Genomic DNA, 115,343 nt, shown 5'->3' with positions numbered 1-115,343 from the left:
TCGGTGTAGTGGAAGCGGTTCAGTGCCGGTTCCGTGGCGTCTCCACCAGCCATCGGCTGATAGACCACCGGGCAATCGGTGTGGGTGCCGATGGTGCCCAGGCCGCCGACGCGGTCGGTGAGGACCAGGGTGTGGCCGTCGGCGCGGTGTTCGAAGGTGTAGAGCAGGCCCTCTTCGGCAGCGAGGCGGGCGATGAAGTCGAGGTCGGTTTCACCGGCCTGTACGCAGTATTCGCGGGGTTGGTGCTCGAAGCAGATTTCGCTGCGGATGTCGGTCAGTTTTTGTTCGGTAAGGACGCGGGTGATGATGTCGGGCACGGTCTGGGCCTGGAAGATGCGCCAGTTGGAACGCAGGTCGAAACGTTTCAGGGTTGGTTCGACTACCGCGCTGTAGCGGGTGCGGCGAAAGCCGGTGTCGCCCTGGGTGAACAGGCTGACCAGGCCGTGGACGTAACGCACAGGTGTTTCGCCACGCCAGATCGTGAATAGCCCCGCCAGATCGAGCACCCGATTGAAGTCGATGGCGGCGTTATGGCTGGCCAGTTCCAGTTCAAGCTTGAAGGGTTGGGACAGACCTTCTTGAAGAGTGAACGAGACCACTTCGAAGGGATCGTCCTTCAAGGGCTCAAAGGTGAAACGCAGGTCGCTTTGGCGGGGCATGGGGCCTAGTCCTTACTCTCACAGATAACGGCTTCCACTTTCCGGTACAACTCCGGCTCCCACCCCTGCGCCGTGGTATCGCGCATCAGCCGCGCAACGCTGGCGTACAGGTCGTCCGCCAGCCACGACAGGCCACGCGATGCCAGCAGGTCAGCAGCAATCACCGTGGCGTAGCTGCGCTGGCGCGGGGCGTCATGAGAGGCGTGCAGGTCCTGCAAGCGCAGCAGCACCACTTCGACGCCTTCGGTGTTGAGTTGGGTGGTCAGTTCGTCGCGCAGGCCGGCGTATTCCTGCACGGGGCTGCCGGTGGTTCGCGCCTCATCGGCGGCGGTGATCCATGCTTGGGTTTGTGCGTCCACGAACGGTGTGCCATCGCTGAAACACAACTCCAGCAGGGCCGGCAGGCGGCAGACGAAACGTTCGCAGGTCTGGCGAATGGCAGCGGCCACTTCTTCCATCGCCAGGCGCGAGGCGACTTGGGCGGCCAAGTAGCTGCCGCGCAACCAGTACGGTGAGGCGCAGACGCTTTTTTCGAGACGCGGCAGCAGGTTCGGGTCCAGCGTATTGTGGTTCAGCGCGTCCTGGTAACCGTCGACTATGTCCTTGGGCACGGCGGTCAATTCGGTTCGACGATCGCGGGTGACGGGGGGCGCGGTGCGCAAATGCGACCACAGGCCGAAGCGTCGTAATTGATAACCGGTGGGGTCGTAGGGATCTTGTTGATTGATCTGCTCGGCCATGCTCAACACGGCGCGGCGCTGTTCACGCTCGTTGCCTGGCGCCTGCAGCTTGGGGCTGGTGAAAAATGCTGAATCCAGAGCGCCGCTGGAGGTGACTGCATGGGACGCTTCAGCGGCAACGACCGGCTCACTGTATTTGCTCAACTGGCGTTGCAACGCCTCCAACGGGGCGGGATCGAACCTGGCGGTTTCCACGCATCTTTGCAGGGTAGCCATGGCCAACTCCGCAGCCGCCTGGCAAGCCGGGGTAAAGCTACTGCGATCCAGGGACGGCAACACCTGCACCAGGTTCTCCAACAGGCGCTGCACCTGCTTACGCTTGTTCAGATAGCCCGTAGGGCCGGGCTTGGGATAGGCATTGTCCCAATACAGGTCGACCATACCGGCCACCAAACCCAACGCATCCGCCCAGCGCGCCCATTGCCGGGTCCGCAGCCACGCTACTTGCAGATGACCGAGGATGCGCCAGTGCTTGCACTGGGTGGCCAGGTATTCGCGGGACGCTTCGTCGATATACGGCCAATCGATGTCGCTTTCGCGCAGGCCGCCGAGCTTGACCATTTCCTGATCGATGGCCTGATAGGTTTCGTCCTCCACATCGAAATGGCCGGCGAGTTGTTCTGGGTCGATGGGGGTCAGCAGTCGCTTGACGGTATCCGCCGGAACGTCGATCACCAGCGACATACCTTGCGCTCCTGCTCGATCAGTTCGCCCAGCCCTTCAGCGTCGAACACCAGCCCGTTCAGCCGCAGGTAGTCACTCTCCAGTCGCAGGCGCTGGCCGCCGCCCATGTTGCGTAACAAGGCAATGGCCTGCAGCCCGCGTCCCGCATCCACCACCAACCCGGCATCGTCCAGCACTTGCCACCGATAGGCCTCGGAAACCGGTCGGTCGTCCTTGAACAGCTGGATGCGAATTTTGTTGGGTTTGGCTGGCTCATCCAGTACCAGTTGCAGGCGGGAAATTTTCGATTCGCAACTGATAACCAGGTGAGGTCGAGGTGGCAACGCGCCCAGGGCCGGGGCGGAGATCACCAGCCGTTGTTGCCGCTCATCGTCCGGCTCTGGAAACGACGACAGCAGAAAACGCTGATCCTCGGGTGGACGCTTGACTTCGTTGCGTTGCACCAGATCGATAATCGGCAGTACCTGCCCAACGGCGCGTGGCGCCGCTGGCGCGTGATGGATGGGCGTGCCAGCGGCCAAATCAAAACACTCCAGGCGCTTCAAGGGCGAGACAATTGAGGGGCAGTCTTGTGTTGCCGCCTGCACATCCATTACGGCCACGACCGTCAGACAAAGCCCCCATTTCCATCCTTGCCCGTGCATCAACGCCTCCTGAGTATGTCTCGTCGAAATCAGAATCCGATGTTCTCAGCATCTTTAAAATCAACATGACTTATTTGAAAGTTCAACAAATTAACTTACAGAGCCTCACCAGAACTCAATGAATAAGCAAGTAGAAAACAAACAGTGCCTTGCAAAAGTCCCAACAAAAAGACACGCCCTTCAGATGTATCCGTGGAAGTTGTAGGAAAACCAGTAACGATCCGCAAGGTATTATTTCCTACATTAAAAGCCCACGAATCGCGTCCACAACGTCCTACAAGACAAACGTTGCAACAACTGTTTCTAATACGCCGACCTTATGAAAAGGATTCTTCCCATGTCGAAAAATCACGGCTCTGTCGCGCCCAAAGAGCGCATCAACATCAAGTACGTCCCGGCCACGGGCGATCAACAGGCCGAAGTTGAGTTGCCGCTGAAGTTGCTGATCACCGGTGACTTCAAAGGCCACGGCGAACTTACTGCCCTGGAAGACCGGCAAGCTGTACGCATCGACAAAGATACGTTTAATGAAGTTCTGACCAAGGCCGAAGTTGCCCTGGATATGGCGGTTCCGTCCGTTTTAAGCAAAGACTGCGATACCGATTTGAACGTACGGCTTCAATTCAAAAACATTCATGACTTCGGCCCTGACGCCGTCGCCCGACAAATTCCCGAATTGAACAAGTTGCTGGAACTTCGCGAAGCCCTCGTTGCACTCAAAGGTCCGATGGGCAACGTTCCGGCCTTTCGCAAACACCTGCAAAACCTGCTGACCGATGCAACCGCCCGCCAACGCCTGGCCAGTGAACTGGACCTGGTGCTCGACGCGCCCAACGACTGAATTGAACGCCCTTCTCAACGGAGTACTCCCCATGTCTATGGAAAGCGCCGCCACCCAAGTGTTGGTGGCTGACGAACAGCCGTCGTTGCTTGATCAACTGCTGGCCAACACCACCATGCGCCCGTCTCAGGAAGGCTACGCGGTAGCTCGCCAAGGCGTGGCTGCGTTCATCAGCGAGATCCTGCAAAGCGGCGATCATCAACAGCCGGTCAACAAGCATCGGGTCGACCAGATGATCGCCGAGATTGATCATGCCCTGAGCAAGCAGATGGACGTGATTCTGCATCAGCCGCAGTTCCAACAACTGGAGTCGTCGTGGCGTGGGCTGAAGCTGCTGGTGGATCGCACGGATTTTCGCGAGAACATCAAGCTGGAAATGCTGCATGTCACCAAAGAAGAGCTGCTGGACGACTTCGACAACGCCGGTGACATCACCCGCAGCGGCTTGTACAAGCACGTCTATACCGCCGGCTACGGCCAGTTTGGTGGTGAGCCCGTTGGTGCCATCGTCGGCAACTACACCTTTGGCCCCGGTTCGTCAGATATCAAGTTGCTCAGTTACGTGGCTTCCATCGGCGCCATGTCCCATGCGCCGTTCGTCTCGGCCGCAGGCCCAGAGTTGTTCAATCTGGAAGGTTTCCAGGGGCTGCCTGACCTTAAGGAAATCAGCGACATTTTCGACGGCCCACGCCACACCAAATGGCGCAGCCTGCGTGAATCCGAAGATGCTCGTCATCTGGCCCTGACCCTGCCACGTTTCCTGCTGCGCACGCCGTACAGCACCGACGACAACACCACTCGCAGCTTCGGCTATGACGAAACCGTCGACGGTGACCACGACAATTACCTGTGGGGTAACACTGCGTTCCTCATGGCTTCGCGGATTACCGACAGCTTCGCCCGCTACCGCTGGTGCCCGAACATCATCGGTCCGCAATCCGGCGGCGCGGTGGATGATCTGCCCGTGCATCTGTACGAATCTCTCGGCCAATTACAGGCCAAGATCCCCACCGAAGTACTGATTTCCGACCGCAAGGAATTTGAACTGGCCGAAGCCGGGTTCATTCCGCTGACCATGCGTAAGGACAGCGACAATGCGGCGTTCTTTTCCGCCAACTCGGTGCAAAAGCCCAAGAGCTTCCCCAAGACCCGCGAAGGCCAGGAAGCCCAGACGAACTACAAGCTCGGCACCCAGTTGCCGTACCTGTTTATCGTCAATCGCCTGGCCCACTACATCAAGGTGCTGCAACGCGAGCAGATCGGCAGTTGGAAAGAACGCCAGGACCTGGAACGCGAGCTGAACATGTGGCTCAAGCAGTACATCGCCGACCAGGAAAACCCTTCGAGTGACGTACGCAGCCGTCGCCCCTTGCGTGCCGCGAAAATTGAAGTTCAGGACGTGGCCGGGAATCCGGGCTGGTACCAAGTGTCGCTGTCGGTAAGACCACACTTCAAGTACATGGGCGCCAACTTCGAGATCTCGCTGGTCGGTCGACTGGATACGCAATAAGTGGGCGGCAGCCTGTTTGAACGTCTCGAGCCCGACGCACCGCGCTACCGCCCGGGCAGCGCGGATGAACAGGCCCGCCAGCGTGTCGAGGCGATAAAACACCACTTGGAACAGGTGCTCAACTCTCGCCAGGGCTGCTCGCAAAGCAGCCCTGAACTGGGCCTGCGCGACTTCAATGGGGTCACCCAGGCCAGCAGTGATCTGGTGGTCGCCATCAGCACCGACATCCGGCGCTCGGTGGAGGCATTTGAACCACGTATCAAGGTAACGGGCGTGCGTTATCAACCCGACCCGGACTTGCCGTTGGAACTGAACTTTCGCCTGGATTGCCAGGTGCGGGTCAGCCACAAGGAAGAACAGGTGCAGATCGAAGTGGCCATGCATGGCCGCGACGGCTACACCCGCGTGAGATGAGGAAGCAATGGACCTGAAACAACGCTTTGCCGAGGAGCTGCGCTACCTGCGCGAACTCGGGCGCGAGTTCGCCGAAGACAATCCGCAACTCGCGCAGTTTCTCGGCGATCAGGCCGGCGACCCGGACGTGGAACGGCTGTTGGAGGGCTTCGCGTTCCTCACCGCCAAGCTGGGGATGAAGATCGATGACGATTTGCCGGAGCTGACCCATCCGCTATTGCAGATGCTCTGGCCCAACTACCTGCGGCCTCTGCCCAGTGCGACCATCATTCGCTTTACACCCTTGCCCGATGCGATCAGCCAGTGCCAGGTGATTCCCAAGGGCACGCCGTTGTTCGCCAAACCGGTGGATGGCATCTCCTGCCAGTTTCGCACGTGCACCGACGTCAATCTGTACCCGCTCGCCTTGCAGGAGGTCAGCGATGCCCACAGTCGTGAGGCCTCGGTGATGCGTATCGATCTCAAGGTGTTGACGGAGCAACCGCTCACCAGCATGGCCTGTAACCAGCTGGAATTTCATCTGGGTGGCGATAGCGCCACTGCGTTGACCTTGTACCTATGGCTTGCCCATTACCTGGACAGCGTCACGCTGCACATCAATGGCCAACGCTATCGCCTGTCGGCCAAGGATATTGGCTTCCCCGGTTTCACCGCCGAAGAGGCACTGTTGCCCTACCCGCGCAACGTGTTCGATGGCTATCGCATCCTGCAGGAATATTTTGTATTCCCGCAGCGCTTCCACTTTTTCAGCCTGACCGACTTGGCTCACGTCTGGCCGGATGTCAGCGCCCCCACCCTGCGCTTCGAGTTTCAGTTCACCCGGCCCATGCCACCGGACATCCGCCTGCGTACCAGCGACCTGCACTTGTACTGCGCACCGGCGGTGAACCTGTTCCGCCACGATGCCAATCCAGTCTCCCTGGACGGACGCAGCCAGGAGCGGCGCATCAGCCCCAGCGGCAGTCAGCCCGAGGCTTACGAGATTTTCAGCGTCGACAATGTCGCCGGCTGGGACGCCGCCGACAAGGAGCGCAAGGGCGATCCGCTGCGCACGTTTACCCCGTTCGAATCGTTTCAGCATGAGATCGAACATGCGCGCGGCCGCACGGCCTTGTACTTCCGCACACATATCGAAGAGTCCCACGGCCGCGAAGGCCTGCGCCATCGCATCGCCTTCGTGCGTGGCGATGAGAGCCTGTATATCGGCGAGCATGAAACGGCGTCCATCGAGCTGACCTGCACCAATCGCGACCTGCCGCAGTTGCTTGGCGTGGGGGATGTGTCGCGATCAACTGAAGTCACGCCATCGTTTGCCACTTACACCAACCTGATCGCACCGACGCGCAGCTACCGACCAGTACTGGACAGCAGCCTGCACTGGACGCTGATTTCCAACCTGTCGCTGAACTACCTGTCGCTGCTCTCGGCCGAGCCGCTCAAGGCGGTAATCCGCGCCTATGATTTCGCTGCGTTGCACGATCTGCAACAGGCCCGCGCCACCCGCAAACGCCTCAATGGCATCCACGAGGCGGTGACCACCCCCATCGACTGGCTGATGAAAGGCCAGCCGGTGCGTGGCCTGCAGACCCAACTGAAACTGGACCAGAACGCCTTTCTCTGCGAGGGCGAGTTGTACCTGTTTGCCAGCGTGCTTTCGCACTTCTTCGCCCTGTACGCAAGCATCAATTCCTTCCATCGCCTGGAAGTGATCAATACCACCAACAACGAGCGTTATGAATGGCCACTGTTGACCGGCAGACAGCCCGTGATCTAGCCGACGTGCTGTTGGCCGACGCGCGGAACTATTCGTTTCACCGTCTGCTGGAGCATCTGCACGCCTTGCATGGCGATGACCTGGAAGCACAGCCATTGAGTGCGGCGGCGCGGCGGCGTGTGCGCCTGCAAAGCCACGCGGGGTTGGGATTTCCGGCTTCCGATGTGGTCGTGGCAGCACGTCTGGAAGAGGATTGCGCAGAAGTGCGTTATCGCCTGCAGACGAGCTTCTTTGGCCTGCACGGCACCGACTCGCCGCTGCCCGGTTATTACCTGGATCGTCTGGCCTACGAGCAAGCCCAGGAACGCGGTATTCGCCCGGCGTTCATGGACTTTTTCAATCATCGCTTGCTGACCCTGCTGCACCACAGTTGGCGTAAATACCGCTACTACATCCGCTTTCAGGCCGAGGCCAGCGATCGTTTTTCGCGTTATGTGTTTTCACTGATCGGCTTGAACGATAACGACCTGCGCGGCGCCACGCCGCTGCCATGGGGTCGTCTGTTGAGCTTTGCCGGGTTGATCGCCAGTCGCAGTCGCTCGCCCTCGATGGTGTCCGGAATTGTCGAGCATTGCTTTGATCTGCACGGCGTGCACATCCGTGAATTCGAGGTGCGCTCGGTGAGCTTTCCACAACGTCAGCGCATGGCGCTGGGCAGGGCCAATGGCACGTTGGGTAGCGATTTTGTAGTGGGTGATCGCAGCAAGACCCGCGCCAGCAAGTTCACTCTGGTGATTCCCAACCTGACCCAGGCGCGCTTCCGGCAGTTTTTGCCCAGTGGAGAGCAGTTCGGGCGACTGCGTCAGTTGATCGATTTTTTGCTGCGCGACGTCACTGCCTATGACCTGGAGCTCGGGTTGCGCGAAGAGGATGTACCGCCGTTCAACCTGCAACGCGACAGCGGCACCCACTTGGGCTGGACCAGCTTTATCGAGCATCAGCACCGCCATCGCGCCGTGGTACGGATTCGGGGGCGCGCATGAAACTGAGCCTGGTTATCAATAATCCTGCGCAATTGCTACATGGGTATCTGCCCAGTCATCGGTTTGGTTTGCGGGGTGGCAACATCGGCAGTGCCTCGGCGGACTGGTGTCTGGTGGATCGCCTAAACAGCGTCCACCCGAACCATTGCGAAATCCGGGTCGTCGAAGGACGTTTCTGCGTGATCGATCGCAGTGGCAGCACCTATGCCAATGGTCATGATTTGCCGCTGGCCCGTAATGTGGCAGTGAGCCTCAACGATGGCGACCTGCTGCAGATTGGCGCGTATCGGGTCGCGGTGCAGCTGGGTGAGTACGCTCCAGGCCAGCGTTCGCTCGATGAGCTGTTTACCGGCCAGTCGCAAGGCCTGCAAGCCTGGCACCTGGAGGAACGACCGAGTCTTCCCCTGCCCTGCCCACGACCTGTCACTTGCCCGGACTTCGAGCGCCTTTGCCAATCTGTGGACTTTGCAGAGCAAGGTGATCCGTTGCGAGCACTGCAAGCAGCGCCGCCCTCAAAGCAGCCGCCTGAAGTTCACCCATTGACTCCAAAACGCCCTGGCACGCCACTCAGCAACTTGCGCCTGGGAGTCTTGTTGCTCGCCTGCCTGACTCTCGGCGGGTGCACCATGCTCGACAAAGTCGGCCAAGTGATCCGGGATCCTGCGATACCGGTCGGCGGCCCCGACGATCAGCCCAGCCGCTACTCCCTGAGCCTGCATGCCAGCGACCACGTCAATCCACGCCTGATCAGCACCGGCACCGCACCGGATGAGGATGCGAGCCGCGCGCCCTACACCCTCAACGTTCAGGCGAGCAGCCCGCAGGCACTGACCGACAAAGTGCAGACCCTGCTCAGCCACCTTTACGAAAGCATGCCCGCCCAGTCGCCGCTGACTGTTGACCCCGAACCCGAGGTACCGATGTCGCCTCTCGAGGACGCGCTGCTGGGTGAATATGACGCCCAGGGTGTCAGCCTGACCACGCCCTGGGGCGACCCGACGCTGCAGCACGTCGCTACGCCGATCACCTTCAAGGTTTTGCAACTGACCGATGACTCACTGTTGGTCAACGCCAGTCCCCAGGCCCTGACCGAGGACCTGAAAAAGACCCTGGGCAGCACCTACATCCGCGCCGACGACTATCTGCTCCAACCCGGCCAATTCAAGTTCGTCGACCTGCGCCCCCTGGATGAAGACACCCGGTTTATCGCGGTAATCGCCAACTACCACAACGACGAAGTCGGCCAGTGGAAACAGCGCCTGCGGGTCGAGCCAAAAGGCCGGCAGTACGCCGTGCTGGTGCAGTTGGACGCCACCCAGGTCAGCCTCAAAGGAGAAACCCGATGACGCCCTTTTCAGCCGCTTTTGCCCCGAGTAATCACCGATGAGTTCACGCAATCCCGTCATCTGGCATGAAGGTTTGTTCGTCAAACCCCAGCACTTCCAGCAACAGGCTCGCGCCGCCGAAGCTGCCGTGCATCAGCGCATGCATAGCCTGAACGACGCTCTCTATGGCTTCAGCGAGCTGGAGTTGAACAGCGAATATCTGAGTTTCGGCAAGGTCTCTCTTACCAAGGCGTGTGGAATCATGCCAGACGGCAGTGTCTTCGATATTCCCCACGACCTGGCGTCGCCTCCTCCTCTGGAGATCGCCGACAGCAGCGCAGTGAACCAGATCGTCTACCTGGCCCTGCCGCTGCGCTCCAGCGGCGCCCCCGAAGTGCGCTGGCCCGACCAGTACGGTAACAGTCGCTACATCGCCCGCCGCGAAGCAGTCCGTGACACTCACAGCGATGACGGCGATCAAGTCGGCATGGACGTGGCCGTGCCCAATTTTCAACTGATGCTCGAACGCAGCGACCGCAGCGCCTTCACCGGCATCGCCATCGGCAGGATCAAAGACAAGCGCCCGGATGGCAGCCTGGTGATGGACGAGCACTTCTACCCCACCAGCCTCTCCTTGCAGGCCGTGCCGGCGCTGCACCGCTACCTGGGTGAAGTGGCCGGACTGATGCGCGAGCGCGCCAAGAATCTGGCCCAGCGCATCGGCTCGCCGGGGCAGTCGGGCGTGGCGGATGTCACCGATTTCAACCTGCTGCAAACCCTCAACCGCTTGTTCCCGCTGTTTCAGCACCTGGCCCGCCAACGCCAGGTTCACCCGGAGCGGCTGTACATCGCACTGGCCCAGGCCTGCGGCGAACTGGTGACCTTTACCGACGAAGGCCACCTGCCCCAGGAATACCCGCCCTACCAGCACGACAATCTGCGCGAATCCTTCGAGCTCCTGGAGCACACCCTGCGCCGCGCCTTGGGCACCGTGCTGCAACCGCGGGCGGTGTCGCTGCCGATTGTCGTGCAGCAATACGGCGTGCGCACCGCTGCCTTGAACGACAAACGCCTGCTGGACAACGCCGAATTCATCCTCGCCGTGCGGGCCGAACTGCCCGCGGAGACGCTGCGTCAGCAACTGCCCAAGCAGATCAAGATCAGCTCTACCGAAGGTTTGGAACAGCTGGTCAGCCTGCAACTGCCGGGCATCCCGCTGCTGCCGTTGCCGGTGGCGCCACGGCACCTGCCGTTCCATGCCGGCTTCAGCTACTTCGAACTCGACCGTCATCACCCTGCGTGGCAAGGCCTGAGCAGCGGCAGCGGGTTTGGTTTCCACATTGCCGGTGAATTCCCGGAGCTGGAATTGCAGTTCTGGGCGATCAGGAGTGAGAAAGATGAGTGAGTCCATGCCCACCAAAACCACGCCCCCAGCAGATGACGGCAACCTGATATTCAGCTATCTGCAACAGGCCACCAGCGTTAAGGAGGCCGATGCCGTAGAGGAACCGGCCAAGCCCAAACCCGAACCGCTGCTTGCAGATCCCGAATTCGACATGCGAGGCCTGGCCTGGAACCCGCTCTGCGATGCCGCCACGCCCCTGATCGGCCTGGTCATCCGCCTGCGCCGTCTGGACCACCACGATGATGTGACCGCGCTGTACAAAAGCGTCAGTAACCAGATCACCACGATCATGGAAGAAGTCAGCCAGCTCGACTACGACGCCGGCATGCTCAAGGCCTACTCCTACAGCCTGTGCCTGTTGCTGGACGAGGTAGTCATGGCCACCTCCTGGGGCAAGCTCTCCAGTTGGAGTGAACGCTCATTGCTCAGCCAATTCCATGGGGAAACCCGAGGTGGTGAGCGGTTCTTCACCGTCATGAACAACATGATCCCCGAGGCGGCCCGGTATCAGCATGTTCTGGAGTTCATGTACCAGTGCCTGATCTCCGGCCTCAAGGGCAAATACGGCGTCCATAGCAAGGGCGATGACGAAATACAGAAGATCATCGACCAGTTGCACGGCCTGTTGCGCCCATTGCGCGGCGAGACACCCAAACGCCTGACCGATCCGCTGAAAAACGTCGCCCCGCGCAACTACCGGATCAAACGCGCCTGGCCGCTGTGGACGCCGTGGGCGCTGGCCGCTGTCGTACTGATCTGCGCCTACACGATCTACTCCATGCGCCTGAACAGCATCACTCAGGAAGTGCTCGCCTCTCTGGAGCGGATCCTCAACCTGTAACCGATTTTCAGCGTGCTCATCCCGAGCGCCTGCAAAGCCATGGCCTTTTTTGGCCAGAACCCACGACCTCATGGGTCGTTCATTTGATCGCGACAAGGAGCTTGTCATGCCAACACCCGCGTACATCAGCATCCACGGCCAAAACCAGGGCCATATCACCAAGGGCGCGTTCACCGCTGATTCGGTGGGCAATGTTTATGTCGAAGGCCACGAGGATGAAATCCTTGCACAGGCCATCGACCATCAGATCACCACGCCTACCGACCCGCAAAGCGGTCAGCCCGCCGGCCAGCGCGTGCACAAGCCGCTGATCTTCACCAGCGCCCTGAGCAAAGCCTCGCCCATGCTCTACCAGGCGCTGGCTACCGGCGAAATGCTGCCGACCGTCGAGGTCAAGTGGTTCCGCACCTCCGGAGACGGCAAACAGGAGCACTTCTTCACCACCAAACTGGAAGACGCCACCGTCGTCGAGATCGACACCGTGCTGCCCCACGCACAGGACAGCGGCAACGCCAACTACACCCAACTGATCAAGACCAGCCTGGCTTATCGCAAAGTCAGTTGGAGCCATGTGGTGGCCGGTACCGAAGCGTCGGATGACTGGCGTAAACCGGCTTAACCGCCAGCCGGTCCGTTCCGCCGCACAGGTCGCTGCGCGGCGGAATGTTCAGCGACTTGATATTGATCAGAAGGAGGTTTCATGCCCCGTCAAAGCGACCTGCGTTACACCTTCAAACCGCTGCGGGGCGATCCCTTCGAAGTGGTCTCGTTCACCCTTGAAGAGGGCCTGTCACAGACCTTCAAGCTTGAACTGGAACTGGCCAGCCATAACGCCGCCATCGACTTCAATCGGGTGCTGGATCTGGCGGGGCTATTCACGATCTGGCGTGGCGAAACACCTGTGCGTTACGTCCACGGCCTGGTCAGCCTGTTCACCCAAGGCGACACCGGCTTTCGCCGCACCCGCTATACCGCCGTGGTCGAGCCGACCCTGAAGCGTTTCGACCTGCGTTCCAACTGGCGCATCTTCCAGGGCCAGACCGTGCCCGACATCATCACCCGCGTCCTCACCGAACAAAAACTGACCGACATCCGCAGCGAAATCTGCTTCGAGCACCAACCCCGCGAATACTGCGTACAGGCCGGTGAAACCGACCTCGACTTCATCGCGCGCCTCGCCGCCGAAGAAGGCCTGCTCTACACCTTCGAACACCGCGCCGATGGCCACACTCTCGTCCTCACCGACCGCGTCGGCGGCCTGGGCACCATCGGCACCCACACCGATTGCCCGGTGGTCTATCAGCCGATGGCTGGTGGAGACGCCACGGAACCGGCACTGAACCGCTTCCACTACACCGAACAGGTCCGCACCGCCGTGCAGGTGCAGCGCGACTACACCTTCACCCACCCGCGCTACAACCAGCAGCACACCGCCACCGGCGATCAGGATCTGAACAACCAGCACAAGGACTACGAACGCTACGACTATCCCGGTCGCTACAAGCGCGACATCGCTGGCAAACCCTTTACCAAAACCCGGCTGGCCGCCCTGCGCAATGACGCCAAGCTGGCTCATGTGGAAGGCGACGATGCCCGCCTGCAACCGGGATTGGCCTTCGACCTGAACGAGCATCCCCGCGACGATTTCAACGATCGCTGGCGCACCATCGCCATCCAGCACGAGGGCAAGCAGCACACCAGCCTGCAGGAAGAATCGTTTGGCAGTGGCCTTGGCACGTCCTATGAAATGAAGGCCAGCGCCATCCGCTGGACCTCGGACTGGAAAGCCCCGATGCGCGACAAACCGTGCATCGAAGGCCCGCAGATCGCCACGGTGGTTGGGCCTCCCGGTGAGGAGATTTATTGCGACGAATGGGGCCGGGTCAAGGTGCAGTTTCCGTGGGACCGCGCGGATAAAAACAACGATCAGAGTTCGTGCTGGATTCGCGTAGCACAAGGTTGGGCGGGCGCGACCTGGGGCGCGATGGCGATTCCGCGTGTGGGCCAGGAACTGATCATCAGCTATCTCGACGGTGATCCGGACCAGCCGATTGCCACCGGACGGGCGTACCGGCAGACCAATCTGCCGCCGTACGAGCTGCCCAAACACAAAACGCGGATGACCATCAAAAGCCGCACTCATAAGGGCTCGGGGTTCAATGAGCTGCGTTTTGAGGATGAATTGGGGCAGCAGGAAGTGTTCATCCACGCCGAGAAAGACCAGAACACGGTGGTCAAGAACAACCAGACCCAATCGATTGGCGCGGACCGAAGCAGCCAGGTCGGCCAGGACGAGACCATCACCGTGGGCCGTACTCGCATGCGGGTGGTGAGGGTCAATGACACCTTGAAAGTGGGCGGCAGCAAGAACGATCACGTCGCTGGTGAGTACTACATCGGCGTGGGCAAACAGCTGCGCCTCGAATGCGGCAAGACCGTCATAGAACTCAACGAAAACGGTGACCTGAACATCACCTGCGAGAACTTCAACATCACTGGCATGAAGGCCGGAAAGGTCAACACCCTCTCAGGAAAACTCGATTTGAACATGAGTGGCAAGGCTTCCGGCACGACTGCAAACGGTGTCAGTGGGGCTGATATCCAAGGCGATGTAGACGGCTACTTCAACCATGAATAACTCCATAAGGACAGCTCCAATGCGCGAATACATCACCCGAGATCTGATCATCGGACTAGGCAATGAAACACCCGACGACAACAGCGTCAACATGCTGGTGTTCAAACCCCGTGGCACCACCTTGGTTATCGCGCGCGGCCCCATGGACCCACATAAATCCTTGGCCGAAACCCATACCCAACAGCTCAGCGAGTTGCGCAAAAAAGTCACCGCCTTCAAATGCACAAAGCCCGCAGAGGTGCGGGTAGGTGTCGACCGCAACATTGTCGCGATGGAAGTGCAAACCGAGTTCACCCAAGGCAACGCGCTGTCCTGCCAGTACCAACTGGCCTGTGAGGTGCCTGGCGAGGCTCGTCTGCTGGCGCTGACTTACAGCAAGGGCAGTGCACTGACTGAAGCAGATTTCGACCATTGGGAAACCCTAAAACAGTCAATTCGGTTCGCCTGAACGAATGACCTGATCGCAAGGAAGATGATTCGTGGCAGACACCGTACACGCCGCCCGTGTGGGCGACCCCATCCTGCACACCTCCGTATGGGCTGAAATCCTCGCCACCGTCGCGGAAGCTGTGGTGTACGCCGCTGTCACTGCTGCGGTAATCGCAGCAGCACCCTACGTCTTGGGCGCTGCTGCAGTAGCGGCGGCGGGCGCGGTGGTGATCGGCGTAGGGGCCGGTCTATTGGTTACGGCAACGAGCTTGATTCCTGCCGGTGAAAAGTCCATCGGGGAGCATTTCAGCGATGCGTGCAGTGGCTTTTTTAACGCGCTGATTCCCCCCACGCCCCAGGGCAACATTGCAAGCGGTTCCGTTGACACTCGAATCAATAGCGAACTGGCGGCCCGTGCCGCCGGCATGCAAACCGACGAGCCCGACGAACCTACAGCAAAGCCCAGTGTGATGGACACCATTCTTGGCGTGGTTGCCGGACTCAACCCGGTCGTCGCGATTTACCAAACCATCGACGGCGTTATCAACCCGCCCATGGTGGCCACGCCTGCAAGCGGAACCCGGCCCGCCGAGCTGGATCAGGTGGTGTGCATGCGGCATCTGCCCATGCCCACGCAATACCTGGCTGAAGGCTCCTCGGAAGTCTTCATCAACAGTCAACCTGCCGCCCGTTGCGGTGATCGCACCACCTGCGAGGCCACCGTAGGCCCAGATACCGACGTATCACCGGACGTTCGCATCGGCGGCGAACCGCTGGTGGTACGGCCCATTCAAGGAGGAAAAAGCAAGATCGGCATGGTGGTGGGCATCATTGCCGGCATCCTCATCGCGCGGAAGTTCGGCTGTACACGTATTTTCAACGCGGGAAATCCGGTGGCCGTATCCACTGGCAGCAAATTCCAGGATGGCCCGGAAGATCTGGACTTCACCCTCCCCGGCATCCTGCCCATCGTGTGGGCACGCCGCTACAACAGCCTCGACCGTCGCGACAACGGCCTATTCGGCGTCGGCTGGAGCGTGTTCTACGAAGTTGAAATCGTGCGCGTGCCTCACCCCGACGGTGGTGACCTGTGGGTATACATCAACGCCGAGGGCGAACGCCTGGAACTGGGGCAACTCAAGCCCGGCAATCGTTTTGTCAGCACCCTCGATGGCTTGGCGTTCTTCGAGATGGGCAACGGCCTGACGGTGGTCGAGGACATTCATGACGGCCTGTATCAGGTGTTTGAAACCGATCCCCATAACCCTCAGCGTTCCCGGCTAGTACGTCTGGGCGACCGCAATCGCAATACCGTCAACCTGCACTATGACGATCAGGGCAAATTGCTGCATCTGCTCGACCCCAACAGCCGCATCACCGTGCGCCTGCGCTACAACGACCTGCACCCACGCCGGGTTGAGCAGGTTGAGCGCCTGTACTTCAGTGATGAAGGCCCAGGCCATCTGGAGCGCACCGAGCCTTTGGTGCGCTACCGCTATGACAGCCATGGCGACCTGAGCGCGGTGCTCGACACCAGCGACCAAGTGCTGCGACGTTTCACCTACACGCCCGAGCGGTACATGAGCAGCCATACGCTGCCCACCGGCGCCACACGTCACTATGCATGGGCGTCTTTCGCCGTTCCCGAGCAAGGGCCGCAACCCGTCCGCACCGACGGCACGCCCTACACACTGCCGCCCTTGCTGGAACCGCAACCCGAACACGAATGGCGGGTCATCCGCCACTGGGGCAGCGACGGCGAGGACTATCGCTTCGAATACGACCTGGCCAAGGGCGAAACCCTCGTCGTCGACAGCCTCGGCCGCGAGGAACGCTATTACTGGGGCGCGTTGTACGAGGTCTACCACCATATCGACGCGCTGGGCCAATGCTGGCATAGCGACCTATTGGCCGGGCAACTGCTCAAGACCACCGATCCGCAAGGCGGCGAATGGCATTACGTCTACGATGACCTCGGTCGCCTGATCGAAACCCGTGACCCGCTCGGCCGCAGCGAATACATCCTCTACACCGAACACTGGGCCCTGCCCCTGAGCATCACCGACCGTGGCGGCCACACCAGCACCTTCAGCTACGACGAACGCGGCAACCTGCTCAGTGAAAAAGATCCACTCGGGCACACTACCCGCTACCGCTATGACCCCCAGGGCCAAGTGGTGGAGATCATCGACGCCCACGACAAACACAAGACCCTGGCCTGGAACCGTTATGGGCAACTGCTGCTGTATCGCGATTGCTCCAACTCGGAAAACCATTACCGCTACGACGAACGCGGCTACCTGAGCGCCAGCACCAATGCCCGTGGCGAGACCACTCAGTACCGTTACGACCTGCGCGGCCACCTGATCGAAAGCGAGCGCCCCGACGGGCGCATTGATCGCTACCAGCGCAACCTAGCCGGCCAGCTCACTGACTACATCGATCCGGCCAACTTGCGCACCCAGTACCACTACGACCCCAGCGGGCGGATCCAGCAGCGTATCGATGCGTTGGGGCATAAGGTACGTTTCAGCTATGACGCGTATGGGCGCCTGCAACAGCTGAGCAATGAGAACAACGAAGCCTACCGTTTTGAGTGGGATGTACTGGATCGTTTGACCACTCAGATCGATCTGGACGATAGCTACCGTGTTTACCACTACAACGCGGTGGACGACATCACCGGCACCGATGCTCATCCCACGCCAGTACCGGAACCGCGCAACACCTACGAGGACGGCCCGCCACCACTCGAATCCGATGCGCCGATCCGGCATCGCTTCACCCGCGATGCGGTGGGGCGCTTGCTACGCAAAACGACTGACGATGGCATCAGCGACTATGCCTACGATGCTGCTGACAACCTGCTGGCTATCAGCTTCACCCACCGCAACGGCGAACAGCAGCAACTGAAATTTCGCTATAACGCTCTCGGTCAACTGCTCAACGAGACTAGTGATGCCGGTGACCTGCAATACGCTTACGACGCCCTGGGCAACCTGGAAACCCTGACCCTACCCGACCAACGCCAGCTCAACCACCTGTACTACGGCAGCGGCCACCTGCATCAGCTCAACCTCAATGGCCGAGTGATCTGCGATTTCGAACGCGATCAACTGCACGACGAAGTCCTGCGCACCCAAGGCAGCCTGCTGACCCGCACCCGCTACGACCGCAGTGGCCGGCTCAGCCAAAAAGCCCTGCACTACCGTAACGCCGCCCGCGAAGAACTGCCGCTGTTGCAAAAAAACTACCAGTACGACGCCAGCGACAACCTGATCATCGAGCGCCTGACCCAGACCCAGCGTCGCGGTGGTAGCGATCCACGCCAGCCGCTGCCGGACGACGGCCTGCTCGGGCGATTTCTCGGCCAGAGCCACGGCAAAAGTGTCGAAGGCAACGAGCACTATATTTACGACGCCACCGAGCGCCTGCGCGACCATCGCCACAGCACGCCGCAGAACCCGGAGCTACACCGCGAAACCTACAACTACGACGCCGCTGCCAACCTGCTGCAAAGCGGTCGGGGCAGCGGTTACGTCAAGCAAAACCGCGTGCATGTGTTCGAGAACAAACGCTACCGCTATGACCGGTTTGGGCGCCTGAGTGAAAAGCGTATCGGCAGCCACACCGTGCAACGCTTTCGTTACGACGCCGAACAGCGGCTGGTCTGCGTCGAGCAGGATCAAGGCTGGCAGCGGCTGCGCAGCGAGTATCAGTACGACCCACTCGGACGGCGCATCGGCAAACGGGTATATCGCAACGACAGCGAACAGCCACAGAGTGATGTGCAGTTTGTGTGGCAGGGGCTGCGGCTGTTGCAGGAGGTAGAACACGGCTTCGGCAGTGTGTACGTATATGCCGATCCCGACAGCTATGAACCACTGGCGCGGATCGATGGTAAGCCCGGTAGTGAAGAGATCTTCTACTTCCACACGAACCTCGCCGGGTTGCCGGAACAGCTCACTGACGAGACCGGCCTGAGCATCTGGCACAGTGAGTACGAAGGCTGGGGCAAGAGTCGGGATGAGTGGCACGATCAACGGATCAGGCGCGAGCAGAACTTGCGCTTCCAAGGGCAGTACCTTGACCGCGAAACCGGGCTGCACTACAACACCTTCAGGTTTTATGATGCGGATGTGGGGCGGTTTACGCAGCCAGATCCGATTGGGTTGTTGGGTGGGCTGAACCTTTATCAGTTTTCACCAAATCCAGTTGGATGGGCTGACCCGCTTGGACTAACCTGTAGTAGGGATGCAAAAATATTGCGTTCAAATATGATTGCTGCTGGCAAGTCAGCCCCAAACTTTAAAAATGCCGCACACCATATAATCATGTCAAATTCAAATGACATTAGAATGAAATGGCTACAAAGAAAAATGAGAAGACTGGGAATAGATATAAATGATGCCGACAATGGAGTTTTCTTACCCGCCACCAAAAAGGTAAAACAGTCATCCGGATCAATCTCTCCCGCGCACCCCTCACTTCACACAGAGAAATACAAACAGAATGTATTTGACCGATTAAAAGGCACTACAAACAAATCAGACTTCGAGAAGGAACTAATCAAGATAAATAAAGAAATTCAAAACGGATCTTTTCTTTATTGACACACCTTTCGAGTAAAAAAAATGAATACCCTACAAAGCACAACTGACAAATTTTTCGAGATACAATCAAAACCTGAAATATTTTTCGCAAATTTTTTAGAGTCTGCCCGAAAAACCACTTCTCAAAAGCGCATAAGCAAAGGTATTTTATACAATATAAGGCCATATCAAGCTCAAAGAGCTGGTTTTAAACTAGGAAAAGAAATTAAATCCACTCCCAAAAACACAAACAATATTCATATATATTACTTAGATCATAACGACAGGGTAGTACTCATAGAAATTCATGGCCAATCTGAAAATATCATTAATCGAGAGTTTTACCTCTACAACAAGAACTCAATAGAAAGCGTTTATTTTGATAATAGTGAGCGCATTAGAAATATAACATCAAGCTCTCTTAGTGACGGGAAATTCATCCAGGACATTAATGTCGGCAGATATGGAACCAGCACTTACACCTATAAATACAGCAACAACCTAGTAACCTTGATTTCAGTAAATCAAAAGGAACACGACCAAAATAAAAGCTCCAACTTTAAAATACTATTCGAATATTCAGGCGAAGAGCCGAGTAAAATTATTCATAGCTTCCCAAATGGATACCAAGAGCAGATCTTCCCATAAATATTCCCATTGAATGTATTCACCAACAATACCACCACCACACAACGGCATTGGCAAGGCGGCACTACCCATTGTCGATATGAAATTCGTAGCCAACTGATTCAAAGCAACGCCCCGACGGACGTATCGACCGCTATCAGCGCAACCTGGCCGGCCAGCTCACTGACTACATCGACCCGGCCAACCTGCGCACCCAGTACCACTACGACCCCAGCGGGCGGATCAAGCAGCGCATTGACGCGCTCGGTCATAAAGTACGATTCAGCTATGACGCCTATGGGCGCCTGCAACAGCTGAGCAATGAGAACGACGAGGCCTACCATTTTGAGTGGGATGTACTGGATCGTTTGACCACCCAGATCGATCTGGACGATAGCTACCGCGTTTACCACTACAACGCCGTGGACGATATCACCGGCACCGATGCGCATCCCACGCCAGCACCGGAACCGCGCAACATCTATGAGGACGGCCCGCCACCCCTCGAATCCGATGCGCCGATCCGGCACCGGTTCAGCCGCGACGCGGTGGGGCGATTGCTGCGCAAAACCACTGACGATGGGGTTACCGATTATCGCTATGACCCTGCCGATAACCTGCTGGCAATCACCTTCACCAACATGCAGGGCGCGCAGCAAACACTGAATTTTGCCTACGACGCCCTCGGTCAACTGCTAAGCGAAAGCAGCGACGCCGGTGAGCTGGGCTATCGCTACGACGCCCTGGGCAATCTGGAAACCCTGACCCTGCCCGACCGGCGCCAGCTCAACCACCTGTATTACGGCAGCGGCCACCTGCATCAACTCAACCTCAACGGCCGGGTGATCTGCGACTTCGAGCGCGATCAACTGCACGACGAAGTCCTGCGCACCCAGGGCAGCCTGCTGACCCGCACCCGCTACGACCGCAGTGGCCGCCTCAGCCAGAAAGCCCTGCACTACCGCAACGCCGCCCGCGAAGAACTGCCGCTGCTGCAAAAAAACTACCAGTACGACGCCAGCGACAACCTGATCATCGAGCGCCTGACCCAGACCCAGCGTCGCGGTGGTAGCGATCCACGCCAGCCGCTGCCGGACGACGGCCTGCTCGGGCGATTTCTCGGCCAGAGCCACGGCAAAAGTGTCGAAGGCAACGAGCACTATATTTACGACGCCACCGAGCGCCTGCGCGACCATCGCCACAGCACGCCGCAGAACCCGGAGCTACACCGCGAAACCTACAACTACGACGCCGCTGCCAACCTGCTGCAAAGCGGTCGGGGCAGCGGTTACGTCAAGCAAAACCGCGTGCATGTGTTCGAGAACAAACGCTACCGCTATGACCGGTTTGGGCGCCTGAGTGAAAAGCGTATCGGCAGCCACACCGTGCAACGCTTTCGTTACGACGCCGAACAGCGGCTGGTCTGCGTCGAGCAGGATCAAGGCTGGCAGCGGCTGCGCAGCGAGTATCAGTACGACCCACTCGGACGGCGCATCGGCAAACGGGTATATCGCAACGACAGCGAACAGCCACAGAGTGATGTGCAGTTTGTGTGGCAGGGGCTGCGGCTGTTGCAGGAGGTAGAACACGGCTTCGGCAGTGTGTACGTATATGCCGATCCCGACAGCTATGAACCACTGGCGCGGATCGATGGTAAGCCCGGTAGTGAAGAGATCTTCTACTTCCACACGAACCTCGCCGGGTTGCCGGAACAGCTCACTGACGAGACCGGCCTGAGCATCTGGCACAGTGAGTACGAAGGCTGGGGCAAGAGTCGGGATGAGTGGCACGATCAACGGATCAGGCGCGGCCAGAACTTGCGCTTCCAAGGGCAGTACCTTGACCGCGAAACCGGGCTGCACTACAACACCTTCAGGTTTTATGATGCGGATGTGGGGCGGTTTACGCAGCCGGATCCGATTGGGTTGTTGGGTGGGCTGAACCTCTATCAGTACGCACCGAATCCAATAGATTGGGTTGATCCATGGGGACTTTCAGCTTGCGCACCGACTCACCATATTGCCACCAACAAACACAAGGTATGGTCTGAACGTTTTAGGGCCTTGTTTAAACAAAATGGGCTGGGGAAATTTAAAAATGGGAAATCAAGGAAAGATGTTCTCAACGACCCATTAAACAAAATAGACGTGCCCGGACATAAAGGTCCCCACCCAGAAGGTATGCACCAAAAAATATTTGATCGTTTGGAACGCGCGAGTGAGCGAGGGCGGGACTCATTCATTAAAGAGATGAACAAATTAAGAGCCGAAGCCACCACCCCTGGCACTTGGCTAAACAACATGCTAACAAAGGTATCGACATGAAGTACTTCAAGATCAACCCAAATGTATCAAGCAAGAAGTGGGCGGGATATTTAAACCCTCATACAAAACTATTTGAAGGCACAAAGCCCATCAGCTCCATATCACTATCAGATTCGGACCAAAAAATAACTAAAGCATTATCCTACAAGCCACTTACAGATGGACCTATTCCACCAATAAATACAATCGGATCACAATTTATTGCTTTCGATTCGAATATAAAGGGCATTACGAGCATAGATGGAGACGGCACCCAACTCGTATCTATAAACAACTCCACCATCCAACACACCTACCTTTTGATGCACGTCTACAATCACATCGACTGTGTGAATTGGAACTTATCAGAGTTCGACCCTTGGCCAGAAAATTACGCACCTGAAGAATGGGAGAGCAAAAGAGCGCGCTTCTTTATAACCCCAGTAATTTACTTGGATAAGATACCTAAAGAGCTGAATTCATTTCGATTAAAGGATTGGAGCGACGCATTCAATATAGTCGTTACCGAAAAACTAAAAAACAAAATACTATCCCTTAACTTTGACCATTCATTTTTAGAGTTTCACGAACTAAAACTCACATGAGCATTTAACACTCAAAAAAATCTCAACGACCATTTGCACATTACTCCCGTTGCTGGAACCACAGCCCGACCACGAATGACGGGTCATCCGCCACTGGGGCAGCGACGGCGAGGATTATCGCTTCGAATACGACCTGGCCAAGGGCGAAACCCGCGTCGTCGACAGCTTCGGCCGCTACCAGCGCAACCTGGCGGCCAGCTCACTGACTACATCGATCCGGCCAACCTGCGCACCCAGTAACACTACGACCCCAGCGGTCGGATCCAACAGCGCATTGACGCGCTCGGTCATAAAGTACGATTCAGCTACGACGCCTATGGCCGCCTGCTGCACCTGAGCAATGAAAACCACGAACGCTACCGCTTCGAATGGGATGCGCTGGACCGCCTGCTGGCCCAGCAGGCCCTGGATGGCAGCGGGCGCATCTACCAGCACAACCCGCTGGGTGATGTCACCGGCATCCACCATATTCCCGCGCCGAGTGCAGAGCCCGATCTGGACGGCAAGACAGCATCGAACCGCACACGCCACTGGAGCATCATTTCGAGCGTGATGCCCTCGGGCGGTTGATCCGCAAACACACCAGCGATATCGACCATGAATCCAGGACGGCCCCTTGATGATATTTGGCGCGGTAAGCGCCCTCGCGGGCATTTATGGATCAAGAATCTGGAGAGGGAGCATGCCCCCTCTCCACACTCGTGGTCAGGCGATCACGATCCCGTCGGCACTCAGGCTGTTCAACGCAACCCCGACCAGCGTCACCGAATCAGCACCGAATTTCAGCAGCGTGTCCTGTCCCACCGCCGTGGCATGGGCGCGGAAGTTGTCGCCCGGCAATACGCCCTGCACGCCGAGGAACACCAGTTTGTCGTTGGCGGTGTAACCCACCACGCGATCCTGGCCGAATGCGCCGCTGAACAGGAAGGTATCCGCGCCGCCGCCCGACTCCAGCAGATCATTGCCGGCACCGCCGACGAACACGTCGTTGCCCGCCCCGCCGATCAGATGGTCGTTGCCGTCCAGCCCGAACAGCCAGTCACCGCTGGCCTTGGCCTTGAGGGTGTCGGCGCCGCCGGTGCCCTTCACGCTTGATTCGTATTGAGTGACGTTGTTGCCGACCTTCAAGCCGGTCGCCGTGACGCTGTGGGTCACGTCGTCCTTGAACAGGCCCCAGAGAAAGCCCGGCTCCTTGGTGACGATGCTGCCGATGTCGCGGGTGATGCTGATCCCGCCGTTGGCATCGCGGATGTACAGGTTGCCGGCGCCGTCGTTGGCGAAGTCGAAGGTATTGACCGGCTTCTGCAACTCCAGGGTGTTGTTGCCCGAGCCGCCGAGCAGGATGTTGTAGCCGCCGCCGTCGCGGAACGTGTCGTTGCCGGCGCGGCCCTCCAGGTAATCGTTGCCGCTGCCGCCCTGGATCAAATCATTACCGTCGCTGCCGATGATGAAGGTGCTGCCCTTGTGGGTTTCGGCGTTGCGGTTCAGGTCTTGCACCCAGGTGTTGGCCCGCGCCGGATCCGACAGGTTGGCGACGATGATCGTCGAGTCCTTGCTGGTCAGGTCGTAGAACTTCGACTCGATCACCCGGTTCATGCCGTCGCCATAGGCGGTCGGCAGGTGCGAGATCCAGGTCGGAATGTTGACGATCGAGAACGGCAGCACGTTCCACGCCGCCGAGGCGTAGTGGTCGTTGAAGCTGACGATGTTGTCGGTCGCCGACTCCTTGGGCGCGTCGTGCACGCCGAGCGAGGCGCCGGTGAAGGTCGAGCCGTCGAGGGCGCGGAACACCGGATCGTTTTCGTAGCCGACGTTGAGCACCTTGTCGGTGCTGCTCTGGGTCGGCGAGGCGTAGGCGATGTAGTTGGAATCCTGGAAGAACCCGCTCCATTTGCTGGTGCTCAAGTCCGCCATGCTGTTGACCGCCAGCCCGCCCAGGCTGTGGCCGCTGACCAGCACGTCCTTGCCGGTCAAACCGTTGGCTTTGGCGAACGCCACCACATCGTTCATCAGATTGCCGAAGGCTTCGCCGACGTAGTTCCTGGCGTAATCATTGGGGCCGAACGCGGCGAGCAGGTCGTTGATCACGTCGCCGATGGAGTCGCCGATCAGGATTTCCCGTGGGCCGCTGGTGCCGCGAAAAGCGATGCCGATTTCCGTCAGATGGCCCTGAGCGTCGTATTTGCCGAGGATTTCCACCTGGGCGCTGGTGTAACCGGCCTTTTCACCGAAAAAGGTGCCGCGCGCGTCGGTTTTGCCCTCGTACCCCAGTTGCGAGGCGGTGATCGGGGTCCAGCCGGCTTTTTTCACCGCGTCGAGTGCGGCTTTTTCCGAATCGGGATTCCACGGAATACCGGGGATCACCCCCTGGGAATCCGTGCCGCCGATCAGCGCGGTCACCAGCGTGGCCGGCAAGCCGAGGCCGAAGCCGTTGTGCTGATAACCGACGGCAAAGCCGTTATCGAGGTTGTGATAGGAATACAGCGTAATGGCCATGGCGTCGCTGAACAGCGCCTTGGATTCCGTCGTACCGAAGTTCTTGTAGTCATACACACCCATTGCTGTTGCCTCTCTTTTTGTTGGAATTGTTCAGAGATAGCTCACAACCAGAACGCCCCTCCCGAGGCGCCCCGGAGCATTTCAGTACAACTTTCGTTTGTCAGGCGAAGACGAAACTCGAATCCGACAGGTTAGCCACACCGACCCCGATCAGCGTCACGGCAAAGTCGCCAATCTTCAGCACGGTATCGCTTCCGGACTGCGACGCGTGTTGCTTGTAGTCGTAGCCCTGCCCCGCGCCTTCGACGCCCATGAACACCAGTTTGTCGCTGCCCTGGTAGCCATTGATTGCGTCGAAGCCGAAGGCACCGCTGAACAGGAAGGTGTTGTTGCCACCCACCGCGCTCATCACGTCATTGCCGGCGCCGCCGACGAAGGTCACGTGGGCCTTGTCGCTTTGCAGGTGATCGTTGCCGCCCAGGCCGAACAGCCAGTCGCCGTCGGCGGTGGCTTTGAGGGTATCGCCCATGGCGCCGCCGCTGAGCGAATGGTTGTACTGGGTCAGTTCGGCACCGTTGGCCAGGCCTTTGGCGGTGACGGTCCAGGTGATTTCCTTGCTGCCCCACCACGAACCCGACTCCTTGCTCACGAGCGCGCCGATGTCACGGGTCATGCTGATGCCGCCGTAGGCGTCACGCACGTACAGCGTGCCGTCGCCGTCGTTGGCGAAGCTGAAGTTCTGCAACGGCTTTTGCAGCTCGAAGGTGTTGTGGCCCTGGCCACCGAGCAGGATGTTGAAACCGCCGTCATCACGGAAACGGTCATCGCCGCCCAGGCCTTCGAGGAAGTCGTTGCCCGCTCCGCCCTTGAGCCAGTCACCGCTGTCGGTGCCGATGATGAACGTGCTGCCGGTGTGCGGTTCGCCGCTGCGGCCCAGATCCTCGACCCAGGTCTTGCCCCGCGACGCTTGCTCAAGGTTGGAGACGATGATCGTCGAGTCCTTGTGAGTCAGGCCGTAGAACTTCGACGCGATCACCCGATTCAGGCCGTCGGCATACCCCAGCGAGCTGTGGGCCGACCAGTTCAGCGGATTGGCGATGCTGAACGGCACCAGGTTCTGCGCGGTGGACGCGTAGTTGTCGTTGAAGTTGACGATGTTGTCGGTGGTCGAATCGTGTGGCTTGTCGTGCTTGCCCATCGATGCGGTACTGAACGTGGTGCCGTCGAGCACGCGGAACACCGGGTCGTTTTCGTAGCCGATATTCAGCACGTTATTGCCGGTGCTGCTCTGAGTCGGCGAGGCGAACGAAATGTAGTTGGCGTCCTTGAAGAACCCGCCCCAGTTGCTCGCGCTCAACTCCGCCACGCTGTTGACTCCGAGACCGCCGAGGCTGTGGCCGCTGATCAACACGTCCTTGGCCGCAATGCCGTGGGCGCCGGCGAAAGCGGCCACCGATTTGAGCAGGTTGTCGAACGCGTTCTTCGCGTACTGGGTGGCGTAATCCGACGGGCCGATGGCGGCCAGCAGGTTGTTTTTCATGTCGCCGAAGGTATCGCTGTAACCCAATCCACCGGTGCCCCGGAAGGCCACGCCGATGCCGATCAGCTTGCCGGCGGCGTCGTACTTGCCGAGCACTTCGGCTTCGGCGCTGGTGAAGCCGTCCTTCTCGCCGAAGAACGTGCCCTGCGCCCCGACCTTGCCCTGATAGCCCAGCGCCGTGGCCCCGATCGGCTTCCAACCGGTGCCGGGCAAGGCCTGCCCGGTCGGCGTGTAGGCATACAGCGTCAGGGCGATGGCATCGCTGTACAGCGCTTTGCCGTCGGCATTTTTGTAATCGAACAGTCCCATGTTGTGCTCTCTCTTCCTTTAAAAAACGGCAGTTCTCGAAAGAACTGCCGTTACCCCTTAGAACTGCCAGTCCAGCGTCAGGCCCACGCCGTGGTCCTTTTCGTTGGAGCCGATCAGCCCGTTGTAGTCCAGGTTGACCCGGACATCGCGATTGAGCGCCAGACCGGCGCGCACGCCGACCACCGCTGCATCTCGATCCATCGACACACTTTGCACGCTGAACGCGCTGTTGCCATTGGCGAACGCCAGGTGACTGTCAGCATCCACGCTGCTCAGGTTGTGCTGCCAGCCCAGGCTTGCGCCCAGTTCCAGCTGGTGTTTCTCCGACAGGGCAAACGTGCGTTTGGCCCGTACACCGAGGGTCGACAGCACCACATCGCGGTTGTCTTCGCCGCCCTTCAGTGCGGCGGCATCACCCTTCTCGGTGAAGCTGTCGCTGTTGAGGTGCACGTAGGCCAGATTGGCGAACGGCTCCAGGTTCATCGGTTGCAGGCCCAGGTCGTAGGCCGCTTCGGTGAACAGTTGCGCGGTGGTCGCATCGCGCTTGGTTTTCTGTTTGCCGCTGACGCCACCGAATTGCAGGTCGCGTTTGACGTCGATGCGATGCCAGCTGTAGGCCGCACCGGCGGTCAGACGCAGTGCATCGATCTGATGCCCCAGGTACGCGCCCAGGTGATAGCTATCGACCGAGGCGGACGAATGCGTACCCTCGCCCATGCTCAACGAGCTGTCGCTATAACCAGTAACGAAACCCAGACGAGTATCTTCAGCGATCAAGCCGTCGACACCGGCCAGCAGGCCACCGATGGAGCTGGTGGAATCGGCATATTTCGACCCGCCATCGCTCTTGCCCCAGGCGCCCAGCACTTTGAGCCAGGCGTTGCTGCGGTCATCGGTCGGCGCGCCGGCATCGAACAGATCGCGCTCACGCAGACGTTCGCCCACCGCATCGCGCAGGTAGCGGCTGTCGTTGATCAGCAGCGTGCCGATGGCCGGGTGAATCTCGCCGGACAGTTGCTGGAAGGCATCCTGCGCAGCGGCCGCCGACGGCGACAGCAACAGGGTTTCGAACAACGCATTGCCGGCGCCGAGGCGTTCGGCAGCAGCGCCGACCGCGCGCTGGTTCGGGGTCAGGCCGACGCTGGCGAACGAGGCGCCGTTACGGCCAACGTCCAGTTGCACACCGCTCGCCGAGTACGCCAGGGTGCCGCCGAGGAACGCGTAGTCGGGCAACACTTGGCCGAACTGCCCTTCAATGCCGCCCGCTGCCTGCAAGATGTTGAACTGGGTGCCGAGCAGGCTTTTCACTTCGCCGGTGGTCAACAGCGTCGGGCTGTTTTCCAGCGACATGGTCACGGTTGCGCCTTCGATCAGCGCTTTGCCGCCGGCGACAATGCGGTCGCTGCTGGTCGGGGACACTTCCACCGCATAGGTCGAACCCGGTGCGAAGGTCACGTCACCGGCCACATTCAAGGTGCCGATGGAATTGCCGGGCGCCACGATGCCGCCGCTGTTGGCGGTCAGAGCGGCGATCCGGCCGTTACCGCCGAGGATGCCGCCGTCATTGACCGTGACCGCCGACTGCAGCGAGCCATTGATTGCCAGTCGCCCCTGATTGACCAGGGTCGGGCCGCTGTAGGTGTTGTTGCCGGTCAGCACCAGGGTGCCGATGCCTTGCTTGGTCAGACCGCCATGGCCGGAGATGTTGTTGCGCCAGGTGTCGAGCCCGCAGGTGATGTCGTTGCACACGCGCTCGGTGGGTTTTCCCGCATCAATGATCGCGCCGATGCCCGGCAGATCGGCCACGAACTGACCGGAACCGTAGGCGCCCTGGATGCGGAATTCTTCGGGAATGTCCTGCTCGGTGACGAACATCGCCGGGCCGTCGATGCCCTTGCGCAGGTTGATCATGCCCCAGCCATACAGGGCGTCGATGCCCGGTGCGCCGAGGTCGGTGGCCGTGGTGCGCAACACGCTGGCGACCTGGTCGCCGGACATGTACGGGAAGCGCTCCATCAGCACTGCCATGGAACCGGCCACGTGCGGCGCGGCCATCGAGGTGCCGTTGTAGTTCTTGTAACCCGTGGTCAGGTTGTCGGCGTTGGTGCCTTCGATGATCGAGCTGAAGATTTTCGTACCCGGTGCCGACACGCAGAAACTCGCGGTGTAGCCGCAACGCGAAGAGAACGTACTCATGATGTACGGGTTGGCACTGGCCAGATCCGGGTTCTTCTGCAAGGCGGCGACGGTGATCCAGTTCGGCGCGATGTCCGGCACGAAGTAACCGAGGCCGGCGATGGCGTCCGGGTTGTTCAGGTTGTAGTCGTTGCCCGCTGCGAAAATCGTCACGATCCCGCTGCGTGCGGCGGCGATTGCGCCGTCGTAGGCGCCGCCGGGTTTGGTGCCCAGCAGTGTGCGGATCTCGTTGAACTGCAGTTGCGCGTCGTTGACGGTGAAGTGCGGGTACGCCGGGTCGCGGCCGCCGAGGTCAAAACGGTCGGTGATGCCGATGCCCCAGCTGTTGTTGATGATCCGCGCGCCGCTGGCAATCAGTGCATCCCAACCGGCCTTGTACACCGCGCCGTCGTTGCCGCGCACGATGCCGTCTTCCGGGCCCGGGTCGCCGTTGTCGGCGCTGATGATTTGCGCACCGAACGCCACACCGTGCATCGGCCCGCCGTCACGGCTGCCGGCGGCGATACCGCCGACGTGGGTGCCGTGGGCGCCGAGCTTGCCGTCGGAACCGACCGAGGGCGAACCGTCATAGCGAAACGCGTCCCCGGCTTTGACCGGAATGTAGGGGTCGGTGTATTCGCGGATACCCGAGGTCACCAGGGTGATGACCTTGTTGCTGCCGGAGAACTCCGGGTGCGCGGCGTAGACCGGTTGGTCGAAGATCCCCAGTTTCACGCCTTTGCCTGTATAACCGGCGGCGTAGGCGTGATCCGCGCCGATGGCGCCCAGGCCCCAGTCGGCCTGGAATTCGGCGCTGCGCCAACTGCCTGGATCCCCTGCCCGACCGTTTTCCACATAGGGCGCCGCGTTTGCGTTGCCCCAGGTGGTCATTGCGCAGAGCAAGGCGAAATTGAGGGTTTTCAGGCGAAAGCAGCCACCCGATTGCGCGGGGGTGTTGTTGTTTTTCATCCAGCGACCTTCCTTAGTGATGTTGCGAAAAATCCGTCTATTGAAGTGATCGTTCCCACGCCTTCCCCGTTGATCGTTCCCACGTCGAGGCGTCGAACCGTCTGCGTGGGAATGCCTCTGGGGACGCTCCGCGTCCAGTGCCGCGGAGCGTCACGGGCTGCATTCCCACGCGGGAGCGTGGGAACGATCATCTCTCGGTGAGTCAGAATTGCCAGTTCAGACTCAGGCCTACGCCGTGCTGCTTCTCGCGGCTGGCCAGTTGTCCGGTGTAATCGAGGTTGACCCGTACGTCGCGGGTCAGCGCCAGGCTGGCCTGCACGCCGACCAGGGCGGCGTCACGCACCAGTGGCGAGCTTTCAACGGTGTACGGCGCGCTGCCGCTGGCGAAGCGCACATGCTGTTCGGAGTCGATGTCGGTCAGGCTGTGCTGCCAGCCCAGATGACCGCTCACTTGCAGTTTCTGCGCGGACGGCAGGTCGAAGGTCTTGATCGCCCGCACGCCGAGGGTGCTCAACACCGCGTCGCGCTGGTCGTCGCCGCTTTTCAGGGCGGCGGCGTCGCCCTTCTCGGTGAAGCCGTCGGTGTCGAGGTGCACGTAAGCCAGGTTGGCAAACGGCTCCAGGGCCAGCGCTTGCAGGTTCAGCCGATAGGCCGCTTCGCCGAACACCTGAGTGGTGGCGGCATCGACCTTGGCTTTTTGCTTGGCGCTGACGTTGCCGTACTGCAAGTCGCGCTTCACATCGGCGCGATGCCAGCTGTAGGCGGCGCCGGTGCTCAGGCGCCAGGCGCCGATGTCGTGACCGGCGTAGGCGCCGAGGTGATAGCTGTCGACCTTGGCTGAAGAATGCGTGCCCGAGCCCATGCTCAGCGAACTGTCGCTGTAACCGGTGACCAGACCGATGCGGGTCTGCTCATCGACCGCGCCGTCGATGCCGGCCAGCAAGCCACCGATGGAGGTGCTGTAACCGGCGGTGTCGTGGCGCGAGTCGGTTGTGCCCCAGGAGCCGAGAGCTTTGATCCAGCCGTTGCTTTGCGTGGCTTGCGCATCGTGCAGGCGCTCGCCGATGGCGTCGCGCAGTTGGCGGCTGTCGTTGATCAGCACCGAACCGAGGGCCGGGTAGATTTCACCGCTCAACTGTTGAAAGGCTTGTTGCGCGTCACTGCCGGTGGCCGACAACAGCAGGCTTTCGTAAACGGAATTGCCCGCGCCCAGACCTTCGACGGCAGTAGCCACGGAGCGCTGATTCGGTGTCTGGCCGACGCTGGCGAACGATGTCGCGTTGCGCTCGACATTCAAGCCGATGCCGTTGTCGCTGTAGGCCAGGCTGCCACCGATGAACAGGTAATCCGGCAGCACCGCACCGAACCGACCCTGAATGCCGCCCGCCGCGTGCAGAATGTTGTACTGCTGGCCGAGCAGGCTTCTGGCTTCGCTGGTACTGAGCAGTGTCGGGCTGTTTTCCAGCGACAGGCTCACGGTGGTGCCGTTGATGGAGGCGATGCCGCCGGCGACGATGCGGTCGCTGCTGGTGGGAGACAACTCCACGGCGTAGGTCGAACCCGGCGCGAAGGCCACGTCACCGGCGACGTTCAACGTACCGATCGAATTGCCCGGTGCCACCCGGCCGCCGCTGTTGGCGGTCAGCGCGCCGATTCGCCCGGAACCGCCAAGAGTGCCGCCGTCATTGACAGTCACGGCCGAGGTCAGCGAGCCGTTCACTGTCAGCAGACCACCATTGACCGTGGTCGGCCCACGATAAGTGTTGTCACCGGTCAGAATCAGTCGCCCGTCGCCGGACTTGATCAGACTGCCTTGGTAAACCCGAGCGGAAGCTGCTGCGTCACGGGCCATGCCCACGGCGTAATCGGTCTGATCCTGTTGGCTGGCACCGGCCGGCACGCCGTTCTGCCAGCCTTTGTTTTGCAGTGTTTGCTGCCAGGCGCTGTGTTCGGCGAGGTCTTCGTTCTGGCGCTGGATCAGCGCCTTGTCGCTGATGTCATTGCTCCAGACATCGCTCTGCCCGGCCGCCAGATGGGCGTCGAACGCCCCGAGCAACTGCCCCGGCCCGCGCATCGCCCGGTAAAGATTGGCCACGCCCCAGCCGACCCGTTCGGTCGGCGCATCGGTCACCGAACCGTCGAGCTGGGTGGCGGTGGTCAGCAACACTTCGAGAGCCTGCTGATTGTTCATGTACGGATAGCGTTCCATCACCAGCGCCAGTGCGCCGGTGGCGTGCGGCGCGGCCATCGAGGTGCCGGACTTGATCGCATAACCGCCGTCGGGAATGGTGCTGTCGATCTTCGCGCCCGGTGTGGTGATGCACCAGTATTTGGCGATGCCACACTGGTTGTACTTTTGCTGATTGCTTTGATCCAGCCCGGACACCGCCAGCCAATGCCCTTCCAGGTCCGGCTGAAAGTACGGCAGCGCCGAGCGCACGCTGGCATTCGGGTAGCCGCTGTTGCCGGCGCTGAACACGTTGATTACGCCACGACGGGAAACGTCCGCCGCTGCGTCAATCCACGTGCCCTTGTTCCAGTGCTGAGCGTAAGCGGCGTGCAGATCCGCAAGGGTTCGATAGCTGACATCCGGCGGTTGGCTGCCCCAGCTGTTGTTGATCGCTCGCACACCGGCATCGGCCAGGGCGTCGTACACTGCCTTGAAGTAGCGGGGATCGGGGTTGGGGCCGAACAGGAAACTGTCGTTCTTGTTGGTGTTGCCGACGTAGATCTGCGCGTTGTACGCCACGCCGTGCATGCCGGTGCCATCGCGGGACGCGCCCATGGTGCCGACCACATGAGTGCCGTGGGAATCGTTGTTCGGGTTGAGGGTGCCGTTGACGCTGAACAGCGAGCCGTCGACGTAGCTGCCGCTGGCCAGCACCGGGTGATAGCGATCACTGGCGAACTCGGGATGGGCGGCGTCGAAACCGGAGTCCAGCGCGCCGATTTTCACGCCCTTGCCGGTGATGCCGGCGGCGTAAGCCTGATCGGCCTGCATCCGTTCCAGTCCCCAGTCGCGCAGGAATTCGGCGCTGCGCCAACTGGCCGGATCGCCGGGCTTTCCGGATTCGAGGTATTGGGCCTGAGCCTGGGTTGCAGACATCACAAGCAGCAGGGTGCCGACCGTGATCGGCTTGATGCATACGTCCATGTTCACCACTCACTTTTATTGTTTTATGCAGGTTGATTCTGCGGTGTTGCCCATTCCCTCATCGGAACGCCGCCCGCCCAGCCCTCTCCCCAAGGAGAGGGAGCTGACCGAGGTGTCTTGCGTCATACATCGACCTGAAAAAACCGGGTCGATGCTGGATTCGGTGACGCCCGATCAGGTCGGTGTACCTCCAAAATATCCCCCGATCAGTCCCCTCTCCCTCCGGGAGAGGGTTAGGGTGAGGGCCGGTCTGAAGCCATGCACATCAACGCCGAGCCACACCAAACGCCTCATCCACCCGCGCCAGGTCCTGCTCGCTCAAGGTGCCCGCGTAGTAATGCAATTTGGTCCAGGCCATGAGGTAGTCATAGCGCGCCTGGGCCAGATCACGGCGGGTAGTAAACAGTTGTTGTTCGGCGTTAAGCGCGTCGAGATTGGTCCGCTCGCCACCGAGAATGCTTTGTTTGGTCGACACCACCAGCGCTTCGGCCGAGGCCAGGGCCTTTTGATAGGCGCGCAGCTTGTTGACCCCGGACAGGCAGGCGCTGAACTGACGACGCAGTTCGATCAGGGTCTCGCGGGTTTTGCCGTCCAGTTCGTATTCGGCCTGTTCCATGGTGCGGCTGGCCTGGCGGGTCGAGGCCGACACGCCACCACCTGCGTACAACGGCACGCTGACTTCGAAACCGATGGTGTTGGTTTCGTAACGCTGGTTGTAGGTGTTGCCGCTTTCCGATTCGTTCTGGCGCATCGTGGCGTAAGCGCTGACTTTCGGCAGGTGCCCGGCGCGGTTGCGCTCGACTTCATAACGCGCCACTTCCACCGCCTGACGCTGGGACGCCAGGTTCGGGTTGTTGCTGATCGCCAGTTCGTGCCAGGTGTCGTAGTTGGCCGGCATCAGGGCAAATGTCTGGAAGTTCTGATCCAGCGGTGCCAGATCACTGATGTCCATCGCCGGCACGCCTACCAATGCGCCCAGCTCTCGTAGCGCGGCGTCTTGCTCGTCGCGGGCCTCGATTTCCTCGGCGGTCGCCAGTTCGTAACGCGACTCGGCTTCGAGGATGTCGGTACGAGTGCCCTCGCCCTGCTTGAACATGTGCTCGTTCTGCTGGAACTGTTGCTCGTACGCCTTCTTCTTGGCCTGCGCGATGTCGATCTGATCCTGGGCAAACAAGGCCTTGGTGTAGTTGTCGAGCACGCGAACCAGCAGTTCCTGGCTCTTGCCGCGGAAGTTCTCGTCGGCAAACAGCGACTGGGCCACGCCCTTGCGATACGCCGCGTAGGCTTCGTAATCGAGCAACGGTTGTTGCAGGGTCAGGCTCGAGCCGTAGCTGCTGTAGTTACGCTCATCGGTGCGATTGCGCGCGCGTTCGTCGAGGGACGTGGCCTTCGACGAGTTGCGACCCTTGTTGTAGTTGTAACCCAGTTTCGGCAACAGGCCGGCGCGGCCGATGGCGCGGTTTTCGAGGCCTGCATCGCGCTCCTTGATCGCGCCGAGGAACACCGGGTCATTGCGCAACGCCTGTTCGTAGATCTCGAACGGTCCCATGGCCGCCACTGCACTGTTGCCCGCGAGCAGCGCGAACGCTGCCGCCAGCATGGAAAGCTTATTCATACAGCCGAACATCCTTATTCTTCGGTCAACGCGGAACCGGCGCGGTCGAGCAGCGGCTTGAACAGGTAGTTGAGGAGTGAACGTTCGCCAGTGCGCACGAACATTTCCGCCGGCATGCCGGGCTTGATCACCAGGCCGTTGAGTTTTTCCATGGCCTGATCGCTGACGCTGCTGCGCAACACGTAGTACGGCACGCCGGTTTTCTCGTCGACCATCTGGTCGGCGGAAATCAGGCTGACTTCGCCGGGCACCCGTGGTGTCTTGCTCTGGTTGAACGCGGTGAACAGGATGTCGACCGGCAAGTGGGTGCCGACCTTGTCGATCAGGTTGATCGGCAGGTGCCCTTCGACTTCCAGGCGCGTGGCTTGCGGGACGATTTCCAGCAGAGTTTCGCCCTGACGGACCACAGCGCCTTCGGTGTGCACGCCGAGGTTGACCGCCACGCCGTCGGCGGTGGCGAGGATTTCGCTGTGTTGCAGGTCGAAACCGGCGGAAGTCAGTTGCTCCGACAGCGTGACGCTTTTCAGTTGTGCGTCGGCCAGCTGAGTGCGGACTTCCTTCTGGTATTCCTCGCCGTGCTGTTGCAGTTTCAGCCGGGATTCAAGAATGCCCTGCTCCACCCGGCCGCTTTCACCGGTGTTCTCGGCCAGTTGCTGCTGCACCTGCGACAGCTGACGCTGGTATTCCATCAAGCGGTTACGCGGGATGTAGCCGTTGTCGGCCAGCGGTTGCAGGTTGCTCAACTGCTGTTGCAGCGAATCGGCTTGCGCGTTGAGGTCAGTTCGGGCGCGGCGCATGCCCGCCAGCTGCGCGGTGGCACCCTCGATGCTCGCGCGCAGGGCGGCCTGCTCGCGGGCAAACGCTTCGCGACGGCTGCTGAACAATTGCCGCTGGCCTTCCAGCACCAGCGCCAGGCGCGGATCGGCGTTATCGCTCAGTTCTGCCGGAAACGTCACTTGCTTGAGGTTGTCACGCTCGGCCTGCCAGCGCGCCAGGCTGGCCCAGGCCATGCGGTATTGCGCCTGCAACGACTGCACGTCGGCGGCGACCTGAGTCTGGTCGAGGCGGAACAGCGGCTGGCCCTGCTTCACGATTTCACCTTCGCGTACCAGAATCCGGCTGACCACACCGCTGCTCATCGACTGCACGGCCTTGCGCTTGCCCGACACCACCACCGTGCCTTGCACCGGAATGCCTTGATCCAGCGGCGCCAATGCCGCCCAGGTGAAGAAGCTGCCGGCGCCGACCAGCGCCAGAATCCAGCCCATGCGGGCGAAAAATCTGGCGTCGCGTTCCGGGCGCTCGGTGATGTAGTCGTGTTCCATCGTCGCTTCGTTTTGCGTGTTCATGCTCGCGCTGCTCATACACCCGAATTCCTTGTCGTCGGCTGATACTGGCGGCTCATGCTGAGTCCGGCCGGTGCTTGCGCAGGTTTTTCATTTTGTTGTGACTGGTTGCCGGGCTGGTTTGCGGACAGTGCCTTGAGCACATCATGGCTCGGGCCGAAGGCCTGCAGACGGCCGTCGTTGAGTACCAGCAGCTTGTCGGCCTGTGCCAGTACCGAAGAACGGTGGGTGACCAGTACCACGGTGGTGCCCTGGGCCTTGAGCTGCACGATCGCGCTGGACAACGCGGCTTCGCCGACGGTGTCGAGGTTGGAATTCGGCTCATCCAGCACTACCAGGCTCGGGTTGCCGTACAGCGCACGGGCCAGTGCCACACGCTGTTTCTGGCCGCCGGACAAACCGCTGCCGTCCTCGCCCAATTGCGTGTCGTAGCCTTGCGGCATGCGCAGGATCAGTTCGTGCACGCCGGCCTGTTGCGCGGCGGCCACGACCTTTTGCGGATCGGCTTCGCTGAAGCGGGCAATGTTTTCGGCGATGCTGCCGCTGAACAGCTCGATGTCCTGCGGCAGATAGCCGATGTACGGGCCGAGCTGATCGCGGTTCCAACGGTGGATGTCGGCGCCGTCCAGACGCACCGTGCCACCGAGCGCCGGCCATACGCCGACCAGCACACGCGCGAGGGTCGATTTGCCGGAACCGGAGGCACCCAGCACGCCCAATACTTCACCGGCCGCCAGGTTGAAATTGACCATGTGCAGGGTCGCGGCGCGCTGACCCGGAGGACCGGCGCTGACTTGTTCGAAGGTGATCTGGCCTTTCGGCGCCGGCAGCGCCATGGCGTCATCGCTCGGCGGGAAGGCTTGCAGCAGCGCATCGAGGCGGCGGTAAGCCAGCTTCGCCCCGCTCCACTGCTTCCACACGGCAATCAACTGGTCGATCGGGCTCAGGACCCGGCCCATCAGGATGGAGCCGGCGATCATCATCCCGGCGGTCATGTCACCTTTGATCACCAGCAGTGCGCCGAGGCCCAGCACCAGCGATTGCAGGCACAGACGCAGGGTCTTGCTCAGCGAGCTGATCACCGCGCCAGTGTCGCTGGCCTGATTTTGCAGACCGAGGAAGCGCGAATGCACCTGGAACCAGCGCTTGCGCAAGGCACCGAGCATGCCCATGGCTTGAATGGTCTCAGCGTTGTGCAGGTGGCTGGTGGCCAACTGGCTGGATTTCTGCGAGTAACCGGCGGCTTCGCCCAGCGGCTTTTTGGTCATGTATTCGTTCAGGCAAGCCAGCGCGATCAACAGCAGCGCGCCAGCGGTGGCGAGTACGCCGAGCCAGACGTTGAACAGGTAGATCACGAACAGGTACACCGGGAACCACGGCGCATCGAAGAACGCGAACAGCGCAGGCCCGGTGACGAATTGGCGAATGTGGGTCAGATCGCCAAGGGACTGCCCGGCGTTGCCCTCGCCCTTGAACAGGTTGCGTTCGAACGCTGCCTGATAGACCCGCAGATTGAAACGGCGCTCGAGCTGGCTGCCGATGCGGATCACGATAAAGCTGCGCACCACTTCCAGCAGGCCGATAAACGCGAAGAAACCGACGACCATCAGCGACAGCATCGCCAGGGTGGTTTCGTTCTGCGAAGACAGCACCCGGTCGTAGACCTGGAGCATATAAATGGAGGGCACCAGCATCAGCACGTTTATCAATGCGGTAAAACACCCGACGCTGATCAGAATGCTTTTATAGTCACCCAAGGCCTTGAATAAGGGAGCGGTGGCTGGGGCCTTCGCCATCTTCATTGATTCTTCCTGAAATGATTGAACCCGCCAAATAGAGACGAGCGCTCAATTGTTATTTCGCTTACCTGCGAGAGATGACTTGCAAGTACCCGCTTACATTTTCACAACAACTTTTTCCAAGTCTTATAACTGCCGGGTACTTCTTTATATTCGTTGCGTTATTGCTCGACACGCTTGAGCGTCACGATCAGCCCCGACTTCAAAGTACTGGAATAAAGTCCGTCATGTTGTCGGCTGAAGAACTGGATTCTGGAGCCTTCCTTTCCGGTGATGGACAGACCGTCCGGATCGGGAAACCAGCCGATGGCATTTTCCTGCAGCCAGGCACTCAGGCAGTCGGCGCCGTGGCCAAGTGTCTGGTTTGGCTCAAGGTCGATCTGGCAGGTGTTGGAAGGTTTGTCTTGCAGTACCTGCGCTTCGGGGGCGTCATGGGCGGCGGTCAGCGTCGCCTGCCAATGCCCGGCGAATACCGATGGGTCTTCGAGTCTAAGGCTGCTTGCCATGGTTGTTTCTCCAGAAATCATCATCAGCATCGGCATGAAACAGGCGACTGCCATGCGGGAAAAAGAGTTTCGAATCATAGGAAATTTCACTCCGGCGTGTAGCCTTGCGCACGTAGCGAGACGAAGCAAGCGAAGAAAACGGCGCATCAAGCGCCGCTTTCCCGTGTTACATCACGCCACGATGTCGCTGGTGGCTGCCTGGCCAACGGTGCTGACCTGGAAATCAGCCACGCCGTGCCCGGAGAAGTCCACCGACAGCAGGCTGTTGCCGCCCGAGGACGTCAGAACCGCATCACCCGCCGCACCGGTGAAGGCGCTGACGAAGTGCAGGCCCGCGCCCTTGGTGATACCGGTCAGGTCAATTTTGTCCAGACCGCTGACGAAATCGAGGATCTGATCGATCGCACCCGGCTTGGAGTCGGAGCTGGCCGCGAACACAAAGGTGTCCGAACCCGCGCCGCCCCACAGCTTGTCGGCACCGCCGGCGCCCCAGATGATGTCGTTGCCGGCACCGCCCTTGAGCTCGTTGGCCGCGCTGTTGCCGATCAACAGGTCGTTGCCCGAACCGCCGATCGCGTTCTCGATGGTGACGCCCTTGGCGATGGACACGTTGCCCACCAGGCCGCCAACGTCGGAGAACGAGGCTTCATTGAGGTTGATCTTCTGGTTCTGGGTGAAACCCGAGAAGTCGAAGGTGTCCTTGCCGCCCGCATCCCACACCGAGAACACCAGCTTGTCGGCCGACGACGAGGCGCTGAGGAAATCGCGACCGGCGTTGGAGTTAAAGCCATAGGTGGTGTCACCGGTACGGGTGGTCAGGTTGGCGCCGTAGAGCTTCTGGATCGCTGCGATGTCATCCATCAGCGGGCCGGAGGAATAGGCTTCCACCCCGCCCTTGCTGAAGTTCTGGCTGGTGTTGCTTTCGCTCCAGTAGCTCATGACGCTGTAGCCGCGGGTGTCTTGCCCGTAGGTCGCGTCATTGTAGGTAGGGTTGCCGTTGCCGGCGTTGTAGTCGCCCGGGTGTGCCAGGCCAAGGGTGTGGCCGATTTCGTGGGTCAGGGTCTGACGGCCGTAGTTGTTCAGATCCGGGTTTTTGTTTTGCGTGTAGCCACTGTTGATCAGGTACCACGACGTGCCGTCGTAACCGGCGCCGGTGCCCGGCAGATAAGCGAACGCTGCAGCGCCATCCTGGCCGCCGCTGTAGTTGCCGAAGGTCATGTGGCCGTCACCGCCCGAGGCTTTCTCGGTGAAGGTCACGTTGGCCACGTCAGCCCAGGATTGCATGGCGAGCTTGGCCTGGGCTTGTTGTTGTGCACTGAACTGACTGAACCCGCTGATCCCGTGCTTGTTCATCGTGCTGGACGATGCAGAGGTCAGGAACGTGTAGGTGAGTTCGATTTTGCCGCTGCCATCCTTGTCCTGGTAGGCAGCGCCGTCGCGCAGCAACTGGGTTGCGGCCTGGTCGACGGAAAAGGAGGGTTTGCCATTGACCGTGAGGTTGCCGCCACGATCGTACTGGTGGCTGAAGCTATTGATCTGGTTATACGCCGTGCTGGTCGCTGCCAGAGGTTGCGGCGCCCCGCCCAGCTGGAAAGCCTGTTCGGCAGTATCAATAGCGTTAGCTTTTACTTTCGACATAAACACACTTCCTTGTTTAGCAATGGAACAGTTTTTGTCCGATAGCGACAACCCCTGGCGAGATTGTCCTATCACTCGCCCAATGAAGGCGTAAGAAACCTGACACAATTTGAAATCTGTCGTCTAGCATTTTTTCGAGATCAAATTGAACTGTTCCGGGAAACTCCCGTAAACAAAGCACGTGCCGCCGAAAGAAGTTTGAAAGTGTGGTGATGTCGCCTAATTGTCTGACGATTTCTTATTTAAATATTAAATATCGGTAAGTTGTTTTTTGTTAGCAGCGTCTCACTTTGCTGCACTTTACCGATGCAATGCCAGTGTATTGATATCAAGTAGATTCAACAGAAAATAGTCAGGCGAGGGCTGTGCCGCCCTCGCCTTTTTTCCTTCAGCTGCCGGTCCGAATCTTGTTCCACACCCGAGTCCGAATCCGGTCGATGTTCAGCGGCATCGCTTCCAGTGCGAACAGCTTGCCCATCATTTCCGGGCTCGGATAAACCTTGGTGTCGTTCTTGATCGCCGGGTCGATCAGGCTGTCGGCCTGTTCGTTGCCATTGGCGTAGTGAACGTAATTGCTGATACCGGCCATCACGTCGGGCTGCAGCAGGTAGTTCATGAACGCATAGCCGGCCTTCTCGTCCGGTGCGTCGGCGGGCATGGCGACCATGTCGAACCAGATGGCGGCACCTTCCTTGGGAATTTCGTAGCCGATGTCGATGCCGTTCTTCGCCTCTTTGGCGCGGTTTTCCGCTTGCAGGATGTCGCCGGAGAAACCGACAGCCACGCAAATGTCGCCATTGGCCAGGTCGCTGGTGTACTTCGAGGAATGGAAGTAGCTGACATACGGCCGCACTTTCATCAGCAGCGCTTCAGCTTTCTTGTAGTCCTCGGGGTTCTTGCTGTGATGCGGCAACCCCAGGTAGTTGAGCGCTGCCGGCAACAGTTCCGGGCCGTTGTCGAGGATTGCCACACCGCACTTCTGCAGTTTTTCCATGTATTCGGGTTTGAAGATCAGGTCCCAGGAGTCCACCGGCGCGTTGTCCCCCAGCACAGCCTTGACCTTGGCGATGTTGTAGCCGATGCCGGTGCTGCCCCACAGGTACGGAAAGCCGTGTTCGTTGCCCGGATCGTTGGTCTGCAAGGCCTTGAGCAACACCGGGTTGAGGTTCTTCCAGTTCGGCAACTGGCTCTTGTCGAGCTTCTTCAGGGCCCCGCCCTCGATCTGCCGCGCCATGAAGTGGTTGGACGGAAACACCACGTCGTAACCGGATTTGCCGGTCATCAGCTTGCCGTCGAGAGTTTCGTTGCTGTCGTAGACGTCATAGGTGACGCCAATGCCGCTGGCCTTTTCGAAGTTCTTGGCGGTGTCCGGCGCGATGTAGTCGGACCAGTTGTAAACCTTGACCGTATCCGCGGCCTGAGCAAGGGAAACGGCGAGCATCAAAGGAGCGAGCGTGAGGGTCTTTCGGATCATGGATCGATTCCTGTATTGGCTATTGTTGTTGGCAGGCAATCAAAAGGATCAAAACGTCAGAAAATCAGGACATAGGTCTTGCGCACGGTTTCCTGGATGTCCCAGATCCCGAGCGTATTGGCCGGCAACATCAGTGCGTCGCCACCTTGTATGTGCAGGGTTTCGCCGCCGTCGTCCGGGGTGAACGTGCAGCGACCGGAAATGAAATGGCAGAACTCCTGGGCGGTGATCTGCCGCCGCCAGCGCCCGGGTGTGCATTCCCAGACGCCGGTTTCGACGCCGTCGTCGCGCTTGACGCTGGTGGTCGAGGCAATCGCCACCGGCGTGCCGAGCGGCACGGCCACCGGGTTTGAATCTTCCAGTTGCAACGTGGCGGTGTTCTTGAATTGGGTGATGCTCATGGCGTTACCTGTCTGGTAGTAAACAACGTTCAGTGCATGAAACCTTCCATGAACCCGGCCACCTGGCTGGCAAGCTTGCGCCGCCAGGGCGCAGTCGCTGGGTTGGCCAGGGTCTGGTCTTCGTGGACGAAGCTTTTGATGATCGCGTTGTAGCCGAGCCAGCGGCACGGTTCCGGCTCCCATGCCCGCAGCGCGTGGATCCCGCCGTCGGGCAGCACCCACGGCTGATGCGTCAGCTCGGTGTCGCGCTCGAGAATCAGATCCGCAAGCGTGCGCCCGCCCAGATTGGAAGCGCCGACACCCTCCCCGCCATAGCCGCCGGACAGCGCGATGCCGTTGGCCCGGTCACACAGCATGTGCGGTTTGAAATGCCGGGACATGCCGAGGTTGCCGCCCCAGGCGTGGATGATCTGTACGTTTTTCAGTTGCGGAAACAGCTCGCCGAACAGGTAGCGCCGCAGTTCGACTTCGTCGCGGGTCAGGTCGAAGTTATGCCGCAGTTGGCCGGCGAACTGATAACCGCCACGGGCGCCGAAGATCAGTCGGTTGTCGGCGCTGCGCTGGCCGTAAGTGACCTGGCGGCTGAACTCGCTGAAAGCCTGGCCACGACTGAGGCCGATTTCATCCCAGGTCGCAGCGGGCAACGGCTCGGTGGCGACGATCAGGCTTTGCACCGGTAATTGATAACGGCCCAGCGGTGGCAGTGTGACGGAATAACCTTCGATGGCCGGGACGATCCAGCGGCTGCGCACACTGGCCTTGTCGGTGCGCAGGCTGCCGGCCTGCCAATGGGTCACCGGGCTGTTTTCGTAGATCGTCACTCCCAGGCCTTCGACGGTTCGCGCCAGGCCGCGCACCAGTTTCGCCGGGTGAATGGTCGCCACATGCGGGGCGAAGATGGCGCCGTAAGGTTTAGCGATGCGCAGCTGCTGCGCCAGTTGTTCGGGGCTGAGCCAGCGGTAATCGTCGTCGGTCAGGCCCTGAGCGTGGAGTTTTTTCAGGTAGTCGCGAAGATTGGCTTCCTGCTCGGGATAGCGCGCGGCGCAATACAGCACTCCGCCCTTACGGTAGTCGCAGTCGATGCCTTCGCGCTCGAGGACGACTTCTACTTCATCGGGAATGCTGTGCAACAGGTCGAATGAAGCGCGGCGTTGTTGTGGCGACAACCCTGCCAGCAGGCGATCCTCGCCCAGCAGATTGCCCATCAACCAGCCGCCGTTGCGACCGGACGCGCCGAACCCGGCGGTTTGCGCTTCGATGATGGCGATGTTCAGGCTCGGCGCCTGTTGTTTCAGGTAGTACGCCGTCCACAGCCCGGTGTAACCGGCGCCGATGATCGCCACGTCGACATCCAGGTCCTGCGCAAGCGACGGGCGCGCGGTCAGCGGCTCGTCGAGTTGGTCCATCCACAAACTGATAGTGCGCCACGCCGGCATGCAAGACTCCGCCAATCCAGGTTTCGATGGCGTCGATCCTAGTGGCTGGACTCAGGGATTGTCTTGCGCGCGTGTCCGCAAAGAAATTTGCTTCGCATAAGCTTTCGGCGATTGCCCGGTGTGCTGGCGAAAGCAGCTATAGAAAGCCGACAGTGAATTGAACCCGGCGGCGAAGGCCAGCTCATCGATGCGCAGCGGCGGCGTAGCCTTGTCCAGCGACTGCAATAGATGTTGCAGACGCGCCTGATTGACGTAGCGGTAGAAGCTTTGCCCCAGCACCTGATTCAGCAAATAGGAAATCTGGTTGCGGCTGTACCCGCACTCCTTCGCCACCCGTTGCAGGTCGAGCTCCGGATCGAGATACGGTTGCTGGCGCTGGAAATACTGCTGCAAGTCATCGGCCATGAAGCTCAACTGGCGCGGCGACAGGCCCAGGCGACTCACCGCCGGACGCTGGCGGGTTGTCGTCGGACTTTCAGCCTGTTCGCGCACCAGCGATGCATATTCATTGACCCGCCAGATCCGCCCGTCCTTGACCGTGATCGCTTCACTGGAGCGAAACGACACCAGCCCGTTACCACCGCGCAACGTCACTTCGTATTGAATGAATGCGGTGTTGCCGTCGATGCGGATGCGGTCGCAATGCTCCAGCGCTTCGTCGGATTCGCGTGGCATGCTGACCCGGACGTACTCGCGCAGTTCTTCGAGGCCGAGCACGCGGTTCTGGAAAAAATCGTTGTACTGGATGTCCGGGTGATACAGCGCCATCACGCCATCCAGGTCCCGGTGTTTCCAGCACAGGTGATAGCGCATGACCGTTTCGGCCGTGACCCGGGTCTGTTCCGGGCCGTCATCATCGGCGTGCATAAGGGACTCTTGGAAAAAGAACCGAGCTTGCCCAACTTCCGGCGCTGCTTCAACAACCGGTGGTGATGGCATTTTGGCGACGATTGGGTTGTATCGTGACTTACATCAAAAGAATCCTCGCAATCGCTAAATGAACTGAAAATTCTCACAGGAATTTCACATTCAGATGCTACTTTTAAAGGCAGTCACCGGTTGAGCCAATGAAGGCTCTTCCCACCTAACATGAGCAAACGGAAGCGCTCGATGAAGAAGGCGGGCAACACATGAACAAAGGGTCAAGCAAAGTCACGTTTCCCAATGCCTGCCAGCTCATGCGCTGGCATTTTCATCCCATGGGTTTCGAGGCGACCATGGATGCGCCGGGCAGTCTGGTCGCGCGCCTGTTTGATCGGGCCAGCGGCGAGACCCTGATCGCGATCGCCGGCATTCCCTGTGCCACGGTGATGAATGCGGCGGATGTGGAGCGAATAATCGAAGCCGTCGAGGACGAATTGGAGGCTTTCACTCCTCCAGAATCTCTCAAGAGCTATGCGTAACTATTTGATTTAAAACAAAAAGCCCGCTTTGTGCGGGCTTTTTCATGGGCGCTGGATTCAGGCCGTTTTCTTTTCAGGCCGATGATCGACGAAGAACGGTTTACCTTTGGCGACCCGGTCCGAGGCCCGAGGCATGTTGACCGCCTGAGTGTCCTGCGGCTCGACGTACCAGTAGCAATGGCTGACTGCGCGGGTGATGCCAACATAGGCCAGGCGCAGGATTTCGTCTTTTTGCGCGCTGTCGTACGGCTCGCTGTCGCCAGCCTTGCCCAGTCCGGCCATGCGATACACCTGATTCTTGTACGGTGAACTGGTCAAGTGCTGGCAATCGCCCAGCAGAAAAACCGCGTCGGCCTGCAGACCTTTGGCGCTGTGATAGGTCAGTTGTTTCAGTCGACGGGACTCGTACGGCAAGCTCGAATCCACATTAACTACAGACTGAATATGCTGCTCAATCAATAACTTATCGCTGCTTTTTCGATAGAGCATCAGGATTGAATCGCCCTTTCGATAGTGTTCCGCCAGGCGCTGGCCGAGTGCCTGATCGTCGCGCTCCAGCACGTTGACTGGCTGCAACGGCCTCTCCTCGCCGCTGGCCTTGGCCTTCTTGCCCGGGATGGCCGGCGCTGCCCGGACGATGTGTTCTGCCGCGTCGATGATGTGCTGATGGCTGCGATAGTTGTCGCTGAGCATCACCCGCGTCGTGCTCGGCGACGGGAATTCCTTGTTGAACTCCATGAAGTAACTCGGCGAGCTGCCGCGCCAACCGTAGATCGATTGCCAGTCATCGCCCACGCAAAGCAGCGACGATCGCTGCGCACCTCGTCCGACGTGCATGGCAGGGCCACGACTGCGGATTTCCGAGAGGCTCGCGCGGATCCACGAGACGATCTGCGGTGAAACGTCCTGAAACTCATCAATCATCAGGTGCGACATCGGCCGCAGCAGCTCATCACTGAGCAGCTTGAAGTTTTCCGGCGAATGCTCGCTGAACAGCGCGAACATCCGGTTGTAGGTCATCACCGGCGGCTTCTGATCCAGCAAGTGATCTTCCAGCGCTCGCCAGAACAGGCTTAAAGCTTCGAAGAAAAACCGGTCCGGATCGTCCTTGGCGAAACTCATGCGGCCAACGGCGTCCGGCACATCCAGGCCCAGGTTCTCGATAAAGCCTGCAGCAGCGACAAAACAATCGAGTAACGGCGCGGATGCCAGCTCGCCCTTGACCTTGTAATCGAAGCCCGGGCCAGCGCTGACATCGCCTGCCAACGTGCCCAATAAACGTTTTGAAAATTCATAGCTATCCAGCCAAATCAAGGGCTTACGACAGAAAGCTTGAAACAGGGTGCGTTTGACTGCCCACTCTGCACGCACCGTCAGTTTGGCGTTGGGACGGCAGACCTGCGGGCTTTCCCGTGGGTCGAAACCCAACACGACCCAGGCATCCAGGCTCGGAATGTAGCCGTGGCAATGGAACGATGCGCCATTGATTTCGAATGTCTGGCGGCTCGGTTCGATGCCCTTGATCGGCCAGGCACCGGCGCGGAGCCACATGTCCTCGATCATGTCGCACAGCTCTTCATCGCGGCGAGCCGCCAGCTCCGTTACAGCCACGCGCTTTTGCACGTCCGGGTGATCGCGTTCCAGCTCCTTGAGCTGCAAGGCGTGCCGGGACAGCGGCTGGATCAGTTGCGCAAAGCGCGGATCTTCTTTGTAGAGACGGTGGTAACAGGCGTTGAGCTGCTGGCGCTGCGCGTCGTTGATGCGCAGATCGAAGGGATTGCTGTCGACGTCTTCATCTGCACCCTGCGCGCGGTGGCTGAGGTTTTCGAATGCCTGCAAGCGCTCGAACCCCGGCAGGCTACGAACCATCGGCAAGATCCGCGAGTGGAAGGTGCGCACCAGATCCCGCGCGTCTTTCTGACTGAGTGAACGATCCCACAATGCGAACAGTTCGATCAGTTTGCTGATGAAATCCTTGCGCGACTCGCGGGTGAAGGTCACCACGGTCATCGAATCCAGCTCAAATCCCAGGTAGTGAGTCAGCAGCAGGATCCGCAGCACCAGCGTGGTCGACTTGCCGGCTCCGGCGCCGGCAATCACCGAGGTTGACGGGGTATCGCTGAAAATCATCTTCCATTGCGCAACGCTCGGCTGTGCATGGGCCGGTAACAGGCGCGCGACGTCGGCTTTCATGCGCTTCTTCAGCTCTGCGCTGAGCGGCAGGCGCCAGTCGTCGAACAGGTGTTTGTCGATACCGGGTGGCCGATGCTCGGTATTGCGACTGTCGCGGATCAACAAGACCTGGCGGCCCTCTTCCAGCCCGTCAGCCTTGCCTTCCTTGTACCCGTAATCCACGCCGGCGGTATGCCCGCTGCGAAAACCGTCAGCCTGGCCGTGCAGCCACGAGGCACGGTGCTGAGCACGCAGCCGCGTCAGACCGTGGCCAAGGAAACGCGCCGCCAGGCGTTTGAACCAGGGCATCTCGGCCAGGGGACGAAGTTCGGGAGGAAGATCGGGGGTGTGTTGCGCCACGCTGACGGACTCCGGATGTGAGGCTGTTGAGGGCTATGGTGTCTGCATTTGCTTTTTTGTTCTAGCGAAATGCTTACAGGTCATTGGTTTAGGTGATCAATTGAAGGTGAGATGAGACGGTTTCGAGCTTTTTAAATATCAACTGATTCGATTGGAATGCCGCACTTTTTACGCTTTTTCTCGATGATTGACTGATAGATGATGGCTGCCATCAATCACCGGTCTCGCTTCGTGGCTCAGGCGTCACGCCCCATGACGAACCTTTTGAGGAGACGATCATGCTTGAACTCAGACCTTTCAGCTCGCTGGGCGGCGCCCATCACGGCTGGTTGGATGCCCATCACCATTTTTCGTTCGCCGAGTACTACGATCCGCAACGCATGAACTGGGGCAACCTGCGTGTATGGAACGACGACATCATTGCCGCTGGCACAGGCTTCCCTACTCACCCGCACCGCGACATGGAAATCATCACTTACGTGCGTGAAGGCGCGATCACCCACCAGGACAACCTGGGCAACAAGGGCCGCACCGAGGCTGGCGACGTGCAGGTGATGAGCGCCGGCACCGGGATCGCCCACAGCGAATACAACCTGGAAGCAACGGACACCAGGATTTTCCAGATCTGGATTCTGCCGACCGAAACCGGCGCACCGCCGTCATGGGGCGCCAAACCGTTCCCGAAAGGCGACCGCGAAGGTTTCGTGACTCTCGCCAGCGGCAAGGACGGTGACGATCAGAGCCTGCGCATCCGCGCCGACGCGCGCTTGGTGGCGGCCAATATCAAGGCCGGGGAAACCGCTGAATATCGCCTCGATGCCGGACGTCGTGCGTATCTGGTTCCGGCCAAGGGCGTCATTGAAGTCAATGGCTTGCGCGCACAAGCTCGAGACGGTGTGGCGGTGGCCGATGAACAGGTGTTGACTGTAACCGCGCTGGAAGACAGCGAGATCGTGTTGGTGGATCTCGCCTGATCGGCGAATCGCGGGCACAAAAAAGGGCGACCTCAGGTCGCCCTTTTCCGTTGTCTGGAATTATTTAGTGCTGATCGCACCGTCTACCAGGGTTTGCGCTTCAGCCACCAGTTGCTTGAGGTGGTCGTCGCCGATGAAGCTTTCGGCGTAGATCTTGTAGATGTCTTCGGTGCCCGACGGACGCGCAGCGAACCAGCCGTTTTCGGTCATCACCTTCAGACCGCCAATGGCCTGATCGTTGCCTGGAGCCTTGCTGAGAATGCTCTGGATCTTCTCGCCCGCCAGCTCGGTCGAGGTGACCTGCTCCGGCGACAACTTGCTCAGCAGGGCCTTCTGCTCCGGGTTGGCCTTGGCATCGACACGCACGGAGAACGGTTCGCCCAATTCGTCGGTCAATGCACGGTAGGCCTGGCTTGGGTCGCGACCGGTACGGGCAGTCATTTCAGCAGCCAACAGGGCGGGAATCAGACCGTCCTTGTCGGTGCTCCATACACCGCCGTCCTTGCGCAGGAAAGAGGCGCCGGCGCTTTCTTCGCCACCAAAACCCAGCGAGCCGTCGAACAGGCCATCGGCGAACCATTTGAAGCCGACCGGCACTTCGTACAGGCGACGGCCCAGACGTTTGGTCACGCGATCGATCAGACCGCTGCTGACCACGGTTTTACCCACAGCCGCGTCGGCGCGCCATTGTGGACGGTTCTGGAACAGGTAGTCGATTGACACGGCCAGGTAGTTGTTCGGTGCCAGCAGGCCACCGGACGGAGTGACAATGCCGTGACGGTCGTGATCCGGGTCGCAAGCGAAGGCCACGTCAAAGCGCTCCTTCAGACCGATCAGGCCTTGCATGGCATGGCTGGACGATGGGTCCATGCGGATCTGCCCGTCCCAGTCGACGGTCATGAAACGGAACGTCGAATCGACTTCCTTGTTCACCACGTCCAGGTCCAGACGATAGTGCTCGGCAATCGCCGACCAGTAGCGCACCCCTGCTCCGCCCAGCGGATCGACGCCCAGGCGCAGTTTGGCGCCGCGAATGGCATCGAAGTCGATGACGTTGATCAGGTCGGCGACGTAGGTGTTGACGTAGTCGTGACGGTGGGTGGTGCCGGCCTTGAGCGCTTGCTCGTAGCTGATGCGTTTGACGCCGGCCAGTTTGTTGGCCAGCAGTTCGTTGGCCTTGGCTTCGATCCACTTGGTGATGTGGGTGTCGGCCGGGCCACCGTTGGTTGGGTTGTACTTGTAACCGCCGCTCTGAGGCGGGTTGTGCGACGGCGTGATGACGATGCCGTCGGCAAGACCCGTGGTGCGACCCCGGTTGTAGCAAAGAATGGCGTGAGAAACCGCCGGAGTCGGGGTGTATTCGTCGCCTTCGGCGATCATCACGGTCACGCCATTGGCCGCCAGTACTTCCAGGGCGCTGGCCCCGGCCGGAGTCGACAGCGCATGCGTGTCGATACCGACAAACAGCGGGCCGGTGATGCCCTGGGCTTCGCGGTACAGGCAGATCGCCTGGCTGATGGCCAGCACGTGCCACTCGTTGAAACTCAAATCAAAGGAACTGCCCCGGTGCCCTGAGGTGCCGAACGCCACACGCTGGGTGGAAACCGAGGCGTCGGGTTGACCGGTGTAATACGCCGTAACCAGTCGCGGGATGTCGACCAACAATTCTGCCGGTGCCGGTTTGCCCGCAAAAGGACTGAGTGTCATGCAAAACCTCTGAAATAGAGTGGTTCAGGAAATTACAACGGAGTTTACTGGCAGTTGCTCCGGAGCGCGATGGGGTCTATTGCGTACAAGCCGGGTGTTTTCGCGCATCTGTCCGCGGGGCCAGTCGCAACGCATCCCCAAGCAGTCCGACAAGTCTTAACAACTCGTGTTCCATGCTGCTTGTCACGCTTAGACGCAAGTGCTGTGCATGCAGGCCCTGAAGACTGAACAACTCCCCCGGCGCGATCAGTACATGCTGTCTGAGCAGCCGTTGAAACACTGAATCCATCGCGACCGGATGCGCTGAATGCAGCCAGATCGTCGCGCCGCCCTGGGGCTCGACGAGCTGCAGAACGTCGCCCAGGCGCTCTCTTATCAGCTCGACCCATCGGGTCCGACGCTCCCTGAGTATGCGCCTGAGTATCGGCAAGTGCTGTTCGACCCGCCCGCTCCCATAGAGTCGGGCAATGGCCTTCTGACGGATCGGTGACAGGCGAAACGAACGCAACAGGAAGTGACGCTGCAAATCGGCGCGCCATTGTCGCGACAGGACAAACCCGTAGGGCGCTTCAACCCCGATGATTTTTTCGAACATGGAAAAGACCAGCAGCCGGTCGGGATCCACCAGTTCGCGCAGTGGCTCACCGTCATCTTTGTCCAGCAACTCGCCATGACAATCATTCTCCAGAACCCAGGTGCCATGATTCGCGAGCAACTGCGCGACGGCCTGGCGACTGTCCTGAGGTATACGGCTCCCGTGGGGCATGTTCAATTTCGAGGACAGCAGGATCAGCCGTACCCGCTCGGTTTCGAGCAGCCTCTGCAGTGTCTGCAGATCGAGCGCCCCGTCTGGTTGAATCGGGAGTTCGATGACCCGGACTTCGGCAGACTCAAGCAAGCGCAGGATCATCCAGTCACACGGCGACTCGACGACTACGGTTGCGTGGCGCAATTGGAGCACTGCGATCAGGATCTCCAGCACTCCTCTCAGATCGGCACCGATGTAGACATCCTCGGCGTGCCAGCAATGCTTCGCCGATGAGGTGTAGCGAGCCGCCAGCAATGTGCGCAGTTCCAGCTCTCCGCAAGGCTGGGCAGGCGCTTGCAAGTGCTGGGGATACTGGCGCAACAGTTCTCGCTCAATCGTCAGCAAGGGGCGATCCAGGGGCTGGACCAAGGCCGGTTCATCGGCACTCAGTACGTGCATGCCGGCGCATCTGGCGTTGACGTAGACCGTTTCCAGCAAATCACTGCCGCGACCGGGCGGCATGATCGTGGATGTCGCCTGCGCAAAGTAACCGGATTTGGCCACGGAATAGACCCGGCCTTCTTTCTCCAACAGTGCGTAGGCGTACTGAATGGTCGAGATCGATACGTTCAAACGCTCGGCCAGTTGCCTTAACGATGGCAGTCGAACAGGTCCCTGATTGCCCGGTTCGCTGATCAGTTGCGTCAGGTAGCGATACACCGCCTGATAGGCAAAATCGGACGCTTGCGACTCACTCATGACCAGATGCCCGCAGACACATCCGCGTGACGGAGCAGCAAATTCGCACTCAACCTTCCGCCGATCGGTCACTCGCAGTGACCTCGTGCTCGGGCAGCTCATGCGTCTTGGCGTGATCGCCCATCCGGACAGCATCCATTGCATACAACCGGCAGATCAGGCGCAAAGGCATGCCGCTGACATCGGTCATCCATTGCAAGACCTGCTCTGGCGCGTGCAGGCCTTGCATGGCACGGTGCAGATCCGGCATGGCGACCAGCATGCCGGGATGGCAGGTGCGCAGGAAGCGTTCAAGGCCGGCGCCGGCATTGATGAACGGCGCGAACAGCAGGCAAACCAGCTGCGGCTCGTTGAGGCCGAAATTCTTTTGCAGCGCCGCCGCTGCCAGCGCCCGCTGTCCGACGGGATCGGACAGATTGCAGAATGTGGCAATGAAACGTTCGCAAATCTGTTCGGGTGTGTTCCTGCGGCGCATCGCCGCCAGGTATTGCTGCAGATAGTCCGATACACCGGCTTCGTAGTCGCGCCCTTCGATATAACTGGCTTGCAACCCCTTCAGGTAGGCGCCCACCAAGGGGTCGGTGCATTCACCGGTGCGGGCTTCAAGCATCAGGTCATCGGCCTGAAACCCGAGGAAATCGCTGAGCAAGGGCCAGCGTTCCTCCATTTTGCCGACGACCATATCGTCGATGCCGATATAGCCGGTTCGACGACAGGCTTCGAATTCGCCGAGCGGCCGCCAGGGTACCCGATCGTCCTGGGAATAGACTTCGCGAAAGCAATCGCCACCGACGCTATCGAGCAATCCGAACAATTCATCAAACCCTCCCCCCTTTCGCGCCAGTCCGCCAAGGCCGGCCTTGCGCACTGCGCGGTCCAGGCCGTCGATAAATTGCTCCTGACGGCGCGCGTTGTCGCTACTGATCAAGGCGTCGACACCGTTATTCCAGCGGGCGACCTGACCGTAGAATTCGGCAGTGGTCAGAAACAGGTCGTCCCAGAGTGTCAGATCTTCATCCCATCCACGGCGATGCCCTATCATCAGCAGGTTGAGTCTGCCGGCCTCGCGCCCCTCGTCGCAGACAGGTGCCAGATGGTTGAACGGCAGGATCTCGCGATGATCCACCATCAAAAGCTCGACCCTTGGATCGTCGTGCAGGAACAGCGCGCTGAAGCTGCGATGCATGTTGTGCAATGCCGAAGCCGGTACGCCATTGCAACGCAGCGTCGCGACCCTCAACTGGAATGTGGCAGGTGCTCGGCCGGCAATGCTCAGTTGCGCTGCACGTAACAAGGCCAGGCTGTAGCAACAGTCGCGTGTGCCGGATTGAGTCACCAATACCTTGAATTCACCGATACGCTCCATGCCCCCGGCAGCAACCGCAATGCGCTGGATCAATAGCTGCAATGCCGTTCGTTCGGCACGGGAAAAGAAACTCAGCAGTCTCTGCAATACTTGCTGGTAGACATAATTCATTGCCTGATCATGGATCGTGCTCATCAGTACTTCACCCGGTATCAAAGGTTTTATATCACGCACCCACGCGGGGCGAGCGCGCAATCACGCTTCATTAATTAATAGACGCTGAAATGCTAACACTTAAGTTTTTGTAGTTATTTGAAACAGTTATGCGCGTGGCATTTAGTCATCATGACCAATGCGAGCTCAGGCCCCGTCATTGCAGGGCTCTCGGTAAGCTTTAGTTTTCCTAGGAAACTTCTTACAAGACCCTGCACATAATGAGCACAAGAAATAAAGAAGGGATTACATGGATCCCCTACAAACTTTAAACAGAAGTTTGAAGTGCGATGATAAACAGCTGATCGATACTGCACGGGACAAATAGAATGCACAGACATAGCTCATTCCTTGAGATGAAAGTAGTCATTCAATTATCAGGGTCTGGAGGGCAATTAGAAGATACAGATCAAGAGCAAAAACCAGTTCAGTTGCTGAACGTCCCCAGGTGTCTGACCCAGGGGTTCTTGATGTCTGAAGGATAAAACGCACAAGAGTCCGTGGGGCCACGGACTCTGATTGGAAAGGTCAGGCAGTTTCGATTTGCAGGGCAACCCGCTCGCGGCACGGACATTCATCCATGTAGCGGTGAGCTTCGACAAACTCGTTGAACGGGAAAACCCGGGTCTTGAGCGGAAGCAGTACACGGTCAGCGGTGAGTTGGTTGATATCACGCAAGGCACGCTGCAAGGCGACGTGATCCTGGATGATGCCCAGCTCCGGCTTGCCGGTGAAGTTGCCGATGCAGTGCACGAAGAACTGAATGTTCTTCTGGAACGCCGCACAGGCCGGGAACGGCGTCTGGTTGCCACCCTGCAAGCCGTACAGCACCAGGCTGCCACGGGGTGCCAATACATCACCGAGCAGCGACATCTGTGGCCCGCCGAGACCATCGAACACCACATCGACGCCGCGGTTGTCGGTGATCTTGTTGATTCGCATCAACAGGTCTTCTTCTTCGGTGACGATTACTTTTTCGGCACCGAGAGACAGCAGATACTCACGTTCCTCCGCCGTTTTGGTGGCAGCAATCACCCGCACACCCAGCGCCTTGCCCAACTGGACAAAGGATGGACCGGCACAGTGGCTGGCGTCGGTCACCAGGGCGAACTGCCCGGGTTTGACCCGTGCCAGATCAACGTAACCAAAATAGGCAATCAACAACGGCGTGTAATGCACGCTGGCTTCAACCGGGCTGAGCACGTCCGGATACCGGGTCAGCGCGGTGCGCGGCAGAACGATCAGTTCGCCGTAGACCGGGTAATCGTTGGGGCTCTCGGCCGGGAAACTGGCCACCTTGTCGCCCACTGCCAGATCTTCGACACCATCGCCGATCGCCGTGACCACACCGGCCATTTCATGACCGAGGCCCGAAGGCAGACGCGCCTGGGACGATGCCAGATTCTGGCGCCACAGCGTGTCATACCAGCTGATGCCGATTGCCTCGACACGCACCTGCACTTCGCCAGGACCTGGCTGAGCAGCCGCATGCTCTTCGCATTTGAGCACCTCGGCCGGACCAAACTTGTGAAAACGGATCGTGCGGGACATCGCAAACCTCGTCAAAGTAACCTCTAATGCCCTGAACTCTATCTGGGCTTTCCAGCCAAGACTATCAGTGGCTATTAATAGTCGACATGCCTGTCATTGATTCCGCAGCATGGCCAGCATTGAAAAAATCCATGAAAAATCTGCTGCCGCCTTCTCAGTAAAGCTGAATTACCCGGTGCAGAGTACCAGCCTTTCCCCGTAAGATTCATGCCGGCCATTGTTCTCATATGGTCGCTCTCGTCAAGCTTGATGACTCTGCCAGGACTCCAGATGAATCGTAATGACCTGCGTCGTGTCGACCTCAACCTGTTGATCGTGTTCGAAACGCTGATGCATGAGCGCAGCGTGACCCGTGCGGCGGAAAAGCTGTTCCTCGGACAGCCGGCGATCAGCGCGGCGCTATCGCGCCTGCGCGGCCTGTTCGACGATCCCTTGTTCGTGCGCACCGGACGCAGCATGGAACCTTCCGCCCGCGCGGTGGAAATCTTCGCCCTGCTCTCCCCGGCCCTGGACTCGATTTCCACCGCCGTCAGCCGTGCAGCGGAATTCGACCCGGCCACCAGCACTTCGGTATTTCGCATCGGCCTGTCGGACGATGTCGAATTCGCATTGCTGCCGATGCTGCTCAAGCGCCTGCGCGCCGAGGCGCCCGGCATTGTGCTGGTGGTGCGTCGCGTCAACTACATCCTGATGCCCGGCCTGCTCGCCTCCGGCGAAATCTCCATCGGCGTCAGCTACACCACCGACCTGCCAGCCAACGCCAAACGCAAGGTCTTGCGCCGTAGCGCCCCCAAATTGCTGCGCGCCGATACCGTGCCGGGACCGCTGAGCCTGGACGATTACTGCGCCCGACCGCACGCGCTGGTGTCGTTTGCCGGCGACCTCAGTGGTTTCGTCGATGAAGAGCTGGAAAAACTCGAACGTAAACGGCATGTGGTCCTGGCGGTGCCGCAGTTCAATGGACTGGGTACGCTGCTGGCGGGCACCGACATCGTCGCGACCGTCCCCGATTACACGGCGGAAGCCCTGACAGCCGCTGGCGGCCTGCGCGCCGAAGACCCACCGCTGCCGACGCGCACCTTCGAACTGCACATGGCCTGGCGCGGGTCGCAGGACAACGATCCGGGTGAGCGGTGGTTGCGATCGCGGATTCAGATGTTCTTCGGCGACCCTGACAGTCTCTAGGTTTCGCCGGGCGGGCTGTTCATCTGATCATTTCTGGCTTTTCATGGATCCTGGAAATCCAGTCACTTCCAGTGCACTTCGCGATTACAGCCCACCCGCTACCGGTACCCAAGGCTGTAGCGTGCAAGCCGGATCAAAGGTGCAACGCGGGTTTGGCCTGGCGAACGCCATGGACAGAAGGCACGCGGACCCGCAGAGCAATCAGCAGCGCGGCCAGTAGCATCAGCGCGGCCGCTGCGACGAATACGCCTGCGCTCCCACCGAGGCTGAATACCGCACCGCCAGCGGCGGCGCCTGTTGCGATGGCCGACTGCACAGACGCCACCACCATGCCTCCAGCGCTTTCCGCCTGATCAGGTACCGCGTTGGCGACCCAGTTCGACCACGCCACCGGCACACCACCAAAGGCCAGCCCCCAGATCGCCAGCAATACCACCTGCCCCGGCACCGACGCCGGCAACAGCACCAACGCCAGTGCTGCGACGCCGACCAGCGCGGGCATCAACACCAGAGTGGCCAGCGGGTAGCGCTCCAGCAGCTTCCCGGCTAACAACGTGCCGACGAAGTTCGCCACACCGAACCCCAGCAGCATCAGCGACAGCCCTTGCGGGCCGATGCCGGTAGTCCCTTCAAGGAATGGCCGAACATAAGTGAACATCGCGAAGTGCCCGCTGTGCACCAGTACACAACCGAACATGCCCATGGCGATGCCCGGACGCTGCAACACCTCGAAAACGGTGCGCAGTCTTGCCGGCCGGCGCGGCGCGAGGCGCGGCAGAGTGAGCGACTGGAAAGCCAGGGTCACCATGCCTACCGCCGCCGCTGCAAAGAACGCGCTGCGCCAGCCATATAACCCGCCCAGATAACTGCCCAGCGGCACTGCAACTACCGTCCCAATGGCTATGCCGCTGAAAATGATCGAAAGCGCCCGAGGCAACAAGGCACTCGGCACCAGGCGCATCGCTACCGCTGCCGCCATGCTCCAGAACCCGCCAAGGGCAATACCCAGCAAGATGCGCATCAACAACAGCACCGCGAAGCTGGAGGAAACGGCGACCAACAGATTCGAGGCGACCATCAACGTGGAAAAGCCCAGTAACACCCAACGTCGGTCGATGCTGCGGGTCAGACCTGGCACCAACAAGCCAGCGAACAGCGCCACCACGGCTGTCACCGTCACCGCCTGGCCAGCCAACGCTTCGGACACTCCCAGGTCGGTGGCCATCAGCGTCAACAAACTCGCCGGAAGGTACTCAGCGGTGAGTAACCCGAACACACCCATTGCCAAAGAGAAGACGGCCATCCACGCGGGCGTCGCAGGCTCTACATCCGCGCCGACGCCGCAATGGCGGTCGGATACGGCGTTACATACACAGTCATTCATTGCACGGATCTCCCAATGTTCATTGCGAGCCGAGTCTAGGCGCTGAAAACTGGATGATCTATGATCCAAAGTCTCTACTTTTTGATCAAAACCCCTGAACGATGTTTGCAGACCAGTTTGCTCTTTCCTCGGACCTCATCAACGAGCTGTTGCGTGGCATGCGCCTGCGAGGCGTTGAATACCGGCGTATCCAGGCGGGTCCAACGTTCGGATTGAGCTTCGCGGAAAAACCTGGGCACGCCTGGTTCCACTTCATGGCCATCGGCAATGCGCAATTGCGAATGGAGGACGGCAACAGGTACGCGCTGTCTGCCGGCAACGCCGTGTTCATTTCCCATGGCGCGGCTCATCAACTGTTTTCCCATCCGGACGCGCCTGTTCAAGACATCGACGGTCTAGACGGCGAAACCTTGGGTGAAACCGTCAGCGCGGTGGATACCGGAGCCGACGCCAGCCCAACGCCGAGCACTATTTTGTTCAGTGGTTGCATGGAGTTTGAGTTGGGCAGTATCCATGGCCTTGGCCAGCTGATGCCGGGCCTGATGCTGATTGATGCCGGTGGCCAGCGTTATCCCGGGCTGGTACCGATCCTGACCACCATGGAGCGCGAGGTCAGCGCCGCCCGCGTGGGCTTTGCCGGCATCCTCGCGCGGTTGGCCGACGTGGTGGCCGCCATGGTCGTTCGCGGCTGGGTGGAATGCGCCTGCGGCAATGCTTCGGGTCTGATCGCCGCCTTGCGCGATCCACGCTTGGCCGGTGCACTGCTTGCGCTCCATCAACAACCGGGCCGCGACTGGACCGTTGCGCAGTTGGCAGAGCACTGTAATACCTCACGTTCGGTATTCGCGGAGCGCTTCCAGGTCACGATTGGCATGACTCCACTGCGCTACGTGACCGAACTGCGAATGCGGCTTGCAAGCCAGTGGCTGACGCTCGAAAGGCTGCCGATTGAAGAGGTGGCGCAGCGTTTGGGTTATACCTCCCAGGCTGCGTTCAGTCGTGCATTCAAGCGTATTACGGGCAGGACACCGGGCTTGAGTCGCAAGGCGAGGCAGCCCGCGATTACTTGAAGTCGAGCGCAAGGAATCGATGATCCTTGCCCCTGTCTCACTTACCGCCCGTTACGTCGAGGAATGTACCGGTAACAAATGATGCTTCTGCACCAGCCAGCCACAAAATGGCCCGCGCCACTTCCTCCGGCTGCCCGCCCCGGCCCATCGGGATCGAGTCCTTGACCCGATCGACCCGCCCCGGCTCGCCGCCGCTGGCGTGCATGTCGGTATAGATGTGCCCCGGTCGGATACAGTTGACGCGAATGCCCTCACGGGCCACCTCTTTGGCGAACCCGATGGTGAACGTTTCCAGCGCGCCTTTCGATGCTGCGTAGTCGACATATTCATTCGGACTGCCCAGACGGGCCGAGGCCGACGACACATTGATCACCACGCCGCCCGCACCGCCGTGCCGCAGGGACATGCGCTTCACGGCCTGTTGGGCGCACAGTATCGGCCCGAGAGCATTGACCGCAAAGATGCGTTGCATGCGCGCGAAGCCCAGGTCCTCCAGGCGTGACTGTTGCGCCAGCACACCAGCGTTATTGACCAGGACATCGATGCGTCCGAACGTGCGGTCGATCGCGGTAAAAAGACTCGCGACCTGCTCGGGGTCGGCGCTGTCGGCGCGCATCGCCAACGCCTTGCGTCCCAGCGCTTCGACATCCGCCGCCACTGCCAGCGCGGCGGACTCATTGGCAACGTAACTGATCGCGACATCGTAGCCTTGAGCAGCAGCGAGTCGGGCGGTGGCGGCGCCCACTCCCCGACTGCCACCTGTGATCAGAATCAGCGGAGCCTGCGAGACGTTGACCATGAAAACTACTCCTTAGCAGATGATGCCGAGTCAGCCGATGATGATCGCGCCGCAGGCGATCACCACACAGGCCAGCATCCGGCGGACGGTAAGGGTTTCACCGAGGAACAAGTAACCAAGCAGCGCCGCAAACAGCACGCTGGTTTCACGCAAGGCTGACACCGCGCCCAGCGGGGCTTCGTTCATCGCGTAGATAACGATTGCATAGGCAAGCAGAGAGACCAGCCCGCCCATTGCCGCAGCGAACATTCCGGGCCGAATCGAAAACAGGCTGCGGGCATCGCGCAGAACGATGTAGACCACCGGCATCAGCACGCCCCACAAGGCACTCATCCACACCGTGTAGGCCAGCGGCGCGCCGGACAGCCGCGCGCCAATGCCGTCGACCACGCTATAAGCCGCGATAAAGCAGCCGGTTCCCAATGCGTAAGGCAGGCTGGGCACCGACAGGCTGCGTCCCCGGAAGGCCAGCGAAATGATCCCGCCAGACACCAGAGCAATGCCGAGCAATTCGCCGGGGGTGATGGTTTCGCCGGCAAACAATGCGGCGCCCAGCGTGATCAACGCGGGCGATGAACCGCGCGAGATCGGATAAATCTGTCCCAGATCGCCGACCCGGTAACTGCGCACCAGAAACAGGTTGTAGCCAACGTGCAGCAATGCCGACAGCAGCGCATACCCCCAGCTCTGAGGCGCAGGCGCCACCATGAACATCGCGGCAACTGCACAGACTATGGCAATTGCAACGCACATCACCGTCATCGACCAGAGCCGATCGGCACCGCCGCGCAGCAGCGCGTTCCAGCTGGCGTGCAGCAGCGCGGCGAACAGGACAAGGAGGACGAGATGAGTAGGCATTGGCCATTTTAGGCAGCCCGAACGGTCGGATTACAGAGAAGACTCCTCATTGCTCCATGAGTGATTATTCATGCCTTCAAACCTGCCCGCCTTGCACTTTGAGCGCCTCACCGAGCAGCCATTCGCGAAAACTCTCAATGTGCGGCTGCGTCTCAACACCCTTGGGGCAAACGAAGTAGTAGGCGAGCGGTGACTGAAACGGCACATCGAACAGCCGCACCAGACGGCCATCGCCGATTTCCTTCTCGACATGCCCGCTGCGTACCAGGGCAATGCCATGGCCGAGCAAAGCCGCCTCCACCGTCATATTGGTATCGCCAAACCTGACGCTTTCCCGCAGCGGCAAAAATGCCAGTCCGACGGACTGGAACCACGCTTCCCATTTCGGTGCCAGTTCAGCGCCGTCACGTGCCAGCAGCGGTAACTGCAACAAATCGGCGGGACTGCCCGGCATTCCGACGCGTTGCAGCAGTTCGGGGCTGGCCACCGGGAAAACCTGCTCACCGAACAAAAACTGTGAATACAGACCGGGATAGTTGCCCTTGCCCAAGCGGATCGCGACATCGGCTTCGCTGCTGGCGAAATGGATGACCTTGTCCGTGGTGTCCAGCGACACCAACAGTTCCGGGTGCTGGCGGGCCAGGCTCGGCAAGCGTGGCAGCAACCATTTCAATGCAAAGGAATAGGTTGTGCTGACGCTGAGCCGGACCCTGCCCTTTTGCTCACGCAGATCAGCCAGCGTCGCCTCAAGGCTCATGAAGAACTCGCGCACGATCGGCGCCAGCGTAGCGCCCGCAGGTGTGAGGCGTAACGACTTGCCCCGTTCAAACAGCTGCAAGCCCCAAAGTTCTTCCAGATGCCGAAGCTGATGGCTGACCGCGCTCTGGGTCACATGCAATTCCTGCGCGGCGGCGGTGAACGTCGGGTGCCGGGTGGATACTTCGAAAGCCCGCAAAGTCGCGGTCGGGGGCAGATCTCTCATAAACAAAGGGTCCGGGATTGGCAAAACATCGAGGTATGAGTATCAGGTCATGTTAGAGCGAAATGTTGTGGGTTGCCTGTTCGGGGTAACAGGACTCTTGATGTTGGCGTATTGATCCAGCAGCCAGGCGAGGTCTTTGTAAACAAGCGCCATATGCTCCGCAAGAATGTCGAGGCTCGGTAACTTCAGCGCAGCATTTAATCGCCGCATAATCCTCACCCAGCAATTTCGCCTGCGACAGTTGCCGATCGCGCAACACAGAATTGTCATCAGGCCAATTGATAGCCCCCTAACGAAAGGCGCATGCTAGAGGGCTTCTCTCGGGCTTATATCATTCCGAATGATAGTTACCTTCGTGTCATTCGATTCGTTTTGCTATCGACCCGCCGAGCATCATCCGCCCATCTTCAATACATTGGCGGATGCATCCATGGAACAATCACTCAAACATTTGCGCTTCCCGTTGGCTCTGTTGGCCGTGCTGGTGATGAGCGCCTGCGGCAAGACTCCGGAAACCGCGGCGGCCATGCCTGCTGCCAAGGTCAGCGTGGCCAAGGTGCTGGAACAACCGGTCAACGAGTGGGACGAATTCACTGGGCGCCTCGAAGCGCCGGAAACCGTTGAAATCCGTCCGCGGGTCTCCGGCCAGATCGACGAAGTCGCCTTCACCGAAGGTGCTCTGGTCAAGAAAGGCGACCTGCTGTTCCAGATCGACCCGCGTCCGTTCCAGGCTGAGGTCCGCCGCCTCGAAGCGCTGGTTGCCCAGGCCCGTGCCAATGCCACACGCAGCGAAAACGAAGCCGGCCGTGGCGAACGCCTGCGTGCCAGCAACGCCATCTCCGCCGAATTGGCCGACTCGCGTACCAGCGCTGCACAAGAAGCCCGAGCCGCTGTTGGCGCGCTGCAAGCGCAACTGGACCTGGCCAAGCTGAACCTGAGCTTCACCCGCGTCACTGCGCCAATCAGTGGCCGCGTCAGCCGTGCCGAAATCACCGCGGGCAACCTGGTGACCGCCGACACCACTCCGCTGACCAGCGTGGTTTCCACTGACAAGGTATACGCCTACTTTGACGCGGACGAACGTGTGTTCCTCAAATACACCCAGCTCGCCCGTCAGGGTCAGCGCGGCGCCACTACCCCGGTGTACATGGGCCTGTCCAATGAAGACGGCAACCCGCACCTGGGCCAGATGAACTTCGTCGACAACCAGGTCAACCCGAAAACCGGCACCATCCGTGGTCGCGCCGTGTTCGACAACAGCGACGGCACTTACACCCCGGGCCTGTATGCACGTCTGAAACTGGTCGGCAGCGGCACCTACAACGCCATGCTGATCAACGATGAAGCGGTCGGTACCGACCTCGGCAAGAAGTTCGTGCTGGTGATGGATGGCGACAACAAGACCGTCTACCGCGCCGTCGAGCTCGGTCCGAAGATCGAAGGCCTGCGTATCGTGCGCAGCGGCCTGAACAAGGACGACACGATCATCGTCAAGGGTCTGCAACGGGTTCGTCCTGGCTCGCCGGTTACGCCTGAAGTGATCCCGATGGCCAGCGAGCAAACCATTGCCGCTCTCGCTCAACAACGACAAGCGCTGGAAGCCAGCAACCTGCCCAAAGTCGCACCTGCCAAAGGCGCGCCGGGTTCGGTTGTGAAACTGGCTGCTGCGACCCCACGCGGTTAAGGGACGACAACTCCGATGAATTTTTCCCAATTCTTCATTTCACGGCCGATCTTCGCAGCGGTGCTTTCGCTGTTGATCCTGATCGCCGGTGCGATTTCGCTGTTCCAGTTGCCGATCAGCGAATACCCGGAAGTCGTGCCACCGACCGTGGTGGTGCGTGCCAACTTCCCGGGCGCCAACCCAAAAGTCATCGGTGAAACCGTGGCGGCTCCATTGGAGCAGGCCATCACCGGCGTCGAGAACATGCTGTACATGTCTTCGCAGTCCACCGCCGACGGCAAGATCACCCTGACCATCACCTTCGCCCTGGGTACTGACCTGGACAACGCGCAGGTGCAGGTGCAGAACCGCGTGACCCGGACCGAGCCGAAGCTTCCGGAAGAAGTGACGCGCATCGGTATCACCGTCGACAAGGCTTCGCCCGACCTGACCATGGTTGTGCACTTGACCTCGCCGGACAAACGCTACGACATGCTGTACCTGTCCAACTACGCGATTCTCAACATCAAGGATGAGCTCGCTCGCCTCGGTGGTGTCGGTGACGTGCAGTTGTTCGGTATGGGCGACTACTCGCTGCGTGTATGGCTCGACCCGAACAAGACCGCTTCGCGCAATCTGACCGCGACTGATGTGGTGACCGCCATTCGCGAACAGAACCGTCAGGTGGCCGCCGGCCAACTGGGCGCGCCCCCTGCCCCGACTGCGCAAAGCTTCCAGCTGTCGATCAACACTCAGGGCCGTCTGGTCTCCGAGGAAGAGTTCGAGAACATCGTTATTCGCGCCGGCGACAACGGTGAAATCACTCGCCTGAAGGACATCGCCCGCGTCGAACTGGGCTCCAGTCAGTACGCCCTGCGTTCGTTGCTGAACAACCAGCCAGCCGTAGCGATCCCGATCTTCCAGCGTCCGGGCTCCAACGCCATCGAAATCTCGAACGAAGTTCGCGGCAAGATGGAAGAGCTGAAGAAAAGCTTCCCGCAAGGCATGGACTACAGCATCGTCTATGACCCGACGATCTTTGTGCGCGGCTCCATCGAGGCGGTGGTTCACACCCTCTTCGAAGCACTGATTCTCGTGGTTCTGGTGGTGATCCTGTTCCTGCAGACCTGGCGCGCCTCGATCATTCCGTTGGTGGCGGTGCCGGTATCGTTGATCGGTACGTTTGCGGTGATGCACCTGTTCGGTTTCTCGCTCAACGCCCTGTCGCTGTTCGGTCTGGTACTGGCGATCGGTATCGTGGTGGACGACGCCATCGTGGTGGTGGAGAACGTCGAGCGGAACATTGAACTGGGGCTCAACCCCTTCGATGCGACCAAAAAGGCCATGGGTGAAGTGACCGGCCCGATCATTGCGACAGCGCTGGTGCTGTGTGCGGTGTTCGTACCCGCCGCGTTCATCTCGGGCCTGACCGGTCAGTTCTACAAGCAGTTTGCTTTGACCATCGCGATCTCTACGGTGATCTCGGCCTTCAACTCGCTGACCCTGTCACCAGCACTGGCCGCCGTGTTGCTCAAGGGCCACGACGCGCCGAAAGACCGTTTCTCGCGAGTGCTGGACAAGATCTTCGGTGGCTGGCTGTTCCGTCCGTTCAACCGTTTCTTCGACCGCGCCAGTCATGGCTACGTCGGTACCGTGCGCCGGGTCATCCGTGGCAGCGGCATCGCCCTCTTCCTGTACGCAGGCCTGATGGTGCTGACCTTCTTCGGTTTCTCCAGCACCCCGACCGGTTTCGTACCGGGCCAGGACAAGCAATACCTGGTGGCCTTCGCGCAACTGCCGGACGCCGCGAGCCTGGACCGCACTGAAGACGTGATCAAGCGCATGTCCGACCTGGCACTGAAACAGCCAGGCGTGGAAAGCGCCGTAGCGTTCCCGGGTCTGTCGATCAACGGCTTCACCAACAGCCCGAACGCCGGCATCGTGTTCGTGACCCTGAAACCGTTCGACGAGCGTAAAGACCCGAGCATGTCCGCCGGTGCGATTGCCGGTGCCTTGAACGGCCAGTACGCGGGAATTCAGGAAGCCTACATGGCGATCTTCCCGCCGCCGCCGGTACAGGGTCTGGGCACCATTGGTGGTTTCCGCCTGCAAATCGAAGACCGGGGCAACCTGGGCTACGAAGAGCTGTACAAGGAAACCATGAACATTATTGCCAAGAGCCATAACGTTCCGGAACTGGCCAACCTGTTCACCAGCTACACCGTGAACGTGCCGCAGGTCGATGCCGCCATCGACCGCGAAAAAGCCAAGACCCACGGCGTGGCCGTCAGCGACATCTTCGACACCCTGCAGATCTACCTGGGTTCGCTGTATGCCAACGACTTCAACCGCTTCGGTCGTACCTATCAGGTCAACGTTCAGGCAGAGCAGCAGTTCCGCCTCGAATCCGACCAGATCGGCCAGCTGAAAGTACGCAACAACAAAGGCGAGATGATCCCGCTGGCGACCTTCATCAAGGTCAGCGACACCTCGGGCCCGGATCGCGTGATGCACTACAACGGCTTCATCACCGCTGAAATCAACGGTGCCGCAGCCCCGGGCTACAGCTCCGGCCAGGCCGAAAAAGCCATCGAGAAACTGCTCAAGGATGAACTTCCGAACGGCATGACCTACGAGTGGACCGACCTGACCTACCAGCAGATTCTGTCCGGCAACACCGCGCTGTTCGTGTTCCCGCTCTGCGTATTGCTGGCGTTCCTGGTGCTCGCGGCGCAATACGAAAGCTGGAGCCTGCCACTGGCGGTGATCCTGATCGTACCGATGACCCTGCTGTCGGCCATCACCGGTGTGATCATCTCTGGCGGCGACAACAACATCTTCACCCAGATCGGCTTGATCGTACTGGTGGGACTTGCCTGTAAGAACGCGATTCTGATCGTCGAGTTCGCCAAGGATAAGCAGGAAGAAGGCCTCGATCCGCTGGCCGCCGTACTGGAAGCCTGCCGTCTGCGTCTGCGGCCGATCCTGATGACCTCGTTCGCGTTCATCATGGGTGTGGTGCCACTGGTTTTCTCCAGCGGTGCCGGTGCCGAGATGCGTCATGCCATGGGTGTGGCGGTGTTCTCCGGGATGCTCGGTGTGACCTTCTTCGGTCTGCTGCTGACCCCCGTGTTCTATGTGCTGATCCGCAACTTCGTGGAGCGCAGCGAAGCTCGCAAAGCGACCAAGGCGCAAAATCTTCAAAAGCCACTGGAGGCGCACCAATGAGTCTGAAAGTCTTCCTGCCGAGCCTGCTGGTGCTGGCCCTGAGTGCCTGCGCCGTCGGCCCTGACTACAAGACCCCGACGACGGAGGCGGCGAACATCACGTCCGCCACCGACGGCGCCGCCGGCCAGAAGAACTTCGACCGTTCGAAATTCGAAGGCATCTGGTGGCAGCAGTTCGACGATCCGACTCTCAACCAGTTGGTGACTCAATCACTGCAAGGCAACCGTGAACTGCGCGTGGCGTTCGCCCGCTGGAAAGCCGCCCGGGCGATCCGCGACGACGCCAGCAACGATGCAATGCCGACCATCACCAGCCGCGCCAGCAGCGATCTGGCCAAAGGTCAGATCCCGGGCCAGACCACCAATCGGGTCAACAGTGAACGCTATGACCTGGGCCTGGACATGGCCTGGGAGCTGGACCTGTTCGGACGCATCCAGCGCAATCTGGAAGCCAGCGACGCCGACCAACAAGCGGCCGAAGCCGATCTGTACCAACTGCAAGTCACCATGATTGCCGAACTGGTGGACGCTTACGGTCAACTGCGCGGTGCTCAACTGCGGGAAAAGATCGCGCTGGCCAACCTGAACAACCAGCAGGAGTCGCGCAAGATCACCATCAGCCTGCGTGACGCCGGCGTTGGCGATCAGCTAGATGTTGAACGGGCCGATGCGCGTCTGGCGTCGGTCGAAGCCAGCGTGCCGCAGCTGCAGGCAGAACAGGCCCGGCAGAAAAACCGCATCGCCACCCTGCTGGGTGAACGTCCGGACAAGCTGACCGTCGACCTGAGTCCGAAAGACCTGCCGGCGATTGCCAAGGCCTTGCCGATCGGTGATCCGGGCGAACTGCTGCAGCGTCGTCCGGACATCCTCAGCGCCGAGCGCAGACTGGCTTCGGCCACGGCGCGTATCGGTGTAGCCAAGGCCGACCTGTTCCCACGGGTCAGTCTCAGCGGTTTCCTCGGCTGGACGGCCGGGCGTGGTTCGCAGATCGGTTCCTCGGCGGCCAACGCCTGGGCACTGGGCCCGAGCATCACCTGGGCGGCGTTCGACCTTGGCAGCGTGCGAGCCCGTTTGCGCGGCGCCGATGCCGATGCCGAAGGCGCACTGGCGACTTACGAGCAGCAAGTATTGCTCGCGCTGGAAGAGTCGGAAAACGCCTTCAGTGATTACGGCAAGCGTCAGCAACGTCTGATTTCGCTGATCCGTCAGAGCGAATCGAGCCGCAAGGCTGCCGACCTCGCCGAAATCCGCTACCGCGAAGGCACCACCGATTTCCTGGTGCTGCTCGACGCCCAGCGTGAACGCTTGAACGCCGAGGACAGCCAGGCCCAGGCCGAAGTGGATCTGTATCGCGGCATCGTCGCGATCTACAAGGCGCTCGGTGGCGGTTGGCAGCCAGAAACGGTGGCCAGCAAGTAATCGTTTTTTAAAGAGCTCCTTTGGTTGGCCGCAACCAACCAAATTTTTTGCCCCGCGTATCATTCGGTCGCGGGGCTTTTTTGTCTCTGTTTTTCATGATTTTCCAGCACTGTGACCGTCGCGGTGGTACCGGCTCTGAGTCGGTCCTTGCCTGCGTAATCAGGGTCGATGCCGATCCGCACCGGCACCCGTTGCGCCAGTTTCACCCAGGTGTAGCTGGGGTTGATGTTGGCCAGCAATCGACTTCCCGGGGCGTTTTCCCGGTCGGCAATGGCGAAGGCGATGCTTTGCACGGTTCCACCGAATTTTTCCCCGCTCATCAATTCGATCCGCACCCGATCACCCTCCTCGATCCGTGGCAGTTTGGTTTCCTCGAAATAGCCGCTGACATAAAAGGAGCCGCTGTCCACCAGTGCCAGCAGGGCGCTACCGGCCACCGCGTAATCCCCCTGACGGGTCAGCAGATTAGTGACATAACCGCTGACCGGCGCTTCGACTCGGGTACGTTGCAGATCCAGTTCGGCCTGGGTCAATGCAGCAATCGCCAGTTGCACGTTGGCTTCGGCGAGACCGAGATTGGCCTGATTGCGCAACAGATCGGCCTGGGCCACGGCCACGTCGGTACTGGACTTCTCCCACTCTTCCCCGGAAATCGCGAACCCTTGCTTGAGCGTACGTCGCCGGCGCTCTTCACTCTGGCGTTGTTTGAGCAACGCTTCGCTGGCGACGATGGCTGCTTGCGACTGCCCGAGCGTGGCCTTGGAGACCTCCACCGAGCGTTTCGCATGCTCGACCGCGAGGCTGTAACGAGCCGGGTCGATCTCCAGCAACAACTGGCCCTTGTCGACATGCTGGTTGTCCTGCACCGCCAGTGTGACGATGCGGCCCGAAACATCCGCCGAGAGTGTCACCACATCCGCCCTCACCCGCGCATCCCGAGTCCACGGGGCCCGGGTGTAATGTTCCCAGGCAAACCAGCCGAGCACGACGGCCAGCAGCACCACCGCCAATGTCGTCAATCGAGTGAGCAACGTCTTCAAGGTTTCAGGCTCCCATCAGCAGAATCAGTGCGGCGCACACACAGGCATAAAGGGCGCCTTCGAACAGCGCCTCATGCCAGACAAAACGCAGGACGCCGAGCCGGCGCAAACCCCAGTCGAGCAGCAGAAAAACCGGTATGGCCAGCAGCAAGGCCTGAGCGATAGGCGGCAGGTAAACGCCGCCGATCTCGAAATCAATGGGCAAGGATGGGCTCTCCTTCAGATCGGTCGGGCTGCAAATGCTCGCCATGTCGTTCCAGAAACGACACCACGATCAACAGGGCCACGCGCATGCGAAATACCGACCACAAGTGCGCATGGGTGGCGACATGCAAGGCATCCAGCTCATCGCCGAGCGCATGCAGCGTAGCCAGTAACGGTGTCAGGCGCACATCCGGTCGGCCGGCGACGAAACGGCCGGTCTGACGCAATGCCGTCGACAGCTGCCGATGCAAATCGTCCGTAAGCAGAGCATTGTTTTGCGCCTGTTGCCTGAGCTGGTGCATGGCCACGCCCAGCGCTACACAGGCGAGGCTGATTTCATACAGGCGCTGCATGTCCTGATCGTTGGCGGCTGGCAGCACGCCAAGCATCGAGGTCAGGCGATCGACCATGCGACTTTCGAAGGCGAATTGCTGTTCATCGGTGGCCGGGCTCTTGGTCAATTGGTAGACCTGCTCCCGCGCTTCGTTGTAGAAGCGCCGGATGCGCAGCGCCGGGCGGAACGGGAAAATCCAGGCGTAGACGATCAGAGCCAGCATCGCCGCACTGACGTAGGCCCCGGCAAATTCGAACCATTGAATGGCGGTGTTCTGCCCGGTGCCGACGTTCTGCGGGCCGAGCATCAGGAAGCTCGACAGCCCCAGCCCCATGCCGATACCGGCGGTGGCCGGGCTGGACAGTCCGACTGCGATCACATACAGCAAAGGCGCTAGCAACAAGGCCAACATTTCGAAATCGCTGATCGCCGGGACCAGCATGAACTGATAGAAGGCCGACACCACCAAGGCCAGTCCCAGCCCTCGGGCGTAACTCTGCGCGGCGATCAACGGGCGCGGAAACGTCGCCATCAACGAACACAGAATCCCCACCAGAATCATCCCGCCCCGCGCGCCGTCCCACGCGGTTTCGATCCAGATCAGTCCGGCCACCAACAATGCGCTGAAGGCGCGGATGGCGTTCATCGTCGCGAGGGTGAAATCCAGGTGCAAGGGGCTGGACTGGCCACGGAACATGCAACTGGCCTCCCGCCCTTCCTGTATCGCATCGCTCAGTTCGAGAATCTGCTCCAGTTGCTGCAACAGCCGCGCCTGTTCCCAGCGCAATGCCCACGCCAGCGAGCGCAGGGTTGCACTCATGTCTTCCGTCAATTGTTCGGCCCTGTAGGCGAGCCCTTCGAACTGCTGTTGCAGCGCGACGAACTGGTGCCGCGCCTCGGCCGGCAATGAGCGCCCTTGCAGTGCGAGCTGGTCGAGCAGTGCCAGTTCTTCTGCACGCAATTGCTGGATTTCCAGCGGCAGGTCGCCCTCCCATCGCTCAGTGAGCAGCTCCCGCTGGTGACGCAGCGCGGTCAGGCGTGAGGTCAGCAGCATCAGTTGATTGCCCAGCAACAACACCAGATTGTTGGCGCTGCGCAGGCGTGGAGCATCGAAATACAAGTGCCGGCGCAGACCTTCGAGGGCGCTGATTTCCCCCAGCAGCTGCATTTGCCGGCGCTGAAAGTCCGCTTCGCTTTCTTCGGTGCGAAGCACAGCGGCGGCATGGGTGGCGGCGAGCTTGATCACCTGATCAACCTTCGCGAAATAGTTGCGTGATACCGCTTCGGGCCGCGCCGTCAACAGGCTGACCACGCATACGCACGCCACCGCCAGCAAGGTTTCGGTGACCCGGGTCACCGCCAGCAGAAAGGTGCCGTCCTGATCCGGAATCGCCAGCAGCGCCACCACCACGGCGGTGTACCCGCTAAGCACGAACGCCTGGGAACTGGTATAGCGCAATAACGTGCCGCCGGCAGTGCACAGGGCCAGCCAAAGCGCCAGGGTCGTGATGAACGGCAACGGCGCCTGGGGAAAGATCGCCATCAGCAGCACTGCCACCACCGCGCCAAGGGTTGTCCCGATGATTTGCCCGAAGCTGCGTGCCAGCGCCATCCCGGCCAGTGGCTGGCTGATGATCACTACGGCCATGATCGACCATTTCGGCTGGTCGAGATCGAACAGAAACGCCAGGTACAAGGTCAGCAATCCGGCGACAATGGTGCGCAAACCAAACAGCAGTACTGCCTGGCTGGGGTGGATGACTGCCTTGAAATAAATGAGCAGGGACTGCATGGATGGCCTCGTAGAAACAACTTCTGCAAGCGTAGACACTGCATGGAGAGGATGACGGCAAACAGGGTCGACACAAGCTGTAGGTCGATTCAACGCCTGTAGCAGGCCATATCGGGCAGAGGGTTTGACTCACGGCGCGAGCTGACAGAAGCTTGCGACCTCCGCTGCAAAACGAAAGTTTCGGAAATTCGCATGCCTCAGTCTCGCCGCTATTTGCTCATCAGCCTCGGCCTTGCGCTGGTCCTGATCGTCGCCTGGCTGTCTTTGCGCAGCACTGCGCCGGTTGTGCCGGAGGCGATCAAACACGGTTACAGCGAAGCGCTGGCCGCTGCTCGTGCCGGTCAACCGGGGGCTGCGCGGATGCTGTACCAGCAACTGGGGCGCCCGGATCTTTCAGTCAAACGGCGTGTCTGGCTGCACGCCGAGCTGCCCAACTACCCGAGCCCCCAGGCCCTGAAACTGGCGGATGCCGATCTGCAAAACGAATCGCCGGACGTTCGACTGGCCGCGATCAAAAGCGTGACCGGCCTGGTGCCGGGCGGGCAGCGCAGCCTGCTGCTGGGCCCGTTGCTCGACGATGAAGATCAAACCTTACGCTTCGCCGCAATCAACGCCCTGCTCGGCTTGTCTCCGGATCAACTGGGCCTGTATTTCGCCCCGCTCCAGCAAGGCATCGACGTGTGGGAGCAGGCGCTCAGGGCCCAGCCGGAAAGCGCTGCCAATTACGCTCAACTGGCGCGCCTTTATCTGCACAACGCTGAATTGAAACAGGCACAGCAAGCGCTGGAACAAACCCTGCGCCTCGACCCCGGCAACCTGCCGGCGCTGGTGATGCAGATCGAAGTGCTCGACCGTCAGGGCCAGAGCGACGCTGCCCGACAACTGCTCGCCCGACAACTGAAGGCCCAGCCCGACTCGGCCTATCTGCAACATGCCCTGGGCCTCTGGCTGCTGCACCACGATCAACGCGAGTACGCCCTGCTCGGCTTGTCCAAGGCCGTGGAACTCGAGCCCGACAACAAGGATTACCGCTACGACCTCGCCACCACCTTGCACAGCGCCGAAGAACTGGAAGCGGCACAAAAGCAGTTGCAGGAAATCGTCCAGCGTCACCCCGCCGATCGCAAGGCGCGGGTGCTTCTGATCAATTACTGGAAAGAAAGCGGTCAGTTGCAGAACGTGCAGATTCTGCTGGCCCAGCTCGAACAGATGAATCCCGACGATCCTTCGCTTCAGCAAGGCCTCTAGCGGCCTTCTCGACACATCCCGCAAGAAAATCGGAACCGTCGTCACGGCAAAAGGTCAAGTAATCAGGCAGTGCCAAAACGGCGTTCGGCGCCCGCTGCCTCGTTTCCCCTAGTCATGAGAGGGCATTTTTTGTCTACATCGAACGCGTTGATCAGTGCAAAAGCCGCCACCGGCATCGAAGGGTTGGACGATATCCTGGCCGGTGGTTTGTCCCGCAGTCACGTTTTCTTGCTGGAGGGCGAGCCTGGAACCGGTAAAACCACAGTCGCGTTGCATTTCTTGCTGGCCGGCGCCCGAGCCGGCGAACGTTCGTTGTACATCACGCTATCCGAAACCGAGCGAGAGTTGCGCCAGGGCGCAGCGTCCCACGGTTGGGAACTGAACGAAAATATCGAGATTTTCGAGCTGACGCCCCCGGAAAGCCTGCTTAACGCCGAGCATCATCAAAGCCTGCTCTATTCCTCTGATCTTGAACTGGGCGAGGCGACCAAACAGATTTTCGAAGTGGTCGAGCGCTTCAAACCCACCCGTGTGGTGCTCGACAGCCTCTCGGAAATCCGCCTGCTGGCGCAAAGCTCCCTGCGCTACCGTCGACAGATTCTGGCGATCAAGCATTACTTCGTGCGCTACGACGCCACGGTATTGCTGCTGGATGACCTGACCACCGAATCCCTGGACAAAACCGTTCACAGTGTCGCTCACGGCGTGATTCGCCTCGAAGAACTGACCCCCAACTATGGCGCCGAGCGCCGTCGCGTGCGGGTGATCAAGTACCGAGGCCAGAAGTACCGTGGCGGCTTCCATGACTTCACCATCATGGGCGATGGCGTGCACGTCTTCCCGCGTCTGGTGGCGGCGGAGCATCGCGGCGATTACCCACGCCTGCAGCTGTCCAGCGGTATCAAGGAAATGGACGCTTTGCTGGGTGGCGGTATCGAGACCGGCTCCAGCACACTGATTCTGGGCCCGGCGGGCACCGGCAAATCGTTGATCACCATGATTTTCGCGGCAGCGGCCGTGGCGCGTGGTGAAAAGGCTGCGCTGTTCATTTTCGATGAAGAGCTGGGCTTGCTGTTCGAGCGCATGAACAACATCGGCATTGACCTCAAGGCTTTGCAGGCCACCGGCAATCTGCTGATCGAACAAGTGGACGCCGCCGAATTGTCCCCCGGCGAGTTCTCTCACCGGGTGCGACGCTGCGTCGATGAAGGTGACATCAAGACCGTGGTGATCGACAGCATCAACGGCTATCAGGCCGCGATGCCGGAAGAGAACGCGCTGGTACTGCACATGCACGAATTGCTGCTGTACCTGAACCGCAAAGGCGCCGCGACGTTCATGACCGTCGCTCAACACGGTCTGGTCGGCGACATGCAGGCCCCGGTCGACATCACTTACCTCGCCGACACTGTGATTTTGCTGCGCTATTTCGAAGCCCTCGGCAAGGTTCGCCGGGCGATTTCGATCATCAAGAAACGCACCGGCAGCCATGAATCGACCATCCGCGAATTCCGCATTTCCAAACAAGGCATGACCATCGGTGAGCCGTTGGAAGCTTTCCAGGGCGTGCTGCGTGGCGTACCCACCTACCTAGGCGCGAGTAACCCGCTGCTTAAGGATGAAAACTTGTGACCGTCACCGTGCCGCTGTCGGAACGGGCGCTGATACTTGCACCCCAGGGTCGCGACAGCCAGGTTGCTCTGATGATCCTCAACGAGGCCGGATACGGTGGCCTGATCACTCCCGATCTGGCCACCCTGTGCAACGAATTGGAACCCGGCGCCGGGCTGCTGTTGATCGCCGTCGAAGCCCTGCATGGCCCGGAACTGGAATCCCTGCTGTTATATCTGGAGCAACAGCCTGCCTGGTCAGATCTGCCGATTGTGTTGTTGACCCATCACGGCGGATCCGGACAGGGCCCCTCTTCGCAGCTCAGCAAGTTACTGGGTAACGTGACGTTTCTTGAACGCCCCTTCCATCCGGTGACGCTGGTCAGCCTGATCTCCACCGCCCTGCGCGGTCGACGACGACAATACGAGGCCCGCGACCGCCTGATCGATCTGAGCGAGAGCGAACGGCGCCTGCAATCGACCCTGGAAACCCTCGAGCAACAAGTCGAGGAACGCACGGCGCAACTGCGGCACAACGAGGAAGCGCTACGTCAGTCGCAGAAAATGGAAGCGGTCGGTCAATTGACCGGCGGTATCGCCCATGACTTCAATAACATGCTGACCGGCATCATCGGCAGCCTCGAATTGATTCGCCGTCGACTGGCGCGTGGCCGCACGGAGGATCTCGACAGTCTCATCGACCTCGGCGTGACCTCCGCCAACCGCGCCGCCGGCCTGACTCACCGTCTATTGGCATTTTCCCGTCGCCAGTCACTGGACTCAAAAGCGGTGAAGATGAACGATCTGGTGCAATCGATGGGCGAACTGCTGCAACGCAGCCTCAACGAAAGCATTCAACTGGACATGCGCCTGCACGAACAATTGTGGGTAGCCGAGGCCGACCCCAATCAACTGGAAAGCGCCCTGCTCAACCTGGTTATCAATGCCCGCGACGCGATGCCCGACGGCGGCAATCTGGTAGTCGAGACGAGCAATCAGGTGCTGGGAAGCGATTTCACCGCCGCTTACAGCAACCTGAAGCCCGGCGATTACGTCCTATTGAGCGTGACCGACAATGGTTGCGGCATGCCCGAGAGCGTGATCAATCGCGCATTCGACCCATTTTTCACCACCAAGCCGATCGGCCAGGGCACCGGCTTGGGTCTGTCGATGATCTACGGTTTCAGCAAGCAATCCGGTGGCCACGTCTCGATCGACAGCAAAATCGACGAGGGCACCACCGTCAGACTCTATCTGCCGCGCTTCCAGGGCGAATCGTTGTCTCACGCGCCAACGCACACGGAGCAGGCGCCCGACGCCGTGGAAGGCGAAACCGTATTGATCGTCGAAGACGATCCGGCCGTGCGGGTGCTGGTCAGTGCAGTGTTGAGCGAACTGGGTTATGGATTTGTCGAGGCCAGCGATGCCGACAGTGCCGTGCCGATTCTGGATTCGGAGCAGCGTATCGATCTGCTGATCAGCGACGTCGGCCTGCCGGGCATGAACGGCCGGCAACTGGCGGAAATCGGCCGGCAATACCGGCCCGACCTGAAGGTTCTGTTCATTACCGGTTACGCTGAACACGCCGCTGTGCGCGGCGGGTTCCTTGATTCCGGGATGCAGATGATCACCAAGCCGTTCACCTTCGATCTGCTGACGGCGAAGGTGCGGGAGATGATCAAGAGCTGAGGCGGTTCACGCCTCAGGCCAGCAGTTCCTGAATCTTCTCCTGCAATACATCCAGATCGAACGGCTTTTCCAGGATCGGCGCCCGGCGGGTGATGGGGCTGCCGGTCTCGCGGATTTCCTGCGGATAGCCGCTGATGAAGATCACCTTCAGATCAGGGCGCAATTTGACGGCGGGTTCGGCGATCTGCACGCCCGAGATGCCTCCCGGCAAACGAAAATCAGTAATCAACATATCCAGATGCGGCTTGCTCGCCAGAATCTCGAACGCCTGCTCGCCGTTCTCGGCCTGCAATACGCGATAGCCCTGCCCTGACAGATAGTCTGTCAGCACCATCAGGATCACCGGTTCGTCCTCGACGACGAGTACTACATCTTGTGCATCTACGCTCATGGGAAGCCTTTGTTCGGTCAATAGCTGCTGATACGACCGTGCGGTCACTCAGAGGTTGCGTTTGTTTCGCCGTTTTCCTGGAGCGGCAGACAAACGCGAAACAGGGCGCCCTCGTTGATCTTGCTTTCGACGACGATGAAGCCGCCATGGGCGGCGACGATCTGTTCGGAGATGAACAGACCCAGTCCGAGGCCGGCCACCACCGTCTTGGCGGAGACGCGTTCGAACTGTTGAAAAATACGTTTCTGATTTTCCTCGCTGATGCCGATGCCGTGATCCTGGACCTCGACACGTGCCTGGTTGCCCTGGCGATAGACGCGCACCTGAATCGGGCTTCTACCGCCATAACGCAAGGCATTGGTCAGCAGGTTGGAAATCACCTGTTCGATGCGAAACTCATCCCAGCAGCCTTCGACCGGACTCTCCGCTTCGAAGGAAACGGTGGTTTCCGCCGCCTCGATCTGTTGCGCAAAGTTTTGCAGCAAGTTGCTCACCAACTGCGCGAGATCGAAGCGACTCGGGCGAATCGACAGCTTGCCGGTGCGGATCCGCGAGACGTCGAGCATGTCCTCGATCAGCCGGATCAGGCTTTTGATCTGGCGCTCGTCGCGGTCAACCATCGCGTGCATTTTGTCGAGGGTGAACGCGGCAGCGTTGTCCCGGGCCAAGTGCATCTTGCGCAGTTGGGTTTCGAGGATAAGGCCGTTAAGGGGCGTGCGCACTTCATGGGCGACGATCGACATGAAATCGTCACGCATGCGTACCGCCTGCTCCAGTTCGCCCTGGGTGCTTTGCAGTTGCTGCAACAGCGCTTCCTGTTCGCGACGGCTCTGCTCCAGCGCTTCGACCTGTTGCTTCATCGCCTTGCTCTGGCGGTACAGATCGACAAAGACATTCACCTTGCTTTTTACCGCATGGATGTCCAGCGGCTTGTGCAGGAAGTCCACCGCCCCGGTTTCGTAGCCCTTGAACGCGTAATTGAGTTCGCGGCCAGCGGCGCTGACGAAGATGATTGGAATGTTTTTGGTTTTCTCGGTACCGCGCATCAATTCGGCCAGTTCGAAGCCGTTCATGCCGGGCATCTGCACGTCGAGGATGGCCATGGCGAACTCGTGTTGCAGCAGCAGCGACAGCGCTTCGTCCGCCGACAGCGCTTTGTAGACGGTGCGGTCTTCGCGTTTGATCAGCGCTTCGAGGGCCAGCAGGTTCTCGGGCAGATCGTCGACGATCAGCAGTTTTGCCTGGATATTACTCAGCATGCGATTCGTTCCAGCTCGACAAGCAGACGGCCGATGCCGTGTATGGGAAGGATGTAATCCGGTTGATGCGTTTTCAGTGCCGCGCGAGGCATGGTGGCGACCTGCGCCTCGTCGGGGTCCTGCACGATGGTCAGCCCGCCCAGGCGTTTGACTTGCGCCAGGCCTCGCGCGCCATCGTGGTTCGCGCCGGTCAGCAGCACTGCGGCCAGCGCCGGCCCATAGGCATCAGCGGCGGACTCGAACAGGAAATCGATCGAAGGCCGCGAATGGTGCAAGCGGTCTTCAAGGCTCAGCGACAGACTGAGGTCCTGCTCCACCGACAGGTGATAACCCGGCGTCGCGAAGTACACGGTGCCGGGCGTGATGTCCTGTTTATCGATGGCTTCTGCTACCGGCAGCGCCAGCCGCCGGGCGAACACCTCGGCGAGCTGGCTGCGGCGCTCTTCCGGCAAATGCAGCACGATGATGATCGGCAGACCGAACCCGGCCCGCAGCGAGCCAAGCATGGTCAGCAAGGCCTCGACGCCACCGGCGGAAGCCCCGACCACAATCGCCTCGACCCGAGGCAAATCCGCTGCACTGTTCATGATTTGCGGTAGATCCGTTCTTGTTTCACCAGCGGTTCGAACTGGTTGGAATAGCCGGAAAAATCCAGGGTTTCCTTGCTGCCCAGCACGAGGAAGCCACGGTGGCACAGCGATTCATGGAACAACCCGAACGCTCGATCCTGAAGTTTTTTGTTGAAGTAAATCAACACGTTACGACATGAAATTAATTGAGTTTCGGAGAATACACTATCGGTCGCCAGGCTGTGATCGGCGAAGGTCACGTTTTCACACAGGCTCTTGTCGAAAATCGCGTAGCCGTACGCCGCAGTGTAGTAGTCGGCGAACGAGCGCTGACCGCCGGCCTGCTGATAGTTGGCCGTATAGGCGCGCACGTTCTCCATCGAAAAGATCCCCTGCTTGGCCTTGTCCAGCGAGCGCGGGTTGATGTCGGTGGCGTAGATGATCGTACGATCAAGCAGGCCTTCTTCGCGCAGCAGGATCGCCATCGAGTAGACCTCCTCACCGGTACTGCAACCGGCGATCCAGATCTTGATCGACGGATAGGTCTTGAGCAGCGGCACCACCTCCTGACGGATCGCCAGGAAGTGCGATGGATCGCGGAACATCTCGCTGACCGGGATCGTCAGCAATTGCAGCAACTGCATGAACGCCGTCGGGTCATGCAGGACTTTCTCCTGCAAGGCCGAGATGGTCGCGCACTCGAACTGGCTCAACGCATGTTGCACACGGCGCTTGATCGAAGCGCCGGAGTAATCGCGAAAATCGTAGCTGTACTTGAGATAAATCGCCTCGATCAGCAACCGCAGTTCGATTTCACTGTTCCGCTCAACGGAATTACTACGTTCCACTAAATGCGTTCCATCTTGGGTAACCACACGCGAATCAGCGAGAACAGGCGATCCAGGTCAATGGGCTTGGCCAGGTAATCATTGGCACCCGCCTGCAGGCAGCGCTCCTGATCGTCCTTCATGGCCTTGGCCGTCACCGCGATGATCGGCAGCTTGCGCCAGCGCGGATCCTTGCGGATTTCCATGGTGGCTTCAAAACCATCCATTTCCGGCATCATCACGTCCATCAGCACCAGGTCGATGTCCTCGACTTCATTCAGTTTTTCAATCGCTTCGCGACCGTTTCGGCCAATCACCACGACTGCACCCTTGGTTTCCAGCGCACTGGTCAGGGCGAAAATATTACGTACATCGTCGTCCACCAGCAGCACCTTGCGTCCTTCGAAGACCTTATCGCGGCTGCGGGCGGTCTTGAGCATCTTCTGCCGTTCATGGGACAACTGCGATTCGACTTTGTGCAGAAAGAGTGTGACCTCATCCAGCAGACGTTCGGGCGACCGTGCGCCCTTGATGATGATCGAACGCGAGTACTTGCGCAGTTCGGCTTCTTCGTCGCGGGTCAGATTGCGCCCTGTGTAGACAATGACCGGCGGGAACGAGCAGATGTCCTCGGTGGACATGCGCTTGAGCAGATCGTTGCCAAGCATGTCCGGCAGCTTCAGATCGATGACCATGCAATCGAAAATCGTCGTGCGCAACAACTCCAGCGCGTCCTGCGCCAGGCCTACAGCGGTGATTTCGATGTCGTCGTCGCCGATCAGGCGGGCAATGCTTTCCCGCTGCAGATCGTCGTCCTCCACCAGCAGCACACGTTTGACCTTCTGCGTGAGCTTGGCTTCGAGACGGGCGAACACGTCCTTGAGCTCTTCGCGAGTGGTCGGCTTGACCGCGTAACCGATGGCGCCCATGTGCATGGCCGCTTCGACGCGGTCTTCCACGGAAATTACGTGCACGGGGATGTGCCGGGTCTGAGCGTTTTCCTTCAGACGCTGAAGAACGGTCAGGCCCGAATGGTCCGGCAGGCGCATGTCCAGCAGGATCGCGTCCGGCACGAACTCTTGCGCCAGGTCATAACCTTCATCCGCCCCGTGCGCGACCAGGCACTGGTAGCCCAGTTCATGGGCCAGGTCATAGAGGATGTGGGCGAAATTCGGTTCGTCTTCCACCACCAGAATGCAGCGGGTATCGAACGGCGCTTTATTGCGGTCATCGTTGAAGCGCGGAATGTCGACAGAGGCCAGCGGCGAAACCGTCACGGCGGATGCAATGACCGGAGCGGCAGCGGGCGGGCTGAACGTCAGCGGCGCGACCGGCGCGTCGCCCGGCTCGCGGTATTGTTGCGGCAACACCAGGGTGAAGGCACTGCCCTGCCCCGGCGCGCTGCTGACGCTGATTGAACCGCCCAGCAACGTCGCCAGATCCCGGGAAATCGACAGCCCCAACCCGGTGCCGCCATATTTGCGGTTGGTGGTGCCGTCGGCCTGGCGGAAGGCTTCGAAAATGCTTTCCTGTTGATCCTGCGCAATCCCGATCCCCGAGTCGCGCACGATGAAAGCAATGCGATCGTCCGGCTGGCCGGCGATGGTCAGGCTGACCGTGCCCTGTTCGGTGAATTTCACGGCGTTGGACAGCAGGTTCTTGATCACCTGCTCCAGACGCTGGCGGTCGGTAAACAAGGTGATGGGCGCATCGGGCTGCAACTCGACGGTGAACGTCAGTTTCTTGTCCGCGGCCAGCGGTTCGAACACGCTGCGCAGGCCATCAGCCAGGCGCGCCACGCTGGTGTTTTCCGGCATCACCTCGAGTTTGCCGGCTTCCACCTTGGAGATGTCGAGAATGTCGTTGATCAGGTTGAGCAGATCGTTGCCGGCAGAGTAGATCGACTCGGCAAACTTGACCTGCTCGGCGCTGAGATTGTCCTGCGGGTTTTCTGCCAGCAGCTTGGCCAGAATCAGCGAACTGTTCAGCGGCGTGCGCAGCTCGTGGGACATGTTGGCGAGGAATTCAGACTTGTACTTGCTCGAGCGCTGCAACTCTTCGGCGCGTTCTTCGAGTTGTACCTGGGCCAGATTGAGCTCGGTGTTCTTCTGGTCCATGGCGTCGCGCTGCTCGGCCAGGGTCTGGGCCTGTTCGGCCAGTTGCTCGTTGGTCTGTTCCAGCTCGACTTGCTGGGTTTCCAGATGCGCCTGGGATTCCTTGAGAATCCGCGATTGCTCCTCCAACTCTTCGTTGGCGGTTTTCAGCTCTTCCTGCTGCACCTGCAACTCTTCGTTGAGTTGCTGGGTTTCGGCCAGCACTTCCTGCAAGCGCTGGCGATAGCGCGCCGCTTCGATGGAGGTGCCGATATTGCCGGCGATCAGTTCCAGCAGCGCCACATCACGGTCGGTGAGCGGACGCAGGAAACCGAGCTCGATTACGCCGTTGACCCGCTCGTCATCACTGGTAGGTACCACCAGCACGCTGTGCGGCAGGCCTTCGCCCAGACCGGAACTGACCTTGAAGTAGTCGGACGGCACTGAATCGAGACGAAGCAGCCGAGCCTGCTGTGCGACCTGTCCGACAAGGCCTTCATCGCTGTAGATCAATTGATTCTGCTGTTCCTGTTCGCGGGAGAATCCGTAAGTCGCCACGCGTTTGAGGCCGCCATGTTCCTCGCGCACATACAACGCGGCCACGGCGGTGCCGAGGTACTGGGCGCAGAATTGCAGAATATTGCGCCCCAGCAGATTGACCGTCAGTTGCCCCAGCACTTGCTCGGCGAGCTGGGTCTGGCCGTTGCGCAACCAGGCTTGCTGTTCCAGACGTTTTGCACTGGCCTCTTGCGCCGCCAGGGTCGCGCCATAGCTTTGCGACAGGTTGACCAGATCGCGCCGACCGACATAGGCCAGCAGACCGCTGATGCCGGCCACGAACAGCAGATAAAGGCTGATGCTCCAGACCGTGGTGCGGCGCACGTCTTCGTTGCGCGAGGCGCGCAGCAACTGCTCGGTTTCAATCACATCTTCGAACTGTTTACGTATTTCATCGGTCAGGCGCTTGCCCTTCCCCGCTTTGACCGCCGACTTGTAATCGCCACTGGCCCGTTGCAGATCGATCATCGATTGCGCATACGTCGCCCACTCGGTTTGCAGCGCCTGAAGTCGACGCAGGCGATCGGTCTGCGCCGGATTGTCGGCAGTCAGCTCAAGCAACGTGTTGAGTGCCACGGCAATCCGGGGCTTGGCCGTCTCGTACGGGTCGAGGAAGTGCTCGTCGCCGCTGAGCAGATACCCGCGCATGCCGGTTTCCAGATCCACGGTGAGTTTCACCGCTTCGTTGGCGTTATTGATCACCCGGTCGGTGTGCTCCACCCACTGAATCACGGACAACAAATAGGTGATCAATGAAATGAAGAACACGGCACTGATGACGCCGACGCCCAACGGCAAACTGACGTTGCGGGTCAGGAGTTTGCGAAACCGTTGCTCATCAACCGAAGACGGAGAGGACATGTGGCAGCCTTGTCGAACTGTTGAAAACCAGGGAGTTTGCCCCAAAACGGCACCATGGATCCATTTTTCTCACAGCTTTAGTACTGTTTTCCTACATTTGCCTACGCCGAATCGCGGCCCAACAGTTATCCTTGCCCGCCCGTTTGCGCCTATCCTTTTTTTGTATGCCGTCGGGAACTTGTGGCTATGCGCCACTTACTCATGCAAGAGCCCGGCATTTTTGATCGACCGGCGCCCCGTCCCCCATTCTTGAGAGCCGCCATTATGTCCAGCCCTGAGTCCACCATCCTTGTAGTAGAAGACGATGCCATCGTGCGCATGCTGATCGTCGATGTGCTGGAGGAGCTGGAGTTCAAGGTTCTGGAGGCAGATGGCAGCGAGCAGGCGCTGGAAGTCCTCAAGGATACGAATCAGCACATCGACCTGATGATGACCGACGTCGGCTTGCCGATCATGGATGGCCGTCAACTGGCCACCGAAGCCCGCAATATTCGCCCCACACTGCCGATTCTGTTTGCCAGCGGTTATGCCGAGACCATTGAAGTACCGATGGACATGCATGTGATCGGCAAGCCATTTTCCATTGATCAACTGCGAGACAAGGTCAAAGCCGTTCTCGGGCAATCCTGAGCACGAGACTTCAATGTCTGAATGAAGCTTTCACACGCCCTGTCGATCGCCTTCTCCCTCGGCCTCGTCCGATGCAAACCCGATAAAAACGGATCACCCGACGCCTGGGTTATGGTCTAATCCGCGCGCCTTTTTTTCCGTCACTTCGTTCCAGGAACCGTTTCTCATGAGTCAGCCCGCAACCAAAGTCCTCGTCATTGGTTATGTCTGGCCGGAACCTCGTTCCTCTGCGGCAAGCGGGCATGTGATGCAAATTCTCGAAACGTTCCTGCGCCAGGGTTGGCAAATCACCTTTGCCAGCCCTGCCGGTGTTGGCGAACATCCGGCCGATTTGGGCTCGCTGGGAATCCATACGGTCCCGATCGAGCTGAACAGCAGCAGTTTCGACACCTTCATCAGCGAGCTGGCGCCGGATATCGTGCTCTTCGATCAATTCATGATTGAAGAACAATTCGGCTGGCGGGTAGAAAAACACTGCCCCGACGCGTTGCGTGTTCTGGAAACCTCGGATCTGCAAAGCCTGCGGCATGCCCGGCACCAGCGATTGAAGGACCGGCTCAAGCACAGCGATGATGCCAACGACTTCAATCAGTTGTTTGCGCCGGCGCTGGCCGAAGAGTTCGAGCTGATGGCTGACACCGATCTGGCAAAACGCGAGATTGCCGCGCTGTATCGCTGCGACCTGAACCTGATGATCTCGCAGGTGGAAATCGAGTTGCTGGTGCAGCAGTTCAAACTGCCGCGCGAGCTGTTGCACTGGTGTCCCTTGATGGTCGAAGCGCCCAGCACACCTGCGAAACCCTTCGAAGAGCGTGCGCACTTCCTCAGTATCGGCAATTTCCGTCATGCGCCGAACTGGGATGCGGTCTTGTGGATGAAATCGACCGTCTGGCCGTTGATTCGCGAACAACTGCCAAAAGCCCAACTGCATGTTTATGGCGCCTACACGCCACCCAAGGCAGCGGCGTTGCACAATGTTGCGCAGGGTTTTCACATCATGAACTGGGCAGAGGATGCGTTGCAGGTCATGTCCGATGCGCGTATTTGCCTGGCCCCTCTGCGTTTCGGTGCGGGCATCAAGGGAAAACTGATCGACGCCATGCTCTGCGGTACCCCCAGCGTCACTACCCCTATTGGCGCGGAAGGCATGCACACCGATCAGCCGTGGCCTGGCGCGGTCTGCCGCACGGCGCAGGACCTGGCGAATGCCGCGGTACAACTTTATCGCGACGAAGTCCGTTGGCAAGTTGCCCAGTCTCAGGGCAATACCCTGCTCAAGGACATTTATCAGCAAGCGGTCCATGGCCAGGCGCTGATCAATAAACTGCAGGAATGTCGCAAGAATATTGCAAAACTGAGACTCAGCAACTTTACGGGTGGCATGTTGCGACATCACGCTCACAAGAGCACGCAATACATGGCGCAATGGATCGAGGCGAAGAACCTGAACAAGTAAGCACACCTCCGAAACAAGCACAAACAACAACCAACAACCTGAATTAAATAATGAGTGGCCACTTAAATCCCCAAGCAATATAAACATCCTGCAAGCGCCATCACCTTTCAAAGTCGGCGCCATTAAAAACTTGCAGGCATGTATAGATGAATAATTTTTTGGATAATAACTTTGAGCTTCACAATTGGATGGCTGCCACGCCGGCGATCGATAACCTGTCTCTTACGGAGATGACTTTGCCGGGTGCTCACAATGCCGGCTGTGACCGTGAAGCATCTTATGCAGTGCCTCTGGCTGAAACCTGGATAGCTTGTCAGGATGTGCCGATCTATGCCCAACTCAACCGCGGCGCCCGGGCACTTGACCTCCGTCTGGGGTACTACGCCAAAGCGGACGACATGAAGAAATTCCAGTTCCAGCACAGCGGATATCTGTCTTCACGCCATTTAGGTGATCTGGTAATCGAGATCGAATCGTTTCTTGAAAGAAGTCGAGATGAATTTATTATTCTGGACTTTCATGAACTCAACAAAGGTTCAGACGAATTTGATTACCAGCTGTTCAACGACACCCTGCTCAAAAAACTTGGCGATCGAATAATTCCTGTAGAAAACAGGCATCTTGCGTTGCACGAGCTAAAAGCCGCGAGTCCTTTGCAACGATTATTAGTGGCAGCCCCCTATCACCACCAACTCGATCGCAGGTATTTCTGCGACAGGATCCCGCACTCGTGGATCAATAAAGAAATGGTCAGCGTCGATGATCTTTATCAATACATTAAAAGTGTCATGAAAGCTCCACCCGGTGGGAGGCCTTGGTCACTAAGCGCGACCTGTTATGGCATTATCGGCCCCCTACGCATCCTTGATGAGCTGGATAACTGGTTTGATCCGGACAAAACTGAATGGGCGCAGCGATGCAGCATCATTAATTTCGACTTCATAAAAAATAGTCGGATCGTTTCATTCTGCCGAACGGCCAACCTTGCAAAAGCCCGCAGAAAAATCTAATCACACCAGTGATTCAAAGCGCTGTCGAAGCCGCACACTGGTGCTAAGCACGGAAAACGAGGCATGATCCTCAGGCGATAACAAGAAAAGCACTCAGCCATGACCCGAACCGCTCGCGTGACCGATCCCTCCTACGAGCTGATGGATGACCACAACGGGTTGTCCATCATCTATCGCCAGCATGGTTTCCCCTGCCCGCTGGTGCGCTGGCACTTTCACAAGGAATACGAGCTGCACCTGATCGTCGCCAGTTCGGGCAAGGTGTTCATCGGCGACTACATCGGCAATTTCTACCCGCAGACGCTGTTCCTGACCGGCCCCAATCTGCCGCACAACTGGATCAGCCAGGTGGCCGAAGACGAAGTGGTCGAGAAACGCGACATGCTGGTCAACTTCACCGATGAGCTGTTTGAAAGCGGCCATCAGGTATTCGCCGAACTCAAGACCCTGGCGCCGCTGCTCGAGCGTGCGCAGTACGGCATCGAATTCCGTTCCCCGCACACCATTCGCCAAGCCATGACCCTGATGCAACGCATCGCCGATTCAAACGGCATCACCCGCCTCGGGCATTTTTTCATCCTGATGGAATTGTTGGCGGCCTGCGACGACTACCAGTTGCTGTCCGGCGCGACCACCCCGCAACTGGCCGACGAGCACAACATCGACCGCACCAACCGCGCAGTGGATTACATCTTCGCCCACTACGCCCGCGAGTTGCCGCTGGAGGAAGTCGCCGAGCACCTGGGCATGAAGCCGACCTATTTCAGTCGGGTGTTCAAGCAGGCCACCGGGCGCAACTTCATCGAATTCGTCAATCGCCTGCGTATCAGCAAATCCTGCGAACTGCTGGCGGACGGCGACAAACCGGTGACCGAGGTGTGTTTCGAGTCGGGCTTCAACAATATTTCCAATTTCAATCGGCGTTTTCAGCAGCTCAAAGGCATGACGCCTTCGCATTATCGGCGGTTGGTGGTGCAACGCCTGACCGAGCAAAACCACGGCTGACGCCGGAAAACCTGTACGGATTCATGCCGGCCGTCCTTCTGAAACGCCCTTCCCTGCGTTTGCCGCGCCAATCCCGAGTGCAAAAAAGTATCGATTCAAGTGCTAGGGATGATTTGTCAGCCCTGCGTCAGAAGGCTGTAATCAGTGCACATTCTTCCCCCGCTGGAAGAACACAAAAACAATAACTGTCCTTCTGCCCCCGCCGGGTGCAGAAAAGGAGTGCACGATGCAACCCACTGCAAAAGCTCTGCTGGCCCTCACCTGCATGACCCTCAGCAGCGTCAGCCTTGGCGCCCAGACCCTGACCATCGCCACCGTCAATAACAGCGACATGATCCGCATGCAAAAGCTCTCGAAAACCTTCGAGACCGAGCATCCGGACATCAAGCTCAATTGGGTGGTGCTGGAAGAAAACGTCCTGCGTCAGCGCCTGACCACCGACATCGCCACTCAGGGCGGTCAGTTCGACGTGTTGACCATCGGCATGTACGAAGCCGCACTCTGGGGTGCAAAAGGCTGGCTCGAACCGATGAAGGATCTGCCGGCCAGCTACGCCCTCGACGATGTATTTCCGTCGGTGCGCGAAGGCCTGTCGGTGAAGGGTTCGCTGTACGCCCTGCCGTTCTATGCCGAAAGCTCCATCACCTACTACCGCACCGACCTGTTCAAGGACGCCGGCCTGACCATGCCCGAGCGTCCGACCTGGGAACAGATCGCCGGCTTCGCCGAAAAACTCACCCACAAGGACAAGGAACAGTACGGCATCTGCCTGCGCGGTAAGGCTGGCTGGGGTGAAAACATCGCGTTGATCACCACCGTCGCCAACGCCTACGGCGCACGCTGGTTCGATGAGCAGTGGAAACCCGAATTCAGCGGTCCGGAGTGGAAGAACGCGCTGAACTTCTACGTCGACACCATGAAGAAATCCGGCCCACCGGGCGCCTCCAGCAACGGTTTCAACGAAAACCTCGCCCTGTTCAACAGCGGCAAGTGCGCAATGTGGGTCGATGCCAGCGTCGCCGGTTCGTTCGTTACCGACAAGACTCAAAGCAAGGTCGCCGATCACGTCGGCTTTACCTACGCGCCGCATCAGGTCACCGACAAAGGCTCGGCGTGGCTGTACTCGTGGGCACTGGCGATTCCGACCAGTTCCAAGGCCAAAGACGCCGCCAAAGAATTCAGCGCCTGGGCCACCTCAAAAGAGTACGGCGCACTGGTCGCCAAGACCGACGGCATCGCCAACGTTCCGCCGGGCACCCGTGCCTCGACCTACAGTGACGCTTACATGAGCGCCGCGCCGTTTGCCAAGGTCACGCTGGAATCGCTGAAAGCGGCCGACCCGAGCAAACCGACCCTCAAACCTGTGCCTTACATCGGCATCCAGCTGGTAACCATTCCTGAATTCCAGGGTGTAGGCACCCAGGTCGGCAAGCTGTTCTCCGCCGCGCTGATCGGCCAGACCACGGTCGACCAGGCACTGACCGCCGCGCAGCAAACCACCGAACGCGAGATGAAGCGCGCGGGTTATCCGAAGTAATCCTGCGCATTTCCATGTGGGAGCGAGCCTGCTCGCGATAGCGGTAATCCGGTCTCAATAAATGTGGCGGATGGGCCACCCTCATCGCGAGCAGGCTCGCTCCCACAGTGGATCGAGTCTGCCTTTTAAAACGGTTGTGATCACCATGAATACTTCAACTGCCAAAGCCCACATCGACCTGTCGCAGCCCCGGCGCAAAAGCCGCGTGGCCAATCCCGGCTGGTTTCTGGTCAGCCCTTCGGTGGCCCTGTTGCTGCTGTGGATGATCGTGCCGCTGGGCATGACCGTCTATTTCTCGATGATCCGCTACAACCTGCTCGACCCGGGCACCAACGAGTTCGTCGGGCTGGAAAACTTCACCTACTTCCTGACCGACTCCGGCTTCATGCCCGGCGCCACCAACACGTTGCTGCTGGTAGGCAGCGTGCTGCTGATCAGCGTGGTGTTCGGCGTGTTGATCAGTGCGCTGCTGGAGGCCAGCGAATTCTTCGGTCGCGGCATCGTGCGGGTGATGCTGATTTCGCCGTTCTTCATCATGCCCACCGTCGGTGCGCTGATCTGGAAGAACCTGATTTTCCATCCGGTGTCCGGGATCCTCGCCTACATCTGGAAACTGTTCGGCGCGCAACCGGTGGACTGGCTGGCTCACTACCCGCTGCTGTCGATCATCATCATTGTCTCGTGGCAATGGCTACCCTTCGCGATCCTGATCCTGATGACCGCCATGCAGTCCCTCGACCAGGAACAGAAAGAAGCCGCCCGCCTCGATGGTGCCGGCCCGATCGCGATCTTCTGGCACCTGACCCTGCCGCACCTGGCACGGCCGATTGCCGTGGTCGTGATGATTGAAACCATCTTCCTGCTGTCGGTGTTCGCCGAAATCTTCACCACCACCAATGGCGGCCCCGGCTACGCGTCGACCAACCTCGCCTACCTGATCTACAACCAGGCGCTGGTGCAGTTCGACGTCGGCATGGCCTCGGCCGGCGGCCTGATCGCCGTGGTCATCGCCAACATCGCCGCGATCATTCTGGTGCGGATGATCGGCAAAAACCTGACTGACAAAGCCTGAGGCCTGCCATGACTCTTCAACAATCCCGCCGGCTGCAAAGCCTGCTGCTCGGCACGCTGGCCTGGGCCATCGCGATCATCATTTTCTTCCCGATCTTCTGGATGGTGCTGACCAGTTTCAAGACCGAAATCGACGCCTTCGCCACGCCGCCGCAGTTCATCTTCACGCCGACGCTGGAGAACTACCTGCACATCAACGAGCGCAGCGATTACTTCAGTTTCGCCTGGAACTCGGTGGTGATTTCCTTCAGCGCCACGGCTCTGTGCCTGCTGATTGCGGTGCCGGCGGCCTACTCGATGGCGTTCTACGAAACCCAGCGCACCAAGGGCACGCTGCTGTGGATGCTCTCCACCAAGATGCTGCCGCCGGTGGGCGTGCTGATGCCGATCTACCTGCTGGCCAAGAGTTTCGGCCTGCTCGACACGCGCATTGCGCTGATCGTGATCTACACGCTGATCAACCTGCCGATCGTGGTCTGGATGGTTTACACCTACTTCAAGGACATCCCCAAAGACATCCTCGAAGCCGCCCGCCTCGACGGTGCCACCCTGGCTCAGGAAATGCTCCGCGTGCTGCTGCCGATCGCCAAGGGCGGCCTCGCGTCGACCGTGCTGCTGTCGCTGATCCTGTGCTGGAACGAGGCGTTCTGGTCGTTGAACCTGACTTCGTCCAAAGCCGCGCCGCTGACCGCATTGATCGCTTCCTACTCAAGCCCCGAAGGCTTGTTCTGGGCCAAGTTGTCGGCCGTCTCGACCCTGGCCTGCGCGCCGATCCTGATCTTCGGCTGGATCAGCCAGAAACAACTGGTGCGCGGCCTGTCGTTCGGTGCCGTGAAATAAGAATTCGCATGAGGAGCGCCACCATGGCCAACCTGAAAATCAAGAATCTGCAAAAAGGCTTCGAAGGTTTTTCCATCATCAAGGGCATCGACCTTGAGGTGAACGACAAGGAATTCGTGGTGTTCGTCGGCCCGTCGGGCTGCGGCAAATCCACCCTGCTGCGCCTGATCGCCGGCCTTGAAGAAGTCAGTGGCGGCACCATCGAACTGGATGGGCGCGACATCACCGAAGTCAGCCCGGCCAAGCGCGATCTGGCGATGGTGTTTCAGACCTACGCGCTGTACCCGCACATGACCGTGAAAAAGAACATGTCGTTCGCCCTCGACCTGGCCGGCGTACCGAAAGCCGAAGTCGAGAAGAAAGTCGGCGAAGCGGCGCGCATTCTGGAACTGGGCCCGATGCTGGAACGCAAGCCGAAACAACTGTCCGGCGGCCAGCGTCAGCGCGTGGCCATCGGCCGGGCGATCGTGCGCAACCCGAAAATCTTCCTGTTCGACGAGCCGCTGTCCAACCTCGACGCCGCCCTGCGGGTGCAGATGCGCCTGGAACTGTTGCGCCTGCACAAGGACCTCAAAGCCACGATGATCTACGTGACCCACGATCAGGTCGAAGCCATGACCATGGCCGACAAGGTCGTGGTGCTCAATGGCGGCAAGATCGAACAGGTCGGCTCGCCGCTGGAGCTGTATCACAACCCCGCCAACCTGTTCGTCGCTGGTTTCCTCGGTACGCCGAAAATGGGCTTTCTCAAAGGCCAGATCGCGCGCATTGACGGCGCGAGCTGCGAAGTCTCGCTGGACGCCGGTACCCGCATCAACTTGCCGTTCAACGCGGCGAATCTGAGCGTCGGCAGCGCCGTGACCCTGGGCATTCGCCCGGAACATCTGGAACTGGCGCAAGCGGGCGACTGCACCCTGCAAGTCACCGCCGACGTCAGCGAGCGGCTGGGCAGCGACACCTTCTGCCACGTCAAGACCAACGCCGGCGAAGCCCTGACCATGCGCGTGCGCGGTGATCTGGCGAGCCGTTACGGCGAACAACTGAACCTGCACCTGGACGCTGCCCACTGCCATCTGTTCGATGCCGACGGCGTGGCGCTGACCCGCCCGCTGCGCGCAGCCGCCTGATTTCGAGACTGACCCGATGAAACTGAACAAGCAAAACCTCAACCACCTGGCCGCCGAAGTCAAGCTTCCGGCCTACAGCCTGAGCGAAACCCGCCAGGGCATCGCCCACATTGGCGTTGGCGGTTTCCATCGCGCGCATCAGGCGTATTACACCGACGCGCTGATGAACACCGGCGAAGCGCTGGACTGGGCGATTTGCGGCGTCGGCCTGCGCGCCGAGGACCGCCGTGCCCGCGATGACCTCAAGGAGCAGGACTACCTGTTCACCCTGTTCGAACTGGGCGACAGCGACGACACCGAAGTCCGCGTCATCGGCGCGATCCGCGACATGCTGCTGGCCGAGGACAGCGCCCAGGCGCTGATTGAAAAACTCGCCGATCCGCAGATCCGCATCGTCTCGCTGACCATCACCGAAGGCGGTTACTGCATCGACGACAGCAACGGCGAATTCATGGCGCACCTGCCGCAGATTCAGCACGATCTGACGAACCCGCAACAGCCGAAAACCGTGTTCGGTTTCCTCTGTGCGGCGCTGGCCAAGCGCCGTGCGGCGGGCACTCCGGCGTTCACCGTGATGTCCTGCGATAACCTGCCGCACAACGGCGCGGTCACCCGCAAGGCACTGTTGGCCTTTACTGCTTTGCTGGATCCGGATCTGCACGACTGGATCGACGCCAACGTCAGTTTCCCCAACGCCATGGTCGACCGCATCACGCCGATGACCAGCACCGCGCATCGCCTGCAACTGGCGGACAAACACGCTGTCGATGACGCCTGGCCGGTAGTCTGCGAACCCTTCGTGCAATGGGTGCTGGAGGACAAGTTCGTCAACGGCCGCCCGGCCTGGGAAAAGGTCGGCGTGCAGTTCACCGACGACGTTTCACCCTACGAAGAGATGAAGATCAAACTGCTCAACGGCAGCCATCTGGCGCTGACCTATCTGGGCTTTTTGAAGGGTTACCGCTTCGTTCACGAGACCATGAACGACCCGCTGTTCGTGCGCTACATGCGCGCCTACATGGACCTGGACGTAACCCCGCAACTGGCGCCGGTGCCGGGCATCGACCTGACCGAGTACAAGGACACGCTGGTGGCGCGGTTTTCCAATCAGGCGATTGCCGATCAGCTTGAGCGTGTTTGCTCGGATGGGTCGTCGAAGTTTCCCAAGTTCACGATTCCGACGATCAATCGGTTGATTGCCGATGGACGCGAGACCAAACGCGCGGCCTTGGTGGTGGCGGCTTGGGCACTTTACTTGAAGGGCGTGGACGAGAATGGCGACACTTACTCGATTCCGGATCCTCGGGCGGCGTTCTGTCAGGGGTTGGTGGCAGAGGATGCTTTGATCACTGAGCGGTTATTGGGGGTTGAGGAGATTTTCGGGGTGGCGATACCGCGTTCGCCAGAGTTTGTTGCGGCGTTCGAGTGGTGCCTGAATAGCTTGCGTGAAGAAGGCGTGACACGAACTCTGGAAAAAATTCTCGTCGCCTGATCGTTCCCACGCTCTGCGTGGGAATGCAGCCCGGGACGCTCCGCGTCCCATTCAACAGCGGACGCAGAGCGTCCATTGAGGCATTCCCACGCGGAGCATGGGAACGATCTTTGTGGAGAGCATATGACAACCCAGCAACTCTTCCTCGGCATCGACTGCGGCACCCAAGGCACCAAAGCCATCATCCTCGACGCCACCAGCGGTCAGGTGTTGGGCCAGGGCGCCGCCGCCCACACGATGATCAGCGGCGCCAACGGCCGTCGCGAGCAAGACACCGCGCAATGGCTGGAAGCCTTCGCCCTCGCCACCCGCCGCGCTTTACTGGCGGCGAATGTCGACGGTCAGTCAATCCAGGGCATCGGCGTTTCCGGCCAGCAACACGGCCTGGTGCTGCTCGACGATCAAGGCCAGGTCCTGCGCCCGGCCAAGCTCTGGTGCGACACGGAGACCACACCAGAGAACGATCAACTGCTCGCTCATCTGGGCGGTGAGCAAGGTTCGCTGGAACACCTCGGCGTGGTCATCGCGCCGGGCTACACCGTCTCCAAACTGCTGTGGACCAAGGAACAGCATCCGGATGTGTTCGCCCGCATCGCGCGAATCCTGTTGCCCCACGATTACCTGAATTTCTGGCTCACCGGCCGTGCGTGCAGCGAATACGGCGATGCGTCCGGCACCGGCTATTTCAATGTGCGCACCCGCCACTGGGATTTGCAGCTGCTGCGCGACATCGATGCCAGCGGTCGCTTGCAATCCGCGCTGCCGGAACTGATCGACGCTCATCAAGCGGTCGGCACGATCCTGCCCGCAATCGCCGAACAGCTGGGCATCAACCCCAACGCGGTGGTGTCCAGCGGTGGCGGCGACAACATGATGGGCGCCATCGGCACCGGCAATATTCAGCCGGGGGCGATCACCATGAGCCTCGGTTCTTCCGGCACGGTGTACGCCTACGCCGAGGCACCGAAGGTCAGCCCGGATGCGTCGGTCGCGACCTTCTGTTCCTCGAGCGGCGGCTGGCTGCCGTTGATCTGCACCATGAACCTGACCAACGCCACCGGCGCGATCCGCGAACTGTTCAACCTCGATCTCGACGCCTTCAACACCTTGGTGGCCCAAGCCCCGATCGGCGCAGAAGGCGTGAGCATGTTGCCGTTCCTCAACGGCGAACGCGTGCCGCCCCTGCCCCACGCCAGCGGCAGCCTGCACGGCCTGACCATCGATAACCTGACCCAGGCCAATCTGTGCCGCGCCGCCGTCGAAGGCACCACCTTCGGCCTGCGTTATGGGCTGGATCTGTTGCGCCAGAATGGTTTACAAAGCCGCAGCATTTGCCTGATCGGCGGCGGCTCGAAAAGCGCGGTGTGGCGGCAGATCGTCGCCGACATCATGAACACCCCGGTGATCTGCACCGAGCAGAGCGAAGCCGCAGCCCTCGGCGCGGCGATTCAGGCGGCGTGGTGCAAATCGTGGTCGAACGGCCACGAAGACACCCTGGCCGATCTGTGCCAGCGCTGCGTGAAGCTCGATCTGAACAGTGAAACCCTGCCGGTTGCCGCGAATGTCGCGGCCTTCCAGCAGGCCTATGAACGCTATCGACTGCATGTCGCAACCTTATAAAGAGCAAACAACTATGTACCTGGTGTGTGGCGAAGCACTGTTCGATTTCTTCAGCGAAGACGATGCCGGCGGACAGGCATCGAAAGTCAATTTCAAGGCGATTGCCGGTGGCTCGCCGTTCAACGTGGCGGTGGGTTTGCGCCGTCTGGGCGTTGATTCGGCGCTGTTCGGCGGGCTGTCCACCGACTACCTCGGCCGACGCTTGCATCAAGTGCTGCGGGATGAAGGCGTACGCCCGGACTATCTGGTGGATTTCGCTGCGCCGACCACCCTGGCGATGGTCGCGGTGGGTGCCAACGGCTCGCCGCATTACAGCTTCCGGGGTGAAGGCTGCGCCGACCGTCAGCTGAGCCTGACCCATCTGCCATCGCTGGGCCCGGAAGTGCGCGGTTTGCACTTCGGTTCGTTCTCGCTGGTGGTGCAACCGGTTGCCGATACCTTGCTTGCGCTGGTGCAACGCGAAAGCGGTAAACGCCTGATCAGCCTCGACCCGAACGTGCGCCTCAACCCCGAGCCGAACATCGACCTGTGGCGCGAGCGGATCGCCACGCTGGTGCCGTTGGTGGACCTGATCAAAGTCAGCGATGAGGATTTGAACCTGCTGTACCCCGAGCAGGATCCACAGCGGGTCATCGAAGGTTGGCTGCAGCATCGCTGCCAAGTGGTGTTTCTGACCCGTGGCGGTGAAGGTGCAACAGTCTTCAACCGCGCTCACGGCTCATGGTCGGTGCCGGCAAGCTCGGTGAAGATTGCCGACACCGTCGGCGCCGGCGATACCTTCCAGGCCGCGTTGATCACCTGGCTGACGGAGCACGAGCTGGATTCGGTGGAAGGCGTGCAGCACCTGAGCCGCGAACAGATCGACGGCATGCTCAGGTTTGCCGTACAGGCCGCCGCCCTTACATGCAGTAAAACAGGTCCGGATTTGCCTTATCGCCACCAGTTGACCTGACCGCGTAGACTGGCGCCCTTTTTTGCACGACGGGATGACGGCTTTTGAATTCGGGGCGCACGGTTGGACTCTTGGTATTGGCGGCACTGTTGACCGGTTGCGGAACATCGCCACCGCGTTCACCGGAAAACCTCTGCGAGATTTTCCGCGAAAAGAGTGATTGGTACGACGCGGCGCAAGTCACGCAAAAGCGCTGGGGTGTACCGATCCAGGTGCCGTTCGCGATGATGTATCAGGAGTCCGGCTACCGCTATGACGCCAAGACGCCGCGCAAATACCTGTTGTGGGTGATCCCGTGGGGCCGGGTTTCGACGGCCTCCGGCTATGCACAGGCCAAGGATGAAGTCTGGTCCGACTACCAGAAAAGCACCGGTCGCTACGGCGCCGATCGCGAAGACTTCGACGACGCCATCGACTTCGTCGGCTGGTACATGGACAAGACCACCTCGATCAACGGCGTGTACAAGTACGACGCCTACAACCAGTACCTCAACTACCACGAGGGCTGGGGCGGTTTCCGGCAGAAGACTTACGCCAGCAAGGCGTGGCTGCCGCCGGTGGCGCGCAAGGTGCAGAACCGCTCGGACATGTACGGTCAGCAATACGCGGCGTGCAAGGATGATCTGAATCGCGGGTTCTGGAGCCGGTTCTGGCATTGGCTCTGACCTTCGGTGCCCTTTAGGACGCCATCGTGGGCAAGCCCGCGATGGCGTCAGTTCAAACACCGCCGACCTGTGGGTTACAACACCGAAAAGTTGTAACTCACAATCAACCGGGTCTCATCCACATCCCGGGCGAACTTCTCGTAGTTGGTGCGATAAGTCGCATTACGCAACCGCAGGCTGACATCCTTGAACGTCCCGGTCTGAATCACGTATTTCAACTCGCTGTCACGTTCCCACTCTTTGCCTTCCTGATCGCTGCCCGGGACCTTGATGTGATCGCCGTTCACGTAGCGGGTCAGGAAACTCAAACCGTTGATGCCGATCGCCTTGAAGTCATAGTCATAACGCAGCTGCCACGAACGCTCCTGGGCGGCGGCGAAGTCGTTGACCTGCACGTAGTTCATCAGGTACGGGTTGCTGCCATCCAGATACGGCATCGAGTTGTCACCGTTCATGCGCTGCCAGCCAGCGCTGAAGGTGTGACCGCTGATACCGTAGGACAGCATGCCGCTCAGCGCCCGGTTGTCGATGGACCCGGCTTTCGCATCACCGCTGTCGGCGCTTTTCAGCAAACGCAGATCAGCTTTCAGCACGCCGTCACCCAGCGGCTGATTCGCCAAAAGACCCACGAAGTGCTGGCGATAGATATCTTCAAGCTCGGCGTAGTGATACTGCGCGGTCAGGCGATCGTTGATCTTGTAGTCGAAGCCGTACATGTCGAAATGATCGGCGGTGGTGTTGCAGGCATAACGCTTGTTCTTGCAGTGCACGCGGATGTCTTGCGAATCGCTCGAATCCCGGGCGGTGTACTTGTCCAGCCTCGCGGCCATGAAGGTCAGGTCCTTCACCTCTTTGGAGGTCAGCATCGCACCGTTGAACATCGTCGGCAGCAGGCGGCCGTCGTTGTACTTGAGCAGCGGCAGATCCGGCAGCAGCGCGCCGTATTTCAGCACCGTATCCGAGACTTTGACCTTGGCGGTCAGGCCCATTTTTGCGTACTGACCTTTCGAGCCGCGCGGGTTTTCACCGCTGGACGGCAACAGGCCGCTGTTGCTGCGGTCCGGGCTGGAATCGAGCTGAAAACCCGCCATGCCCAGCGCATCGATCCCGAAACCGACAGTGCCTTCGGTATAGCCCGATTGCAGATTGAGAATAAAGCCCTGCGCCGACTCTTCGCGCTTGGACGCGCCCTGATCACTGGAGGTGTGCCCGTCACGGAAATCGCGGTTGAAGTACACCGTGCGCGACTCGATCTTCGCCGTGGTGTCTTCAAAAAAACCGCTGGCCTGGACCTGCGCGGTAAAACCGGCGCACAGCACAAAGGCTCCGAAGCCAAGCGACTGGCGCGGGGTGATGAGGGTAAATGGGGGACGCATTGAAAACTCCAACAGAACAACGAATGCGCAGAGGCGCAAACAACCAGAAATAGCTCCCGTCCCGGATCGATAAAGAACCGGGAGGCAGTGAACACGCGGGGGTGAACGGCAATGATGGCAGATGGCTTTGACGTGCTACAGGCGACTTTAGTCTGAAACTGACTGGTTGTTCCCGGACGCGGTATTCGGCGTTCGCGACAGATTGGTTCGTCCGCAAGTGCCTGTTTTACTGAGCCAAACCGTGGCCCTAAGGGTTTTCCCTATGGGTTCGGACCACTGCCTCTACGGCATTTGCGCCTTGAACGAGGCCGTTTAATCCTGCACCATCCGCCCACGCTAATCCAAAGGACGGAAAACAAGGCATGCTGGACGCCAATGCTACCCACATTACCCTCACGCTCGAAGGCGCTTCCGCCGACCTGCAGGTCCTCAGCTTCACCGGTCGCGAAGCCCTCAACGAACCGTTCCGTTTCGACATCGAACTGGTCAGCGCCCGTCCCGACCTCAACCTTGAAGAACTCCTGCACAAGCCTGGCTGCCTGACCTTCGGCGCCACTGGCGAGGGCAAGATTCACGGTCTGCTGTATCGCATCGAGCAAGGCGATTCCGGCAAGACCCTGACCCGTTACAGCCTGAGCCTGGTGCCGCAACTGGCCTACCTGCGGCACAACCATGACCAGCAGATTTTCCAGAACCTCACCGTGCCGAAGATCATTGCCCAGGTTCTGGAAGATCGCGGCATCCTGGCCAACGCCTACAGCTTCCAGCTCGGCGCCGAATACCCGGAACGCGACTACTGCGTGCAGTACGACGAATCCGACCTGCATTTCATCCAGCGCCTGTGCGAAGAGGAAGGCATTCACTTTCACTTCCAGCACAGCAGCAGCGGCCACAAACTGGTGTTCGGCGATGACCAGACCGTGTTCCGCAAACTGAAACCGGTCAACTACCAGCAAGACTCCGGCATGACCGCCGACAAACCGGTGATCAAGCGCTTCAACCTGCGCCTGGAAACCCGCACCAGCCGCGTCAGCCGCCGCGACTACGATTTCGAAAAACCGAAGATCCTGCCCGAAGGCGCCGCTAAATCCGAGTTCATGCCGGACCTGGAAGACTACGACTACCCCGGCCGCTTCACCACGCGCGAGCGCGGCAAGTTCCTCTCGACCCGCGCGCTGGAACGCCATCGCAGCGACTACAAACTCGCCGAAGGCAAAGGTGACGAACCGACCCTGACCAGCGGCCACTTCATGACCCTGGCCGAACACCCGCGCGCCGAATGGAACGATTTGTGGCTGCTGCTGGAAGTCTTCCACGAAGGCAAACAGCCGCAAGTGCTGGGCGAAAACGTCACCAGCGACGTCACCGACAACAAGAGCGATTTCCACCAGGGCTACCGCAACAGCTTCGTGGCCACCCCGTGGGACGCCCACTACCGCCCTGCCCTCGAACACCCGAAACCGAAAGTCCTCGGCAGCCAGACCGCCATCGTCACCGGCCCCGCCGGCGAAGAAATCCACTGCGACCAGTACGGCCGCGTGAAAGTGCAATTCCACTGGGACCGCGAAGGCCAGGCCGACGACAAAACCACCTGCTGGCTGCGCGTCGCCAGCGGCTGGGCCGGCGCAGCGTACGGCGGCATCGCCATCCCACGCATCGGCATGGAAGTGCTGGTGACATTCCTTGAAGGCGACCCCGACCAGCCATTGGTGACCGGCTGCCTGTACCACAAGGAAAACGTCGTCCCCTACGACTTGCCGGCGAACAAGACCCGCAGCACCTTCAAAACCCTGAGTTCACCGGGCGGCAAGGGCTACAACGAATTCCGCATCGAAGACAAGAAAGGCGCGGAACAGATCTTTATCCACGCTCAGCGCGATTGGGACGAGAACATTGAACACGATCAAAAGATTCGGGTTGGCAATGAACGGCATGACACGGTCGAAGCCAATGTTTTAAGTGAATTCAAGGTTGAAGAGCACCGCATCACTCATCTGGATCGTGTCAGTGAGATGCGGGCGAATGATCACCTCACCGTCGGCGTGACCCAGCATGTGAAGGTCGGCACCGGTCAGTTCGTGGAAGCGGGCACGGAGATTCACTACCACGCTGGTGAAAAAGTCGTGATCGAAGGCGGGATGGAACTGACGGCGAAGGCTGGCGGCAGTTTCATCAAGGTCGATGCGGGTGGTGTGACCATCAGCGGTGCGGAAGTGAAGGCCAACACCGGCGGTGCGCCGGGTGTGGGCTCAGGCATTCAGATCCTTGTGCCTTTCATCCCTGGCCTGGCCGCCCTCGACAAGGCCGGACGCTTGATGCAAACCCGGCTGAATCAAAAGATCGAGGCTGAATCGCTGGCCGTAGTGCCGAAGCTGAAGGCGCCGAAAGGCATCTGCGTTGAGTGCCTGAAGAAAGCCATGCGGGAAAAACTGGCCCTGCAATCGGGAGCCAATTGATGACGAAGGACGACGCAGCGAAAGCCTGGGTAGAGGCGCATAAAAACGCACAGTCGAGATTCGCAATCGTTGAAGCGGGCCTGCTCTCCGAGCCGGCTCGACAGCAATTCCTCAAATCCGATCCGTCACGCCGCCCCTTGATGCTTCAATCGGAATTCGCCGAATTGCGCAACTACGGCCCATGGCTCGTGGACGTCAGCGACATGGAATTCGAGGCCTTTCTCGCCCACGAATACTTTACCGGCTGCACTGCCATGGCCATCTGGATCCGCACCGACTGCCCTGCCGACAAACTCGCGGCGCACCTGAGCGACGCCTTGCTGGCAAAAAACGAAGCCGGCGAAGTCCTGATGATCCGCAGCTACGCCCCCGAAGTACTGCCGATGCTCCACGCCCGCGACGATCTGTCTTGGCATGCCTGGCTTTTCGGCCCGTTGCAAGAGTGGTGGGTGCCAACGGCGGATGATGAGTGGCAATGCTTCAAAGGGCTCAACCTGGAACAACCGGGCAAGTACCAGCCGATTTTCCTCGACGCCAGGTTATGGAAGGACATGGAGGTCGACCCCCTGCCCTACAACCTGACCACCGAACTGGAAAAAGACGCGCCAGAGGTATTCACCAGTAGCTGCCATGGCGACCGGTTGAACCAGGTCAAGCAGGCGCTGGACGCAGGTCGCGCAGAAGGCTTGTCGGACCCGGAAGACGTCAGCCTGTTTGCCAGCCTGCAATTGATGGATCCCGAGTTTCCGGCGAATTGGCCGATGTGGAACAAAGCCAAAGAGCGGGCTGTTGGGGAGAAGTTGCCGCTTGGGGTTGTGATGAGGGAGTTGTCGGAGTGAGTCGACAACTTAATAACCACAAAGGGAAATATCGAAGTTCAGCAATCGGCATCCTGACTCTTTCCTTCCTTGTTCTGGCCTTGTTCGTTTACAACAGCACCCGAACGCCAGGTGCGGCGTTGACGTCCCATAACTACATGAACAGGCCCGTTGGCAGTTACTGGGTCAATGATCACTGGGGCGGAAATGGCGGTGTGACTTGTTGCTGGGACCTGTCCGGTGACCAGGCAAAAATAGTCTGGATCCTGAGCCTGTCAAAATCTCAGGAGGAACAGGGCATGACGATAGAGCGGCACGAAGCGTTATTGCCCATGCCCGAGCGAAAAGCAGGAGACGATACATTGCACGTCTACTTTCTCCCTGAAAACAGCATCGAACTTGTTTGGTCCTCAACAACACTGGACACAAAACACGCACCGAACGAAGCAGCCTGTTCTCAAGTAAAAGACGAAAAAGGAAGTTCCTCAAAGCGACTTCCGACTGAGCAATACCCAACATCAGGAAGGAATCTAGCAGTATGACTGTGGCTATGAACATGAAGCGGCAAAAAATCTGGCGCCGCCGCAACCTGGTCATTGGGCTGCTTGTTTTACTGCTGCCTTTCCTGGGTTCGTACCTTTACAACCAGTTTCGTACGCCTGGGGCGATGCTGACCTCTGAAAATCATATGGAAAGGCCAATTCTCAGTTTTTGGATCAATGATTTTTGGGGGGGTAATCTTTTTGCGATGAGTCGGGGCGGCGTAATGTGCTGCAAGAGAATCGAGGGGCCTACTGTTAAAGTTACTTGGATCCTCAGCCGCACCGGAGAGCAACTCCGACAAGGATTAAAAAAAGAAAACCATGAACAGACTTTGCCTCTACCCGAGCGCCAGCGAAATGACGTCTATCTTCATGTCCGCTTTCTTCCTGGCAATATTGTGGAGCTAAAGTGGAGCCCTGGCCTTATCAGTCCATTCGATGAGGTTCCGAAATTGGAAAGCAATAAAGTGCAAGGAGGCGGGGAATGAGTACCACCAATAATCTGGATCGCGCTCAATCAGTCAGTACCAAAGCAAGCAGTTGCGCAGGGAATCAAAAAAAAGCCGTTTTGCCCTGTGAAACAACATTGCAGTTAAGCTTCTTTTTTGATGGATTCGGGCGAAATTTAGCTAGTGACCTCAAGGAGGATTGCCTAAGCAACGTTGCTCGCTTATTCCTTGCGCACCCTGATGACAAGATAAAAAAAAGCGAAACAGCCGAAAAAATTCGAAGATTTTATATTTCCGGTTTGGCTACCGAGTTCGACGCCACGCTTGGCGGTGCTGTCGAATTAACGGGTGCAGGATTGGAGGGTGCAATAAGCAAAGCAAAGGATAGCGCTACCAAATCACCCGAGGATACGGCAAAAAATAGCCCATTAGATGCCGTAAAAGATGTTCTGACAGGGAAAAAGTGGTGGGAATCGCTACTCAACAACCTCAAGATCGGCAATGTCATTACAGGCGCGATCAAAGCGGCCGCACCTGCAGCTCTTGATGTTTTTGCAATTACGCGTGATAACGAAATAACAGCTACTTACCTGAAAACTGGCGTCGATACACGGCTTGAAGCAGCATTTAAAGTTGTGGAGGACACCCTCGAATCAGCAAAAGCCGAGACAGGTGTCCCGGTAAAACGAGTTGCAGTGTCTGTTTTCGGATTCGACTTCGGCGCGAGCCTGGCCCGGGCGTTTATCCATAAGCTATTTGAAGAGTGCGATCCCGGCACGACCACTCTGAAAGGCGTAAAACTTGAGGTGATTTTTGCTGGCTTGTTCGACTCTGTGGACCGAAGCGGCGAAAGCTCCATCGTCTTGGAGTATTTAATTCCAATCGTAAATACTGTCGACGATGGCGAATGCTTGGCAGGCCCTGTCAAATCTGCTCTTCATCTCGTGGCGGCACACGAATGTCAAGACACCCGCCGTTCTAGATTGATCGGGACTGGCACCTCAACCCCGAAATGGGAAGAGCGCCTGGTACCAGGTACAAGTTATGACGTAGGGGGCGGTTTAAAAAAACGAGACGTGCCTCATAGCACTGAACTTCATCTGGCGAGCCTGCACGAGATGTATCAAGCGGCTTATCGCGCCGGGGTGCCATTTCTTACTCTAAATGAATTGCATGAAGCCGATGCGGATGCTGCTGAGTTCTTTGTTCTCAATGATCACATCAATGGCACCAGCGCGATCGGGGCAAGCAAAGACTACATGAGCAATGCAGGCAACAAAAAAGTGTCTGCTGAAGGCTTTTTAGCTCACCGACGTTTATACATCCAACGATTACGCGGTCTGTGGGAGCTTTATCGCGGACAACACAAAGCATATGACGACGCGGAGGAGCGCCTTCAACGTCCTATCCTTGGCAAACAAGGTTCAATTGCACGTGCACTGGGGATGAGCAGTGAAAGCGATGCTGACGCTGCAAAACGTGATCAAGCTCTAAAGCAAACGCAGCAAGACAAGGCTGCCCTTCGGAAAGAACTGTCTTGGCTCGAAGAGGTGGATCGCGAAGCATGGAGGCTGAAAACCAGTTTTCCTTCAGGCCCCGTTAAAGCTTTGCTGGACGAATGGTACAGCCCCGTAACCAAGCCCCTCAGTTTCGATGTTGAGGATCTGCTTGAGTTTTATGTTAACGATCAATACATGGTTCAACAGTTTCCCCAGACCCTGTCCACTCCGATACCAAAGTATTTCCGCGTTAGGGAATTCGACATGCCTAGCCTAAACAAGACCAAAGGTATGGCACCGGATTATCTGGAGCAGACGATGCGTAAGCCATCGACGAGATCGTCCGGCGCATCGACCTGAAGCAAGGAAAAATCTACAGCGGGGCTCAAGACGAAAACCTCGACAATAGAGTTCTGAGTTGACCAGCCCGTTTGATTCCAATCGGGGCTAGGCGCTCACGCTTTGGGCATTACAAGCCCACACATCAACGATCAAAACGGGCAGAGATACTCCGCCCGTTCGTGTTAAACCGTCCCGAAAATCATCAAACCGGCGCCTGCCAGTTCAACATTTTCTGCTGCGCAACCTGAAGCAAATCACTGCCGTCCTGCGTCAGCAGGTACAGCGCATGGGTGATGTGGGGAATGTCCTGGACATCGGCGTGTTTGAAGCACAGGCAGTGCAGGGTTTCGAGCAGGTCGGCTGCGGCGCGGATGCGTTGTACGGCGGCTTCGAAGAGGTCTTTCGGGTTGGCTTGGGTGTCGATGACCAGCGGTGCGCTGTCGGTGACGCCGCTGTTGAGCGGGAGATAGCGGGCGGAGCTTAATTTCAGGATTGGCATTGGAATTACTCGATTAGGTTGTAAGTAACCGCCGACACCGTGACCAAACGATGGGGAGGCGGACTGTGCGCAGGCTTGGTCAACCGAGAACAACCCAACTCAGCACGCCCGAAGGCGACCCTGCACACAGCCGCCACTGCAATGCACTTCGAGGACATAGATGTCCACGGAGCGAATAATGGCACACTTGTGAGGGCTGTTATTTTAGGTGACCAAACCTAAGTCGCTGATTTTGCAGCGACGCCAAACCATAACCGCCCCGCTCCAGCCCCCGAAAGCAGACAAGGCATCCACCCTTGTAGGAATCCGCCGAGACTCCCCCGCGAAACAATCCCCGCCCAGACAGCCGGCGTTCAGCCCGGTTAACCATCGCTTAACGCCGCGGTCAAAAACTCTACTGAACCGCACGCCCTCAGCCCTTGGCTGACGCCCAGTGCGGCAGGTTTGGCTGGCAATCCGCCGAACTCCATTTCCGTCGCACCGGAGTCCATCATGAACATTTGTCCGTTCCTGCTCACCACCGCCCTCGCCTGCACCGCGTTTGCCGGGCTGGCCCAGGCCAATGACACCTCCAAGGCTGTTCCCTATGAATACGGCATGCCGCTGCATGTCGCCAAAGTGGTTTCCCTGACCGAGCCGCAGACGCAGGAGTGCAAGGTCATCACCGCCGACATGAAGTATCTCGACAACACCGGCAAACCGGAAGAAATCAGTTACCGGAAATTATCTGACGCATGCAGCTTCCAGAACTGACAGAAAGCTCTGATTTGCGGCTTTGCGGTAGGCGAGCACGGGTCTCGAAGAGTATGCTCGGGGCCCTCCTCACTGCCGCAAGGATTCGCCATGCAGTTGTCGTTTCGCACGCTATCGACCCTCACCTTCTCTCTGTGTTTTCTGCTTTCCCTTGCATGGGGCCTGGCGCCACAAGTGTTACTGGCGATCTGGAGCATCGAGTATTCGGAGGCAGCCGGATTCGTCGCACGGCGCAGCGCGGTGCTGTTTGCAGCCTTGGGGGTGATGTTTTATCTGGTGCGCAACGCGCCTGTGTCGATCGCGCGCAATGCGCTGAGCAACGGCTTTATCGTCGGCTGTGTTGGCCTGGCGGTGCTGGGGTTTGCTGAATGGCTCAACGGCCACGCCGGCCCCGGGATTCTGCTCGCGGTGCTGGTCGAGTTCGCGCTGGGCCTTGGCTTCTTGCAGGCCCGGCGCGTGACGGTCGAACTGGGTGAAACAGTCGGTTAGACGACTCGGGATCGCGGCACTGAATGATGGGTTGCCGTTTGTTGCGCAAGATCCGAGCGCAACCCGGCGATCAGGCCGTTGATTTCGCGACAGCTGTTCAAGTGACTGGCATCGATGCCACTCACCTGCAGCTCAACCTGATCGGTCTGGTGATCGCCATACACCTTGACGGTCATCGACAGATCCGGGGACAGCGTGCATTGGCAGCGTTTCGGTAGAAAGCTGCTTTCAATGATGTTGCGGAGTTCCAAGGCAGACAGAAACATGGCGAAACCTCTCCTTACTGTGAGACTGCCAATCAAGTATTCACGTTGACCGTTGCCACGGCTTCCCACGGGTGTATCCCCGCTGAATCCCTGGATGTGACAAGCGGCTGTACTGCGAAATGCCCATTGGAGTGTAGGCGCCCGAACTCGGTGCGCTGCACCAAATCAACGCATAAAACGTGCCTTTCATCAGGTTGCATTCACCTCCTTGCAAATCAATGACTTGGCCAAAGTGCAGGCAACTGGCCAGTTGCAAAATGCAAGATTCGATCGTGCAGGCACTGCAATTTGCATGCGGTTGGCGGTTTGCATTCATCGCCTGTGACAGTGAGAATGCCCGTCAACCAACGTACACCCGCCAGGAGGCTTCAATGGGAAATTTCACCGTCCGCGCGACGGCCGGCCTGATGCTCGCCAGCCTGTCCACCCTCACCCACGCCGCCAAACTTGAAGACACCGCGCCTTATCCGAAGGCCGAAGCGGGCTTCACTCGCCAAGTCATCCACCTGCCGCAGCAGGCCCAGGAAGAAAACTTCAAAGTCGAAATCCTCGCTGGCAAGACCCTCGAAGTCGACTGCAACCGCCAACGCCTGGGCGGCACCCTCGAAGAGAAAAACCTCGAAGGCTGGGGTTATCCGTTCTACCGCCTGGAAAAAGTCAGCGGCCCGATGAGCACGCTGATGGCCTGCCCGCCCGGCACCCAGAAAAAGCGAGCGTTCGTGCCGGTGATCGGTGACGGTTTCACCGTGCGCTACAACAGCAAGCTGCCGATCGTGATTTACGCACCGCAGGACGTCGAAGTGCGCTTCCGCATCTGGTCGGCCTCGGACAAGATTGGCGTGGCAATACCCGAATAATCTGCAAAGGAGCCGCAGCCTTGATTACCTGCCACGTCAGATACGTCATTGACCCCTATCAGTTGGACGCATTCGAGGCCTACGCCAAGACCTGGCTCGGCATCGTCGAACGGCTGGGAGGAACGCATCATGGTTACTTCCTGCCCTCGGAAGGCGCGAGCAATATCGCGTATTGCCTGTTCAGTTTCCCGTCGCTGGCGGATTACGAAAGCTATCGCCACATCGCACTGACCGACCCCGAAAGCACGGCGCTGGTGGCCGATCTGGTCGAAAAGAAGTTCATCATCAGCTACGAGCGCAGCTTTCTACGCCCACTGCTGCCCTGAACGCTTCAACGCCGTTGGCAACTGCCAACGGCTGATAGCTGCGCAACTTGAAATTCCGACTCATCTGCCCAAGGAAGGAATACCTGATGTCCATCGCCCTGCCCCTCACCGCTTTGATCGCCTTTGGCGGCTATACCGTTTCCGTGATGCTTCAGGCCGAACAGTCGCTGATCGACTTCGGCATCAGCCTGATGTCGCGGCCCGACACGGCGCAAGTGGTGATCGACCTCTACCTGCTGGCGACCCTGGCCGGCATCTGGATGTACAAGGATGCGCGCAAGCGTGGGCAGTCGGGCTGGTCGGTGGTGCCGTATCTGTTGCTGACGGCGGTATTTGTTTCGGTCGGGCCGTTGTTGTACCTGGTGGTCCGGGGCCTGCAGGATCGCGAGCGTTCGGCACCGGTCATTTCGCCAGACGCCTGAGCCCGAACAGCATCCCGCCCGCCCCCAGCAGCATCGCCGCCAGAAACAACGGGTACGACACCCACCACGGCGTCCCGGCGGTCATCATGCTGAACTCCGACATGCCGCCGATGCTCGCAATCAGGTTGAGCGGCAGGAACACCACGTTGATCAGCGTCAGTTTGCGCAGCAGGTTGTTCATGCTGTTGTTCATCAGGTTGCCCCGGGCGTCGATCAGCCCGGAGAACACCGTCGAATAGATTTCCGCCTGCTTGTAGCACTGGTTGTTTTCGATGATCAGGTCGTCGATCAGGCCGATCGCCTCGCTGCCGAAATGCTGTTTTTCCGCGTGATTGCGCAGCCGCGTGAGCACCGCGCCGTTGCTGTGCAGGGCGTTGATGTAATAGATCAGACTTTCGCTGAGGTTGAACATCTGCACCAGATGCTGGTTTTGCATCGAGGCGTTGAATTTCTGCTGCAACTCCCGGGCGACCAGTTTGATCACCTTCAGATGCCCGAGGTAGTGATGGATGTTGTTGAACAGCAGGTCCAGCAACACATCCAGCGGCGTGTTCAGTGGCTGACGTGTGCCGATACCGTGCAACGGCGTGTCGTCTGTGGCGATGACCAGCAACTGGCTCGGCGAAAACAGCAAACCGCAGGACGACACCTCGAATGCCAGGCTGCCGCCCCCGGAATAGTTTTCCGGGCGTTTCCAGATCAGGAACAGATGATCGGGGTGAAACTCGATCCGTGACACCTCGTCCGGGTCGAGCGCCGAGGCCAGCGCGTGTTCATCGAGTTTGAAGTGACTGTGCAGCAAGTCGCGCTCGGCGGCGTCGGGGTCGCTGAACAGCATCACCTCGGCGTCCAGCCGCTCGACCCGCTGCAAGGCGCCGTGATTGAGTGCAAAGCTGTTGATCATCGGCCGCTCACCAGGCCTGACCACGACGTTTGAGTTCGAGGCGTCGCACGAACTCTTCAAGTACCAGCGAATACAGGTCGTCCTGCAGGTAGGCGTCCTCGATGCCGGCGTCGAGGTTAGGGTTGTCGTTGACCTCGATCACCACCACCTTGTCGCCGGCCTGTTTCAAATCGACGCCATACAAGCCATCGCCGATCAGGTTGGCGGTCTTCACCGCCAGTTCCACCACCGCGCGCGGCGCTTCGTGGATGGCCAGCGTGCGGCATTCGCCGTTGACATCCTGGCCCTTGGCCTTGTGGTTGTAGATCTGCCAATGACCCTTGGACATGAAGTACTGGCAGGCAAAGATCGGTTTACGGTTGAGCACACCGATGCGCCAGTCGTACTCGGTGTAGAAAAACTCCTGAGCCAGCAACAACACCGAGTGTTCGAACAGCTCGGCGGTGGCTTCCAGCAAGGCCTGCTGGCTCTCGACCTTGATCACGCCACGGGAGAAACAACCATCAGGGATCTTCAGCACCAGCGGAAAACCGAGGCGTTCGCCGACCCGCTCGAAGTCTTCGGGTCGCTCCTTGTAGAGAATTTCCGTGGCCGGCATGCCCAGTTGATGGCTGTTGAGCAGGTCGGTGAGGTAGACCTTGTTGGTGCAGCGCAGGATCGACGTCGGGTCGTCCATCACCACCAGCCCTTCGCTTTCGGCCTTCTTGGCGAAGCGGTAGGTGTGGTTGTCGACGCTGGTGGTCTCGCGGATCAGCAGGCCGTCGTACTCGGCCAGCCTTGCGTAGTCCTTGCGTTCGATCAGCTCGACATCGATGCCCATGCCCTTGCCGACCCGCACGAAGTTTTCCAGTGCGCGGGCATTGGACGGTGGCAAGGCTTCCTGCGGATCATGCAGGATCGCCAGGTCATATCGCGCTACTTGCGGCGAACGCGGTACACGCCAGATCTTGCGACTGAAGCCGTCCAGCGCATTGGCGAACTGATCTTCCTGATCGTCGCGCAACTTGTGCAAGGCGCCAGACTTTATTCCTTCGATGTGCCAGCCGTTAGTTCGACGAAACTCAACTAACAGAATCGGACACGGAAATACTTCAAACAATTGCCGGGCCAGATCCTGCAACGGCTCGATATGGGTTCTGCCGAAATAAAGTGTCAGCGTAAAACCTTCAGTGTCGCTGTAGAGATGATGGCTGAGGGCTTTTTCCAGGGTTTTATCCAGGTCATCCAGTGCCAGGCCATAAAGAGATTTTCGGGTCAGCTCGCTGATGGTGCGTACCGACGGAATCACCTTGTGCCCTCGGGCTTCAGCCAGCAGAGAGCAGTAGTAACCGTGGCCCAGGTACTTGTAGCTGCGGCAAAGGTTGATCACCTGCACCCGTTTTCCCGGCTCGCTGTCGGGGGGCTGTTCGAGGTATTCCTGGGCCGTCAGGATGTCTTCGCTGGGGAAATACGAGGCCCAGTCTTCCTTGCGTTCGACGATGATCAACACTTGACTGGAAGTTCTGATCTGCGGTTTTAAATAAGTTGCCGATGGCAAACTTTGACTGGATACTTCGCGCCAATGACCCTGTACCGCTGACATAGAAATTGATCCGTTGGAGAACAAGACCTTTTCTATTAAGCACGAAGTTTTTCGAAAGTCCCGTTTCGTTACGCAACTTTTACGGTGGTCATATGAATGCTGTTTTTCGGCTGGCGGTCATTGAGGATTTGCCAGCGTTGCTCGCGCTGGAGATGCACTGTTTCACCACGGACCGGCTCACCCGCCGCAGTTTCCAATGGATGATCACCCGGGCCCACGGGCAATTGTGGGTGGCCGAACGCGAGGGTCAACTGGCCGGTTATGCGCTGGTGTTGTTTCATCGCGGCACCTCGCTGGCCCGTCTGTATTCCATTGCGATTGCCCCCGAGGCGCGCGGCGGTGGTCTGGGCAAGCAACTGCTGCAACGGATCGAGGCGTGCGCGCTCGAGCACGACTGCGCCTACCTGCGTCTGGAAGTGCGCACCGACAATCCGGCCGCCATCGCCCTGTACGAGCGCAACGGTTACCGGCACTTTGCGCTGATCCATGACTACTACGAGGATCACGCCGACGCGCTGCGCCTGGAGAAACGCATTCTCCAGCACCGCGACTCACGCAACATCAAGGTCCCCTATTACCGACAAACCACCGACTTCACTTGCGGCCCGGCCTGCTTAATGATGGCCATGGGTGCGTTGCAGGCCGAACGTTTGCTTGAGCGGCGCGAGGAATTGCAGTTGTGGCGTGAGGCAACCACGGTGTTCATGACGGCTGGTCATGGCGGTTGCAGCCCACAGGGTCTGGCACTGGCAGCGTGGCGCCGGGGTTTTAAAGTGCGTTTGCAACTGAGCATGAGCGGGCCGCTGTTTCTCGACGGAGTCCGTGACGCGCATAAAAAAGACGTCATGCGCCTGGTGCATGACGAGTTCATGGCACAACTGAACGACACCGATGTCGATCAAGTCAGCGGCGTAGCGCTGGATTTACCCACGTTGCTGGCCAACGGTGGCCAGCCCTTGGTGCTGATCAGCAGCTATCGGCTAACCCGTTCCAAGTCGCCGCACTGGGTGATCGTCACCGACTGCGACGAAGACTTCGTCTACCTGCACGACCCGGATGTCGATCACAGCCAGCATCGCCAGCCCATGGACTGCCAGCACGTGCCGGTCAGCCATGGGGAGTTCGAGAAAATGTGCCGCTTCGGTCGTGGAAAATTGCGGGCGGCGGTGGTGCTTTACGCTCGCTCACCCGCGTGAAGGGTTCATTTGAGTCCGATTTTGTACAGCGAGCCGTCGGACTCATCGGTCAGCACATACAGGTAACCGTCCGGCCCCTGACGCACGTCACGAATCCGCTGTTTCAGTTCGCCCAGCAAGCGTTCTTCATGCACCACCTTGTCGCCGTCGAACTGCAAGCGGATCAGCTCCTGCGTCACCAGCGCACCGATGAACACGTTATGCTGCCAGGGTTTGAAGCGATCGGCATCGTAGAAGGCCATGCCGGTGACGCCCGGGGATTTTTCCCAGACATGGTGCGGCCCGACCGTGCCTTCGGCGGTCTTGCCCTTGGCTTCCGGGATCGGTTGCATGGAGTAGTTGATGCCGTGGGTTGCCAGCGGCCAGCCGTAATTTTTGCCGCGCTCGATGATGTTCACTTCATCGCCGCCGCGCGGGCCGTGCTCGTTTTCCCATAAGGTGCCGGTCCATGGATTGAGTGCGGCGCCCTGGGGATTGCGGTGGCCGTAGGACCAGATCTCCGGGCGTACGCCGGACTGGCCGACAAAGGGATTGTCGTCCGGCACCTTGCCGTCGGGGTAGATCCGCACGACCTTGCCTTGCAGCTTGTCCAGGTCCTGCGCGGTCGGGCGGTCGTTGTTCTCGCCCAGGGTGATGAACAGATAACCGTCCCGGTCGAACACCAGCCGCGAGCCGAAGTGATTGCCGACCGACAGTTTCGGCTCCTGGCGGAAGATCACATTGAAGTCCTTCAGGGTTTTCAGGTCATCCGACAGGCGCCCGCGCCCCACCGCCGTTCCGGCCTTGTCACTTGCACCACCGCCCTCGGCGTAGGACAGGTACACGAGGCGATCCTGTTTGAAATCCGGTGACAGCACCACATCGAGCAATCCGCCCTGCCCCTTGGCCCAGACGTCCGGCACACCGGTGATCGGCGCAGACAGCTTGCCGTCGGCATCCACTACGCGCAGGTTGCCGGGGCGTTCGGTCACCAGCATGCCCTGGCGATCAGGAAGGAAGGCCAGGGCCCATGGGTGCTCGAGGCCCTGGGTAATCGTTGTGACTTCAAGGGTGCCCTGCTCGCTTTGCAGTTCTTTGGGAGCGGCGGCGAACGCCGGGGCAGTGATCAGTGCAGTGGCACACAGGCCAGCCAGAAGGGTTTTACGCAACATGCACGATTCCTTTTGTTCGTTTGAAGGGCTGACAGAAGCGGTTCTGCCATTCAACGGTTGCTCCCGCTGTCACGGGCTGGAGGGTTGGGGATGAAGGTGGGTGGCGTGCTCGGCACGGAGCGCAGCGGCTGGCCATTGCCGATGCCGCGGTTTTCCAGGGTCGGCGGCCGTGGCACAGGCACCGTATTCGGCCCGCGAACAGGCGGAGCACTGGGCTGGGTGCCCTGCATGCTGTTGGGATTCGCCCGGCGGATCGGGCTGTTGTAGGGGTTGTTGCTGTTGCCGGTCGGACTTTGTGCCAGCAACAGCGATGTATGGCTTATTGCGCCATCGGCGTGAACCAGCCCGCCACTGAGGGCGAGCAACGCAATGCCAAGCAGGAAACGGTTCATGAACGGCCTCTTTCGGTGCGCAGGGACTAGAGCCTTCGAGTCCACGCTACGCCGTGGGTTCGCATTTGTTAACCCGTCACCGCTAAACAAGATGTAACACGGCTTGACCTGACGTTTAGCGGCACCCAGCAAACAACGGAAACTTTTACGCCGGGCCACGGGTCACCCGAACATCACTCGGAGAACAGCACATGGCTCGGGCAATCTGGAAAGGCGCAATCAGTTTCGGTCTGGTCCACATCCCCGTGGCGCTGGTCTCGGCGACGTCATCCCAAGGCGTCGACTTCGACTGGCTCGACAGCCGCAGCATGGACCCGGTCGGCTATAAACGGGTCAACAAGGTCACTGGCAAGGAAGTCACCAAGGAGCACATCGTCAAAGGTGTTCAGTTCGAAAAAGGCCGCTATGTGGTGCTCAGCGAAGAAGAGATCCGCTCGGCACACCCGGTTTCGACCCAGACCATCGATATCTTCGCCTTTGTCGACAGTGAACAGATCCCGCTGCAGAACATCGACACGCCCTATTACCTGGCTCCGGACAAGCGCGGCGGCAAGGTCTACGCCTTGCTGCGTGAAACCCTGAGCAAAACCCGGAAGGTCGCCCTCGCCCGAGTGGTTTTACATACGCGTCAATACCTGGCGGCGCTTATGCCTCTGGAGTCGGCGCTGGTGCTGGTGAAGTTGCGCTGGCCGCAGGAAGTGCGCAGCCTGGACGAACTTGAGCTGGGCAGCGAAGTGACCAAGCCGCAACTGGCCAAAGGCGAACTGGACATGGCCAAACGGCTGGTGGAAGACATGACAGCGGACTGGACGCCCGAGGATTACAACGACGAGTTCGAAGACAAGATCATGGCGCTGGTGGACAAAAAGGCCCATGAAGGCAAGATCGAAGACGTTGAGACCGTCTCTGCAGAAGAAGAGCGCAAAACCGCAGATGTTATCGACCTGACCGAACTGCTCAAGCGCAGCTTGGGCGGAAAAGCTCCGGCCAAACCGGCGAAGAAGACCGCCAGCAAGACAACAGCGGCGAAGAAAACCAAAAAGGCCTCATGAAAATGAAATCGGGCGACTGTCTTTAACAGTCGCCCGATTCGTCAGATCAGGATGAAGATCGCCAGCAGACCGCCGAAGATCGCCCACTTTTCCATGTAGTAGAGTTTGCGATTGCGCTTTTTGAGCTCTTTTCCGCGCAGGCGAATCTTGTAGATTTTGGTAAATAACCGGTTGATGCCACCGGTGCGGTCACCCGCATCGTTCGGCGCACCGGCCGCCGACATCACGGTGCGGCTGAACCAGCGGTTGAACGCCGCCGCCCAGCGATACTTCATCGGGCGCTCGATGTCACAGAACAGGATGATGCGGTTCTGGTCGGTGGTGTTTTCCGCGTAATGAATGAACGTCTCGTCGAACATCACCGCTTCGCCATCGCGCCAGTGATAGTTCTCGCCATCGACGTTGATGTAGCAACCGGCGTCGTTCGGCGTTTCCAGGCCCAGGTGATAACGGTAGGAACCGGCGTACGGGTCGCGGTGACGCACCAGTTTCGAGCCCGGCGGCAGCTCGGCGAACATCGCAGCCTTGATCGAGCCGATGCTCTGCACCAGTTCGGTGGTGCGCGGGCACAGTTGCAGCGCCGACGGGTGGCTGTCGCCGTACCACTTCAGGTAGAAACGCTTCCAGCCGGTCTTGAAGAACGAGTTGAAACCGACGTCGTCGTACTGGTTGGAACGTTTGATTTCGCCGGCGCGCAGCAGGTTACGACCTTCTTCACGGATTTCTTCCCAGTGGGTCTGCAACGGAGTCAGATCGGGAAAGTCCTTTGGATCAAGGTAAGGCGTGTTGGGCTTTTTCGAGAACAGATAAAGGAAGCAGTTGATCGGTGCCAGGAACGAAGAGTGATCGCTCAGTTGACGACCGAGTTTGTGGCGTACGCGACCGCGCAGGTGAACGTACGCAATGGAAATGACATATACAGCGGCAATGATGAGTTTCACGGAAATCGTCACACGTCAGAGGTGAACAAACTGCGCGCCTTTCGGGCTGTGGCCCAAGGTCTGTGGCAGTGGTCTGAAATCAAAAAAAACGTCCCGGTGGCGCATCCTTGAGCCCATGCCGGACAAGGCATTGGGTGAATGGATGGCATTTTAGCCACAGTTTGTAACCAATAGTGAACCTTCATCTGTGAAAAACTGTCTCGCGATTGCGCCAAACGGCAATCGGAATGTCACCGCCCTATCGTTTAAAGAGCCAGACCAGTACAATCGCCGCCAAACTTTACGCGCCCCCCTTGGTTGATGACGGGATTGCCCCGCCTCAGCGCACTTCGACTCGGGCCAAGCGCTCCGGCTGCACCCTCGCTACTCAGCACGCTTCGCAGGAAAAACCTTTGATTTCTACAGCTAACATCACCATGCAGTTCGGCGCCAAGCCGCTGTTTGAAAACGTTTCGGTCAAATTCAATGGCGGCAACCGCTACGGCCTGATCGGCGCCAACGGTTGCGGCAAGTCAACCTTCATGAAGATCCTCGGCGGCGACCTCGAGCCGTCCGGCGGCCAGGTCATGCTGGAGCCGAATGTACGCTTGGGTAAATTGCGCCAGGATCAGTTCGCCTACGAAGAATTCACCGTGATCGACACGGTGATCATGGGTCACGAAGAGCTGTGGAAGGTCAAGGCCGAGCGCGATCGCATCTACTCGCTGCCGGAAATGAGCGAAGAAGACGGCATGGCCGTGGCCGAGCTGGAAACCGAGTTCGCCGAGATGGACGGCTACACCGCCGAATCTCGCGCCGGTGAACTGCTGCTGGGTCTGGGCATTCCGCTGGAACAGCACTTCGGCCCGATGACCGAAGTCGCGCCGGGCTGGAAGCTGCGTGTTCTGTTGGCTCAGGCACTGTTCTCCGATCCGGAAGTGCTGCTGCTCGACGAACCGACCAACCACCTGGACATCAACACCATCCGCTGGCTGGAAACGATTTTGACGGCGCGTAACAGCACCATGATCATCATTTCCCACGACCGTCACTTCCTGAACAGCGTCTGCACCCACATGGCCGACCTGGACTACGGCGAGCTGCGTCTGTTCCCGGGCAACTACGACGAGTACATGACCGCGGCGACTCAGTCCCGCGAGCAACTGCTGTCGGACAACGCCAAGAAGAAAGCCCAGATCGCCGAACTGCAAACGTTCGTCAGCCGCTTCTCGGCCAACGCCTCGAAAGCCAAGCAGGCCACTTCCCGCGCCAAGCAGATCGACAAGATCCAGCTGGCCGAGGTCAAGCCATCGAGCCGCGTGAGCCCGTTCATCCGTTTCGAACAGACCAAGAAGCTGCACCGCCAGGCTGTGACCATCGAGCAGATGTCCAAGGGCTTCGACGGCAAGACCCTGTTCAAGAACTTCAGCTTCACAGTTGAAGCCGGCGAGCGCGTGGCGATCATCGGCCCGAACGGTATCGGCAAGACCACCCTGCTGCGCACGCTGATGGGCGAA

94 protein-coding genes (2 of these 94 cut by a window edge) are annotated in these 115,343 nt (G+C 59.5%); 50 read left to right on the top strand and 44 right to left on the bottom strand.

Annotation, left to right across the window (positions count from 1 at the left end; genetic code table 11):
- The 3 genes in view from ACEN93_RS02480 to ACEN93_RS02470 are tightly spaced (at most 5 nt apart) and all read right to left on the bottom strand, a layout consistent with a single transcriptional unit that may run on beyond the window.
- Positions 1–659, bottom strand: the beginning of a protein-coding gene (locus ACEN93_RS02480; protein ID WP_495610991.1) for a type VI secretion system Vgr family protein. The gene continues 1,864 nt to the left of window position 1, outside the view; only the first 659 of its 2,523 coding nucleotides appear in the window; the start codon lies at positions 657–659; its stop codon lies off the left edge, out of view.
- 5 nt (positions 660–664) lie between these two features.
- Complete coding sequence (gene tssA, locus ACEN93_RS02475; protein WP_495610990.1) at positions 665–2,083, bottom strand: type VI secretion system protein TssA; 1,419 nt, start codon at positions 2,081–2,083, stop codon at positions 665–667.
- Entirely contained in the window at positions 2,071–2,604 is a 534-nt protein-coding gene (locus tag ACEN93_RS02470; RefSeq protein WP_235375881.1) for a type VI secretion system-associated protein TagO, read from the bottom strand. The genes tssA and ACEN93_RS02470 overlap by 13 nt, the downstream gene beginning before the upstream one ends.
- Positions 2,605–3,064: 460 nt before the next feature.
- Here ACEN93_RS02470 and tssB point away from each other — a divergent pair, with 460 nt between their 5' ends.
- The 13 genes from tssB to ACEN93_RS02405 all read left to right on the top strand — a co-directional run bounded on the left by tssB (position 3,065) and on the right by ACEN93_RS02405 (position 20,127).
- On the top strand, positions 3,065–3,568 hold the full coding sequence (gene tssB, locus ACEN93_RS02465; protein ID WP_074690621.1) for a type VI secretion system contractile sheath small subunit: 504 nt from the start codon (positions 3,065–3,067) through the stop codon (positions 3,566–3,568).
- A 37-nt stretch (positions 3,569–3,605) separates the two neighbouring features.
- Positions 3,606–5,078, top strand: a complete 1,473-nt coding sequence (tssC, locus tag ACEN93_RS02460) for a type VI secretion system contractile sheath large subunit (RefSeq protein WP_074690622.1) — start codon at positions 3,606–3,608, stop codon at positions 5,076–5,078.
- Positions 5,079–5,492, top strand: coding sequence for a type VI secretion system baseplate subunit TssE (tssE, locus tag ACEN93_RS02455; protein ID WP_039768339.1), 414 nt, complete (start codon positions 5,079–5,081; stop codon positions 5,490–5,492).
- Between the two features lie 7 nt (positions 5,493–5,499).
- Positions 5,500–7,266, top strand: a complete 1,767-nt coding sequence (gene tssF, locus ACEN93_RS02450; RefSeq protein ID WP_039768337.1) for a type VI secretion system baseplate subunit TssF — start codon at positions 5,500–5,502, stop codon at positions 7,264–7,266.
- The gene (gene tssG, locus ACEN93_RS02445; protein ID WP_490843283.1) at positions 7,230–8,249 is read left to right on the top strand and encodes a type VI secretion system baseplate subunit TssG; all 1,020 of its coding nucleotides are present in this window, start codon (positions 7,230–7,232) and stop codon (positions 8,247–8,249) included. The genes tssF and tssG overlap by 37 nt, the downstream gene beginning before the upstream one ends.
- Positions 8,246–9,595 carry a type VI secretion system lipoprotein TssJ gene (tssJ, locus tag ACEN93_RS02440; RefSeq protein ID WP_103385301.1) on the top strand — a complete coding sequence of 450 codons (1,350 nt, stop codon included), beginning with the start codon at positions 8,246–8,248 and terminating at the stop codon, positions 9,593–9,595. The genes tssG and tssJ overlap by 4 nt, the downstream gene beginning before the upstream one ends.
- A gap of 37 nt (positions 9,596–9,632) precedes the next feature.
- On the top strand, positions 9,633–10,979 hold the full coding sequence (tssK, locus tag ACEN93_RS02435; RefSeq protein ID WP_163975188.1) for a type VI secretion system baseplate subunit TssK: 1,347 nt from the start codon (positions 9,633–9,635) through the stop codon (positions 10,977–10,979).
- Entirely contained in the window at positions 10,972–11,820 is an 849-nt protein-coding gene (gene icmH, locus ACEN93_RS02430; RefSeq protein WP_163975187.1) for a type IVB secretion system protein IcmH/DotU, read from the top strand. Before tssK ends, icmH begins: the two co-directional genes overlap by 8 nt.
- A gap of 106 nt (positions 11,821–11,926) precedes the next feature.
- On the top strand, positions 11,927–12,439 hold the full coding sequence (locus ACEN93_RS02425) for an Hcp family type VI secretion system effector (RefSeq protein WP_039768332.1): 513 nt from the start codon (positions 11,927–11,929) through the stop codon (positions 12,437–12,439).
- An 81-nt stretch (positions 12,440–12,520) separates the two neighbouring features.
- Positions 12,521–14,458, top strand: coding sequence for a type VI secretion system Vgr family protein (locus ACEN93_RS02420; protein ID WP_495610989.1), 1,938 nt, complete (start codon positions 12,521–12,523; stop codon positions 14,456–14,458).
- 19 nt (positions 14,459–14,477) lie between these two features.
- On the top strand, positions 14,478–14,906 hold the full coding sequence (locus tag ACEN93_RS02415) for a DcrB-related protein (protein ID WP_158248854.1): 429 nt from the start codon (positions 14,478–14,480) through the stop codon (positions 14,904–14,906).
- Between the two features lie 31 nt (positions 14,907–14,937).
- Complete coding sequence (locus tag ACEN93_RS02410) at positions 14,938–19,500, top strand: RHS repeat-associated core domain-containing protein (RefSeq protein WP_495610988.1); 4,563 nt, start codon at positions 14,938–14,940, stop codon at positions 19,498–19,500.
- Between the two features lie 21 nt (positions 19,501–19,521).
- Positions 19,522–20,127 carry a hypothetical protein gene (locus tag ACEN93_RS02405; protein WP_495610987.1) on the top strand — a complete coding sequence of 202 codons (606 nt, stop codon included), beginning with the start codon at positions 19,522–19,524 and terminating at the stop codon, positions 20,125–20,127.
- A 101-nt stretch (positions 20,128–20,228) separates the two neighbouring features.
- Here ACEN93_RS02405 and ACEN93_RS02400 read toward each other — a convergent pair whose 3' ends face one another.
- Complete coding sequence (locus ACEN93_RS02400) at positions 20,229–20,378, bottom strand: hypothetical protein (RefSeq protein ID WP_495610986.1); 150 nt, start codon at positions 20,376–20,378, stop codon at positions 20,229–20,231.
- Between the two features lie 96 nt (positions 20,379–20,474).
- On the opposite strand from ACEN93_RS02400, the gene ACEN93_RS02395 reads away from it, so the two are divergent.
- Together ACEN93_RS02395 and ACEN93_RS02390 are read left to right on the top strand one after the other, a co-directional pair.
- Entirely contained in the window at positions 20,475–22,430 is a 1,956-nt protein-coding gene (locus ACEN93_RS02395) for an RHS repeat-associated core domain-containing protein (protein WP_495610985.1), read from the top strand.
- Positions 22,427–23,014: a hypothetical protein gene (locus tag ACEN93_RS02390; RefSeq protein ID WP_495610984.1), complete on the top strand. Its 588-nt coding sequence runs from the start codon at positions 22,427–22,429 to the stop codon at positions 23,012–23,014. The genes ACEN93_RS02395 and ACEN93_RS02390 overlap by 4 nt, the downstream gene beginning before the upstream one ends.
- Positions 23,015–23,188: 174 nt before the next feature.
- Here ACEN93_RS02390 and ACEN93_RS02385 read toward each other — a convergent pair whose 3' ends face one another.
- The 14 genes from ACEN93_RS02385 to ACEN93_RS02320 all read right to left on the bottom strand — a co-directional run bounded on the left by ACEN93_RS02385 (position 23,189) and on the right by ACEN93_RS02320 (position 44,742).
- Entirely contained in the window at positions 23,189–23,482 is a 294-nt protein-coding gene (locus tag ACEN93_RS02385; RefSeq protein ID WP_408980489.1) for a hypothetical protein, read from the bottom strand.
- 237 nt (positions 23,483–23,719) lie between these two features.
- Positions 23,720–25,573: a polyurethane esterase gene (locus ACEN93_RS02380; protein ID WP_495610983.1), complete on the bottom strand. Its 1,854-nt coding sequence runs from the start codon at positions 25,571–25,573 to the stop codon at positions 23,720–23,722.
- 100 nt (positions 25,574–25,673) lie between these two features.
- Positions 25,674–27,362: a polyurethane esterase gene (locus ACEN93_RS02375; RefSeq protein WP_039768326.1), complete on the bottom strand. Its 1,689-nt coding sequence runs from the start codon at positions 27,360–27,362 to the stop codon at positions 25,674–25,676.
- Positions 27,363–27,419: 57 nt separating this feature from the next.
- Complete coding sequence (locus tag ACEN93_RS02370) at positions 27,420–30,506, bottom strand: autotransporter domain-containing protein (RefSeq protein WP_495610982.1); 3,087 nt, start codon at positions 30,504–30,506, stop codon at positions 27,420–27,422.
- A 202-nt stretch (positions 30,507–30,708) separates the two neighbouring features.
- The gene (eprS, locus tag ACEN93_RS02365) at positions 30,709–33,660 is read right to left on the bottom strand and encodes an autotransporter serine peptidase EprS (protein WP_495610981.1); all 2,952 of its coding nucleotides are present in this window, start codon (positions 33,658–33,660) and stop codon (positions 30,709–30,711) included.
- 265 nt (positions 33,661–33,925) lie between these two features.
- Positions 33,926–35,287, bottom strand: a complete 1,362-nt coding sequence (locus tag ACEN93_RS02360) for a TolC family outer membrane protein (protein WP_495610980.1) — start codon at positions 35,285–35,287, stop codon at positions 33,926–33,928.
- 2 nt (positions 35,288–35,289) lie between these two features.
- Positions 35,290–36,639 carry an HlyD family type I secretion periplasmic adaptor subunit gene (locus ACEN93_RS02355; protein ID WP_163975168.1) on the bottom strand — a complete coding sequence of 450 codons (1,350 nt, stop codon included), beginning with the start codon at positions 36,637–36,639 and terminating at the stop codon, positions 35,290–35,292.
- A complete protein-coding gene (locus ACEN93_RS02350; protein ID WP_039768317.1) occupies positions 36,636–38,423 on the bottom strand; it encodes a type I secretion system permease/ATPase in 1,788 nt (595 codons plus the stop codon). Before ACEN93_RS02350 ends, ACEN93_RS02355 begins: the two co-directional genes overlap by 4 nt.
- Before the next feature lie 158 nt (positions 38,424–38,581).
- Complete coding sequence (locus ACEN93_RS02345; protein ID WP_158248857.1) at positions 38,582–39,004, bottom strand: AprI/Inh family metalloprotease inhibitor; 423 nt, start codon at positions 39,002–39,004, stop codon at positions 38,582–38,584.
- Between the two features lie 93 nt (positions 39,005–39,097).
- Positions 39,098–40,564, bottom strand: coding sequence for a serralysin family metalloprotease (locus tag ACEN93_RS02340; RefSeq protein ID WP_039768315.1), 1,467 nt, complete (start codon positions 40,562–40,564; stop codon positions 39,098–39,100).
- A 388-nt stretch (positions 40,565–40,952) separates the two neighbouring features.
- Complete coding sequence (locus ACEN93_RS02335; RefSeq protein ID WP_495610979.1) at positions 40,953–42,038, bottom strand: polyamine ABC transporter substrate-binding protein; 1,086 nt, start codon at positions 42,036–42,038, stop codon at positions 40,953–40,955.
- Positions 42,039–42,094: 56 nt separating this feature from the next.
- Positions 42,095–42,439 (bottom strand): cupin domain-containing protein, encoded by a 345-nt coding sequence (locus ACEN93_RS02330; protein ID WP_495610978.1) that lies wholly within the window; start codon positions 42,437–42,439, stop codon positions 42,095–42,097.
- Positions 42,440–42,468: 29 nt separating this feature from the next.
- Positions 42,469–43,875, bottom strand: coding sequence for an NAD(P)/FAD-dependent oxidoreductase (locus ACEN93_RS02325; protein WP_495610977.1), 1,407 nt, complete (start codon positions 43,873–43,875; stop codon positions 42,469–42,471).
- A gap of 51 nt (positions 43,876–43,926) precedes the next feature.
- Positions 43,927–44,742 carry a helix-turn-helix domain-containing protein gene (locus ACEN93_RS02320; protein ID WP_495610976.1) on the bottom strand — a complete coding sequence of 272 codons (816 nt, stop codon included), beginning with the start codon at positions 44,740–44,742 and terminating at the stop codon, positions 43,927–43,929.
- Between the two features lie 263 nt (positions 44,743–45,005).
- Between ACEN93_RS02320 and ACEN93_RS02315 the strand changes: the two genes are divergently transcribed.
- Positions 45,006–45,278 carry a DUF1652 domain-containing protein gene (locus ACEN93_RS02315; RefSeq protein WP_039768310.1) on the top strand — a complete coding sequence of 91 codons (273 nt, stop codon included), beginning with the start codon at positions 45,006–45,008 and terminating at the stop codon, positions 45,276–45,278.
- 57 nt (positions 45,279–45,335) lie between these two features.
- Here ACEN93_RS02315 and ACEN93_RS02310 read toward each other — a convergent pair whose 3' ends face one another.
- Positions 45,336–47,810 (bottom strand): UvrD-helicase domain-containing protein, encoded by a 2,475-nt coding sequence (locus tag ACEN93_RS02310; RefSeq protein WP_495610975.1) that lies wholly within the window; start codon positions 47,808–47,810, stop codon positions 45,336–45,338.
- Positions 47,811–48,088: 278 nt separating this feature from the next.
- On the opposite strand from ACEN93_RS02310, the gene ACEN93_RS02305 reads away from it, so the two are divergent.
- A complete protein-coding gene (locus tag ACEN93_RS02305) occupies positions 48,089–48,784 on the top strand; it encodes a pirin family protein (RefSeq protein ID WP_085667066.1) in 696 nt (231 codons plus the stop codon).
- A 60-nt stretch (positions 48,785–48,844) separates the two neighbouring features.
- Here the strand turns inward: ACEN93_RS02305 and pgm are convergent, their stop codons facing one another.
- The 4 genes from pgm to ACEN93_RS02285 form a co-directional block, all read right to left on the bottom strand.
- Positions 48,845–50,491, bottom strand: coding sequence for a phosphoglucomutase (alpha-D-glucose-1,6-bisphosphate-dependent) (pgm, locus tag ACEN93_RS02300; RefSeq protein ID WP_039768304.1), 1,647 nt, complete (start codon positions 50,489–50,491; stop codon positions 48,845–48,847).
- Between the two features lie 76 nt (positions 50,492–50,567).
- Positions 50,568–51,998: an aminotransferase-like domain-containing protein gene (locus ACEN93_RS02295; protein WP_103386098.1), complete on the bottom strand. Its 1,431-nt coding sequence runs from the start codon at positions 51,996–51,998 to the stop codon at positions 50,568–50,570.
- Positions 51,999–52,047: 49 nt separating this feature from the next.
- A complete protein-coding gene (locus ACEN93_RS02290) occupies positions 52,048–53,499 on the bottom strand; it encodes a hypothetical protein (protein ID WP_039768300.1) in 1,452 nt (483 codons plus the stop codon).
- A 546-nt stretch (positions 53,500–54,045) separates the two neighbouring features.
- Positions 54,046–55,068: a zinc-dependent alcohol dehydrogenase family protein gene (locus ACEN93_RS02285; protein ID WP_039768299.1), complete on the bottom strand. Its 1,023-nt coding sequence runs from the start codon at positions 55,066–55,068 to the stop codon at positions 54,046–54,048.
- A gap of 270 nt (positions 55,069–55,338) precedes the next feature.
- Here ACEN93_RS02285 and ACEN93_RS02280 point away from each other — a divergent pair, with 270 nt between their 5' ends.
- The gene (locus tag ACEN93_RS02280) at positions 55,339–56,253 is read left to right on the top strand and encodes a LysR family transcriptional regulator (RefSeq protein ID WP_074690647.1); all 915 of its coding nucleotides are present in this window, start codon (positions 55,339–55,341) and stop codon (positions 56,251–56,253) included.
- Positions 56,254–56,386: 133 nt separating this feature from the next.
- On the opposite strand, the gene ACEN93_RS02275 is transcribed toward ACEN93_RS02280, so the two are convergent.
- On the bottom strand, positions 56,387–57,637 hold the full coding sequence (locus ACEN93_RS02275; RefSeq protein ID WP_495610974.1) for an MFS transporter: 1,251 nt from the start codon (positions 57,635–57,637) through the stop codon (positions 56,387–56,389).
- 101 nt (positions 57,638–57,738) lie between these two features.
- Between ACEN93_RS02275 and ACEN93_RS02270 the strand changes: the two genes are divergently transcribed.
- Positions 57,739–58,707, top strand: coding sequence for an AraC family transcriptional regulator (locus ACEN93_RS02270; RefSeq protein ID WP_103386101.1), 969 nt, complete (start codon positions 57,739–57,741; stop codon positions 58,705–58,707).
- A gap of 37 nt (positions 58,708–58,744) precedes the next feature.
- Here the strand turns inward: ACEN93_RS02270 and ACEN93_RS02265 are convergent, their stop codons facing one another.
- The 3 genes from ACEN93_RS02265 to gcvA form a co-directional block, all read right to left on the bottom strand.
- A complete protein-coding gene (locus ACEN93_RS02265; RefSeq protein WP_414881694.1) occupies positions 58,745–59,506 on the bottom strand; it encodes an SDR family oxidoreductase in 762 nt (253 codons plus the stop codon).
- Positions 59,507–59,536: 30 nt separating this feature from the next.
- On the bottom strand, positions 59,537–60,364 hold the full coding sequence (locus ACEN93_RS02260) for a DMT family transporter (protein ID WP_495610973.1): 828 nt from the start codon (positions 60,362–60,364) through the stop codon (positions 59,537–59,539).
- Between the two features lie 76 nt (positions 60,365–60,440).
- On the bottom strand, positions 60,441–61,346 hold the full coding sequence (gene gcvA / locus ACEN93_RS02255) for a transcriptional regulator GcvA (protein WP_103386104.1): 906 nt from the start codon (positions 61,344–61,346) through the stop codon (positions 60,441–60,443).
- Between the two features lie 430 nt (positions 61,347–61,776).
- On the opposite strand from gcvA, the gene mexE reads away from it, so the two are divergent.
- From mexE to ACEN93_RS02240, 3 genes are read left to right on the top strand one after another with little or no spacing between them, the layout of a single operon-like run.
- Positions 61,777–63,030 (top strand): multidrug efflux RND transporter periplasmic adaptor subunit MexE, encoded by a 1,254-nt coding sequence (gene mexE, locus ACEN93_RS02250; RefSeq protein ID WP_039768288.1) that lies wholly within the window; start codon positions 61,777–61,779, stop codon positions 63,028–63,030.
- A 15-nt stretch (positions 63,031–63,045) separates the two neighbouring features.
- Positions 63,046–66,237, top strand: coding sequence for an efflux RND transporter permease subunit (locus tag ACEN93_RS02245; RefSeq protein ID WP_039768286.1), 3,192 nt, complete (start codon positions 63,046–63,048; stop codon positions 66,235–66,237).
- Positions 66,234–67,655, top strand: coding sequence for an efflux transporter outer membrane subunit (locus ACEN93_RS02240; protein WP_039768284.1), 1,422 nt, complete (start codon positions 66,234–66,236; stop codon positions 67,653–67,655). Before ACEN93_RS02245 ends, ACEN93_RS02240 begins: the two co-directional genes overlap by 4 nt.
- 59 nt (positions 67,656–67,714) lie before the next feature.
- On the opposite strand, the gene ACEN93_RS02235 is transcribed toward ACEN93_RS02240, so the two are convergent.
- The 3 genes from ACEN93_RS02235 to ACEN93_RS02225 are packed head-to-tail and all read right to left on the bottom strand — an operon-like array spanning position 67,715 to position 71,025.
- Positions 67,715–68,695 carry an HlyD family secretion protein gene (locus tag ACEN93_RS02235; RefSeq protein ID WP_414881692.1) on the bottom strand — a complete coding sequence of 327 codons (981 nt, stop codon included), beginning with the start codon at positions 68,693–68,695 and terminating at the stop codon, positions 67,715–67,717.
- A 4-nt stretch (positions 68,696–68,699) separates the two neighbouring features.
- Complete coding sequence (locus ACEN93_RS02230) at positions 68,700–68,900, bottom strand: DUF1656 domain-containing protein (protein WP_039768281.1); 201 nt, start codon at positions 68,898–68,900, stop codon at positions 68,700–68,702.
- A complete protein-coding gene (locus tag ACEN93_RS02225) occupies positions 68,890–71,025 on the bottom strand; it encodes an FUSC family protein (RefSeq protein ID WP_495610972.1) in 2,136 nt (711 codons plus the stop codon). The genes ACEN93_RS02230 and ACEN93_RS02225 overlap by 11 nt, the downstream gene beginning before the upstream one ends.
- A gap of 192 nt (positions 71,026–71,217) precedes the next feature.
- Here ACEN93_RS02225 and ACEN93_RS02220 point away from each other — a divergent pair, with 192 nt between their 5' ends.
- The 3 genes from ACEN93_RS02220 (at position 71,218) to ACEN93_RS02210 (ending at position 75,572) form a co-directional block, all read left to right on the top strand.
- On the top strand, positions 71,218–72,273 hold the full coding sequence (locus ACEN93_RS02220; RefSeq protein ID WP_495610971.1) for a tetratricopeptide repeat protein: 1,056 nt from the start codon (positions 71,218–71,220) through the stop codon (positions 72,271–72,273).
- 129 nt (positions 72,274–72,402) lie between these two features.
- Positions 72,403–73,905 carry an ATPase domain-containing protein gene (locus ACEN93_RS02215; protein WP_490841580.1) on the top strand — a complete coding sequence of 501 codons (1,503 nt, stop codon included), beginning with the start codon at positions 72,403–72,405 and terminating at the stop codon, positions 73,903–73,905.
- Positions 73,902–75,572 carry an ATP-binding protein gene (locus tag ACEN93_RS02210; RefSeq protein ID WP_103386109.1) on the top strand — a complete coding sequence of 557 codons (1,671 nt, stop codon included), beginning with the start codon at positions 73,902–73,904 and terminating at the stop codon, positions 75,570–75,572. The genes ACEN93_RS02215 and ACEN93_RS02210 overlap by 4 nt, the downstream gene beginning before the upstream one ends.
- A 13-nt stretch (positions 75,573–75,585) precedes the next feature.
- Here ACEN93_RS02210 and ACEN93_RS02205 read toward each other — a convergent pair whose 3' ends face one another.
- From ACEN93_RS02205 to ACEN93_RS02185, 5 genes are read right to left on the bottom strand one after another with little or no spacing between them, the layout of a single operon-like run.
- The gene (locus tag ACEN93_RS02205) at positions 75,586–75,963 is read right to left on the bottom strand and encodes a response regulator (protein WP_007954537.1); all 378 of its coding nucleotides are present in this window, start codon (positions 75,961–75,963) and stop codon (positions 75,586–75,588) included.
- A 44-nt stretch (positions 75,964–76,007) separates the two neighbouring features.
- Positions 76,008–77,222, bottom strand: coding sequence for a hybrid sensor histidine kinase/response regulator (locus ACEN93_RS02200; RefSeq protein WP_103386110.1), 1,215 nt, complete (start codon positions 77,220–77,222; stop codon positions 76,008–76,010).
- Entirely contained in the window at positions 77,216–77,809 is a 594-nt protein-coding gene (locus ACEN93_RS02195) for a chemotaxis protein CheB (RefSeq protein ID WP_039768269.1), read from the bottom strand. Before ACEN93_RS02195 ends, ACEN93_RS02200 begins: the two co-directional genes overlap by 7 nt.
- Positions 77,806–78,639, bottom strand: coding sequence for a CheR family methyltransferase (locus ACEN93_RS02190; protein ID WP_039768267.1), 834 nt, complete (start codon positions 78,637–78,639; stop codon positions 77,806–77,808). The genes ACEN93_RS02195 and ACEN93_RS02190 overlap by 4 nt, the downstream gene beginning before the upstream one ends.
- Positions 78,639–82,130, bottom strand: coding sequence for a response regulator (locus ACEN93_RS02185; RefSeq protein ID WP_495610970.1), 3,492 nt, complete (start codon positions 82,128–82,130; stop codon positions 78,639–78,641). The genes ACEN93_RS02190 and ACEN93_RS02185 overlap by 1 nt, the downstream gene beginning before the upstream one ends.
- Positions 82,131–82,394: 264 nt before the next feature.
- Between ACEN93_RS02185 and ACEN93_RS02180 the strand changes: the two genes are divergently transcribed.
- From ACEN93_RS02180 to ACEN93_RS02125, 12 genes are all read left to right on the top strand, one after another.
- The gene (locus tag ACEN93_RS02180) at positions 82,395–82,760 is read left to right on the top strand and encodes a response regulator (protein WP_490841583.1); all 366 of its coding nucleotides are present in this window, start codon (positions 82,395–82,397) and stop codon (positions 82,758–82,760) included.
- Between the two features lie 166 nt (positions 82,761–82,926).
- Positions 82,927–84,216: a glycosyltransferase gene (locus ACEN93_RS02175; RefSeq protein WP_039768262.1), complete on the top strand. Its 1,290-nt coding sequence runs from the start codon at positions 82,927–82,929 to the stop codon at positions 84,214–84,216.
- Between the two features lie 146 nt (positions 84,217–84,362).
- A complete protein-coding gene (locus ACEN93_RS02170; RefSeq protein WP_163975143.1) occupies positions 84,363–85,226 on the top strand; it encodes a phosphatidylinositol-specific phospholipase C domain-containing protein in 864 nt (287 codons plus the stop codon).
- A 99-nt stretch (positions 85,227–85,325) separates the two neighbouring features.
- On the top strand, positions 85,326–86,231 hold the full coding sequence (locus ACEN93_RS02165) for an AraC family transcriptional regulator (RefSeq protein ID WP_039768255.1): 906 nt from the start codon (positions 85,326–85,328) through the stop codon (positions 86,229–86,231).
- Positions 86,232–86,457: 226 nt separating this feature from the next.
- Positions 86,458–87,768, top strand: a complete 1,311-nt coding sequence (locus ACEN93_RS02160; protein WP_039768253.1) for an ABC transporter substrate-binding protein — start codon at positions 86,458–86,460, stop codon at positions 87,766–87,768.
- A gap of 145 nt (positions 87,769–87,913) precedes the next feature.
- Positions 87,914–88,840, top strand: coding sequence for a carbohydrate ABC transporter permease (locus tag ACEN93_RS02155; protein ID WP_039768250.1), 927 nt, complete (start codon positions 87,914–87,916; stop codon positions 88,838–88,840).
- Between the two features lie 8 nt (positions 88,841–88,848).
- Entirely contained in the window at positions 88,849–89,679 is an 831-nt protein-coding gene (locus tag ACEN93_RS02150; protein WP_007957423.1) for a carbohydrate ABC transporter permease, read from the top strand.
- Between the two features lie 23 nt (positions 89,680–89,702).
- Entirely contained in the window at positions 89,703–90,806 is a 1,104-nt protein-coding gene (locus ACEN93_RS02145) for an ABC transporter ATP-binding protein (RefSeq protein ID WP_039768248.1), read from the top strand.
- 16 nt (positions 90,807–90,822) lie between these two features.
- The gene (locus ACEN93_RS02140) at positions 90,823–92,298 is read left to right on the top strand and encodes a mannitol dehydrogenase family protein (RefSeq protein ID WP_495610969.1); all 1,476 of its coding nucleotides are present in this window, start codon (positions 90,823–90,825) and stop codon (positions 92,296–92,298) included.
- Positions 92,299–92,421: 123 nt separating this feature from the next.
- Complete coding sequence (xylB, locus tag ACEN93_RS02135; protein WP_103386116.1) at positions 92,422–93,918, top strand: xylulokinase; 1,497 nt, start codon at positions 92,422–92,424, stop codon at positions 93,916–93,918.
- 13 nt (positions 93,919–93,931) lie between these two features.
- The gene (locus ACEN93_RS02130; protein ID WP_495610968.1) at positions 93,932–94,870 is read left to right on the top strand and encodes a carbohydrate kinase family protein; all 939 of its coding nucleotides are present in this window, start codon (positions 93,932–93,934) and stop codon (positions 94,868–94,870) included.
- A gap of 44 nt (positions 94,871–94,914) precedes the next feature.
- Entirely contained in the window at positions 94,915–95,535 is a 621-nt protein-coding gene (locus ACEN93_RS02125) for a transglycosylase SLT domain-containing protein (protein WP_495610967.1), read from the top strand.
- 74 nt (positions 95,536–95,609) lie between these two features.
- Here ACEN93_RS02125 and ACEN93_RS02120 read toward each other — a convergent pair whose 3' ends face one another.
- Entirely contained in the window at positions 95,610–96,911 is a 1,302-nt protein-coding gene (locus ACEN93_RS02120) for an OprD family porin (RefSeq protein WP_495610966.1), read from the bottom strand.
- A gap of 362 nt (positions 96,912–97,273) precedes the next feature.
- On the opposite strand from ACEN93_RS02120, the gene ACEN93_RS02115 reads away from it, so the two are divergent.
- The 5 genes from ACEN93_RS02115 to ACEN93_RS02095 are packed head-to-tail and all read left to right on the top strand — an operon-like array spanning position 97,274 to position 103,035.
- On the top strand, positions 97,274–99,367 hold the full coding sequence (locus tag ACEN93_RS02115; protein WP_495610965.1) for a type VI secretion system Vgr family protein: 2,094 nt from the start codon (positions 97,274–97,276) through the stop codon (positions 99,365–99,367).
- Positions 99,367–100,206, top strand: a complete 840-nt coding sequence (locus tag ACEN93_RS02110) for a DUF4123 domain-containing protein (protein WP_103386120.1) — start codon at positions 99,367–99,369, stop codon at positions 100,204–100,206. The genes ACEN93_RS02115 and ACEN93_RS02110 overlap by 1 nt, the downstream gene beginning before the upstream one ends.
- Positions 100,203–100,727 carry a DUF3304 domain-containing protein gene (locus ACEN93_RS02105; RefSeq protein ID WP_178082851.1) on the top strand — a complete coding sequence of 175 codons (525 nt, stop codon included), beginning with the start codon at positions 100,203–100,205 and terminating at the stop codon, positions 100,725–100,727. Before ACEN93_RS02110 ends, ACEN93_RS02105 begins: the two co-directional genes overlap by 4 nt.
- Positions 100,724–101,215 (top strand): DUF3304 domain-containing protein, encoded by a 492-nt coding sequence (locus tag ACEN93_RS02100; RefSeq protein ID WP_103386121.1) that lies wholly within the window; start codon positions 100,724–100,726, stop codon positions 101,213–101,215. Before ACEN93_RS02105 ends, ACEN93_RS02100 begins: the two co-directional genes overlap by 4 nt.
- On the top strand, positions 101,212–103,035 hold the full coding sequence (locus tag ACEN93_RS02095; RefSeq protein ID WP_103386122.1) for a DUF2235 domain-containing protein: 1,824 nt from the start codon (positions 101,212–101,214) through the stop codon (positions 103,033–103,035). Before ACEN93_RS02100 ends, ACEN93_RS02095 begins: the two co-directional genes overlap by 4 nt.
- A 184-nt stretch (positions 103,036–103,219) precedes the next feature.
- Here ACEN93_RS02095 and ACEN93_RS02090 read toward each other — a convergent pair whose 3' ends face one another.
- On the bottom strand, positions 103,220–103,516 hold the full coding sequence (locus tag ACEN93_RS02090; RefSeq protein WP_025109577.1) for a hypothetical protein: 297 nt from the start codon (positions 103,514–103,516) through the stop codon (positions 103,220–103,222).
- A gap of 362 nt (positions 103,517–103,878) precedes the next feature.
- Complete coding sequence (locus ACEN93_RS02085; protein ID WP_158248856.1) at positions 103,879–104,016, bottom strand: hypothetical protein; 138 nt, start codon at positions 104,014–104,016, stop codon at positions 103,879–103,881.
- Between ACEN93_RS02085 and ACEN93_RS02080 the strand changes: the two genes are divergently transcribed.
- Together ACEN93_RS02080 and ACEN93_RS02075 are read left to right on the top strand one after the other, a co-directional pair.
- The gene (locus ACEN93_RS02080; protein ID WP_163975130.1) at positions 104,009–104,269 is read left to right on the top strand and encodes a DUF2790 domain-containing protein; all 261 of its coding nucleotides are present in this window, start codon (positions 104,009–104,011) and stop codon (positions 104,267–104,269) included. The two genes, ACEN93_RS02085 and ACEN93_RS02080, sit on opposite strands and share 8 nt — an antisense overlap.
- A 90-nt stretch (positions 104,270–104,359) precedes the next feature.
- The gene (locus ACEN93_RS02075; protein WP_495610964.1) at positions 104,360–104,758 is read left to right on the top strand and encodes a hypothetical protein; all 399 of its coding nucleotides are present in this window, start codon (positions 104,360–104,362) and stop codon (positions 104,756–104,758) included.
- Here ACEN93_RS02075 and ACEN93_RS02070 read toward each other — a convergent pair.
- Positions 104,755–105,024: a DUF1652 domain-containing protein gene (locus tag ACEN93_RS02070; RefSeq protein WP_039768222.1), complete on the bottom strand. Its 270-nt coding sequence runs from the start codon at positions 105,022–105,024 to the stop codon at positions 104,755–104,757. The genes ACEN93_RS02075 and ACEN93_RS02070 overlap by 4 nt on opposite strands.
- Positions 105,025–105,395: 371 nt before the next feature.
- Between ACEN93_RS02070 and eco the strand changes: the two genes are divergently transcribed.
- The 3 genes from eco to ACEN93_RS02055 all read left to right on the top strand — a co-directional run bounded on the left by eco (position 105,396) and on the right by ACEN93_RS02055 (position 106,629).
- Positions 105,396–105,881 (top strand): serine protease inhibitor ecotin, encoded by a 486-nt coding sequence (eco, locus tag ACEN93_RS02065; protein ID WP_039768221.1) that lies wholly within the window; start codon positions 105,396–105,398, stop codon positions 105,879–105,881.
- Between the two features lie 20 nt (positions 105,882–105,901).
- Positions 105,902–106,207 (top strand): NIPSNAP family protein, encoded by a 306-nt coding sequence (locus ACEN93_RS02060; RefSeq protein WP_039768220.1) that lies wholly within the window; start codon positions 105,902–105,904, stop codon positions 106,205–106,207.
- Between the two features lie 83 nt (positions 106,208–106,290).
- Positions 106,291–106,629, top strand: coding sequence for a DUF2834 domain-containing protein (locus ACEN93_RS02055; RefSeq protein WP_039768217.1), 339 nt, complete (start codon positions 106,291–106,293; stop codon positions 106,627–106,629).
- On the opposite strand, the gene ACEN93_RS02050 is transcribed toward ACEN93_RS02055, so the two are convergent.
- Entirely contained in the window at positions 106,610–107,533 is a 924-nt protein-coding gene (locus tag ACEN93_RS02050) for a magnesium transporter CorA family protein (RefSeq protein ID WP_490843245.1), read from the bottom strand. The genes ACEN93_RS02055 and ACEN93_RS02050 overlap by 20 nt on opposite strands.
- Before the next feature lie 7 nt (positions 107,534–107,540).
- The gene (locus ACEN93_RS02045; protein ID WP_074690672.1) at positions 107,541–109,115 is read right to left on the bottom strand and encodes a RimK family ATP-grasp domain-containing protein; all 1,575 of its coding nucleotides are present in this window, start codon (positions 109,113–109,115) and stop codon (positions 107,541–107,543) included.
- A gap of 92 nt (positions 109,116–109,207) precedes the next feature.
- On the opposite strand from ACEN93_RS02045, the gene ACEN93_RS02040 reads away from it, so the two are divergent.
- Positions 109,208–110,311 carry a GNAT family N-acetyltransferase/peptidase C39 family protein gene (locus ACEN93_RS02040; RefSeq protein WP_039768214.1) on the top strand — a complete coding sequence of 368 codons (1,104 nt, stop codon included), beginning with the start codon at positions 109,208–109,210 and terminating at the stop codon, positions 110,309–110,311.
- 5 nt (positions 110,312–110,316) lie between these two features.
- On the opposite strand, the gene ACEN93_RS02035 is transcribed toward ACEN93_RS02040, so the two are convergent.
- Together ACEN93_RS02035 and ACEN93_RS02030 are read right to left on the bottom strand one after the other, a co-directional pair.
- Positions 110,317–111,462 carry a PQQ-dependent sugar dehydrogenase gene (locus tag ACEN93_RS02035; protein ID WP_495610963.1) on the bottom strand — a complete coding sequence of 382 codons (1,146 nt, stop codon included), beginning with the start codon at positions 111,460–111,462 and terminating at the stop codon, positions 110,317–110,319.
- Between the two features lie 50 nt (positions 111,463–111,512).
- Positions 111,513–111,854 (bottom strand): hypothetical protein, encoded by a 342-nt coding sequence (locus ACEN93_RS02030; RefSeq protein ID WP_163975123.1) that lies wholly within the window; start codon positions 111,852–111,854, stop codon positions 111,513–111,515.
- Between the two features lie 191 nt (positions 111,855–112,045).
- Here ACEN93_RS02030 and ku point away from each other — a divergent pair, with 191 nt between their 5' ends.
- The gene (gene ku, locus ACEN93_RS02025; RefSeq protein WP_039768210.1) at positions 112,046–112,906 is read left to right on the top strand and encodes a non-homologous end joining protein Ku; all 861 of its coding nucleotides are present in this window, start codon (positions 112,046–112,048) and stop codon (positions 112,904–112,906) included.
- A 41-nt stretch (positions 112,907–112,947) separates the two neighbouring features.
- Here ku and lpxO read toward each other — a convergent pair whose 3' ends face one another.
- Entirely contained in the window at positions 112,948–113,847 is a 900-nt protein-coding gene (gene lpxO / locus ACEN93_RS02020) for a lipid A hydroxylase LpxO (RefSeq protein WP_039768931.1), read from the bottom strand.
- Positions 113,848–114,239: 392 nt separating this feature from the next.
- On the opposite strand from lpxO, the gene ACEN93_RS02015 reads away from it, so the two are divergent.
- A protein-coding gene (locus ACEN93_RS02015; RefSeq protein WP_039768209.1) for an ABC-F family ATPase crosses the window boundary here: on the top strand, positions 114,240–115,343 show its 5' portion. The gene runs 483 nt beyond the window's last position; only the first 1,104 of its 1,587 coding nucleotides appear in the window; it begins with the start codon at positions 114,240–114,242; its stop codon lies beyond the right edge, outside the window.

The organism is Pseudomonas sp. Pseusp21 (assembly GCF_059492145.1).
The sequence above is the reverse complement of the archived record's forward strand: the minus strand, read 5'-3'. Positions and strand labels throughout refer to the sequence as shown.

Bases quoted from the DNA above. Each gene is read 5' to 3' on its own strand.
- tssA (WP_495610990.1), bottom strand. From the start codon at position 2,083: ATGTCGCTGGTGATCGACGTTCCGGCGGATACCGTCAAGCGACTGCTG.
- tssB (WP_074690621.1), top strand. From the start codon at position 3,065: ATGTCGAAAAATCACGGCTCTGTCGCGCCCAAAGAGCGCATCAACATC.
- tssC (WP_074690622.1), top strand. From the start codon at position 3,606: ATGGAAAGCGCCGCCACCCAAGTGTTGGTGGCTGACGAACAGCCGTCG.
- tssF (WP_039768337.1), top strand. From the start codon at position 5,500: ATGGACCTGAAACAACGCTTTGCCGAGGAGCTGCGCTACCTGCGCGAA.
- tssG (WP_490843283.1), top strand. From the start codon at position 7,230: ATGGCCACTGTTGACCGGCAGACAGCCCGTGATCTAGCCGACGTGCTG.
- tssJ (WP_103385301.1), top strand. From the start codon at position 8,246: ATGAAACTGAGCCTGGTTATCAATAATCCTGCGCAATTGCTACATGGG.
- tssK (WP_163975188.1), top strand. From the start codon at position 9,633: ATGAGTTCACGCAATCCCGTCATCTGGCATGAAGGTTTGTTCGTCAAA.
- icmH (WP_163975187.1), top strand. From the start codon at position 10,972: ATGAGTGAGTCCATGCCCACCAAAACCACGCCCCCAGCAGATGACGGC.
- ACEN93_RS02425 (WP_039768332.1), top strand. From the start codon at position 11,927: ATGCCAACACCCGCGTACATCAGCATCCACGGCCAAAACCAGGGCCAT.
- ACEN93_RS02420 (WP_495610989.1), top strand. From the start codon at position 12,521: ATGCCCCGTCAAAGCGACCTGCGTTACACCTTCAAACCGCTGCGGGGC.
- ACEN93_RS02415 (WP_158248854.1), top strand. From the start codon at position 14,478: ATGCGCGAATACATCACCCGAGATCTGATCATCGGACTAGGCAATGAA.
- ACEN93_RS02405 (WP_495610987.1), top strand. From the start codon at position 19,522: ATGAATACCCTACAAAGCACAACTGACAAATTTTTCGAGATACAATCA.
- ACEN93_RS02400 (WP_495610986.1), bottom strand. From the start codon at position 20,378: ATGACCGAGCGCGTCAATGCGCTGCTTGATCCGCCCGCTGGGGTCGTA.
- ACEN93_RS02390 (WP_495610984.1), top strand. From the start codon at position 22,427: ATGAAGTACTTCAAGATCAACCCAAATGTATCAAGCAAGAAGTGGGCG.
- ACEN93_RS02385 (WP_408980489.1), bottom strand. From the start codon at position 23,482: ATGGTGGATGCCGGTGACATCACCCAGCGGGTTGTGCTGGTAGATGCG.
- ACEN93_RS02380 (WP_495610983.1), bottom strand. From the start codon at position 25,573: ATGGGTGTGTATGACTACAAGAACTTCGGTACGACGGAATCCAAGGCG.
- ACEN93_RS02375 (WP_039768326.1), bottom strand. From the start codon at position 27,362: ATGGGACTGTTCGATTACAAAAATGCCGACGGCAAAGCGCTGTACAGC.
- ACEN93_RS02370 (WP_495610982.1), bottom strand. From the start codon at position 30,506: ATGAAAAACAACAACACCCCCGCGCAATCGGGTGGCTGCTTTCGCCTG.
- eprS (WP_495610981.1), bottom strand. From the start codon at position 33,660: ATGGACGTATGCATCAAGCCGATCACGGTCGGCACCCTGCTGCTTGTG.
- ACEN93_RS02360 (WP_495610980.1), bottom strand. From the start codon at position 35,287: ATGTTCGGCTGTATGAATAAGCTTTCCATGCTGGCGGCAGCGTTCGCG.
- ACEN93_RS02355 (WP_163975168.1), bottom strand. From the start codon at position 36,639: ATGAGCAGCGCGAGCATGAACACGCAAAACGAAGCGACGATGGAACAC.
- ACEN93_RS02350 (WP_039768317.1), bottom strand. From the start codon at position 38,423: ATGAAGATGGCGAAGGCCCCAGCCACCGCTCCCTTATTCAAGGCCTTG.
- ACEN93_RS02345 (WP_158248857.1), bottom strand. From the start codon at position 39,004: ATGATTCGAAACTCTTTTTCCCGCATGGCAGTCGCCTGTTTCATGCCG.
- ACEN93_RS02340 (WP_039768315.1), bottom strand. From the start codon at position 40,564: ATGTCGAAAGTAAAAGCTAACGCTATTGATACTGCCGAACAGGCTTTC.
- ACEN93_RS02335 (WP_495610979.1), bottom strand. From the start codon at position 42,038: ATGATCCGAAAGACCCTCACGCTCGCTCCTTTGATGCTCGCCGTTTCC.
- ACEN93_RS02330 (WP_495610978.1), bottom strand. From the start codon at position 42,439: ATGAGCATCACCCAATTCAAGAACACCGCCACGTTGCAACTGGAAGAT.
- ACEN93_RS02325 (WP_495610977.1), bottom strand. From the start codon at position 43,875: ATGCCGGCGTGGCGCACTATCAGTTTGTGGATGGACCAACTCGACGAG.
- ACEN93_RS02320 (WP_495610976.1), bottom strand. From the start codon at position 44,742: ATGCACGCCGATGATGACGGCCCGGAACAGACCCGGGTCACGGCCGAA.
- ACEN93_RS02315 (WP_039768310.1), top strand. From the start codon at position 45,006: ATGAACAAAGGGTCAAGCAAAGTCACGTTTCCCAATGCCTGCCAGCTC.
- ACEN93_RS02305 (WP_085667066.1), top strand. From the start codon at position 48,089: ATGCTTGAACTCAGACCTTTCAGCTCGCTGGGCGGCGCCCATCACGGC.
- pgm (WP_039768304.1), bottom strand. From the start codon at position 50,491: ATGACACTCAGTCCTTTTGCGGGCAAACCGGCACCGGCAGAATTGTTG.
- ACEN93_RS02295 (WP_103386098.1), bottom strand. From the start codon at position 51,998: ATGAGTGAGTCGCAAGCGTCCGATTTTGCCTATCAGGCGGTGTATCGC.
- ACEN93_RS02290 (WP_039768300.1), bottom strand. From the start codon at position 53,499: ATGAGCACGATCCATGATCAGGCAATGAATTATGTCTACCAGCAAGTA.
- ACEN93_RS02285 (WP_039768299.1), bottom strand. From the start codon at position 55,068: ATGTCCCGCACGATCCGTTTTCACAAGTTTGGTCCGGCCGAGGTGCTC.
- ACEN93_RS02280 (WP_074690647.1), top strand. From the start codon at position 55,339: ATGAATCGTAATGACCTGCGTCGTGTCGACCTCAACCTGTTGATCGTG.
- ACEN93_RS02275 (WP_495610974.1), bottom strand. From the start codon at position 57,637: ATGAATGACTGTGTATGTAACGCCGTATCCGACCGCCATTGCGGCGTC.
- ACEN93_RS02270 (WP_103386101.1), top strand. From the start codon at position 57,739: ATGTTTGCAGACCAGTTTGCTCTTTCCTCGGACCTCATCAACGAGCTG.
- ACEN93_RS02265 (WP_414881694.1), bottom strand. From the start codon at position 59,506: ATGGTCAACGTCTCGCAGGCTCCGCTGATTCTGATCACAGGTGGCAGT.
- ACEN93_RS02260 (WP_495610973.1), bottom strand. From the start codon at position 60,364: ATGCCTACTCATCTCGTCCTCCTTGTCCTGTTCGCCGCGCTGCTGCAC.
- gcvA (WP_103386104.1), bottom strand. From the start codon at position 61,346: ATGAGAGATCTGCCCCCGACCGCGACTTTGCGGGCTTTCGAAGTATCC.
- mexE (WP_039768288.1), top strand. From the start codon at position 61,777: ATGGAACAATCACTCAAACATTTGCGCTTCCCGTTGGCTCTGTTGGCC.
- ACEN93_RS02245 (WP_039768286.1), top strand. From the start codon at position 63,046: ATGAATTTTTCCCAATTCTTCATTTCACGGCCGATCTTCGCAGCGGTG.
- ACEN93_RS02240 (WP_039768284.1), top strand. From the start codon at position 66,234: ATGAGTCTGAAAGTCTTCCTGCCGAGCCTGCTGGTGCTGGCCCTGAGT.
- ACEN93_RS02225 (WP_495610972.1), bottom strand. From the start codon at position 71,025: ATGCAGTCCCTGCTCATTTATTTCAAGGCAGTCATCCACCCCAGCCAG.
- ACEN93_RS02220 (WP_495610971.1), top strand. From the start codon at position 71,218: ATGCCTCAGTCTCGCCGCTATTTGCTCATCAGCCTCGGCCTTGCGCTG.
- ACEN93_RS02205 (WP_007954537.1), bottom strand. From the start codon at position 75,963: ATGAGCGTAGATGCACAAGATGTAGTACTCGTCGTCGAGGACGAACCG.
- ACEN93_RS02200 (WP_103386110.1), bottom strand. From the start codon at position 77,222: ATGCTGAGTAATATCCAGGCAAAACTGCTGATCGTCGACGATCTGCCC.
- ACEN93_RS02195 (WP_039768269.1), bottom strand. From the start codon at position 77,809: ATGAACAGTGCAGCGGATTTGCCTCGGGTCGAGGCGATTGTGGTCGGG.
- ACEN93_RS02185 (WP_495610970.1), bottom strand. From the start codon at position 82,130: ATGTCCTCTCCGTCTTCGGTTGATGAGCAACGGTTTCGCAAACTCCTG.
- ACEN93_RS02180 (WP_490841583.1), top strand. From the start codon at position 82,395: ATGTCCAGCCCTGAGTCCACCATCCTTGTAGTAGAAGACGATGCCATC.
- ACEN93_RS02175 (WP_039768262.1), top strand. From the start codon at position 82,927: ATGAGTCAGCCCGCAACCAAAGTCCTCGTCATTGGTTATGTCTGGCCG.
- ACEN93_RS02170 (WP_163975143.1), top strand. From the start codon at position 84,363: ATGAATAATTTTTTGGATAATAACTTTGAGCTTCACAATTGGATGGCT.
- ACEN93_RS02165 (WP_039768255.1), top strand. From the start codon at position 85,326: ATGACCCGAACCGCTCGCGTGACCGATCCCTCCTACGAGCTGATGGAT.
- ACEN93_RS02160 (WP_039768253.1), top strand. From the start codon at position 86,458: ATGCAACCCACTGCAAAAGCTCTGCTGGCCCTCACCTGCATGACCCTC.
- ACEN93_RS02155 (WP_039768250.1), top strand. From the start codon at position 87,914: ATGAATACTTCAACTGCCAAAGCCCACATCGACCTGTCGCAGCCCCGG.
- ACEN93_RS02150 (WP_007957423.1), top strand. From the start codon at position 88,849: ATGACTCTTCAACAATCCCGCCGGCTGCAAAGCCTGCTGCTCGGCACG.
- ACEN93_RS02145 (WP_039768248.1), top strand. From the start codon at position 89,703: ATGGCCAACCTGAAAATCAAGAATCTGCAAAAAGGCTTCGAAGGTTTT.
- ACEN93_RS02140 (WP_495610969.1), top strand. From the start codon at position 90,823: ATGAAACTGAACAAGCAAAACCTCAACCACCTGGCCGCCGAAGTCAAG.
- xylB (WP_103386116.1), top strand. From the start codon at position 92,422: ATGACAACCCAGCAACTCTTCCTCGGCATCGACTGCGGCACCCAAGGC.
- ACEN93_RS02130 (WP_495610968.1), top strand. From the start codon at position 93,932: ATGTACCTGGTGTGTGGCGAAGCACTGTTCGATTTCTTCAGCGAAGAC.
- ACEN93_RS02120 (WP_495610966.1), bottom strand. From the start codon at position 96,911: ATGCGTCCCCCATTTACCCTCATCACCCCGCGCCAGTCGCTTGGCTTC.
- ACEN93_RS02115 (WP_495610965.1), top strand. From the start codon at position 97,274: ATGCTGGACGCCAATGCTACCCACATTACCCTCACGCTCGAAGGCGCT.
- ACEN93_RS02110 (WP_103386120.1), top strand. From the start codon at position 99,367: ATGACGAAGGACGACGCAGCGAAAGCCTGGGTAGAGGCGCATAAAAAC.
- ACEN93_RS02100 (WP_103386121.1), top strand. From the start codon at position 100,724: ATGACTGTGGCTATGAACATGAAGCGGCAAAAAATCTGGCGCCGCCGC.
- ACEN93_RS02095 (WP_103386122.1), top strand. From the start codon at position 101,212: ATGAGTACCACCAATAATCTGGATCGCGCTCAATCAGTCAGTACCAAA.
- ACEN93_RS02090 (WP_025109577.1), bottom strand. From the start codon at position 103,516: ATGCCAATCCTGAAATTAAGCTCCGCCCGCTATCTCCCGCTCAACAGC.
- ACEN93_RS02080 (WP_163975130.1), top strand. From the start codon at position 104,009: ATGAACATTTGTCCGTTCCTGCTCACCACCGCCCTCGCCTGCACCGCG.
- ACEN93_RS02085 (WP_158248856.1), bottom strand. From the start codon at position 104,016: ATGTTCATGATGGACTCCGGTGCGACGGAAATGGAGTTCGGCGGATTG.
- ACEN93_RS02075 (WP_495610964.1), top strand. From the start codon at position 104,360: ATGCAGTTGTCGTTTCGCACGCTATCGACCCTCACCTTCTCTCTGTGT.
- ACEN93_RS02070 (WP_039768222.1), bottom strand. From the start codon at position 105,024: ATGTTTCTGTCTGCCTTGGAACTCCGCAACATCATTGAAAGCAGCTTT.
- eco (WP_039768221.1), top strand. From the start codon at position 105,396: ATGGGAAATTTCACCGTCCGCGCGACGGCCGGCCTGATGCTCGCCAGC.
- ACEN93_RS02050 (WP_490843245.1), bottom strand. From the start codon at position 107,533: ATGATCAACAGCTTTGCACTCAATCACGGCGCCTTGCAGCGGGTCGAG.
- ACEN93_RS02045 (WP_074690672.1), bottom strand. From the start codon at position 109,115: ATGTCAGCGGTACAGGGTCATTGGCGCGAAGTATCCAGTCAAAGTTTG.
- ACEN93_RS02040 (WP_039768214.1), top strand. From the start codon at position 109,208: ATGAATGCTGTTTTTCGGCTGGCGGTCATTGAGGATTTGCCAGCGTTG.
- ACEN93_RS02035 (WP_495610963.1), bottom strand. From the start codon at position 111,462: ATGTTGCGTAAAACCCTTCTGGCTGGCCTGTGTGCCACTGCACTGATC.
- ACEN93_RS02030 (WP_163975123.1), bottom strand. From the start codon at position 111,854: ATGAACCGTTTCCTGCTTGGCATTGCGTTGCTCGCCCTCAGTGGCGGG.
- ku (WP_039768210.1), top strand. From the start codon at position 112,046: ATGGCTCGGGCAATCTGGAAAGGCGCAATCAGTTTCGGTCTGGTCCAC.